We start from the raw sequence: 115,343 nt of genomic DNA, 5'->3' as shown, positions 1-115,343 counted from the left end.
TCCCAAATTGCAGCGCCACGTAATGATTTCTCAACGATTTCATCAAGAACTTTTTTATTTTTAATACCGTGAATCTTTGGACCGTAAGTAATATTATCGTATATTGATTTTGGAAATGGATTAGGTTGTTGAAAGACCATGCCCACATTTGTACGTAATTGTTCTTTAGAATATTTTTGATCAAATATGTCTTGATCGCGATATAGTATTTTACCAGCTGTTTTGACTGTGGGTACTAACTCAACCATTCGATTCAAAGTTTTAATATATGTTGATTTGCCACAACCAGATGGACCTATAATGGCAGTAATTTGGTTTTCATAAATATCTAAATTAATATTTTGCAATGCATGATTTTCGCCATACCATAAGTCTAAATTTTGTGTTGAATATATAACAGAATGTGAGTTTGTATCATTTGGTGTTTTATGATGACTTTGTGAGACATCAAACGTATGACTTTGAGATATTTGTTTAGTTTGTGCAAGTGTTTGCGCCATATTTAAAACTCCCTTTTTAATAGATAAATGAGATTGATTGTTTAAATTAGAATTTTTTACTAAATTTGTTACGTAAAATAATCGCAACGCCATTCATTAAGATTAAGATAACTAGTAAAACGATAATGCCTGCCGATGCAACATTCTGGAATTCTTCTTGAGGCATTTTTGCCCAAGTAAATATTTGGATAGGTAATGCTGAAAATTGATCCAATATACTTCTAGGTGTTGCCAATAATATAGTCGGTATACCGATAAGCACAAGTGGTGCTGTTTCTCCGAGTGCTCTTGAAAGAGACAAAATGAATCCAGTTAAAATACCAGGTAACGCTGCTGGTAAGACAACACGTCTTATCGTTTGCCATTTATTAGCACCTAAGCCGTAAGAAGCTTCGCGTACTGAGTTAGGTACAGCTCTAATTGCTTCCTGACTTGAAACAATAATAATTGGTAATATCAGTAAGGTCATTGTTAGCGCTGCTGCCAATATACTGTTACCCATTTTCAAGGCTTCAATCCCTGCACCACCAACGAACAAAGTGTAACCTAATAACCCAAATACAACTGATGGTACACCAGCTAAATTAGAAATACTGATTTTAACAAACTGAGTAAATTTGTTGTTTTTCGCATATTCTTCTAAGTATATAGCTGTACCTATTCCTAGGATGATTGATAATGGAATGATACTTAACATTAACCAAAGTGAACCGATTAACGCGCCTTTAACGCCAGCCATGGATGGTGTTGAAGAAGAAAAGTTAGTGAAAAACTGTAAATTTAAATGACTTATCCCTTTAATCAATGTTTGAGTTAACAACGCAATAAGTACGACAAGCCCTAATAATGTACATGCTAAAAATATGAGTTTGAACACTTTATTTTTAACCGTTCTGGATGATAAATGTTTTTGGACAAGTTGTTGATCGACGAGTGATTGTCTATTATTATCTGTCGTTTCCATATTAATACTCCTCCCTAAAACGCTTAGAAATCCATTGAGAAAGTAAATTCATGATTAAGGTAAAGATAAATAATGTGAATCCTACAGCATAAATACTGTAATAAATATTTGATCCAAATGTTGCATCACCTGTCGCTATCTCAACAATATATCCAGTCATTGTTTGAATCGAACTTGTTAAACTTAATGAAGCTGTTGGTGAACTACCTGCCGCTAATGATACAATCATAGTTTCTCCAATTGCTCTTGAAATCGCGAGAACGATTGAAGCTACAATACCTGATGTTGCTGCAGGAAGTACGACTTTAGTTGCTACTTCTAATTTAGTTGCTCCAAGTCCATAGGCACCTTCACGAATTTTATTTGGTACAGATGCCATTGCATCCTCACTCAAACTTGTGATGAGAGGGACAATCATAATACCGACAACTAAGCCGGGACTTATAGCATTAAACTCTCCAAGACCTGGTATGAAAGATCTTAATACTGGTGTAACAAAGGTTAATGCAAAGAAACCAAACACAATTGTTGGTATTCCTGCTAAAATTTCTAATATCGGTTTAATTATGCGTCGTGCACGGTCACTTGCATATTCACTTAAATAAATTGCTGCACCAAGCCCGACTGGAACTGCAAATATAGTCGCAATAACTGTGATTTTTAAAGTCCCTATTATCAATGCCCAGATACCAAACTTAGGGTCTGAACCGGTAGGATTCCAAGTAGTAGAAAATAGAAATTCAGTTATTGGAATTCTGGTGAAAAAAGTGATGGTTTCTAAAAGCAATGTGATTAATATACCTAGTGTTGTTAAAATGGAAATCGCTGAAATTGCGGCTAAAATAACTGGTATAATTTTGTCATTATGCTTCCCTTTTTTATTATTATTTTTTTCAATTAAAGCTTTAACATTAGTAGATGAAGTCATAATCAAACCTCTTTCTATTACTCCCAAAATAATTAGATTTGTAAAATAATGATGAACCACTATTTTAAGTTGATAAGCTTGTAGACTAACTGAATGTCAAAATCAGCGTCTCGATAAATCAAGCTTTGTACTCTAAATAATGATTCACCATCAAAATCATGTTTCAAGACACATTTGAAATTGCGTCTTATTATTTTTTGTCTTCAGACTTTTTATCATCAGATTTCTTGTCGTCTGATTTTTGATTTTTATCAATAAATGCTTTTAAATCATCTAATTGTGATTTGTATGTTTTCTCTGGTGCTGCTACATATCCAGCTTCTTCAGCTGCTTTACCTTTATCTTCTAAGACGAATTTGATAAATTCTGACATTACTTTATTATCTTTCAATGCTTTTTCATTTACATAAATGAATAATGGTCTACTTAATGCATAAGAGTTATCTTGAATTGTTTTTTTCGTAGGCTCTGTTGCTTTACCATTTTCATCTTTGATTTTAACTTCTTTTAATTTATCTTTATTTTGTACGTAGAAGTTATATCCAAAGTATCCGATTCCCTCTTTGTTTTTCGTTACAGAAGAAACGATAGCATTTGTATCAGCATTTTTTTCTGCTTTAATATCTTCTTTATTCATTACTTCATTTTCAAAGAAGTCATAAGTACCATGACTTGAGTTTGGTGATACAGCATTTATTTTTTTATCTGGCCATTTACTATTAACATCTTTCCATGTTTTAGCTTTTCCAGAATAAATTGCTTTTAATTGCTGTTTGTCTAATTCATCTACAAAATCATTTTCTTTATTTACAGCAACCGTTACACCATCTTGCGCAATTTTGAATTCTTTGTATTTGATATTCTTATCCTGTAATTTTTGCTTCTCTTCATCTTTAATTGGTCTAGAAGCATCAGCGAAGTCGATATCTCCTGCAATGAATTTTTGGAAACCAGCACCTGTACCAGCTTGTCCTGCTGAGATTTTAGCATCCGAGTGATCTTGAGCCCATTTTTCATTTAATTTCTCCACAATTGGTGCTACTGTTGATGAGCCATCACCTTTAGCTTCCCCTTTTAAATCACTATTACCACTGCCACCATTACCGCCACCACAAGCACCTAATAATAGTGTTGCACCTAAAGCTGTAGTACCAACAAATTGCCATTTTTTCATTGAAATATCCTCCCTGTATGAACAACAAATAGTATTTGTATTGATTACATCTTTATCTTAACCTTGAATTATTAACCTCATTTTTAGAAACTGTAAATGTTACATAAATGTTTGTTAAGAAAATGTAAATATTATTTTTTGTTAATCTGAAAAATATTGCTTCATTAGTAAAATTAAAATGCTTCCTGAAAAATTATCGAAATTTAAATATGAACACAAAAAAATGGACAGATGAAATTAAAAAACTACTTCATCTGTCCGATTTAATATTGAATATAAAAAACACGCATCCTACGATACGTGTAAAAATGATTATTCTTTTGAGTCAATTCGACTCCAACCTTTTTTAGTTAAAGTGATTTTACCAGTTTCTATATTAATAATCTTCTGTTTATATAAGTGACCGATTGCACGTTTGAATGAACCTTTACTCATATTGAATACTTCTTTAATCGCTTCAGGGCTTGATTTGTCCCAGAATGGTAATTCACCATCATATTCAACTAGTAAATCAAAGATGACTTGACCGTCATCGTCTAAACGTTCATGTGCAAGTGGTAAAAATGAACCATTTAACTCACCTTTATCATTATGCCCGATAATTCTAACTTGAACAGATTCACCTAGTCTCGGTTCAGCTTTACGTTCTGATTCATGTACGAATATTTTGTAACCTGATTCGCTTAATAAGAAGCTACCAATTCGTAATACGCGGTAAGGTTTGGCTTCAATGACTTCGTTTTTTAAATTATCGTCGTGTACAGGTGTAAACATATTTTCTACAACAGATTCACTCGCTAAACGTCCATACATATGATTCTCACGGTCAATTCGCAATGTAACTAGCAAATGATCACCTGGTTGTGGCCATAGTGATTTCACTTTTGGTAAATCTTCCCATGGTACTAACACTTCACGGGGTAATCCAACATCTATACGTGCCCCATCGCGATCCGTTTTAAGTACTTTAGCAAAATCATATTTATCTTTCGTAATATCAGGCATATTTTGAGTTGCAAATAATTCACCTGAACGGTTTGGATAAATGAAGAAACTATATTCTTCACCTACTTCTAATTCATCATCATCGTTCATTTCTGATTGGTTTAACTTTACGTTTTCACCGTTTGGTCCTTTTAAAAGGTAAGTTGAGCCTTGTAACCCTACTACTTCAAGGAATTCTATAGAACCTACTATATCTTTGTCTAATGCCATGTTATTCTCCTTCGATTCTTGTATTCTTTATTATTATAACATGTGTGAGTCATTCTATCATTACAACTTATATGAGGTCGAAACTGTGACGATAATATGATATAATTCTTCCGTTAGAATATCGAATGAAAAAAAGGAGAAAATGCATGTTACAAGTAACTGATGTGAGTTTACGTTTTGGAGATCGTAAACTATTTGAAGATGTAAATATTAAATTTACAGAAGGTAATTGTTATGGATTAATTGGTGCGAATGGTGCAGGTAAATCAACATTCTTAAAAATATTATCTGGTGAATTAGATTCTCAAACAGGACATGTTTCATTAGGTAAAAATGAACGTCTAGCTGTTTTAAAACAGGACCACTATGCTTATGAAGATGAACGCGTGCTTGATGTTGTAATTAAAGGTCACGAACGTCTTTATGAGGTTATGAAAGAAAAAGATGAAATCTATATGAAGCCAGATTTCAGTGATGAAGATGGTATCCGTGCTGCTGAACTTGAAGGTGAATTTGCAGAAATGAATGGTTGGAATGCTGAAGCTGATGCAGCTAACCTTTTATCCGGTTTAGGTATCGATCCAACTTTACACGATAAAAAAATGGCTGAATTAGAAAACAACCAAAAAATTAAAGTATTATTAGCGCAAAGTTTATTCGGTGAACCAGACGTACTATTACTGGATGAGCCTACTAACGGTCTGGATATTCCAGCAATTAGTTGGTTAGAAGATTTCTTAATTAACTTTGATAATACTGTTATCGTAGTATCACATGACCGTCATTTCTTAAATAATGTATGTACTCATATCGCTGATTTAGACTTTGGTAAAATTAAAGTTTATGTTGGTAACTATGATTTTTGGTATCAATCTAGTCAGTTAGCACAAAAGATGGCTCAAGAACAAAACAAGAAAAAAGAAGAAAAAATGAAAGAGTTACAGGACTTTATTGCTCGTTTCTCAGCTAACGCTTCTAAATCTAAACAAGCAACAAGTCGTAAAAAACAACTTGAGAAAATTGAATTAGATGATATTCAACCATCATCAAGAAGATATCCTTTCGTTAAATTCACGCCTGAGCGTGAGATTGGTAACGACTTATTAATCGTTCAAAATATCTCTAAAACAATTGACGGCGAAAAAGTATTAGATAATGTATCATTCACAATGAATCCAAATGATAAAGCGATTTTAATTGGAGATAGTGAAATTGCAAAAACAACATTACTTAAAATATTAGCTGGCGAAATGGAACCAGACGAAGGTTCATTTAAATGGGGTGTTACTACATCATTAAGTTACTTCCCTAAAGATAACTCAGAGTTCTTTGAGGGTGTAAATATGAATCTCGTTGATTGGTTAAGACAATATGCTCCTGAAGATGAACAAACAGAAACATTTTTACGTGGTTTCTTAGGTCGTATGTTATTTAGTGGTGAAGAAGTTAAGAAAAAAGCTAGTGTGCTTTCAGGTGGAGAAAAAGTACGTTGTATGCTAAGTAAAATGATGTTATCAAGTGCGAATGTACTTTTACTTGACGAACCTACTAACCACTTAGACTTAGAAAGTATTACTGCTGTCAATGATGGTCTTAAATCATTTAAAGGTTCTATCATCTTTACTTCTTATGACTTCGAATTTATCAACACGATTGCAAACCGTGTTATCGATTTAAATAAACAAGGCGGCGTTTCAAAAGAAATTCCATATGAAGAATACTTGCAAGAAATCGGCGTTTTAAAATAAATATAATATGTAGAATTTCTTTTCGAAAATCTCTGTGTTGAGGCCCGGCCAACTTGCACATTTTTGTAAGTTGACTTACTGTCACCTTCTATATTGGGACTTATTCCCCAACTCGTATTGTTTGTAGAAATTATGAATCCAATTTCTCTTTGCCTGGCACCGACAAGGGTTGAAAAAAGCTAGCTACAAAGTCATTTTCATTCAGTCAACTACTGTCAATATAACATTGCAGGGCCTAGGGCATTGATTCATGTCCGAGACTATATTCAATTTAATAGACATTAACTGGGCATCTCGATGCTAATATTTATAGCATCGAGGTGTCCTTTTTATTTTATTTTTTAACACATCAGCACAGTGAACACCCCTTCTCTAAATTACAAATACAGTTATCAACGCATTAAAAGAGTACATTTATTTGATGTGCATATTGAGTATGCTATAAGTATTTTGGATTTTATTTTTCAAAAAGTCTTATTATCACCACCTTTTATAATATAAGCAACGCTATAACTTGAATTTTCAGGTTATTCCAAAAAATCTAAATTATCGGTTTACATTCATATTTGTCATATGTATAATGAACACATACCAATTTAATAATATTTTGATGAGGCGCATCAATCATGAGTAAAGTTTAGATTACTGTCTGCTAACAGCTAAATTTGAAAGGGTGCGATGCCGAAGCGATTATAATAGCAGTTATAATTTGTTGGACTTTTTGGTTAAGAGCTGAGAGTTTGTCATTATTTAAAAATAATGGAGTGCATCACTTGTAAATAGATTAAGAGCAAGTTCGCATTCCGAACTTGTTCTTTTTTTATTATTGTGTGCCCTTCCTAACAATTAGGAGGATTATATGGTAACAAGAAGTGTGTTGAAATTTGGCGGATCATCCGTCAGTGATTTTACAAAAATAAAAAGGATCGCTGAAATGTTAAAGGAGCGGGTCAATCAAGATGAACAATTAATTGTCGTTGTAAGTGCTATGGGTAACACAACAGATCAATTAATGACGAATGTATCGACATTGACTAAAACACCAAAACAACAAGAACTGGCATTATTATTGACAACCGGAGAGCAACAAACTGTATCTTATTTATCAATGGTATTAAATGATATCGGTGTGAATGCCAAAGCAATGACTGGCTATCAAGCGGGTATTAAAACCATTGGCCATCATTTAAAAAGTAAAATTGCTCAAATTAATCCTCAAACATTTGAACAAGCCTTTCAAGAAAACGATATTTTAGTAGTTGCTGGATTTCAAGGCATCAATGAACATCAGGAATTAACAACTTTAGGCAGAGGTGGTTCTGATACGACCGCTGTGGCACTTGCTGTTAGTAATCAAATACCTTGTGAAATTTATACCGACGTTGATGGTGTGTATGCCACTGTCCCAAGACTTTTACCAAAAGCTAAACGACTAGACATCGTCTCATATGAAGAAATGATGGAAATGAGCGCTTTAGGTGCTGGTGTACTTGAAACAAGAAGTGTTGAATTAGCTAAAAACTATAATATCCCTTTATATTTAGGGAAAACTTTATCGAACGTGAAAGGAACATGGATTATGTCAAATGAAGAAATATTAGAGAAAAAAGCAGTTACTGGTGTGGCTTTGGATAAACATATGATGCATGTAACAATTAGTTATCCCCTACCTGACAATCAGCTACTTACACAACTATTTACGGAACTTGAAGAAGGCGCTGTAAATGTTGATATGATTTCACAAATCGTCAACTTGGATGGGCTACAACTATCCTTCACAATTAAAGATAGTGATTTTCATCAAATTTCTATGATTCTTGAAACATTAAAGAATCAATATGAAGCATTAGCTTATAAAATCAATGAGCATTATGTCAAAATTTCATTAATTGGCTCAGGTATGCGTGATATGTCAGGTGTGGCATCAAAAGCATTTTTGACATTAATTGAAAATAATATACCTTTCTACCAAACAACAACATCTGAAATAAGTATTTCATACGTCATTGATGATTTTAATGGGCAACAAGCGGTAGAAAAACTATATGACGCATTTAACATTTAATGGTAAAATGATTGTTAAAATATTCTAAAAATTGGAAATTATTATAAAATGGAGTGACAAGTTATGACAAAATTAGCAGTTGTGGGTGCAACAGGATTAGTAGGTACAAAAATGTTAGAGACATTAAATCGTAAAAATATTCCTTTCGATGAATTAGTATTATTTTCATCAGCACGTTCTGCAGGGCAAGAAGTTGAATTTCAAGGAAAAACATATACAGTTCAAGAATTAACTGAGGCTCGTGCAAGTGAACATTTCGATTATGTATTAATGAGTGCTGGTGGCGGTACAAGCGAACACTTTGCCCCACTCTTTGAAAAAGCTGGTGCAATCGTTATAGACAATTCAAGTCAATGGCGTATGGCAGAAGATATTGATTTAATCGTTCCGGAAGTCAATGAACCTACATTTACAAGAGGTATCATTGCCAATCCAAACTGCTCTACGATTCAATCTGTTGTACCTCTAAAAGTATTACAAGATGCCTATGGATTAAAACGAGTGGCATATACAACATATCAGGCGGTATCAGGTTCAGGGATGAAAGGTAAAAAAGATTTAGCTGAGGGCATTAACGGTAAGGCACCTGAAGCATATCCACATCCAATTTATAATAATGTATTACCGCATATTGATGTGTTTTTAGAAAATGGATATACAAAAGAAGAGCAAAAGATGATTGATGAAACTAGAAAGATTTTAAATGTACCAGACTTAAAAGTAACAGCAACATGTGCACGTGTTCCTGTTCAAGATAGTCATAGTGTTGAAATTGATGTAACGCTTGAAAAAGAAGCGACTGCAGAAGATATTAAAGCATTATTTGATCAAGATGACCGCGTTGTTTTAGTAGACAATCCAGAGAACAATGAATATCCAATGGCAATCAATTCTACTAATAAAGATGAAGTATTTGTTGGCCGTATACGTAGAGATGATTCATTAGAAAATACTTTCCATGTATGGTGTACATCAGACAATTTATTAAAAGGTGCTGCATTAAATGCTGTACAAGTATTGGAACAAGTTATGCGTTTAAAAGGAGCGAATTAAAATGACACATTTATTTGAGGGTGTTGGCGTTGCACTTACAACCCCTTTTACAAATAACAAAGTTAATCTTGAAGCTTTGAAAGCACACGTTAATTTTTTACTAGAAAATAATGCCCAAGCAATCATCGTTAATGGAACTACTGCTGAGAGCCCTACTTTAACAACAGATGAAAAAGAACTCATTCTAAAAACAGTTATTGATCTTGTAGATAAACGTGTTCCTGTCATAGCTGGAACTGGAACTAATGATACTGAAAAGTCAATCCAAGCTTCAATCCAAGCTAAAGCCTTAGGGGCTGATGCAATTATGTTAATTACACCCTACTACAACAAAACGAATCAACGTGGTTTAGTAAAACATTTTGAAGCGATTGCAAATGCTGTGAAATTACCAGTCGTGCTGTACAATGTTCCTTCAAGAACGAACATGACAATTGAACCAGAAACTGTAGAAATATTAAGTCAACATCCTTCTATTGTAGCTTTAAAAGATGCTACGAATGATTTTGAGTATTTAGAAGAAGTGAAAAAGCGCATTGATACAAATTCATTTGCATTATATAGTGGCAATGATGACAATGTTGTAGAATACTATGAACGTGGTGGTCAAGGGGTTATCTCTGTTATTGCCAATGTCATTCCTAAAGAATTTCAAGCGTTATACGATGCTCAACAAAGCGGATTAGATATTCAAGATCAATTTAAACCAATCGGCATACTGTTATCAGCCCTATCAGTTGATATTAACCCAATTCCTATTAAAGCTTTAACAAGTTATTTAGGATTTGGAAACTATGAATTACGTCTGCCATTAATTACACTAGAAGATACAGATACTAAAGTGCTTCGTGAAGCATATAACATATTTAAAGCGGGTGAAAATGAGTGAAAATATTACTAATTGGCTATGGCGCAATGAATCAACGCGTTGCTAGATTAGCAGAAGAAAAAGGCCATGAAATTGTGGGGGTAATCGAACCTACACCGAAAGCAACAACGCCATATCAACAATACCAACATATTGCTGATGTTAAAGATGCCGATGTTGCAATAGATTTTTCAAATCCAAATCTGCTTTTCCCTTTATTAGATGAAGAGTTTCATTTGCCATTAGTTGTGGCAACAACTGGCGAGAAAGAAAAACTACTTAATAAGTTAGATGAATTGAGTCAAAATATGCCTGTATTTTTCAGCGCGAACATGAGTTATGGCGTTCATGCACTGACTAAAATTTTAGCAGCTGCTGTTCCCCTACTTGATGATTTCGACATCGAATTGACTGAGGCACATCATAATAAAAAAGTAGATGCACCAAGTGGTACGTTAGAAAAATTATATGACGTGATTGTATCTTTGAAAGAAAATGTAACTCCTGTTTATGATAGACATGAATTAAATGAAAAACGCCAGACACAAGATATTGGTATTCATTCTATTCGTGGAGGTACGATTGTCGGTGAACATGAAGTTCTATTTGCCGGCACTGATGAAACGATTCAAATCACGCATCGTGCACAATCAAAAGATATTTTTGCGAATGGTGCAATACAAGCAGCAGAACGCTTAGTTAATAAACCAAACGGCTTTTATACGTTTGACAACCTATAAACATATTAAAGGAGATCGATTATTTTATGGTACAACATTTAACAGCTGAAGAAATTATTCAATATATAAGTGATGCTAAAAAGTCTACACCAATAAAAGTATATTTAAATGGTAATTTTGAAGGCATCACATATCCAGAAAGTTTTAAAGTATTTGGTTCAGAACAATCTAAAGTAATCTTTTGTGAAGCAGATGATTGGAAACCTTTTTACGAAACATATGGTAGTCAATTCGAAGATATAGAAATTGAAATGGATCGTCGCAATTCTGCCATTCCATTAAAAGACTTAACAAATACTAATGCACGTATTGAACCAGGTGCATTTATTAGAGAACAAGCTATTATTGAAGATGGTGCTGTCGTTATGATGGGCGCAACAATTAATATTGGCGCAGTCGTTGGCGAAGGTACGATGATTGATATGAATGCTACTCTCGGTGGTCGTGCTACAACTGGTAAAAATGTACATGTAGGGGCTGGCGCAGTATTAGCAGGCGTGATTGAACCCCCTAGTGCTTCACCAGTTATAATCGAGGATGATGTATTAATCGGTGCAAATGCGGTTATTTTAGAAGGTGTACGTGTTGGTAAAGGTGCTATTGTTGCAGCTGGCGCGATTGTGACACAAGATGTACCAGCTGGTGCAGTTGTTGCTGGTACACCTGCGAAAGTGATTAAGCAAGCTTCTGAAGTACAAGATACTAAAAAAGAGATTGTAGCAGCATTAAGAAAACTGAATGACTAGTGACGTCAACGTATAATAATTTCAAGGTTGAGATACGATTATGTCTCAACCTTATTGTTTATCATTGAATAAACTTATGATCACAAATTTCGAAATACGTTACACTATTTATATAGTAATTTAACACAAAGGATTGATAATTATGAATGAATTAGAATTTGTTACGAAACATCGCCGTCATTTACATCAACATCCTGAATTAAGCTTACATGAATTTCAAACAACTGCTTATATTAAAGCGTTTTTAGATAGTTTAAACATTAAATACGATTGCCCATTGGAAACTGGCGTCATTGCATACTTAGAAGGTAATGGCTCACATACGATAGCGTATAGAGCTGATATTGATGCGTTACCTATTTTAGAGGAAAATGATGTACCTTATCGCAGTCAATCTGATCATGTGATGCATGCTTGTGGACATGATGGTCATACAACTGCATTAATGCTTTTTGTACAACGTTGCAAAGACATGCAAGATGCGGGTCAATTACCGCAAAATGTCGTTTTCATTTTCCAACCTGCAGAAGAAACTGGTGGCGGTGCAAATCGATTAATAAAAGCCGGTGCCTTTGATAAGTATCCAATTGAAGCGGTATTTGGTATTCATGTTAACCCATTTGCTGATGAAGGCATTGCAGTGATAAGAGATGAAGAAATTACGGCCAGTGCAACAGAGTATCGCTTTTTCTTAACAGGCCTGTCAAGTCATGTTGCTGATAAAGAACAAGGTCATTCTTGTGGTGAAGCATTACAACATGTATTAACTCAAATATCACAAATTCAACAATTTCACCTTAACGGTTTGAAACGAAATATTGTTCATATTGGTCATTTTAAAGCTGGTGAAGCGATTAATACTGTACCAAGTAATGGTTATTTAGAAGGTACAATTCGTACATATGATATTGATGATTTAACAATCGTTAAAAATCAAATGCAAAAGATAGCAGAAAGTGTCAAGCTTCTGTTTAATGTAGACTGTGAAGTTAAATTTGCAGAAGGTTATCCCCCTACAATCAATAGTCCGAAATTACGTACTCAAATAGAGGACGCCTTAATAAAAGCTGATTTAAATGTCTATGACAAACCAACGCCATTCTTATTTGGGGAAGATTTTAGTTTTTATGGTCAACAACTAGCTCCAGCTTACTTTGTTTTTATAGGAACACGAAATGAAGATAAAGGTTTTGTAACTGGTTTGCACACATCACATTTAAATTTTGATGAAAAAGTGTTAATAAACGTGGCTAATTTTTACGAAAATTTATTAAATAATTACAAAGAGGTGTAATACATTGACAGCAACATGGTCTGTAAATAAGAAAATATTTTTACAAAATGCAATCACAGTCAAAAACAATCAGCCATTAATGGCAGTTGTTAAAAATAATGCATATCACTATGACCTAGAATTTGCTGTAACTCAGTTTATCCATGCAGGTATAGATACATTTAGCACAACATCACTACGAGAAGCAATTCAAATTAGACAACTTGCTCCAGATGCAACAATCTTTTTAATGAATGCAGTTTACGAGTTTGATTTAGTCCGTGAACATCAAATACACATGACTTTGCCGTCGTTGACATATTACTATAACCATAAAAATGATTTAGCTGGTATTCATGTTCACTTAGAATTTGAAAATTTATTACATCGGTCTGGATTTAAAGATTTAAACGAAATTAAAGAAGTATTGAAAGATCACCATCAAAATCAAAATGCAAAAATGATTATTAGTGGTTTATGGACCCATTTTGGATATGCTGATGAATTCGATGTGTCAGATTATAATGTTGAACGTTCACAATGGATGGAAATTGTTGAAGCACTCTTATCTGAAGGTTATCAGTTCGACCTAATCCATGCTCAAAATAGTGCGAGTTTTTATCGGGAAGGACAAATATTACTACCCCACCATACACATGCGCGTGTAGGTATTGCGTTATACGGTTCAAGACCATATAGTTCACTGAATCAACATGATATTGTTCAGTCATTGACTGTAAAAGCACATGTTATTCAAGTGCGCGAAGTACAAGCTGGTGATTATTGCGGTTATAGCTTTGCCTTTGAAGTGACTAAAACCAATACAAAATTAGCTGTAGTTGATATCGGTTATGGCGATGGAATTTTAAGAACTCGTGCTAAACATGAAGCACTTATCAATGGTAAACGCTACCCGATACGTGCATTAATGATGAGCCATATGTTTGTTGAAGTAGATGGCAATGTACATGCACAAGATGAAGTTATTCTTTATAATAATGATATCCGCATCGATGAATATACCTTTAAAGGTGTTGGTGCAAATTCTGAACAATTAAGTGCTATGAATCATGATTCTTTAAAAAAGGAGTACATTTCAAATGACTGTTAAATATAATCAAAATGGCGAATTAACAATGGATGGTATTAGTTTAAAAACGATTGCGCAAAGCTTTGGTACGCCTACCATTGTTTATGATGAACTACAAATTAGAGAACAGATGCGCCGTTACCATCGCGCATTTAAAGATAGTGGATTAAAATACAATATTTCATACGCCTCAAAGGCATTTACTTGCATTCAAATGGTCAAACTTGTAGCTGAGGAAGATTTACAGTTAGATGTTGTTTCTGAAGGTGAATTATATACAGCTTTAGAAGCAGGTTTTGAACCGAGTCGCATCCATTTCCATGGTAACAATAAAACGAAACATGAAATTAGATATGCTTTAGAAAATAATATCGGTTATTTTGTTATAGATTCATTAGAAGAAATTGAATTAATAGACCGCTATGCTAAAGATACGGTTCAAGTTGTATTACGAGTTAATCCAGGTGTTGAAGCACATACACACGAATTTATTCAAACTGGTCAAGAAGATAGTAAGTTTGGATTATCAATTCAATATGGCTTAGCTAAAAAGGCAATTGACAAAGTCCAACAATCTAAACACTTAAAATTAAAAGGTGTACATTGTCATATTGGTTCTCAGATTGAAGGTACAGAAGCATTTATTGAAACTGCTAAAATTGTTTTACGTTGGCTTAAAGAGCAAGGCATTCAAGTTGAATTATTAAACCTTGGTGGTGGCTTTGGTATTAAATATGTTGAAGGTGACGAAAGTTTCCCTATCGAAAGTGGTATTAAAGATATTACAGACGCAATAAAATCTGAAATTAAAGTTCTAGGTATAGATGCACCAGAAATAGGTATTGAACCGGGACGATCTATTGTAGGTGAAGCTGGCGTTACTTTATATGAAGTTGGAACCATTAAAGAAATTCCAGAGATTAATAAATATGTTTCAATCGATGGCGGTATGAGTGATCATATCAGAACTGCACTTTATGACGCAAAGTATCAAGCATTGCTTGTTAATAGAAATGAAAAAGCAGATGACAGTGTAACTATAGCTGGAAAATTATGTGAGTCTGGTGATATCATTATTAAAGACGCTAAATTACCTTCATCAGTCAAACGTGGAGACTATCTTGCTATATTATCAACTGGTGCATATCATTACTCTATGGCATCCAATTACAATCAAATGCAAAAGCCTTCTGTGTTTTTCTTAAAAGATGGCAAAGCACGTGAAGTTATAAAGCGACAATCGTTAAGACAACTCATTATTAATGATACAAAATAAAAATAAATAAAGTAATCCCCGAAGAACAGAAAATTATACTGTGACTCGGGGAATTTTTAAGATTATTTAATTAAGAGTTTATTGCTTTTTGGTTTATGAATATGGATGAATATTTTTCATTACTTCAGCTACAGCAACACTGCTTGCATTAGATTCATCTTCAAGCTTTTCAATTATATTATTATAATCCTTTTCATTACGATTCTGACTCATTTTGTATGCAGCCTCTATCTTGTGTATCTTGACTTTAAAGCCTACAATACCTTTGGCCTGCATTTTGGTATTTTCAGAAATATTGTCCCATAATACTGGGTCTTCACGATGCCTTTCATACTTTGCCAATAGGCTTTTCAAGTCATCTATTGTTTCTTCCTCACTTAATATACTTGATTCACCATATAAATGAACTGCTTGATAATTCCATGTAGGTACATTTTCTTTTTCATACCACGCTGAAGAAACGTAAGAATGTGCACCTTGATATATGATTAATACATTTTGATTATCTTTTAATGTATTACATTGAGGATTAGTTTTAGCTAGATGCCCACTAATATAATAGTCGTCCCCTTTTTTATCTAAAACTAATGGTACATGGGTAGCTATAGGCTTTCCTTGATCCACAGTTATAATCATTCCAAAAGAATTACTTTGAATAAACATTTCGATTTCTTTAAAATCATCTACTTGAAAATACTTTGGCACATGCATATGATCTCCCCTTGTGAATAACAATACACTTTAATGTATTTTATCATTAAAAAATCTAAGGATAAATAAGTTAAAGTAATGCCATAGTATCACTCGTTTATAAAATAAACTATGAAACAAAAATAATTAGGCTTTAACTTTTAGTTTTAACTTGCTTTTTTAAATAATATAAAATGATAAGGATTAATAACAAATACAGTGTAAAAAATAAAATTTCATCAAATCCAAAATCTTTACTTGTAATTAATACATCAATATGTTCTAATTCCATCATCTCTGTTTTAATATAACTATTAAACTTTGGTAAGGCCATTAAATGTACATTGTAAATATAGTAATAAAAGTCTATAAAAAGTATGTTAAAAAATATGTATGTCTTATCTAAATTAGTTTTAAAGAATAATATTCCTGATATCGTAATTGGAATAATTAGAATCATCATCATTGCTGCTAAAATATTAATATTTAAACCAATTGCAGATAATACACCGAAAACTAATAAATTAGCAACTAAACTAAGGATAAGATATTTCATAAAATCACCTCGTCGTTGTACACCATAATTATATTATATAAATATAATTTTCTATTGCAAACAATGTTGGTGATATAAAAAAAGAGTTCTCAATTTGGTTGAGAAACTCATCGCGTTAAGTATTTGTAATAAGCATATAAAAACACCTTACTTCTTGGTAAGGTGTTAGTTAAAATCAATGATTCAAATCTAAGAATTATAGTTTAACAACGTTTGCAGCTTGTGGACCGCGGTCGCCTTCAACTACTTCAAACTCAACAGCTTGACCTTCTTCTAATGATTTGTAACCATCTTGGTTAATTGCTGAAAAATGTACGAATACGTCATTTTCTCCTTCAACTTCGATAAAGCCGAATCCTTTTTCAGCGTTAAACCATTTAACTGTACCTTGTTTCATAATCTGAAACCTCCAAGACTAAAATTCATTCAATATGCTTATTCGCATATTACAAAAAATACATGCAAATTTCACTCAAATATTCTTTGCAATATGGAATAATCATCTGCTTAACTTGTATTATAGTGCAGTTATTACCAAATTGCAATACAATAATAAAAAATATTCATTTAATCAATTATTGGTAGTTTATAATATACTTCATTATTTTGTAAAACAATGAAACTATAAAATATTTGTAAATCCTCTTCACAATCTTCGCAATAGTTCATGTCACAATTATTATAAAATGCATAAATATTATATTTGCCTGTGACATAATTATCGAACTGAACTTTACATTGATTAATCAATTGTTGATAGTGCTTAAACATGTCATCAAAATCTTGATATTGATATTTTTCAACAATGTTTTCTGGCCAGTCACTGAATAACCACCATCCCTCATAATCGGCTCTAATTTTGGTAACTGTCCACATTATTAAAGACCCCTTCCATACTTCAAAAACTCTATACTTATTTTTATACCTTTATCCTCTGAAAATCAAGTTTGACGACTTGAAACAAACAAAGTATTAACTATAGTAATTATTAGTTTTTTTAAGTAAAACTACGTATAATAATATTATGAGGTGGTAAAAATGAGACATATACATTTACAAGTATTCGGACGCGTTCAAGGCGTCGGATTTAGATATTTTACACAACGCATTGCAATGAACTATAACATTGTCGGTACTGTTCAAAATGTAGATGACTATGTAGAGATATATGCACAAGGGGATGACGCAGATATAGAGAGATTTATTCAAGGTGTAATTGAAGGTGCCTCACCAGCATCAAATGTAACAAGCCATCAACTTGAAGAGTTAGAACTAAATCAAAAATTATCGGATTTTCGATCAATATAAAATGCTAAATAAAGGAAGATGACAGTGAGATATAATATTTCTCATATATTTGGGGTGTTAGTGGGAATTCCTGTAGCGTTTTTAACAAGCATATTTGGGATGATTGCACTTGATGTATCTTTTTTAATTGATATGTCTATTGGTATTGTTGGCTTTTTAATGACATACCTACCGATACAAAAACTCACTTCACGCAAATATTTAAACGAAATTGGTTTGACTAGAAAAGACTATCGCTATATTCGAAATCAGTTAAATCATACACACCAAAAACTTAGAGGTATTTTAAAAACGTATGTCAATATAAGATCAATTAAAGATTTTAGGCAGATTAATGATATATACCAAATTTCACGTTCTATTTATACGACAGTTAGACAGAGACCTGCATCATTTTATAAAGTTGAAGGCTTTTTTTATTCTCATATTGATAATGCATTAAATTTTGTTGATGCATATACACGTCTAGCAAAAATGCCCAAAAAATCAATTAATGAACAGCAAAAATTAGAACAAACAAGAATTACTTTGGATGAGGTCAAACGAACATTAATCGCTGATTTAAAACGTCTCAACGAAGATGATTATGAACGTTTAGATATTGAAATGGAATTAAATAAGTTACATCAAAAGCATCATCAAGATTGATGTAAAATAGCAACTATTGGAGAGATGATTGATGACTGAAAATAAAAGTTTCAAAGAAAGCCATCCACTAGATGATTTTATAAGCGATAAAGAATTATCGAATACTACTATTCAAAAAGAAAAGTTAACAATTGAACAACAAAAACAGGTAGACATAATCAGTAAACAAATTAACCCTTTAGACAATGAAGGTTTATTAGCGTTTGGTTCTGATTTACAGAAACAAATGTCTCAATTTTCACATCAAATGTTGGATGAAGTACAAAGTAAAGATGTTGGTCCTATTGGAGATACTTTGTCAGATCTAATGTCAAAACTAAAGTCAGTTAATCCAAATGAGTTAAATACTGATAAACCATCTATGTTAAAAAGAATTTTTAGCAGAGCAAAGTCGTCTATTAATGAAATCTTTTCAAGAATGCAATCAGTTAGTGCTCAAGTCGATCGCATAACGATTCAACTGCAGAAACATCAAACACATTTAACAAGAGATATTGAATTATTAGATACGCTATATGATAAAAACAAACAATACTTTGATGACTTATCATTGCATATCATTGCTGCACAGCAAAAAAAGTTGCAATTAGAAAATGAAAAGCTACCACAATTGCAACAGCAGGCGCAGCAATCCACTAATCAAATGGATATTCAACAAGTTGCAGATATGCAGCAATTTATAGATAGACTAGATAAACGCATATATGACTTACAGCTTTCAAGACAAATAGCGTTGCAAACTGCGCCACAAATTCGTATGATTCAAAATGTTAATCAAGCCCTTGCCGAGAAGATACAAAGTTCAATTTTGACAAGTATTCCACTATGGAAAAATCAAATGGCCATTGCGCTTACATTAATGAGACAGCGTAATGCAGTTGCTGCACAGCGAGCTGTCACTGATACAACTAATGATTTATTAACAGCAAATGCTGAAATGTTGAAACAAAATGCGATTGAAACTGCAACAGAAAATGAGCGTGGCATTGTTGACCTTGATACATTGAAACGTACACAGCGTAACATTATTGAAACAATTGAAGAAACATTAATTATTCAACAACACGGTCGCGAAGAACGACAATTAGCTGAAAAAGAATTACAACAATTAGAACAAGATTTAAAGTCACATTTAGTGAACATCAAAGGACCGAATAAACAATCATAAATTACGAATTAGATATAACAAAAAAGGAAGCATCCTAAGATTAAATTGGAGATGCTTCCTTTTATATTATTCGTTATTCCTGTTGATATTTAATTGGATCTTGTTTTACAAATATGCCGACTAGATAGCCTAATATCGTTGCAATAATTGCTACTGGGAACCACTCTAAAGAATACGCTCTTAGAGGCAATGATTCTATAAAGTTAATTTTCAGCCAACCTAACTTACTCATAACACTGAAAATCGACAATATAAATACGATAATAACTGGAATTTGTTGTGAAATGCGTTTTGTCGGTATGAATTTGGCAATTAAAATTAATAACACAACAGTTATTGCTACTGGGTATACAATGCTTAATACCGGAATTGACATTGAGATAACAGCATTTAAACCTTGGTTAGCAATAATAAAACTCATTAAAATGAAAACTAATACAAATGCTTTGTATGATACTTTAGGTACGATTCTATGGAAATATTCAGAAACTGCAACAATAAGTCCGCATGCTGTAGTTAGACATGCCAACGCCACAATGATGCCCAATAAATATTTTCCGAATGAACCAAATCCTGTTGAAGCCATTGTCGTTAATAAATATGTCCCAATGTTTCGATCTTTGGATTTCAATTGATCTAACGTCATGTCACTTACTGGCATATGATTACCAATATAACCTAATGAAATATATATGAAAATTAAAGCAACGGCTGCAATTAAACCAGCAGTCAAAGTTTGTTTGAATATTTGATTTGTTTTAGTAATACCTGTAAGTTTTACTGCATTAACAACAATCATTGAAAAAGCAATTGCTGCAATGGCATCCATTGTTAAATAGCCTTGAGTAAAGCCTTCAGCAAAACTTGAAAAATTAGAATGATATAGTGCTTCATTGCCCTTTCCAGCACTATTACCGCTAAAATCTAAGTATCCCTTAATAATCATCGCTAAAATAGTAATCAATAATAATGGTGTTAATAATGAACCAATACGATCGATTAACTTAGATGGATTTAAACAAATATACAAAACGACTATGAAGTAGATAATCGTAAATATAAATAAAGCGATACTACTATTGCTATGTATAATTGGTGTAATTGTCATTTCAAAAGATGTAGATGCAGTTCTAGGTATTGCGAAAAGTGGCCCTATAGTCAAATAAATGATGATTAAGAACAATATTGAAAATTTAGGTGAAATTTTATTTAATGCGCCAATATATCCTTCTTTATCAAGTGCACCTACAATCACACCTAATAATGGTAAACCAATCCCAGTTAGAACAAACGCTAAAATGGCTGGCCAGAAAAATTGACCACTATCCAATCCGAGATTAGGAGGGAAAATTAGATTGCCTGCGCCAAAAAACATAGCGAAGAGCGTAAACCCAATGACCCATGTATTTTTATTCATAGAGTTACTCCTTTTTTTAAAACACAAAATAATTTACAAGTAAATATTTTAGCACAAAAAATAATAAAGAGTCTATATGAAATATGTTGTACATAGCAGAAACAAAACACATGTGTTGTTTAAATCAAATTATGCCTGAAAATAAAATTCTTCAAATTTACTTTTTAAATAGTAACTGATGACTTTTATTCACAATTTCATATAAACTCATATTTTAAACTTATTTATAAAGATTTAAGTAGTAATTTTTTTAATAATGGAGAGAGATGTCCAGGTAAATGCGCAACACCTTCAACGAAAATGGCATATTGACCATAAATATTATGAATTGTTTGTTCAACATCTTCAGTTATTGGATCTTGACTCAAAAATACATTAAATACTTCAATGCCAAATTTACGTGACATTTCTACAGCTTCATACGTATCAATAATACCATCTTGACTATAATTAAATGCAGACGGTTCGCCGTCAGAAAATACGATTAAAAATCGTTGATGTTGATTTCGACGCATTAATCGTTCACTTGCAACTCTAATAGCAACACCATCACGATTATCATCTTGAGGTTCAAGTGCCATAATACGTGGGCCATCTTTTTCAAAGGTTGAGTAATCATAGTTAATAATTTCATTAATGATATTTGGTTGCGCATGATCGTCTGAATCAAAGGCATCCTCACTGAATGATAAAATTTCATGTTTAATGTTCAATGCTTTTAACGTCTCGTGGAATAACACTACACCTTTCTTCGTTTCAGCCATTTTATCATGCATACTTGCTGACGCATCAATTAACAATGTAAACGTCGCATCAAATGATTTACTTAAATCTTGTTTTTTGTAAAACAATTTATATTGATCGTCGATAAACCAATTAATTAAATCCTTTTGTAATCGCCCTTTTGTTAAATTAAAACGTGCATCTCGTTGTTCTCGTTCAATCGTTTTCTTTATAATTTGAATTAAGTCTTTGATTTCATATTGTACGTCTTGTTTCGATTCTTGATATTCTAAAACATATTGTGGCTCAATTTCAGGAATTTGCCATTTTATTTCTACATTTTTGTTCACACCATCAAGTTGAAATGCCTGGCTTTGACCAACAGCATCGCCTTCTTCACGATTTAGCGTATCGTTTGATCCTTTGCCCTTTTTGGTCATCATATCAGTCATATCGTCTGTAGAATCGCCTTCACGTGCTTCATCATTACCCAATGTTTCACTATTTTGTCCTTCGTGAAGCTCCATTTCTAAATAAGCGCCACCTTTTGACTCACTATCTGCAGATTTAGAGTCAGCTTTTTCACTTTCGTTATCATCATCTTCTGAAGTATCATCTTCCCCATCAACTTGACTTGCATCAGTTCTCTTTAAATCTTCAAACTCTGAACTAGCTAATGTATTATATAGTGTTTTAGGTAAGTAATAATATTCGTTTAGCATATCTTCTTTTAAAATATCATCTACTTGATACATAATTCTTTGAGCCAGATACATATTATCTTCAGAATTTTGATTTTGGAAAAAATTAGGTAAATATAAGAACATATTAACTAAAATATCATCTAAATCTGAATGTATAGATGGTATATCAAAGAAATCTTGACTTAAAAATGCATGTTCTAAATACAAAAATAATAAATCTGTATATTGTGTTTTAGTACGATACACTTTAATTTGAGATTCCGTATATGATATCCGTGTATCTAAGCGAAGATCAATTAATTTAGCAGTACTTGGGCGCTCAACTTTAATAGAATTTAATACACGCATATCTTCTAACAATTTAAAAAGTTGTTGATAAAATTTAGGGTGTTTAAAAGTTTTATCTTGTACTACTTCATTTACAATTTGTACATCCATCATATGATAACCGTAAGCAGCTAACATAACATCTGTTTTTAAACCAGCCATTTCGATATGGCTTGGTCGATGTGACCAAAACCAACTCGTAATCAAAATATTTTGAACAGGATTATAGTAAGGGAATTTTTGGATTTTAACTTGTGTTTGTTCATTTTTTAATAAGAGTCGAGCTAAGTCTTGCAACATCATTACTTGCTTGGCATCCAACTGTTCGTCGTTAAATTTTATGAAACGATCACTCATGTTTTATCCCTCTTTAAAAGTTTAGTTCTACAGCATTATATATTGCTTGTTGTTCACGTTCATCTTCCAATTTATCAATAATTGTACGTTTAATTGCACGTTCAACTGGCATTACAGTGATTAAATCACACAAGTCTAATAATGCACGGATACTAGCGGCTTCTTCAGAAATTTGTCCCTGCTTAGACATAGTACGTAAATCTTCGTTAAACTTAATAATTTGTTCGATTTGTTTATCATCTTGTAATAAACTTTGCTCTTTAATCACATTTTTTAAAATGTCCCCATCAATATAGTCAACGTGAATAACAACAAAGCGATTTTTTAGTGCTTCATTCATTGGCAATGTACCAACATAACCTTCATTTATCGCTGCTATAACGTTAAAACCTGGTACAGCTTTGATTACTTCACCAGTGTATGGATTCGTAATTTGACGACGATAATCTAAGACCCCATTTAATACAGGCAATGTTTCAGGTTTAGCCATATTTATTTCATCAATATATAAAATATGCCCCTCTTTCATAGCTTTAATAACTGGACCATCTACAAAGACAATTTCTTGTTGTCCTTCCGCATTTGTTTTAATTGTTTTAAAGCCTAATAAGCTTTCTGTATCTAAATCAACAGAACAGTTGACTTGATGCATGGGTGTATCAACAACTTCACTTAATGTTTCTGCCAACTTCGTTTTCCCTGAACCTGTTGGACCTTTAAGTAAAATATTTTTATTTAAATCGAATAATGCCTTCGCATCATTGAAAACTGTTGAATCTGAATTCTTATAATGTTTTAGTGCCATTTTAAAACGTTCTCCTTTAAATAAATTAAAAAACTAAGACATGGAATAAGTTCTCCAAATGCCTTAGTTTACTATTCTATTCTGATATAAAACGCAATGCTTAGTATGCGAATTGTTTATATTTTACCAAATTTACTAATTGAAAATCTCATATTAGGCTTCATTTCAATAATTATGTGTTTAAACTTCTTTGAAATATGTTTTATAGTAACCGCCAACTAATCCTGAATTATCTATTATTTGATAATATTCTTCAGTTTCGTTGATAACATCATATTGTTTGCCTACAGTTAACATGTCAGAAACTGTAAATTTCTTTGCATCTGTATTAATGACTTCTACTTTCTTGATTGGTGTACGTTCTTTCCAAGTTTCATGTAACATAAATTTTGTCCTCACTATCGTAAAAAAATTATTTTTGTAAAGTGAATATAAACGATAATCCACTGTTTTCAGTAATTCTAATTGATTCAATATCATCTTGCTCAAGCGTTTGATATGGTATTTCCACTTCATCTAAGCGCGATTTCGCTTGATTAAAGAAATCTGCATCTTTCGTTTCAAACTCAACTTGATCGACTGCGCCATATTCCGGCATTGTCATTTCGGTTTCTACAGGCATTAAATGTATTTCGCCACCTAGACCACCCGTTCCAATTTTGAATACTTGGACATGATAGTCAGCATTGTCGAAGGGTTGGTATTCTGCAAATACTTCAAGTCCGAATATATTTGTTAAAATTTGACCTGTAATATCTACATGATTCACTTTAAGAATCACTGGTCCTAAACCTTGCACTTGATGTAACGGATTGACCGCACTTTCGAAAGAAGGCATGCCTAAACCAACGCCATAATTATTCTCGTTTGAATATATTGAGAAAATATGACCATTGTTATCTTCGAGACTGAAATATTTATTGCCATTTAATTCTTTAACTGTTGTAAATGGAATATCCTTACTCGATAATATTTCCGCATACTCCTCTAAACCTGAGTCAGTTGGTGTACGTAATCCAATACCCACAAAGTGAGATTCTTCTAATTGCTCACTTGGAACTTGTATAAATTGAAGTCTTGTTCCTGGGCTTATATCTGCATCGCCGAAACGAATTGAGTTTTCAAGAAGTTCTTCACAATTTAATCCTAATATGTCAACCATGAAATGTTTTGTCTGTTCTATATTTGTTGTACCTAATGTTATACTTCTAAGTCCACACATTATAGCCACCTCTATCTTTATCTTTACTTTTATATTATAACTTATTTTAATCATAAATTATAGAATATCAGTCAGTTGATTTTGATTATAGATTAATATGTGAAAAATGTATTTCTTTAAAAGAACTATTTCATTTAAATAGGTAACATAATATTGTTATGGTTGCTATTGAGTGTGTCATTAATCAGTATCTGTATATAGCAATTGAATATTTCGTTTTTTGTAGTACATGAAAAACATATATATGTCGTGTCCATAAAGTGAATGTACATCTTGTTCAGATGATTTTAAATTAACTAAAGGCGCTTATAGAATTCATAAATTTCATCGCTTGTTATTATCTAAAATGATTTCATTAGCATATTGAAACACGCTATTCTACCTATATTTCTATTGTGAGTCTATTTCAATAGAAATGATATATTTTTTAAGTAGTCAAAATTAAACTGACATTTTAATACGAAGCATTATAAAAATAAAGTACAGCAGTAAGATATTTCGACTAGAAAATAATCTTACTGCTGTTTGTTATTGATTTAATCCCGTTTTTAGGAATAGTAAACTATTTTGTGTTGTGGATTAAGATTCTAATAATAAGTCTTCTGGGTTTTCAATTAATTCTTTAATTGTTTTTAAGAATCCAACTGCTTCTTTACCGTCAATAATTCTATGATCATAGCTTAATGCAATATACATCATTGGACGATTTTCGATTGTTTCTTGATCAATCGCAATTGGTCTTGTAATAATTGAATGCATGCCTAAGATTGCAGCTTGATTACCATTGATAATTGGCGTACTCATCATTGATCCAAAAATACCGCCATTTGTAATCGTAAATGAACCATTAACCATATCATCTAAGCCAAGTTTTTTCTCTCGTGCTTTAACTGCTAAATTAGCAATTTCTGCTTCGATTTCTGCAAAATTCTTTTTATCACAATCTCTTACGAATGGTACTAATAATCCATCATCTGTAGAAACAGCTACACCAATATCATAATATTGTTTCGTAATCATGTCGTCGCCGTCGATTTCTGCATTAACTTCTGGATACTTTTTCAAAGCTGCTACAGAAGCTTTAGTAAAGAATGACATAAATCCTAATTTAGTACCATCATGATCTTTCATAAATTGTTCTTTCTTACGTTTACGCAATTCCATAACATTTGTCATGTCAACTTCGTTAAAAGTTGTTAACATAGCTGTATTATTAGATACCTCTAATAATTTTTTAGCAGCTGTTTTCTTTCTGCGTGACATTTTTTCACGAATCACTGGTTTTGTAGGATATTGATTGTATTTTTTCTCTTCTTTTGCAGGTGCTTGTTGTGTTGTTTGTGTTGATGCCGGTGCCTGTTGTTTCTTATCAATATCTTCTTTACGAACAACATCATTTGTTTTCGGACTTACTTCAGCAAGATTCACACCATTTTCACGAGCATATCGACGCGCAGAAGGTGTAGCATTAACACGCTGCTGATTGTCATCATTTGTTTGATTGACTTCAGCATTATCTGCCGATTTATTTGTTGTTTCTTCTTTTTTATTATTTGTTTCTTCATTTTGTTGTGGAGTATTGTCGTTACTATTTTCTTTAGAAGCATTGCCACTACCTTCGCCGATGACAGCAATTGCTTGTCCAACTTCTACAGTGTCGCCTTCACTGGCAAGTTGTTCAGATAATTCACCTGCTTCTTCAGATACAACTTCGACATTAACTTTATCAGTTTCTAATTCAAGAATAGCTTCACCTTTTTCTACGCTATCCCCTACGTTTTTCAACCATTCTGCAATGGTACCTTCTGTAATAGATTCTGCTAATTCTGGAACTTTAACCTCTGGCATGACTTATTTCCCCCTAGTTATTTTTTAATGCATTTTCTATAATTTTATTTTGAACAAGTTTATGAATTTCTCCATCGCCTTCAGCTGGAGCAGCCCTTTGAACTCTGCCATGATAACTTAAATCATATTTATCTGCAACTAGCACTTTAACATATGGATAAACATATAACCAGGCACCTTGATTTTTAGGTTCTTCTTGTACCCATGACACTTCTTCAAGGTTTGGCAATTGTGCTAGTAATGCTTCAATCTCTTCCTCTGGGAATGGATACAATCTTTCAATCGCAACGAGTAAAACTGATTCGTCTGGATTTTTAGCTAATGCTTCTTTTAAATCAATGAACATTTTACCAGTTGCTAAAATAACTTTTGTAACCTTATCCGCTTGATATGATTCTGTCAAAATTGGCTCAAATCCACCAGAAGTAAATTCATCAATTGGTTTTGCAACTGTTTTATTTCTCAGCAAGCTTTTTGGCGACATAACAACCAATGGTCGCATTTGTTCAGAATCTAAACTAGCCGCTTGTGCACGCAATAAGTGGAAATAATTACTTGAACTAGATAAGTTGACAACTGTGCAATTATTTTCAGCAGCTAATTGTAAAAATCTCTCTAATCTTGCTGATGAATGTTCAGGCCCTTGACCCTCATATGCATGAGGTAAGAATAATGTTAATCCTGAACGTTCTCCCCATTTTGAGCGAGAACTGAATAAGAAGTTGTCAAAAATCATTTGTGACATATTTGCAAAATCACCATATTGTGCTTCCCAAATATTGAAGCTTTTTTTGTTTTCCACATTATAACCGTATTCAAAACCAACTACTGCTGCTTCTGAAAGCGGAGAATTGTGTATATCAAATGTCGCTTTTTGATCAGGAACATGATGTAAAGGTGTATATGTCTCACCTGTTTGCTCATCATGTAACACGGCATGCCTATGACTGAATGTACCACGTTCACTATCTTGACCAGTTAAGCGAATCGGTGTACCATCTTGTAAAATTGTCGCAAATGCAAGTTGTTCTGCTTGTGCCCAATCAACTAAACCATCTTCTTTATTAAACGGCTCATGACGCTTCTCAAGAACTTTGTTTAACTTTTTCAAAATGTTAAAGCCATCCGGATATGTTAACAATGCATCATTTATTTCTTTCAAGTGATCAAACGTAAATGATTGTTCGTCTGCTTGTAACGGTAATGCAAGTTCTGCAGGTTTTTCCATATCTGGATTATCCATTTTATCAGCTTTATTAATTTTATCATGAGCTTGTCTTAGTTCCTTTTGGACTTGTTCTATAAATGAATGCATTTCATCTTCTGAAATGACACCTTCATTAACAAGCTTTTTACCAAACACATATTCAACAGAATCATGTTTGCGAATATTCTGATAAGGAACTGGATTAGTAATTGATGGTTCATCCATTTCGTTATGTCCGAAACGACGATAACCTACTAAATCAATAACGACGTCTTTATGAAACTCTTTTCTAAATTCCATTGCAATATCAATTGCTTCAATAGTAGCTTCAACGTCATCAGCATTGACATGGAATATTGGCACATCATAACCTTTGGCCACATCTGTAGAATAAGTTGTTGAACGTGCATCAATTGGTTCTGTAGTAAATCCAATTCTATTGTTAGTAATAATATGCAATGAGCCACCCGTAGAATAGCCTTTCAAGTTTCCTAAGTTCATTGTTTCGAAGTTAATTCCTTGACCAGGATAAGCAGCATCGCCGTGTATAATAATTGGCATTGCTTTATGATGATCAGTCGTCGGAGCCCCAGCACGATGTGTATCATCTTGTGCTGCTCTTGTACGACCTTCAACTACAGGTGCAACAATTTCCAAGTGACTTGGATTGTTAGCCAGTGCAATACGCTGCATTGTACCGTATGAATCAGTAGTTTTAATGCCACCAAGGTGATATTTCACATCACCAGTCCATCCAGCAGTTAACTGCAAGCTACCATCTTCAGGTAAGAATTTCATTGGATCTGTATGCATAAATTCTGAAATCATCATTTCGTACGGTTTTTCTAAGACATGCGTTAAAACGTTTAAACGTCCACGGTGAGCCATGCCTATTTGTATATTTTTAATACCTTCTTTCGCAGCAATCGTAATAGTACGTTGTAACATCGGTACAAGTGCGTCTACCCCTTCAATTGAAAAACGCTTTGCACCAACGAAGTTTTTATGAAGATATTTTTCAAACCCTTCAACATACGCTAATTGTTTGAATAGTTCCCTTTTTTCGTTATTATTTAACGTTACTTTATATGGCGTTTCAATTCTTCTTTTTAACCAACCACGTTCAGTATTGTTATTAATATGCGTATACTCAAATGCAATCGGTCCTTTGTAACGTTTTTCCATTCTTAAAATTGCTTCATAAGCATTATCATAAATGTCGGCAAAGTGATCTGAAACAATTCCTGCTGATATACCTTCCAAAGTCTGTTGATCTAAATCAAAGTCTTCAATCTCTAATTTAGGTACATGTTTCCTTTTCGGAGGATTTACAGGATAAATATCGGCTTTAAGATGCCCGTATTGGCGAATATTATCAATTAAACGCATGACACGCTTAATTGTGCCGTCGCTATTTTGACTACTTGTACTTTTTAAAGCTGGTACAATTGAGTCATCATTCTTAATTGTGCTGAATAAGACTTGTAAATCTTCTGGTACAGATGATGGATCTTGTAAAAAGTCATCATATAGATCTAACATTAGACCTAAATTCGCACCGAAGTTTACAGGAGCCTCTGAAACTTCTTTTCTTTCGTTAGTCATTTTACACCCTCCACAAAAATGTTGAAACGCTTACAATGTAATAATATCACTATTTAGTTATTTGTTAAAGTAGATTTACCTATTTATCTGCTAAAAAGAAGAATCAACAAAAGCGTTGATTCTTCTAGGTTTATAGATGTATTTTATTGTAAATTTTGGGAGTACAACAGAAATGATAAAGAACCATTGTTTATTTGTTTTATAGTCGTTCTTATACATTAGTCACAGCTAATGTGTACTTAAAAATTAATCCTATGACTTTAATTGACGTCTCAGACATGATTAAAATATGATTTTAAACGTTGTTCCTTTGTTAATTTCACTTTTAATTTTAATCGATCCACCGTTTAATTGAATGATTTTTTGCGCAATAGATAATCCGAGTCCATTACCGCCTTGACTTCTTGAACGAGATTTATCCACTCGATAAAAGCGATCAAAAATGAAATCTTGATCTTCCTCTGGAATACCAATTCCATGATCTGTAATTTCAATTATTTTTTGCTTATTTTTTAACCTTGTCTTAACTTTAATTTTCTTATTCTTCACATCATATTTAATTGCATTATCAATAAAGATTAAAAATAATTGTTCGAATTGATGAGGTTTCATTTTAATTTCTAGATTTTTAGATGTCAGATCCGTATCAAATTGATAATCAGGATGCAATTGTTTTAATGAGTGTATTCGCGAGCGAATTTCATCATTAATATGCACGGTCTGCGCTTCAGAAGAAATGTCATTTACATCTCCTTTAGTCAATTCAAGTAATTCTTCGACTAACTTTATGATACGATTCATTTCTTCAATAGAAATATTTAACGATTCTTCTAATACTGCTGGGTCTTTTTTTCCCCATCGCTGAATCAAATTTAAATGACCTTGAATAATTTGTAATGGTGTTCGTAATTCATGTGACGCATCTTCAACAAATTGTCTTTGTTGATTAAATGATTCTTCAATTTGGCTCATCATCTCATTAAACGTATTTGCTAAATTATCTATTTCTTCATAATTTGTATTTAATTGCAATTTATTTTGAAAACCATCTCGTCGAATCTCAATCATTTTATTTGATAAACTGACAAGCGGTTTAGTAATTTGAGTTGAAAATACATAACTGATTGTGGCAGTTATAATTGTTGCAATCACTCCAAATGCGAGCGCAATGATATACAATGATTTTACAATGTTATCATAATTTTCTAGTGAATGAATTAACAAGCTATACCCTTTGAAATCTTGCGTTGTGATTGGTTCTTTAATAATTAAATAATCAATGCCTTTATAACGCTTTTTTATTACGCGGTCAAAATACCGGTGTTCATAACCTGGTTCAACTCTCACTGTGTTATCATTCGATGTCTCAAATAATTTATTATTATGCTCATCATAAATAATAATCTCTTGAAAATTACCTAAAGATGCATTCAAGTCTAATGCAGATATATCTTTAACAGGCTTAGAATGAAATAAATTATTAATATCGCTTGAGCTTCGTTCTGCATCATCAAGCTCACTATTATGCAGTGTATCTTTTAAGAAAAAGATAATAATTAAACAAAATAAAAATATCGTGACAAACGTAATCATCGTGGTAACAATAATCCAGTTATTGCGCAATTTACGTTTTGTCATCGTATCACATACCCAACGCCACGAACTGTTTCAATCATTTTGTCACGATCGTATGGTTTTAACTTGTTTCGTAAATATCTTATATAAACATCTACGACATTTGTTTCTACTTCACTATTATAACCCCATACATGATTTAAAATTTGTTCCCGTTGCATAACATGGTTTTTATTTTCAGCTAGAAGATATAGTAAATCATACTCTGTTTTTGTTAATTCAATTTCTGCACCATTTACCGTCACTTTAAAAGCATTCTTATCAATTGTAATACCGTTGACATCGATAATATCTTTTTGTGGCTGACGACGTAATATCGCACGTATTCTTGCTAAAAGTTCTTCAATATCAAATGGTTTCACTATATAATCGTCTGCACCGTAATCAAGCCCAGCAACTTTGTCATACGTATCACTTTTCGCTGTAATTATAATGATAGGTGTAGATTGTTGTTGTCTAATTTTGCGACAAATTTCTAAGCCATTAATTGACGGCAACATTAAATCTAATATGATTAAATCATAGTAATGGCTAAGCGCTTTATCTAAACCGTCTTGTCCATCATACTCTGTGTCCACATTGTAATTTTCATGTGTGAGTTCCAATTCAAGAAATCTTGCTAAGTTTTGTTCATCTTCTACTATTAAAATTTGCGTCATTTGTACACCTCATATTACGACTTTTTCTAATAAGGTAATATATTTTAAATTTTGTATTTTTCTATACAATAGTTGCTTTTTAAATTAGTTTGTTTACGTTTAAATTTTATCACAAATCAATAACCATGTTTTAAAATTTTCAAGCTACAATCATTAATTATTTATTAACTCAAATATTTAATAATCAGTTAATGGAATTCTGTTATTTCTGATTGCAGTACTTAAATATAGAATACTGTAACACAAGGTCTTACCGCAATATCAATTGTTGTCGTATACTGACTTTTCACTAATGTAAAATGAATAGTTATTATCTTTATTTTCACAAAATGACCGTAGTTTAAACATTTTCACACATCATTTCAATGTGCGATTTTGAACTTGCAAGTAACATTTCTTAATGTATGAATTCAAAAGGAGTATGTAAACAATATAATTTTTAAGCTTCATCAGTTTTAAATATTCTAATTCTACTGAGAAATACAAATTTTTTTATTTTCTAAAATAGCGTAATCATGCGTTTTATTTACTATTCTTAAAAAATATTCAAAAAAAGTTTTAGTTTCTAATTGACAATGATTCTCACTAATGTATAATAGTAGTTGAAAATGATTATCAATACCACATAGAACATCCCCCCCACAACGTTTCGTTCTTGTTGGATTGGTCATTTTCAAATATTCCCCTTTTATATGCCCGTAAAAGACAATATACGTTATAACAACGTTTTATAAAAGCAGTAAACCCTTACGACACTTTAGGTTTACTGCTTTTGTTTTTTTACTATTTAATTGATTAATTTATTTCTAAGTAATAACGTTGATAAAATAATGCAAAATACGCCACCAATGATGCCGGCAATAATATCTGTTGGATAATGTACACCTAGATATACACGTGATATAGAAATCAATAAAATCATAGCTGCACATAACCCTATAAGAATACCTTTTGAATTACCTTGATTTAATCGATTTAACAGATAGATACCACTTCCAAAATATGCAGTTGATCCCATAGCATGACCGCTAGGAAAACTAAATCCTGTTATATCAATTAAACGCAGCAATGTAGGTCTTTCTCTATCGAATATATTTTTTAATGCTGGATTCAAAATTCCAGATAATGCCATTGTTAATGCAAAAAATAATGCTTCAATTTTGTGGCGCTTTAACATGAGATATGCCACAAGAAGTAATGAAATACATAACATTGCCCAGACTTCACCTACTTTAGTAGCCCCAAGCATGATAGATGTCGTAATAAAGCTCTCTGATGAATATATAAATTCATAAACTTCATTATCAATCCATTTCCCTAGTCTTGATTCGTGGAAAAACGCGATAATTCCAAAAACCAATGTAAAAACGATGAGCAAAGAGATACGTTTCCATTGACTCATAAAGCATTACCCCCCATTAATTCAATGCGTCTTTAATCATCTTATCAAATAAAGCTTCTTTCGTATAACTTTGTTCATACGATTTCATATTATTGATAATTCGAGTTCTTTCTTGTTCCATTTCATTTAGTTCTTGTAATAAAATTTGTGCTGTTAATTGTTCTTCATCAATCGCTTTAGCATAACCTTTATCAGCAAAATGATTTGCATTGTCAATTTGATCGCCTCGGGATTGATCTAAACCTAATGGTACTAATAACATTGGTATACGTAATGTTAAGAACTCATAAATCGCATTTGATCCTGCTCTACTTATTACTGTGTCCGTAATTGCTAATAAATCTGTTAAATCCTCTTTAACAAATTCATATTGTATATATCCTGATTTTTTAACTTGAGCATCTTTTAATCCTTTACCAGTTAAATGTATCACTTGATATTGTTGTAATAATGCATCTAAGTTTTCGCGAATAATGCTATTTAATTTTTTACTTCCTAAACTTCCACCCATAACGAGTAAAACTTTTTTATTTTCATTAAAGCCTGTTAATTGATAACCATTATGTGCATTACCATTTTTTAAATCTTCTCGAATTGTTGCTCCAATAAAATCAACTTTCTCTTTAGGTAGGTAGTTTAGCGTTTCTTCAAATGTTGTATATATTTTCTTGGCAAATTTAAGTGCTATCTTATTCGCTAATCCTGGTGTTAAGTCAGATTCATGAATAATAGTTGGTATATTTAATGATTTGGCTGCAATAACAACAGGCACAGATACAAAACCACCTTTTGAAAATAATAGATCAGGTTTTTCTTTTTTCAAAACTTTACGAGCATCAAGAATACCTTTCAATACTTTAAATACATCTTTGGCATTTTCTAAAGAAATATATCTTCTTAATTTACCACTCGAAATAGGATAATACTTAATTTCTGGTAGTTGTGATTCAATCATTTCTCTTTCAATACCATTTTTAGAACCAATATAAAGCGCTTCATAACCTTGTGATAATGCAGTTGGAATTAAACTTAAATTTACTGATACGTGTCCAACTGTTCCCCCTCCGGTAAATGCGATTTTCGTCATTAATATTACCTCTATTCTTTTAAATTTTTATAATATGCATAAAATGGTTCACCTTTATCATATGGCGGATATTCCATTAATTGTTCACCGACCTTATGAAATCCAAATTTGGCAAATAAACCTTGTGCAGGTTTGTTTAACGCAAAGGTGTCCGTTAAAATAACTTCTGCACCACGTGCTTTAACTACATCAATAACATAATTGAATAATTCTGTAGCAGCTCCTTTATATTCTTTCGAACCAGTTAATCGATGAATAACAAAGGCACCTTCTCTATTTACTGGCCAGTCAATGTCATCATACCATTCTGCTTGGTCTTGGTCGACAACAATAAAGCCATAAATTTTGTCATTTTCCTCTAATACGTACAAATAATCTTTAGCAATATCTTCTTCAAAATGTTCTAAAAGAGGGTACTGATCGTCCCATTGCTCGTTGTCGTGTTCTTTCATTAATTCTTTTGCTTCTTCTACTAGATTTAAGATTTGATCTAAATCTGACATTTTACCTAGACGGATCATGTACGTCACTCCTTATATCGTTATGTTAAACATGTTTTTCAGTACATGTTAATCTTACACACTATTAACATGCTTTAAACCTTTATTATGAATGAAAAATAGTAATTATCACACTATGGGATAAAAATAACCAATAAAAGTATCATATACCAATTAATTGATTGTTAAAACTAGTGAATAATACTATTTAAAAAGTATATGCTCATAGTATATTAAAGCATAAATTGTTAACAGCGATGATAGAAATTGCGTTATTTACATCATTTATAAATGTCTAATTTATATCTTTTAGAGTTAGACGTCAATAAAAATAAACACGCCTCTTAAATTGCTACCTTTGCAAATTTAAGAAGCGTGTCATTAACATAATAATAATAAAATTTTAGTAGTGTGTATCGCTTATTTTAAAATATTAATCAATTTATCGAGAACATCATCATGTTTATTAGCTTTTTCAACTAATAACTCAGTAAATTTATTATTCGTTTCTTTATTAAATTCACCAGTTACCTCGAGTTTATTCGCTTGTTGGAAAGCTTTAACTTGATTTCCTAAAGCTTGATCAAATTGCGTTGATTCATTATCAACTTTATAACCTAAAGCTGATAAACCAATTTTAATAGTTTTAATATTTTTATCATCGTCTCCAACTTTAAATGTTTTCGAATTAGGAATGACATTTAAAGATTGATATTTAGGTGTGTCAATAGTAACGTCTGGTTTAATGCCTTTACCGTGAATATAATGACCATCTGGCGTTAACCATTTCATTTCAGTATATTTTAACAATGAACCATCCTTAAACTCTCTTGTAGTTTGTACGACACCTTTGCCGAATGTTTTTGACCCATAAACTTTAGCTTTATTATAGTCCTTTAGCGCACCAGTAAATACTTCAGAAGCGCTAGCTGAACCTTCATTCACTAAGATGGATATATCCATGTCTTTCGCTTCTTTTAACGCATCATTAGAAGTTTGAATTGCTTCAGTATCTTTACCTTTTTCTAGTTTAACAACAGTTTTTCCTTTATCGATAAAAATATTTGCCATTTTAACAGCTTCATCTAGTAGTCCACCTGGATTATTTCTTAAATCTAAAACAATCTTTTTCAAACCATCTTTGTGAGCTTTAAGAACTGCATCTTTCAATTCACCTGATGTATCATTCTGGAATTTATTAATAGTAATAACTCCAACATTACCTTTTTTCTTATACTCAACACTTTTAACATGAATTTTTTCACGTTTAATCTTAACGTCTTTTTCTTCACTGCCTCGTTGAACAGTTAAAGTTACTTCAGTGTTTTCTTTACCACGAACATCTTTGACAACTTCATCTAATGCTTTACCTTTAATTGATTTTCCATTTACTTTAGTAATGACATCTTTAGGACGGATGCCAGCACGTTCTGCTGGAGAACCCTTCATAGGGCTAGTAACCATAATTTGATCATTTTTCTTTTGCATTTCTGCACCAATACCTACAAAATCACCTGAAACACCTTCATTAAAGGATTTAGTTTGTTCTTTTGTTAAATATTCAGAATAAGGATCTTTTAATTCTTTGACCATGCCATCAATTGCAGCTTTACTCAACTTGTCAGAGTTCTGTTTTTTATAATAATCACTATTTAAGATTTTATACACATTTTCAATTTTATTTAAGTTTGCTTGATCAGTTTTGTTTAAACCACTTATTTTTTGATTTATAAAAATATATGCAACAACTGTGATGACAGCTGTTATTAGGATTGTACCAATTAAAATTGATATGAATTGCCAACGTTTTAAGTGAACGCGTTTCGATGAATTAGATTGTTGGTCTTGATTGCTTGTTGCAATTTCAGCGCGTTCATCATCGGATGAAGATGTTTGTTGCTTATCATCCATTGTATCACTTCCTTATTATGTATTATGTACTTTTAAATTCTGTGTAGTTAATCATATCAATTTATGCAAGATAGCGCACCATATTTCACTATAATTGATTAATTTTTAGTCACAACTTAGTTTATTTTAAATTAAAACCAGGATAACAACTTGCATCACCCTGGTTCTAACTATTATTATAAAAATTATATTAAAATTTTAGCCATTCCGTATATTCTTCATATAAATCATCAAATACAGACATTGGCAATGTGAAATCACCATGTGTCTCAATATAATCAGACAGTATATTAAAATCATCATCGTGTTTTGGGAAAGCAAGATCGTCAAATATCTCTTCTGCTAGACGACCTTTATCGTCGTGTCGCCCACGAACTGTCATGACAAATTGATAAAACGAATAGTTTTTCATTAGTTCATTGTCACATCAATCACTTTTGTTTCACCTTTAATCACAGCATTTTCATCATAAATATTAATTGAAGCCGCTTGATCTGTGTTAGTAATAATAATTGGTGAAATAACAGATTTAGCATTATTATTAATATATTCAAGGTTGAATCTTACTAATGGATCTCCGACGTTAACTTCGTCACCACTAGACACTAACACTTCAAATCCTTCACCGTCTAATTGAACTGTGTCTAAACCGATATGAACTAATAATTCTAATCCGTTATCTGCTTTTAAACCAATCGCATGCTTAGTTGGAAAGACATTGTCAACACGTCCTGCAATTGGAGACACAACCTCTCCTTCAGTTGGATTAATACCAAAACCTTCGCCCATCATTTTTTGTGCGAATACAGGATCTGGAATATCTTCAATTTTCACGTATTCTCCAGTTAATGGTGCATAAATTGCGATATCTTTCTGAACTTCTTTGCCTTTTCCGAATAATTTTTTAAACATACTTTCCACTCCTACTTATCAAAATGTGATATTAAATCGCCATAACCCAATTCTTCTAATTTTTCATATGGAATAAATTGAATTGCAGCGGAATTGATACAGTATCTTAAGCCGCCACTTTCTTTAGGTCCATCATTAAAGACATGTCCTAAATGACTATTTGATTCTTCTGAACGCACTTCAGTTCTCAACATACCAAATGATTTGTCGACTAATTCTATAATTTCATCGTCATCAAGCGCTTTGGAAAAGCTAGGCCATCCACATTCAGAATGAAACTTTTCTTCAGATGTAAATAAAGGTTTACCAGAAATCTTATCTACATAAATTCCTTTAGCAAAATGATTCCAATATTCATTCATAAATGGTGGTTCAGTGCCATTTCCTTGTGTAACAATATATTCTATGTCTGTTAGTTCACTTTTATCTTTTTTAAGCATTTTGATTCCCCCAATGTGATTCTATAAACGCTTTTCTACCTGAACCACGTTGATATTGGTAATAATGTACCGGGTTCTTTTTATAATAATCTTGATGGTAGTCTTCAGCTGGATAGAAATTTTTATATGGTTTAATAGGTGTAATCACTGGTTTCTTGAAAATACCTTGTTCATTTAATTGTTGCTTTTTAAACTCAGCAGCCTTTTTCTGATGCTCATCATGATAGAAAATGACTGGTTGATAGCTTTCGCCTCTATCGAAAAATTGCCCTTGATCATCAGTTGGGTCAAATGTTTTGAAATATATGTCTAATATATTTTCAAAGGAAGTAACCTCTGGATCAAACGTAATTTGTACTGCTTCGACATGGCCGGTTTGATTCGTACATACCTGTTCATAAGTTGGGTTGTCAACATGACCGCCACTATAACCAGATACGACTGACTTGATGCCTGGATATGATGTAAATGGTTTAACCATGCACCAGAAACATCCTCCTGCTAATGTTGCATATTCTTTTGTCATATGAATTACCTCCTCTATCTATCTAATTATAAATTTAGTCTATAAAGGATTGAAATGGAAGTAATTAACACTGAAAAGATTAAATTTACTTCTTAAGGACTACGAGGCCAATCGCACCTTGACCAGTATGTGCAGAAATAACTGGTGTAGTTACATTTATATCGTAATTATTCACATGAAAAGCTTCATTAAAAACTTTCTTCAATTTATCAACATATTCAATAACGTTAGCATGTGCGACACCAACGGATTTGATTTCATGATCTCCTATAAATTCAGCAATTTCCTTTTTCAAGTATTGGATACTAGAATTTTGAGTTCTCGCATTGTGCACAAGCTCTAAGCGACCATCATCTAGTGTACCAATTGGTTTGATTTTCATAAGATTACCAATCAAACCTTTTGTTTTACTAATTCTGCCACCTTTAATTAATTGATTCAATTGCCCTATAACTACAAATAATTTAATGTTTTCTCTTAAATGATTTAACTTTTTAACTATTTCAGAAGTTGAGACACCTTCTTTTACAAGCTCTACTAGGTGTTGTATTTGATATCCTAAACCAAAAGAAATAGATTTTGAATCAATAACAGTTACATTAGCATCTACCATTTGACTTGCTTGGTAAGCAGTGTTAAATGTACCACTTAATCCTGAAGAAAGATGAATACTTATGATTTCAGCGCCATCTTTTCCTAGTTCTTCATAAGCAGATATAAATTCGCCTATGGCTGGTTGACTTGTCTTTACATCTTCATCATTTTCAATATGATTAATAAATTCTTCTGATGTAATATCTACTTGGTCAACGTATGAAGCTCCTTCAATTGTTAAACTTAAAGGAATTACATGTATGTTGTTTGCTTCTAAATATTCTTTAGATAAATCGGATGTTGAGTCTGTCACTATAATCTGTTTTGTCATGGTCATTTTCCCCCTTATTTTTTACGAATTAAATGTAGAAAGGTATGTGGAATTGTATTTTTTTCATCTAGTTTACCTTCAACTGAAGAGGCAACTTCCCAGTCTTCAAATGTATAAGGTGGAAAGAACGTATCACCACGGAATTTACCTTCAATAACAGTAATATACATGTCGTCCACTTTATCAATCATTTCTTCAAATAATGTTTGCCCTCCAAATATGAAAACATGGCCCGGTAGTTGATAAACATCTTCAATAGAATGAATTACATCAACGCCCTCTACGTTGAAACTTGTATCTGAAGTAAGTACAACATTTCGACGATTCGGTAGTGGTTTACCAATCGATTCAAATGTCTTACGACCCATTACTAAAGTATGACCTGTTGATAATTTTTTAACATGCTTCAAATCATTTGGTAGGTGCCAAGGTAATTGATTTTCAAAACCAATTACTCGTTGCAAGTCATGTGCAACTAGAATGGATAAAGTCATGATTATCCTCCTTCTTCTATCATTTCATTTTTTATTACTAAGTTATCTTTAATTTAACACAATTTTTATCATAAAGTGTGATAGAAATAATGATTTTGCATAATTTATGAAAACGTTTAACACAAAAAAGTACTTTTTTGCACTTGAAAATACTATGATGTCATTTTGATGTCTATATAGTTAGCTAACTATGCAATGACTACACTGCTATTGGAGCTTTTATTGCTGGATGTGATTCATAGTCAACAATTTCTAAATCTTCATAATTTATGTCAAAAATAGACTTGTCACTGTTAATTTTTAATGTTGGAGGATTGAAGCTTTCACGTGCTAATTGTGTTTGAATCGCATCAATATGATTTGAATAAATATGTGCATCTCCAAAAGTATGCACAAATTCTCCTACTTCAAGTCCACATTCTTTGGCAATAAGGTGTGTCAATAAAGCGTAGCTTGCGATATTAAATGGCACACCTAAAAAGATATCTGCGCTACGTTGGTATAACTGGCAACTTAACTTACCATCTTGGACATAAAACTGGAACATGGTATGACAAGGCGGAAGTGCCATTGTGTCAATTTCTGTTGGATTCCATGCAGATACGATGTGTCGTCTTGAATCTGGATTATGCTTAATTTGCTCAATTACTGTTTTAAGTTGATCAAAATGATTACCATCTTTATCAACCCAATCTCGCCATTGTTTACCATAAACATTTCCTAAATCACCGAATTGCTTCGCAAATGTATCATCCTCAAGAATACGTTGCTTAAATTGTTTCATCTGTTCTTTATATTGTTCGTTAAATTCAGGATCACTCAATGCACGATGCCCGAAATCTGTCATATCTGGACCTTTATACTCGTCTGATTTGATATAATTTTCAAAAGCCCATTCGTTCCAAATATTATTATTATATTTTAATAAGTATTGGATATTTGTATCACCTTTAATGAACCATAATAATTCGGTTGCTACTAATTTAAAAGAAACTTTCTTTGTCGTTAATAGTGGAAATCCTTTAGATAAGTCAAAGCGAAGTTGATGACCAAATTTCGAAATCGTACCTGTATTTGTGCGATCATTTCGTGTATTTCCTATTTCTAAAACTTCTTCACAAAGACTGTGATATGCTGCATCAAATGAATTCAACATATGCGATAACACCTCATTTTCATTATTTATAGTATGTATATTTAGTTCGACATAATTTAACTTTATGTAGTATTTTGTGATCACTCATTTTAGGAATGTGATATTAATAACATGGATTCCGTTACTTTATTTATAAAATACTGATTAAGTACCTACCACATCGTAACGTGTTATATGTTTCCAATTGCTAATTGTTTACCCAAATCTATAACTTTAATGCTAAAAAATTTTAAAAAAGAGGTTAACACATGATTTGAATATTATGTTTGATGTCCTATTAAAACAGTTAAATTTCTAAAAAATATAGTTGGTAAGAACGGACTTTATTTAACAAATGGAATACAACTATATTCTCTATTTTCAATGACAGACACCATTTTTAATATTATAAAATGTGTTAACCTTTATATTTATTTATGTGTACTATTTACAATTTTCGTCAAAGGCATCCTTTAAGTCCATTGCAATGTCATTAATATCTCTACCTTCGATAAATTCTCTAGGCATAAAATAAACTAAATCTTGACCTTTGAATAAAGCATACGAAGGACTAGATGGTACCTGCTGAATGAATTCTCGCATTGTAGCAGTTGCTTCTTTATCTTGCCCAGCAAAAACTGTAACTGTATTTGTTGGTCTATGTTCATTTTGTGTTGCAACTGCTACTGCAGCTGGTCTTGCTAATCCAGCTGCACAGCCGCATGTAGAGTTAATAACTACAAAAGTTGTGTCATCAGCATTTACTTGGTTCATATACTCTAATACTGCTTCGCTCGTTTCTAAACTTGTAAAACCATTTTGAGTTAATTCGCCACGCATTTGTTGCGCAATTTCTTTCATATAAGCATCATATGCATTCATATTTAATTCCTCCAATTAAATTGTTCTGTTTGCCATTTGTTTCCATACTGAACCAAGTGCTTCATCTCCGTTTTCAATACGAGATATGGCCATTTCAATTTGTAATTTAACTTCAAACGCACTGTCATTAATATGCGCTTTAAGTGCAGGAAGCTGCTCTGCATTACCTTCATCAAAGATAAACATAGCAGCACGCCACCTAACGATTTTCTGTGGATCATCTAATAGTAGCACCATTTCTGGTAGTGCCTCTGGATACCCTAAATCGCTTATGCAATCCCCTGCTGTTCTTCTTACAGCAGGACTTTTATCACGAAGCCCCTTATATAAATACGGTAAAATTTCTTTACTTTCAATCATACCTAATAATACAATCGCTTGACGTCTAACCGGTACTTTTTCATCAGATAAAGCTAAATCAAGCAGCGGTATATCTTCAAAAGTCGGCTTTGGAAAATGGTTTAACATTCGTAATCGAGTCTTCCAATTATCAGTCGCATGATATTCATCCAAAGAGACATGTCGATAGAAATGATAATTATTAGTTGCGTGATTTTCTTCTAAAGCATGTTTTACCAATACGGGTAACTGTGATTCTGGATAGGTAGCTAGCACTTCTTCTAGGACACCATCCATTACTTCTTCAATATTTCCATAGCGATTTCCTAAATCTAGCCATTTACGCATAAAAACAATATTGTCATGTTCTGTTTGCGCTTGAGTCATATAATCAACATATGTTTGTGGTAATTGTTCTCTTAATTCTTGGTCAGTAGAAGTTAGCTTAATTTGATACGGTATACCCTTAAAAGTTAATAGTTCAGCTTTAATTTCACCAAAATGATTGTCAATTTGAGGTTCATTTACAATTTCTAAAACCTTATTCCCATCAGAAAAAACAGCTTTAATATCAGGTAATATGACTTCCCAATCAGCTTTTGGTGCCTTATCAACAGCTAAGAAGTTCATGACATGAAAAATAGAAGTGATACCGTCTATAGATAACAACTGATTTATAAATCTTGGTTGTGTTTCTTCTACTTTTTTATAAGTATTAGATAACTTGTCTTCTCTTGTAAATGACAAAACAACTTTCATTGTATTTGGACTTGGCGTTGGCTCTATACGTAAAATTTCCATATACTTTATTCCCCCCGAATACTAGTTGATGAAAAATTTATTCGAATACAGCCTCTACTTTTGGCAATACTGTTTCCCAATTTGCGTCATTTTCTTTATCAACTGAAATAAAGTCCATAACATGGAAAATTGATTTAACACCTTCAACCTTTAAGATGTCATTAATAAATGCTGGCTGTGAATCATCAACTTTAGTATACGTATCTGATGTCATACCTTCTCTGCTTTCACTAAGTGTAATCTTCATTGTGTTGTGGTTCGGTGTTTCTGATATTGATATAATTTGCATTTGACTTCCTCCTATTGAAGTTCATTTCCTAATTGTTTTATTTCTTTCCCTATTGAACACTCATTGATACAAAAATGATGCGCCTTCGTTTTCCCCTCTAATTTACGCAGACGAGTTTTGATTGGACATTGATTGCAATAAGTATTCATTAAATTATCTATTTTCGCGAGTGCATTTTGCTCTGAAAAAGTTAAAATACGCGACACTTCCTTTATTACTTCAAAATATTGCAACCTTGTAAATAAGTGTTACTGTTTTAAATTTGACATAAAAATATTATAACATTTTTGACCCTAAGATTTGAATGAAACCTTTTACAATTCTATACGTAAAATGTATTTATATTCAAATACTATTGCATCGCAAACGATTTTTCAGTAAAATGAGTAAGTTATTTATTGAGCGGTTTCTAAACACCCGCATGATCAAAATTTAGGAGGACATTTTAATATGTATAATGAAATTTTAGGACTAGTTACGTTTATTGCAACGTTCGTGCTTATGGTACTTATGTATCGCTTTTTTGGTAAACAAGGTTTAATTGCATGGGTTGCAATTGGCACAATCATTGCCAACATACAAGTGATTAAAACTGTAGAAATCTTTGGTATTTCAGCAACTTTAGGTAATGTCATGTTTGCTTCTATTTATTTAGCAACAGATATATTAAACGATATTTATGGGCGTAGAGTTGCAAAAAGAGCAGTTTGGTTAGGCTTCTCATCAACATTAATTATGATTATTGTTATGCAATTGTCATTACATTTTATTCCTGCACCAGAAGATATGGCACAAAAAGCATTACACGCAATCTTTGATGTTGTGCCACGCATTGCTTTAGGCTCAATCGTCGCATATATTATTGGTCAACATATTGATGTATTCATCTTTTCACTAATTAAAAAAGTATTTAGTTCTGATAAAACATTTTTCATCCGTGCATATGGTAGTACATTTTTAAGCTCAATAATTGATACAGCTTTATTTGTAGCTATCGCATTCATCGGAAGTTTACCTGGTACAGTTGTATTTGAAATATTTATTACAACGTACGTACTAAAATTAGCTTCAACAGTTTTCAATGTACCATTTGGATATATTGCTAAATCATTTTATCGTAAAGGTAAGATTGATAAGTTAGATCAAGGCTATTAAAGCACTTGCTACATAATAGAATAAGTATTAAGGCTGATATTTGAGAAAATTTTATCAAGATGATTTTTTTAGGAAGTATATTACCGTACTACGTATTAGAAAATCATTTTTGACTCAGCGAGTATTTTAAACACGTGTTACTTATTTAAGTGATGCGTGTTTTTTTATGGATTACCCAACGTATTTTGTATTACAGTAATAGTAACTTTAACTAAGTATTGAATAGAAAGTAGGTTTATTATGGCGAAAATAAATTTTGATGCCGCGACGAAAGGAAATCCAGGCATAAGTACTTGTGCCATTGTAATCAAAGAAGATGAGCAGCATTATACATATACACATGAGTTAGGTGAAATGGATAATCACACAGCAGAATGGGCAGCATGTATTTATGCACTAGAACATGCACGTGAATTAAATGTTAGTAATGCGTTGTTGTACACTGACTCTAAGTTAATTGCGGATAGTGTTAACGCTGGTTATGTAAAAAATGCCAAATTCAAACCTTATTTTGATCAATTGGAAATATTTGAACAAGATTTTGATTTATTATTTGTTAAATGGATTCCGAGAGAACAAAACAAAGAAGCGAATCAACACGCACAGCAAGCATTGTACAAATTAATTAAAAAGAACAAATAAAAGGAGCACCGACTGATGTGATGTCAATCGGTGCTCCTCTATTTATCAAAGAAACAAATTATTTTTTATTTTTTTTAGATTTCTTTTTCTTCTTTTTAGCTGCTACCTTTTTAGAAGGTTTTTTTGATGCCGACTTTTCCCCTTTGGATTGGTTATCTTTTTGATTTTTCTTTTTAGCCAATAATAAAGGAACGTCCTCATCTTTAGATTCAATACTAGTTGTTGTTTCAACATTTTCCTCTTTATCTTTGCGTCGTTTTGCGATTAAGAGTGGTGAATGTTCGTTATCTTTCAACACTTTTTCATCTGTGTTTTCATTTGTAACTTCCACATCTTCTTCATCTTCTTTACGACGGCGTTTTGGTAAGAAGAACGGCGTATGTTTAACTTTATCGAGTGACTCGCCATTATTTAGCGAATCTTTTTCTTCAACAGTAACATCTTCTTCATCTTCTTTTCTTCGACGTTTCGCAAATAAAAGTGGTAAATGTTTTGTATCGTCTAAAGTCTCTTTTATTGAATCTTTATTATTATCTCTTATTTCTAATTCTTCCTCTTCATCTTCTTTACGACGACGTTTGGCAATGAAGAACCAGAAACTAGCTAGTAAGCCAGAGATACCCACCACACCAATAGCGTTTTTAATAACATTACCGAAATTATTACTAAAGTGACGCATATGAAGTGGATCAATGTCATCATCTTCATCAAGTTTCTTTTTATGTCCAATAGTCGAACTGTTAAATGGATGATTTGCAGTTCCATAACCAATTGTTAAATGGCTATTAGATTCATTTCCAGTACTTGATGATTGTTTAGCACGATCAGATGTTACAATTTGTACTGCTGAAATTCGAGCAATACCATTGTTCAATGCAGTCTCAACTTGCTGTAATGTATGCGCATTATTAATATCTCTAATTGTTTCAAGCACAATTTCGTTAATTCGATTCATTGCTGCTTGTTTTTCATCAGCTGAGCCAATTTCACTATTTCGAATACTATTCATTTTTTCATTTGAAAAGTCTTTAATTTTACTAATAGCTTCTTGCTTGCGTTTAGCTAGTTCTTTTGCTGTTGGATTAGCTGCTTTCATTTGAGCTTTAAATTGTTCCAATTGCTCAGTTATTTCATCGATGCTTTGCGCACGTTGAATCAATTGAATTGCTTGTTCTTTTAATTGATTTAACTTAGCAATAGCTTCTTGCTTCTCTTTATCTGTTAGATCAGTACGAGCTTTGATTTCATCAATCATATGTTGAATTGCATCTTCAATCGATTTAATTGCATTTGATTTTGCTTGTTCAATCGTAAATTGTTCTGGATTAAATTGTTCAATATGCGCTTGTTCTTGTTGTTGAATTTCTTCAATTGAATGAACATCAGGTGCATTATTAATATGATCAATTGCTTGTTGTTTAAGCTTATTAACTTCGGCAATTGCTGCTTCTTTTTGTTCCAGTGTTAATGTCACACTATTATTGATTTCATTAATCTTTTGTTGTGCCGCATTTTCAATTGATTCAATTGCCTGTTGTTTGACTACTGACAATTCTTTTTCTACAACTTTTACAGGAACATTAACAATCACTTTTGATCCATCAAGCAATGTAACTTCAACTTTTGCTGTTAAGCTATCAGAAATCGTTGCAGTTGATGGTGTATCGATAACTTCTGCTGTAAGCTGATCTATTAAGTTAATGTGTGCTAAAACATCTTGCTCTGTAATGATGTCATCACGATGTACGATTAGTTCACCATTAACAAGCAATTGTTCAGGTGTTGCTTCAGAAATTTCATTTACAGCAGGTTGATCGTCAACCTCCCATACATGCGTATTTCTAATGTCATCTAAACCTAAGTTTAATCCTCGATTTAATTGATCTATAGTTTGAGCATTCTCAACGTTTTGTAGTGCTCGTTTTTCAGCTTCGTCAATTTCTTTGAGCGCTTTTGCTTTTTGCTCAGGTGTTAAATCTGGATTTGAATTGATTTGATCACGCTTCGCATTAGCTAAGGCTTTTATTTTATTTTTCGCATCTTCTTTAGCTTTCACTAAATCTTTGATGTCTTGTAATGCTTGTGCTAAACGTTCTTTTACTTGCTCAATCTCTTCTTTAGTCATCGCATTGTTAATGTCGTTATGACCTTGTTGCAAGATTTGATTTATTCGATCTTTGAGTGCTTGTTTTTCCTTATCTGTTAGATTTGGATTTCGATCGATTTCATCAATTAAAGCTTGTACACGTTTATCAACATCTTGCTTCGCATCTTCTTTAGCTTTCACTAAATCTTTGATGCCTTGTAATGCTTGTGCTAAACGTTCTTTTGCCTGTTCAATTCCTTCTTTAGTCATCGCATTGTTAATGTCGTTATGACCTTGTTGAAGTATTTGATTAATACGGTCTTTAAGTGCTTGTTTTTCCTTATCTGTTAGATTTGGATTTTGATCGATTTCGTCAATTAAAGCTTGTACACGTTTATCAACATCTTGCTTCGCATCTTCTTTAGCTTTCACTAAATCTTTGATGTCTTGTAATGCTTGTGCTAAACGCTCTTTTGCTTGCTCAATCTCTTCTTTAGTCATCGCATTGTTAATGTCGTTATGACCTTGTTGAAGTATTTGATTGATTCGATCTTTGAGTGCTTGTTTTTCCTTAACTGTTAGATTTGGATTTCGATCAATTTCGTCAATTAATGCTTGAACTTGCTTATCAGCATCTTTATTTGCATCAATTTTAGCTTTCGGTATTTCATTGGCATGGACTTGTTCAATCGCTTGGTTGCCAGCTGTTTGAACTTGAGATACATCCTGATTGCTTGTTGCTTTATTAATCTTATTAATGATGCTGTTTGCCAATTCTTCTGCTTTATTTTTCGCAATAAGCTTGTCTTGATCCGTCGCATTTGAAGCTTCGATTTCTTTTAGCTTATTAGCTAAAGCTTGATTAATCGATTGAATTGCCTTGTCTTTAGCATCTTGTAGTCGTTGATCACCATTAAGATTTTGGATTGCATCATTGACTGATTGAATTGCGCCATTGATATCATTCACATTTGTATTATCACTATTTAGCAATGTATTTGCTAGACGTTTAGCATCATCGAAGTTTGTTTTAGCATTATCGTCAGCGTTTTGGTAATTGACAGTTTGCTCTGCATTTGGAATTTCATTGTCAACTAAATGTTTCAATGTTTCCATTGCATTATTTAAGTCAATTTGATTATTAACAATATCTGTTACATCTGATACAGTATCGGCATTGTTAATTGCATTATGTGCAAGATCTTGTTGCTGTTTATTTAATCCATTTAACGAATTAACAAACGCATTTGCTTTATCTTTGGCATTTGCAAGGTTTTGGTCTCCATTTAATGCATTTTGAGCATCGATAATATTTTGTTTCAATTGCTCTGCTTCAGCTTTTGCAATTGCATTACCTTGCACTTTATCTAACTCATGTGCTGCATTCGCAATTGCATTATCATAATTTGCTTTCAAATTATCATCTGCATTGATGTAATTTGTGCTGCTGATAACACCAAGGTGCTGTTCGTCAATATATTGTTGTACTGCACCCATTGCATTATCTAATTTAGTTGCTCTATTAATTGCTCGAGATGCTTTATTTAGCGTTTCAGCATTATTAATTTGTTGGGTTGCCAATTGTCTTTGAGCATTGTTTAGATGTGTTAATTGATCCAATCTTTGTAATGCTTCAGACTTACGATTATTAAGTCTTTCTTCACCATTTAATGCTTGCTTAGCTGCAGTGACTGCATCATTTAATTTGATAACTTGTTCTGCAGTTAAGTTTTGACCTGTCGATTTATCAAGTGCTTGTTTCGCTTTATCAACCGCTTCATCATACACTTGTTTAACTTGTGTATCTGAATTGACATAGTTCGTGCTACCTTTCGTGCGTCCTTCATTGCCAGTGATTTCTTGTGACAATTGATCCATTGCACGATTAAGTGCCTTAGCCTCATCTACAATTTGTTGGATTTGATTTAAATCGTTTGATTGATCGATGCGACCTTTAAATCCATCTTGTTGAGCATTGTTTAATGCATTCAATTGGTCGATGTCATGTTTACCATTTGTTTTAGCAAGTGCTACACGTTCATCACCATTTAATGCTTGTTTTACATTTAAAATGTTTTGAAGTGCTTGATCCACTTGTTGCTTATTCGAATTTTGTTTTAATACATTTTCAGCTTCTGCAATAGCTTGTTTATAAGCATTTTGCTTATCTGAATCTGCTTGCGTGTAATCTACAGTTTGCTCAACGTTAGCATGTTCATTAACTGCTTGCTGTAATTGATCCATAGATTGATTCAATTGCGTTGCTTGATCTACTAATTCAGCAATTGGTTGAAGTTTCGTCGCTTGATCAATATTTTGTTTAGCAGTTGCAATTTGTTCAGCATTTAAATGTGTTAATTGGTCAATAGTTTGTTTCGCTTGTGTTTTAGCTTCAGCGACTCTCTCATTACCATTTAACTCATTTACTTTTTCTTGAAGCTTAGTTAATGCTTGTTCTACAGCGTCTTTATTCGCATTTGAACCATTAGTTGGATCTGTAATGCTTTCTGCAGCTTGTAACGCTTGATCTACTGCTTCTTTTTTATCAGTTGACGCTTCAGTGTAATTTGGTTGAGCCTTATCTGTATTCACTTGATCAACTTTATTTTTCAATGTTTCCATCGCGTGATCAAGTTCAGTAGCAGTTTGAACATGTTGTGCAACCTCTGTTCTTGTAGGCGCTGCATTTATAGCATCAGTTAAAGCTTGTTGTTGCGCATGATTTAAGTTTGGTAATGCATTAACAGTCGTTACTGCTTGTTGTTGATCACGAGCAAGTTTTTGATCACCATGTAGGTTATCTTTTGCAGTTGTTACTGCTTGTGTTAATTGTTCCACTTGTGATTTGTCGAGTGTTGGATTACCTGTTTGGTTAATTAAATCTTTGGCATGTTGTACTGCTGCTTGGTATGCATCCTTTTGTGGCTTATCTTCATTGATAAACTTGCTACCAGATTCTGTTTGTTGTTGATCTTGAATACTATTACGTAATGCTTCCATTGCTTGATTAAGAGCTTTTGCTTCAGCTAATTTTTGTGCTACTTCACCACGAGTTGCTGCGTTGTTTATTTGACCTTCAAGTGCTTGACGTTGCGGATTGTTCAAACCATTTAATTGATTTAAATCAGTAACCGCATGTTGTTTATCGTCTGCAAGTTTTTGATCACCATGTAAGTTATCTTTAGCTTGGTTAACAGCTTGTGTCAATTGTTCAACTTGTGCTTTATCAAGCGTTGGATTGCTAGTTTGATTAATCAAATCTTTGGCATGTTGTACTGCTGCCTGGTATGCATCTTTTTGTGGCTTATCTTCATTGATAAACTTGCTACCAGATTCTGTTTGTTGCTGATCTTGAATGCTATTACGTAATGCTTCCATTGCTTGGTTAAGTGCTTGTGCCTCAGTTAATTTTTGTGCTACTTCGCCACGAGTTCCTGCATTATTGATTTGGTTTTCAAGTGCTTGACGTTGTGGTGTATTCAAGTTAGACAAGTTATTTAACGTTTCTGTTGCACGTTGCTTATCTTGAGCTAATTTTTGATCACCATGTAAGTTGTTTTTAGCGTCATTCACTGCTTGTGTTGCTTGATCAATTACTGATTTAACTAATGTAGGATTAGTTGTTTTGTTAATCAAATCTTTCGCATGTTGTACCGCTTGTGTATAAGCATCTTTTTGCGCTTGATCTTCATTAATAAATTTACTACTTGCTTCTGTTTGTGGTTGATCTTTAATACTTTCTTTTAATGCTTTCATCGCTTCATTTAATGCTTGCGCTTGTGCAATGATTTCAGCCACTTTATCACGAGTTGTTGCATTATTAATTTGATTTTCTAGCGCTTGTTGTTGAGCTGGTGTTAATTGATCTAAATGATTTAGAGAATTTCCAGCTGTTTGCTTATCTTGAGCTAATCGTTCAACACCATCTAATGCATTTTTAGATGATGTTACTGCTTGAGTCGCACTTGATACATTACCTTTATTGATAGTTGGATTATTTAATCCTGCAATGATAGACTCAGCATTTTGAACTGCTTCATCATATGCTTGTTTTTTATTCGGTTCTGCATTGACATATGCACTGCTCGCACGTGTTGCATCTTTGTCAGCAATACTTTGTTGTAATGCATCCATAAGTTGATCTAATGCTTGTGCTTCAGTCAAATCTTGCTTAACTGCTGTTCTAGTTGTTTCGTTATCAATTAACGTGTCTTCCATATGTTTTTGTGCATTGTTTAGATGTGCTAATTGACTAACCGTTTGTTTCGCATGATCTTTATCATTTTGTAACTTCACATCACCATGTAATGCTGCTTTCGTTGTATTCACAGTTGTCGCTGCTTGATTAATCGCATTATTATCTAATGTCGCTGTTTGCTCATTGATAATGTTATTTGCAGCTTGCACTGCTTGATCGTAGTTTTGTTGTTCTGGTTGATCTTCGTTGATATATTTGCTATTTGCTTTAGTTGCTGCGTTATCTGAAATACTTTCTCTTAAGCCATGCATTGCTTGATTAAGCGTATTCGCGTTTTGTTCAATTTGATGAACTGCAGTTACTAAAGTTGCAGCAGTAACTTGGTCTTTTAATGCTGTTTTTTGAGGATCATTTAAGCTTGTTAAAGCATCAATTGCTTGCGTCGCATTTGTTTTAGCAACTTGTAAATTATGATCTCCATTTAACGCTTGAAGTGTAGTTTGAACTTTAGTAATAGCTTGTTCTACTTCTGTTTGGTTAGCATTTTGACCAGTTTGTTTGTTAATCATGGCTTCTGCTTCATTTAGCGCTGTAGTATAAGCATTTTGTTTATCAGTATCAGCATTGATGAAGTTACCACGTTGTTCAACGGCTTGATGATCTGCAATCGCATTGATTAAGTTACCCATTGCGGTATTTAAAGATTCTGCAGTTTGCTTGTGACCATTAACTGCAGCAATATCAGATGATTGCGTAATTTGTGATTGTAACTGTTGCTTTTGCGCATTATTCAAATGATCTAATTGATTAAGTCTGTTGTTTGCTTGTTGTTTAGCTGCTGCAAGGTTTTCATCACCATCTAATGCAACTTTCGTGTTATTCACTTGTGTCGTTGCACGATTAACTTCATCTGGATTCATCGTAGGTGACGTTGTTTGATTAATGATGTTTTTAGCAGCTGTTACAGCTTGGTTATAGTCGTTTTGTCTTTGCGCAGTTGCATCATGATAATCTTCAGACGCTAATGTCGCTTGGTTATCCGCAATACTATTTCTTAATAATTCCATTGCATGATCTAACGCTTGCGCTTTTTGATTTATCGTAGTGACATCTGTAACTAGTGGCGCTTGAGTAATTTGACTTTCAAATGATTGTTTTTGTGCATCATTTAAGTGTGTTAGATTCGCCAGTTGTTGTTTCGCTTGTTGCTTAGCATTCGCTAAATTATCATTACCATTTAATGCTTGTTTCGCTGCGTTCACTTCATTAGTGATGCTTTCAACTTGGGCTTGTACTTCATTAGTACCACTTTGTTTATTCAATAATGCTTCAGCTTTTGCTACTGCCTGTTTATACGCATTTTGTTTGTCAGGATCTGCATTTAAGTAATTACCGTCCGCTAATGTTTGAGTCTTATCATTAATAGCTTGTGATAATTGATTCATTGCTTGATCTAGGCTCGTTGCTGTTTGTTTAACTTGGTTCACTGTCGCAATTTCAGGCGATTGATCGATCTGAGCTTTTAATGCTTGTTTTTGAGCATCGTTTAAATGCGTCATTGCATTGACAGCATCTTTAGCATTTTGCTTTTCAGTTGCCAATTTAACTTCACCGTTTAAGCCATTTTTAGCATCAGTGACTTGAGTTAATGCACGTGTTATTTCATCTGGGTTAAGCGTTGGATTTGTCGTTTGATTGATAATACCTTCAGCTTGAGACACTGCATTTGTATATGCTGTTTGCTTATCGGCATCAGCATCATGATAGTTCTCACTTGCTTTGACGGTATCTTTATTCGCAATACCTTGTTTCAAGTTACCCATTGCTGTATTCACATTTTGTGCATTTTGTTTAGTTTGTTCAACTGTAGCTAACGCTTGTGCTTGGTTGATTTGATTACGTAACGCATCACGTTGTGGTTGATTTAAATCGCGTAACGTATCAAGATTTGCTAAAGCATCCTGTTTCGCTTGCGCTAATTTTTCATCACCGTTTAATGCATCTTTCGCTTGATTCATAGTTGTAACTGCTTGTGTTACTGTATCAGGCGTCAATACAGGTGTTGGTGTGCCATTTGCGATTTGTTGCGCTTGGTTAGCTGCATTGTTATATGCTTGTTGTTTGTCTTGATCCGCTTGTGTAAAGTCAACTGATTGTGGTACTTGACTGTTTGCTTGAATTTGTTGTTTCAACGTACCCATTGCATTATTTAATGCATCAGCATTTTGCTTAATAGCATTAACACCTGTAACAAGTTCTGCATGTGACACTTGGTCTTTTAATGCTGTTTTTTGTGGTTGATTTAAGTTTGGTAACTGATTAATGGCTGTATTCGCATTGTCTTTAGCAACTTGTAAGTTATGGTTACCGTTTAAATCACCCTTAGCTTGAGTCACTTGTTGTAACGCTTGAGCCACTTGTTGTGGATCCACGTTTGCATTTGGTGTACCACTAATGATTTGTTCAGCATGTGCTACCGCATTGTTGTAAGCATTTTGCTTATCAGTATCTGCGTTGACAAAGTTACCATTTGCTTTAGTTTGGTCTTTATCTGCAATACCTTGTTTCAATTGTGTCATTGCTTGATTTAAATCTTGTGCTGTTTGCTTAATCGTGTTCACATTTGCAACAGTTTGCGCAGCATCGACTTGTTGTTTTAACGCATCTTTTTGTGCTTGATTTAAATCATTTGCATTTGTAATTACTTGTTTCGCTGCATCTTTTGCACGTTGTACATTGTCATTACCATTCAATGCTTGTTTCGCTTCGTTCACACGTTGCATCGCTTGTTCCACTTCAGTTTGACTTGCATTGCTGCCATTTGCTTTAGATAAAATGCCTTCTGCATGTGCAACCGCATTAGTATAAGCATCTTTCTTAGCTTGATCTGCATCAGTAAAGTTAATGCTATTTAATGTCTCAGTTTTATCTTGTAATGCATTACTTAAGTTAGTCATTGCATTATTTAGATTTTGAGCATTTTGCTTAACATTATTAACTGTTGCAATATCTGGTGCTTGTTCAACTTGTGTTGTTAACGCTTGTTTTTGCGCATCATTTAAATGATCTAATGTACCAAGATTTGTCTTAGCAGCTTGTTTGGCATCAGCTAATTTTTGATTACCGTTAAGTGCTTGATTTGTATCATTCACTTTAGTTAATGCTTGTTGAATTGTATTTGGATCCATTGTTGGATTTGTTGTTTGTTTCAACAATTCTTCTGCTTTTGTTACTGCATTATCATATGCTGTTTGCTTGTCAGTATCAGCATCGTGATAGTTCTCGCTACCTTTAATTTGTGCTTTATTCGCAATACCTTGTTTCAATTGTGTCATCGCATCATTAAGCGTAGTTGCCGATTGTTGAATAGCATTGACGTTTGGTACAAGTGTTGCTTGCGAAATTTGTTTGTTGTATTCATCACGTTGCGCTTGATTCAAGTTTGGCAATTGATCAATAGCTTGTTGAACATTTTGTTTCGCCGTTGCTAAGTTCGTATTACCATTCAAATCATTTTTAGCTTGCGTAACTTTATTTAAAGCTGCAGTAATTTCGCTAGGTGTAACGACAACATCAGGCGTACCACTAATTAATGCTTCAGCTTTCGCTACTGCTTGATTATATGCATTTTGTTTGTCAGGATCTGCATTGACAAAGTTACCATCTGCTTTAGTTTGCTCTTTATCTGCAATGCCTTGTTTTAATTGTGTCATTGCATTATTTAACTCTTGCGCTGTTTGTTTAACATTGTTTACACCAGCAACAGTAGTTGCATTTTGAACTTGTTGTTTTAATGCATCTTTCTGTGCTTGATTAAGATCGTTAGAGTTATTAATTAAAGCAGTTGCTTCATCTTTCGCATGTTGAACGTTGGCATTACCATTTAATGCTTGTTTTGCAGCATTAACTTGTTGGATTGCTTGTTCAACTTCAGTTTGTGTTGCATTGCCACCATTAGCTTTTGAAATGATGTTTTCAGCATTTGTAACAGCAGTGTTATATGCTTGTTGTTTTGCTTGATCTGCATCAGTGAAGTTAACTGTTGCTTTCGTAGCATCTTTATCAGCTATCGCTTGTTTCAAGTTACCCATCGCTGTATTTAAGTTTTGCGCATTTTGTTTAATTTGATTTGCTTCATCAACAGTATGCGCACCATTAATTTGATTAGTAACAGCTTGTTTTTGCGCATTATTTAAGTTGTCTAATGAACCTAATGATTGTGTCGCTTGTTGTTTCGCTGCCTCTAGGTTTTCATTACCATTTAATGCATTTTTAGTTGTGCTTACTTGACCAGCAGCTTGATTGATAACAGTCGGATCTAAAGTTGGACTTGTCGTTTAATCAATAATACCTTGTGCAGTTGTGACAGCATTATTGTACGCATCCTTTTTATTCGGACTTGCATCAGTATAATTTTGGTTTTGTTTTGTTGTCGCATTATCTGCAATACTTTGACGTAATTTGTCCATTGCTGCATCAACATTGTTTGCTTTTTGTTCATTACCTTGTGCTTCTGCAACAGTAGTCGATTGTTGTACCAATTGTTTTAATGCATCTTTTTGTGCATTTGTTAAATGACTTAAACCGTCTATTGCTGTATTTGCGTGTTGTTTAGCTTTTTCAAGGTTTTGAGTACCATTAAGCGCTGCTTTTGTAGTATTCACTTGATTCATAGCTGCTTCAACTTGATCTTTAGACACGTTCGTACCTGTAGATTTATTTAAAATATTTTCAGCATTACGAACCGCTTCATTGTATGCATTTTTCTTCTCTGGATCAGCATCTGCAAAGTTTTGACTGCCAAGTGTAGTGTCTTTATCATTCAAGCTATTTTTCAAGTTACCCATCGCTGTATTTAGTTCCTGAGCTGTTTGAATGGCTTGCGTTACTTCAGCTACAGTGTGCGCTTGATTGATGTTTCCAGTAACAGCACCTTTTTGTGCATTGTTTAAGTTATCTAACGTAGATAATGTTTGGTTTGCATTGTTTTTAGCATCTGTTACTTTTCTATCACCATTCAACGCTTGTTTCGTAGTTGTTACAGTTGAAAGTACTGCTTCAACTTGTGATTGGTTCGCATTTGTACCATTTGCTTGATTAATAATATTTTCAGCAGCAGTTACCGCATTGTTGTATGCTGTTTGTTTTTCTGGATCTGCATCTGTAAAGTTAACACTTTGTTTCACTTGATCTTTGTCTTGGATTCCGTTGATTAAACGTTCCATTGCTTGATCTAATTGTTCAGCTTTAGTTTTCACTTGATTTACTGTGCTAATATTTGGTGCATTTGTCACTTGCGTATTTAAATCTTGCTTTTGAGCATTATTTAAATGACTTAATTGGTTGATGTTAGCAGTTGTTTCTTGCTTTTTATTTGCTAAGTTTTGTGCACCATTAAGCGCTGTTTTGTTAGTGTTCACTTGATTAGCTGCTTGTGTTACTGCAGATGGATCAAGTGTCGGCTGACTCGTTGCATTAATGATATTTTCAGCACTTGTAACAGCTGTGTTGTATGCATTTTGTTTATCCGTATCTGCATCAACATATGGTTGACTTGCTTTAACTTCATCTTTATTCGCAATACTATTTCGAAGTTGATTCATTGCATTGTCAAGATTTGTTGCATTATCTTTCACACTTTGTACACCAGTTACTAGAGTCGCATTATCAATTTGTCCAGTAATACTTTGTTTTTGTGCATCAGATAAATGCGTCATTTGACGTAATGCTTCTTTAGCTTGTTGCTTCGCAGTTGCTAAGTTTGTATCACCGTTTAAACCTGTTTCAGCATTATTGACACGTTGTGTTGCTGCTGTAACATCTGCTGCATTTGTAATCACATTAGGTGAACCATTTACAATGTTTTTCGCAGCATTATATGCATCAGTGTAAGCACCTTGCTTATCAGGACTTGCGTTAGTGTAATTACCACCAGCTACAATTGTGTCATGATCAGCAATTGCTTGTTTTAATTGATCCATCGCATTATTAAGTGATGTAGCACTATTTTTCAGATCAGTTACACCTGATACACGTTGCGCAGCGTTCACTTGTTGTTTTAATGCTGTTTTTTGTGCTGTATTCAAATGTGTCAAGTTATCGATAGCTTGTATAGCTTCAGTTTTAGCGCGTTGTAAGTTCGCGTCACCGTTTAAAGCATTCTTAGCAGTCGTTACACTTTGAATTGCTTGTTCAACAGCTTGCTTATCTTTATTCGCACCATGATCTTTATTTAAGTAAGATTCAGCTTGTGTGATGGCATTATCAAATGCTGTTTTCTTAGTTGGATCTGCGTCGATGTAGTTTTCGCTCGCTTTAGTTTGATCTTTATTTGCGATTGCTGACTCTAATCGTTGCATTGCACCATCTAAGTCTTGTGCTTTCGTTTTAACACCATTTACACCGTTGACTGTTGTTGCGCCTTCGATTTGTGATGTTAAATCTTGTTTTTGTGCATTATTTAAGTGTGTTAAAGTACCTAAGTTTGCTTTCGCATCTGATTTTGCTTGTCTTACATTTGCGTCACCGTTTAAAGCATTCTTAGCAGTTGTTACTTGATTTAGTGCTGCTTCAACTTGTGCTTTTGTCATATTTTGACCGTGTGCTTTATCTAAAATACCTTGAGCATTCGTAACAGCATTTGTGTAAGCATCTTTCTTACCTTGGTCAGCATCTGTAAAGTTCACTTGTTGTTTAACAGTGTTTTGGTCATTAATACCATTTTGAAGTTGACCCATTGCTGCATTTAACTCATTAGCAGTATTTTGTGCAGCCGTTACGCCTGCTACTGTCGTTGCATTGTCAATTTGACTAGTTGCTGCAGTTGATTGCGCATTAATCAAGTTACTATATGAAGCTAATGCACGTTTCGCTGATTCTTTCGCTTGAGCAACTTTATTATCACCATTCAAGTCATTTTTAGCTTGATTCAATTGGTTAAGCGCTGCTTGAACTTGTGTTTCATTCGCGTTGCTGCCATTAGCATTAGTAATTCCTTCTGCTTGTGTAACCGCAGTATCATACGCTTGTTGTTTTGGTTGATCCGCATCTGTGTAATTGACACTACGTTTCGTATTATCCTTTTCAGCAAGTGCATGTTTCAAATTGCCCATCGCTGTATTTAACGATGTCGCTTTATTTTTAGCCGCTGTTACCGCTGCAAGGTTTGGTGCATGATCTACTTCTGCATTTGCCGCAGTTCGTTGTGCATTGTTCAAGTCTGTTAAACTACCGATGTCTGATTTCGCAGTTTGTTTTGCTGCTGCTAATTTTTCATCACCGTTCAATGCAGACTTCGCACTGTTCACTTGGCTCGCTTTTTGATTAATCGTATCTGGATTCATTTCAGGGTTATTCGTTGCACTAATAATACCCTCAGCATCAGATACTGCACGGTTGTATGCATTTTGTAAATCTGCATTCGCGTCTTGATAATCTTCGCTTGATTTAGTCGCATCTTTAGAAGCAATACTTTGTCTTAATTGATTCATTGCTTGATTTAAAGTACCAGCATTTGCTTGGATGCCTTGAACACCAGCAACAGTCGTACCGCGTTCAATTTGTTCTGTTAAGTTTGCTTTTTGAGCATCAGTTAAATGTGACATTGTCGCTAATTGTTGTTTAGCTGTGTTCTTCGCTTCATTTAATCGAGCGTCACCATTTAATGCTGTTTTAGCAGTATTCACACGTTGTAATGCTTGTTCAACTGCTGCTTTATTGTCATTTGGACCAGCTGTTTTATCTAATAACGTTTTAGCTGCTGTTACAGCATCATTGTATGCAGTTTGTTTATCTCTATCTGCATCAGTATATTTCTGAGCTGCTTTTGTAGCTGCTTCATCATTAATACCATTTTGTAAGTTGCTCATTGCTGTATTTAATTCAGATGCCGTTGTAGACACTTGATTTACACCTGCAACTGTTGTCGCACTATCAATTTGTGATTTCAACGCTTCTTTTTGTGCGTTGTTAATTGATGTTAAATTATTTAATGCATTTTTCGCAGTTGTCTTAGCATTCGCAACATTTTGATTACCGTTCAAATCGTTTTTAGCACGTTGTACATTTTGTAATGCAGTTTCGACACCGTCTTTTGCAGTATTTGGACCTTGTGCTTTATTTAAAATTTGTTCAGCTTGCGTCACTGCATTTGTATATGCATTACGTTTCGCTTCATCTGCATCAGTGAAGTTAACACCTTGCTTAATCGTATTCTGATCTTGAATACCATTTTTCAAGTTCGTCATAGCTGTATTTAATGCATCCGCATTATTTTGTGCTTGTGTTACTTCATTAACATGCGTTGCACCCTCGATTTGACGTTTCGCTGCTTCTTTTTGAGCATCAGTTAAGTCACTTAAGCCATTCAAATGTTGCTTCGCATTTGTTTGCGCAGTTCTTAAGTTTTCTTGACCGTTTAATGCTTGTTGTTTAGCTGTCACTTGGTCTTTCGCTTGATTAATTTCTTGCGCATTCATTGTTGGACTAGTTGTTTGACCAATGATTGCTTTTGCTGCAGTAACTGCATTGTTGTAGTCAGTTTGTTTGTTTTGACTTGCATCCGTGTAGTTTTGACCTGCTTTAATCGTTGCTTCATTCGCAATGCTATCTCGTAGACCTTTCATTGCAGTGTTTAATGTTTGTGCATTATCACGAACATTTTGAACATTTGGCAACGTCGTCGCTTGACCCACTTGTTCTTTAAGTTTTGCTTTTTGCGGACCATTTAAAGAAGTTAAACCATCAATTGCTGTGTTAGCATTTTGTTTCGCTACTTCTAAATTATGATTACCGTTTAACTGCGTCTTAGCATTCGTTACTTGCGTTGCTGCATTTTTAACATCTGATGGTGTTAACGTTGGTGTTGGTGTACCACTAACGATACTTTCGGCAGCTGTCACTTTTTCATCATATGCTTGACGTTTATTCGCATCAGCATTGACATAGTTACCACTAGCTTTTGTGTCAGCTTTATCAGCAATGGCACGTTTTAAAGCTGTCATCGCAGTATTTAATTCAGTAGCAGTATGTTCAACACCATTTGCTGCAGATACGCGTCCTGCACTTGTTACTTGTGCTTTTAATGCTTCTTTTTGTTTTGTATTTAAGTCCGAAGCATTTGTAATTGCTGTGTTAGCAGCTTGTTTCGCACGTTCTAAGTTTTGAATACCGTTTAATGCAGTATTTGCTTGTGTAACAGCTTGCATTGCTCTTTCAACATCTGCTTTAGGTGTATTACCGCCAGCTGTTTTATTTAAAATAGTTGCTGCTGCATTTACTGCTTGAGAATAAGCAGTTCGTTTAGCATCATCAGCATCTTGATAATTTTGACTTTGTAACGTCGTGTCTTTATCACGAATTGATGTTTCTAATTGACCCATAGCACCATCTAATTGTTGCGCTTTGGCTTTAACTGTATTAACACCTTCAACATTTGTTGCTTGTGTAATTTCATTATCTAACGCTGTACGTTGTGCATTATTAATGTGTGTTAATGTACCTAACGTTTGTTTCGCAGCGGCTTTAGCTTCATTTAATTTCGCATCACCGTTCAACGCCGTCTTCGTACTGTTCACATTTTGTAATGATTGTTCAACTGCTGCTTTGTCTACATTTTGACCACTAGCTTTGGTTAAAATTGCTTTTGCTGCATTTACAGCTTGATCATAAGCTGATTTCTTACTTGGCTCTGCATCTAGGTATTTCTGAGTTTGTTTTGTTTGTGTCTCATCATTGATACCATTTTGTAAACTATGCATTGCGTTATTTAATTCTGTTGCTTTGGCAGTTTCTTGATTTACACCAGCTACTGTTGTTGCACCATCAATACTACGCGTTAACGCATCTTTTTGTGCATTGTTAATTGATGTTAAGTTATTCAAGTTGTTTTTCGCAGTTGTCTTAGCTTGAGCTAAGTTTTGCGCACCATTTAATGCATGTTCTTTAGTTGTCACTTGTGATGTTGCTTGCGTAATAGTATTTGGTTCCATCGTTGGGTTCGATGTTTGATTAATGATTGCTTTTGCTGCAGTAACTGCACTGTCGTACTCGTTACGATTATTTGGACTTGCGTCAGTGTAGTTTTGACCTGCTTTAATTGTTGCTTCATTCGCAATACTATCTCTTAAGCCTTTCATCGCTGTATTCAACGTTTGAGAACTATTTTTAACAGTTTGAACACCATCTAATGTAGTTGCACTTTGAACTTGTTCTTTTAATTTTGCTTTTTGTGCATTATTCAATTGTGCTAAGCCATCAATTGTATTATTTGCATTTTCTTTTGCAACACGTAAGTTGTTATCGCCATTTAATGCTGTTTTAGCCGCATTGACTTGTGAAGTCGCACTATTTACGTCATTGGCTGTTAATGTCGCATTCGGTGTACCATTAATGATATTTTCAGCGTTAGTCACTTTTGAATCATACGCTTGACGTTTTTCTTGATCAGCATTGACATAATTACCGCTTGCTTTTGTTCTTTCTTTATCAGCAATAGCTGCTTTAAGTGCTGTCATCGCACCGTTCAATTCAGTAGCTGTATGCTGAACGTTATTTGCATCAGATACACGTTGTGCATTGTTAACTTGTGTTTTTAATGCATCTTTTTGTTTTTGGTTTAAGTCATGTGCGTTGTTAATTGTGTTCGTCGCATTTGTTTTAGCTTGAGCTAAGTTTTGTGCACCATTTAACGCTGCTTTTGTTGTATTAACTTGATTTGCCATGCCATTAATCGCATTAGCATCCATATTTGGATTGTTTGTTGCATTAATAACACCATTTGCATTATTTACAGCAGTATTATAATTATTTTTGTTGCTATCAGATGCATCAAGATAATTTTGACTTGTTTTCGTCGTATTATCATTTTGGATACTTGTACGTAATGCACCCATGTCAGTATTTAACGTATTACCTTTATCTTTAACACCATTTACACCAGCTACATTTTGCGCTTGTTCAACTTGATGCTTCAAGTTGTCTTTTTGTAATTGTGTTAAGTTTGGTAACCCATTAATCGTATTTGTTGCTGAAGTTTTCGTATTTCTTAAGTTTTCAGCACCATTTAAAGCCGCTTTCGCTCTTGTAACTGCATTTAATGCATTATCAACGTCTGCTTTAGATGTGTTACCACCAGTTTGTTTATTTAAAATGCCTTCAGCTGCTGTGACAGCTTGAGTATATGCGTTACGTTTTGATTCATCTGCATCAAGATAATTTTGATTTCTTAATGTCGCATCTTTATCATTGATTGAACCTTGCAAGCTATTCATTGCGCCGTCTAATGTATTGGCATTTGTTTTCACAGTATTAACGCCATCAACAGTCGTCGCTTGATTGATTTGACCTTCTAACGCAGTACGTTGTGCATTTGTAATATGGTTTAAAGTACCTAAGTTTTGTTTAGCTGCCGCTTTCGCTTCTGCTAGTTTCGCATCACCATTCAATGCATCTTTCGTACTTGTTACTTGTTGTAATGCACGGTCAACTGCTGCTTTATCTGAATTTGAACCAGTTTGTTTATTTAAAATTGCTTTCGCAGCAGCTACAGCTTAATCATAAGCAGTTTTCTTACTTTGTTCAGCGTCACGATATTTTTGAGTTTGTTTTGTTGCGTTTTCATCATCAATACCATGTTGTAATTGACCCATAGCTGTATTAAGTTCATTTGCAGTTTGTTGGATACTTGTTACATTTGCAACACGTTGCGCACTTGTAACTTGTGCTTTTAACGCATCTTTTTGTGCTTTATTTAAGTTAGTAGCACCATCGATGGCATTTGTTGCTGTTTGTTTCGCTTGCGTTAAATTATGTGTACCATCTAATGCATTTTTCGTTGATGTCACTTGTGTAGCGATTTGGTTAATTGCATTAGCATCCATATTTGGATTGCTTGTTGCATTAATGACACCATTAGCACTATCAACAGCATTGTTATAGTTTGTTTTGTTACGTTCTGTAGCATCAAGATAGTTTTGGCCATTTTTCGTAGCTGCATTATCTTGAATGCTATTTCTTAACGTACCCATAGCACCATTTAATGTGTTGGCACTTGATTTAACAGTATCTACACCTGCAACATTTTGTGCTTGTTGCACTTGTTGTTTCAATTTATCTTTTTGTGCAGTTGTTAAATGTTGAAGTCCGTTTATAGTAGTGTTTGCATTTGATTTAGCTTGCTCTAAATTATGGTTACCATTTAGGGCACCTTTCGCATTTGTCACTTGTGACAACGCGTTTTCAACGGCAGCTTTATCTAAATTTGATCCACTATTTTTATTTAAAATATTTTCTGCGTTCGTAACGGCTTGAGTATAAGCAGTTTTCTTATCTGAATCAGCATCATGATAGTTTTCGCTCGCTAAAGTATTCGCTTTATCATTAATACCATTTTGCAAGTTAGCCATCGCTGTATTCAATTGTGTACCTGTATTAGATACCGCTTCAACACCAGCTACTGTTGTTGCTTGATCAATTTTAGTTGTTAAGTCACGTTTTTGAGCATTATTAATTGACGTTAAGTTATTTAATGCATGTTTAGCTGTATTCTTCGCATTTGTAACGTTTTGATTACCATTCAATGCATTTTTAGCACTTGTAACATTTTGAATAGCCGCTTCAACATCTTGTTTAGACGTATTTGCACCTTGTGTTTTGTTCAGAATTGTTTCTGCTCTGCTTACCGCATTTGTATACGCATCACGTTTAGCTTTATCTGCATCAATGAAGTTAACACCTTGTTTAACTGTGTTTTGATCATGGATAGCTTGTTCCAAGTTACCCATTTGCGTATTCAACTCAGTTGCTGCATTTTTAGCAGCTGTTACCTCACTCACATGACCTGCACGATCAATTTGTGATGAGATTGCAGATTTTTGGTTATTTGTTAAGTGTGATAACGTATTTAAGTTTTGCTTAGTAGTGTTTTGTGCATTTCTTAAGTTTTCAGCACCGTTTAAACCATTTTTAGCATTATTCACTTGTGTTGTAGCTTGGGTAATCGCACTAGTATCCATAGTCGGATTATTAGTTTGATTAATAATACCTTTCGCATTTGACACAGCGCTATTGTATGTTGATTGGTTATTCGGACTTGCGTCTGTATAGTTTTGACTTGCTTTGACTGTTGTTTCGTTAGCAATACTATCTCTTAAGCCTTTCATTGCATTGTTCAATGCTTGTCCATTTGTTTGAACAGATTGTACGTCTTCTAATCTATTGGCTTGTCCCACTTGTTCTTTTAATTTAGCTTTTTGAGGTGTATTTAATTGCGTTAATGCATCTATAGCAGTATTGGCGTTTTGTTTTGCAACACGTAATCTTTCGTCACCATTTAATTCTTGTTTCGCGCTGTTTACTTGATTAGCTGCAGCTGTTACTTCTGAAGGTGTCGTAACAACCGTTGGCGTACCGCTAATAATATGTTCAGCATTGGTAACTTTAGTTGTGTAAGCATTTTGTTTAGTGCTATCGGCGTTAACATATTTACTGCTTGCTAACGTATTCGTCTTATCTGCGATGGCATGTTTTAATGTGCCCATTGCCGTGTTCAGTTCAGTCGCATTGCGCTGTACATCTTGTGCATTAGAAACGCGTTGAGCACCATTAGCTTGTGCTTTTAATGCATCTTTTTGTTTTTGATTTAAATCAGATGATCCATTGATTGCTGTAATCGCTGCTTGTTTCGCATTATTTAAGTTTTGCGTACCATTTAATGCATGTTTCGCACTATTAACATTATTAAGTGCTTGTTCGACTGCAGTTTTCGCTGTATTCGGTCCAGTTTGTTTATTTAAAATTGTTTCGGCATTTGATACAGCTTGATTGTAAGCATTACGTTTTTGCTCATCAGCATCCAAGAAGTTTTGGCTCGCTAATGTTCCAGATTTATCGTTGATAGCCGTTTGTAAGTTACCCATTGCACCATCTAAACTATTCGCACTTTGCTTAACAGATTCAACACCAGCTAAGTTTGTAGCTTGTGAAATTTGATTTGTTAAATCATTGCGTTGTGCTGTAGTGATATGCGTTAAAGTACCTAGATGTTGTTTCGCTGCGTTTTGAGCTGCAATTAATTTTGCATCACCATTCAATGCATTTTTCGCAGTATTCACACGTTGCAACGCTGCCTCAACTGCATTTTGCGCAGTGTTTGGACCTGTCGGTTTATTTAAAATCGCTTTCGCTGCAGTAATAGCATTATCATACTCTTGTTGTTTATTTGTATCGGCATCACGATATTTCTCGGATGATTTCACTTGAGATTCGTTGTTAATACCACTTTGCAAGCTAGCCATAGCTTGGTCTAGATGTTGCGCATTTTGTTTTACAGTATCAACACCACTAACTCTTGTCGCACTAGTAATTTGACTAATCAAATTGTTCTTTTGAGCATCTGTAATACTTGTCAATGTGTTTAAGTATGTTTTCGCATTTTGTTTTGCAGCAGCTAAGTTTTCATCACCGTTAAGTGCCGTTTTAGAACTATTCACTTGATCTGCTTTTTGTGTAATCGTACTTGGATTCATTTCTGGATTACTGTTCGCATTAATAATCGTTTCGGCAGCAGCTACTGCGTTGTTATATGCTGTTTGCTTATCATTATTAGCATCTACGTAATCTTCACTTGCTTTAGTCGCATCTTTGTTGGCAATACTTTGTCTTAACGTATTCATCGCTTGATCTAATGTGTTGGCATTTGATTGAACCGTATGAACACCAGCGACAGTCGTACCACTATTAATTTGGTTTGTTAAATTCGTTTTTTGTGCAGTTGTTAAATGCGTCATATTATTTAACTGCTGTTTCGCTGTTTGCTTCGCTTGATCTAATAAACGCGTACCATCTAAGTTATTTTTAGCAGAATTCACTTGATTCATCGCTTCAGCAACTTGATCTTTCGTTTTATTTTGACCATTTAATTTATTTAAAATATCTTTCGCAGCTTGTACCGCATTTGTGTATGCTGTTTTCTTACTTGGTGTCGCATCTTGATAATTTTGACTATTAAGCGTCGTTTGTTCATCATTGATCGCACCTTGCAAGTTACCCATTGCTGTATTTAAATCTGTACCTTGTTGTTTAATAGTATTTACGCCAGCAATATTTGATGCAGCATTAATTTTAGATTTAACATCTGCTTTTTGTGCATTATTTAAATGTGGTAATGCATCAATTGCTCTTACAGCATCTGTTTTAGATTGTGCTAATTTTTCATCACCATTTAATGCATTTTTATTAGTAGTAACAGCTGAAGTTGCACTGTTAACATCATTAACAGACATCGTTGGATTTGTTGATTGATTAATGATTGTTTCAGCACTTGAAACTGCACTGTTATATGCGTTTTGTTTAGCGGTATCTGCATCCGCATAATCTTCTGTACGTTTTACTTGCTCTTTATCTGCAACAGCTTGTCTTAAGTTACCCATTGCACTATTTAAGTTTGTTGCATTTTGTTTAATCGTATTAACTGCTTCAATTTGATGCGCACCATTAATTTGCGATTGTAAATTTTGACGTTGTGCATTATTCAAGTTATTTAAATGTCCTAATGCAGTGTTCGCTTCTTGCTTCGCAGCATTTAGCTTAGCTTCACCATTCAAAGCATGTTCTTTACTTGTGACATTTGATAAAGCATTGTTAACATCACTTGGTGTTATAACTGGATGTTGTGCATTACCGTTAATAATGTCATTCGCATGGTTGTATGCATTGTTGTAATCATTTTTCTTATTAGTATCTGCGTTGACATAATTATCACTTTGTACGACTTGGTTATGATTAGCAACGCCACGTTTTAAACCTGTCATAGCAGTATTTAAGCTTTGAGTCGTTTGTTTAATATCATTTACTGCTTGTACATTTTGTGCACTATTTACTTGTTGTGTTAATGCATTCTTTTGCGCTTGGTTTAAATCACTTGCATGCGTAATCGCATTTGTTACTTCTGTTTTCGCACGTTGTAAGTTTTGTTGACCATCTAAAGCGCCTTTTGTAGATTTCACTGTTTCTGCTTTTTGGTTCACTGTGTTAACATCCATCGTTGGATTAGTCGTTTCTCCAATGACACCTTTAGCCGCATTAACTGCATTATCATACGCTTGTTTATTAGCCGTTGTTGCGTCAGTGTAATTTTGACCTGATTTAATTGTATTATTATCCGCAACACTTTCTTTTAGCTTAGTCATCGCATTATTTAAAGCTGTAATGTTAGACTTAATTGTTTCAAGCGCAGCATGATTTGGTGCAGCGTTAATTTGTTGCGTGAAATTATTTTGTTGTGCTTGGTTTAAGTTAGATGCACCATGTAACGTTGTTAAAGCTGGCTGTCTATCTAATGTTAAACCTTGACGTGCTGTATTTAATTGATCCTTAGCTTGGTTTGCCTCTGCCACTTTATCATTGATATTTTGGACCGTTGGATTGCCATTCAACACTTGATTAATTTCAGTTAACTTTTGACGCGCTGCTTGTAATTTTTGGTTGTACGCATTTAACGAAGCGGTCGTCATACCTGTTGTATCCGTTGGTTGATTAATGCTTTGTTCTAATTGCGTTTTCGCATTTTGAAGCGGCGCTTTATCTGGTGTTAAAGCTTGACGTGCATGATCCAAATCAGATTTCGCTTGATTTGCTGCAGTCGTATTTGTATTAATTTGATCTACTGTAGGTGAACCTGCTAATACTTGATTGATTTGTTGAACCTTATTACGTGCAGCCGTTAACTTCGCATTATAAGCATTTACAGAGTCTTGTGTCATACCAGTTGTACTTGTTTGCGTGTCAATACTATGTTGTAGTTGATTTTTCGCATTTTCTAAAGGCGCTTTATCGACTGTTAAGCCATTACGTGCTCGATCCAGTGCTGTCTTAGCAGCATTCGCTGCTGTCACGTTTTGACGAATCGTTGCAACATTTGGATGAGATGCCAGTACGCGATCAATTTCTTGAATTTTAGTTCTAGCTGCTGAAAGTTTTTCATTAAATGTAGCAACAGATGCGCTTGTCATACCAGTCGTACTCGTTGGCTGATCAATATCATTTTGCAACTGAGTTTTCGCAGCTTGTAATGGTGCCAAGTCTGGTGTTAATCCAGCAATTGCTTGTTTTAAGCTATTATATTTTTCTTCTACTTTAGCTTTTTCTGCGGCAATTTGTTGATCTGTCGCATCACCATTGTTAATAACATTTTGTGCATTTGTTGATTCTGTTTGACCCGCACGTTTAGCATTTTGATATGCTTGGATTGATGATTGTGTCATACCATCAGTAGTTACTGATTTATTGATTTCTTCATCAAGTTTCGTCTTAGCTGTTCTTAAAGCACTATTATCAGCTAAAGGTACTAATTGATTAATAGCTTGCGTTAATCGCTCATTTACACGATTTACATTTGTTAATGCAGATTGTACCTCTTGCACTGTTCTTATTGGCTTCTGAATGATAGCATTGGCACTATTTTTAGCACTTGTTAAGTCACTTTGAAGTGCACGAATCGAATTATTATACGCAGTAATACTTGCTGGTTTCTTACCAGTCGTTGTACCTGTGCGATTCAATTGTTGCACTGCTTGCTCTAAGGCATGTGTATCTGCAGTTAAATCATGTTTCGCTTGGTTTAATGCTGTTAATGCGTTATCGACACGATGTTTTTCATCTGAAATTTGTTGTGCAGTTGCATCTCCATTGTCTATAACACGTTGTGCTGCAGTTATTTCAGTTTCTGCTTCACGCTTCTTCGCATTATAGTTATCAATACTTTGTTGCGTCATACCAGCAGTTGATGGAACTTGGTTCACAGAACTTTGTAAGTTATTTTTAGATGTTACTAATTGGCTATTATCTTCTTTATTTTGAAGTAATGCTTTAGCTTCATTTATCTTAGTTTGTGCAGCTTGAACTTTAGATAATGCTGCGTTCACTTGTTGCGGTGTTGCACGATCATTATTAATAACTTGTTGCGCTTCTGTTTTCGCAGTATTGATTTGTTGTTGCGCATTATGAATTGCATTATTGTACTGCGTAATTGTACCTGGCTTTTTACCATCTGTACTCACTGGATCATCTAAATGATTTTTAGCTGTGATTAACTCACGTTTATCCGCTTTTGTGAAAATGGACTCTTGTACTTCTTCACTACTGCCATCATTGTAAGTTACTGTCACAGGAATCGTCGTTGTGCTACCACCAGCTAAATTAGTAGGCATTGCTGTGCCATTTTTAATCGTTGCAGTACGTTTACTAGCAACTTGAGCTGCATTGTTAATTTCAGCTGCTGTTACATTAGAACCATAATCTTTTACAATTTCAGTTGTGTTGACAGTATGAGTTGCCGGTGCAGTTAATGTACTTGGATTACTACTTGCTGAGTGACCTGTACCTGCTTTCGGTGTAATGGTAATTACTGAATTTGGCTTGATAGTATTGGCATTGAATGTCACTTTACCAGTTTGTGGATCTAACGTTACATAGTCAGGCTTATTGGCGATTGTCCATTGATTATTTTGACCACGAACAACATTAATTGTCTTACTATGTTCTGCACCATTACCCATTTTTTCAGTATAAGCAATATCCATTGCTTGAGTTGGATTAATTAAATGCCCTGATGGATTATTAGGCGTGATATCAATATGACCATTTTGCCATATCTTAGTATTCGCATGGTTCGGTTGTGGTGCGACAACTGTGAAATCATCACTACGTTGCTCATCACTGATTGTTTCACCACTACCTTGTGTTGCAACAACTTGAATTGTATCAGCAGGATTGAAAGTACCAGCTGCAACAGTAATACCATTATTAGTTCCAGCAATACCTGCTACAGTTGCTGCAGATGCTTCTTTCACCCATGGACTCGTATTATTGCGACGTGTAAATGTCGTCACAACATTACCATTACGTTTAATAACTAATTTATCAGCATACGTCGTTACGTTACCGGCATATGTATTCACTGTTTGGTTTGCCCCAGGTGTAATCGTAATTGCTCCTGCTGCCGATTCAGTAATGGTTGGTTTCGCTGGTTGCACATCTTTTACTACAAACTTGGCTGGTAGAGATGTTGCAAATGTATGTCCATTATAGATGACATCATATTTTGCATTAACGACTTTAGCCGCATTCGGTTTATTCATTGCTGCCCAGTTTGCATCGTTTGTACCCGTTGCTGCATTATTCCATTTATACGTAAATCCATCTGTTGGTAAACCATTAGCGTTTTGCATATGTGCATATCCTGATGCTTGCGTACCACTTGCTAAAGTGCCACCAACTGTTGTTGTATAAGAAGTTTGAGGGAATTCAAATTGATATACATTAACAGTAACAGGTACACGTTTTGCAGCTGAAATACCTGGATAAGTTACATCGACATTCAAGTGTTGAACACCTGCTTGTTGGTTATTTGGTTGTTGTCTATTTGCCCATGCTGCAGTGATACCATTTGTGTTTGTATTTGGATCAAATGTAATGTAGTTTATCGCATCCGTTCCATTAGTCAAATTTTGACCTTTCACATCACGTGATGGCGCCTTAGCATTAGCAACTGGATAAACTTTGACAGGTACTTCTACATTACGCGTACCTTGACCATTTGGTAATGTTACAACCGCAGTTTTATGAGTGTTGCCGACTGTATTCTTCCATGTATCTGGACTATCATGCCATGCAACCGTTGCTCCATGTGGCGGATTTTGAATAAATCGTTCTACATGACCGAAATCAAAACCGTCTCCACCTTTAATAAATACAGCTCCTTCAGAAGTTGCTTGTAATTGTGGTGTCACTGTTACTGTTGCACTGTCATTTGAATCAACAGATTCATTTCTTGTTACTGTAACAACTTGACCATGTTCGTCTTGCGTCGTATATGTCACATTGTTCATTGAAATTGAAGATTTTGCTTTAATTCCGTCATTTGGTAACGCGTCACTTACTGTCACAACAGAACTAAAACCACTACCATGAGTAATATTTGTGACATTTAATGGTGTATTATCTGCTTTAAATAATTTTACTGACGAGTTATTTAATACGTTATTAACTTTAATTTCTTGGTTTGTAAGACCCGCTTTGTATGTCACAGAGTTTGCGTCAATTCTCGGTGGATCCGGCTTAACTTTAGATAAAATAGTTAAATCTTCTGTTTGTCTATTATCATATGTCACTCTAATAAGACGAGTAGATATTCCTACAACATCTTTGTTAGGACCATATGTTCCAACAAATTGGAAATTCATATGTTGCGCATTTGTCGACCAAGAATTATTTACTGGCTTAACATATTGTTTCGCATCATACATATCTGAAACACCTGGGTATAAAACACCTCTGGCTGTTTCAAAGACATGTTTCGGTACAGTTCTTACTACTTTATATGTTGCTGTTTTCGTAATCGGCGTTGTTTCGCCATCAATTAAGATATTTGCAGTTACTGTTATATCTTCACCAATAAGTGTATTATCTTTATTTGGCGCTTGTCCACTTACCCATGTAATAGTTGCATCTGGAATGGCACTACCATTAGATAACTTAAAGTAATCTGATGCACTAGAACCATTACCTGCTGGGAAGTCTTGGCCTTGTACAGTGTAATGCGAATGTGCAACGATTTCTGGAATGACATGCTTTACAGGTACAGTCACTGTTGATGTTGTTCCGTCTTGATAAGTAACAGTTACTGTGACATTGGCATTATTTCCAGTACGACTGACATTACTAACTGTTTTACTAGTGATTTCATTTGCGCTTGCTGTTGCATAGTTTCTATTTGGTGCATTACTTGTAAACGTCAATGAATTAATAATTGCCGTTTGATCAGCTTGTGATACTGTCGCATTATTCGAAATATTGGCAATTCTCACAGGATTAGCAGCCGTTGATGAAGTACCAACTCGATATTTATCACGCAAAGGTTTCACTGTTACATTGAATGAAGTTGTAGCTGTATTACCACTTGTATCAGTTGCTAATAAATTGATTGTCTTACTAGTTGCTGATGTCACATTTGGTGCTGTTGCTGAAACATGTTGATGGTTATTATCAACAGTACCTGTAATTTGTGATGTAGTTGGTACAGTTACCGATTGCACACCAAAGTTATCATTCGCTGTAATAGTGTTTGTAAATGTTTCACCTGAGAACACTTGATGATTAGTGTAATTACCTACTGAAATTGTTGGATTCACTAAATCACTTGGTACAAAATAAATGTTAATAGCATCAGTAGTATTTCCCGTATTTTGATTTAAATGTTCAACATATTGTTTTGGCCCATATGGCGTTAAGTATAACTGTGCTTTATAAACTGCATCACTTGCATTATGTGTAGAATTACTTTTTACAACGTGGTCAATTGTAAATGCGCCAGCACCATTAGCTGCCGGTTCGTTTACGTTAACAACAGTTGCGTTACTATGGTTTGCACGAGTATTTGAATTTGTAACAGGTTGCCCACCATAACCGTTTGAAGGGTTGATGATGTCTAATATTTGAATCACTTGACCATTCAACGTATATTGTCTTTGGCCATCAGATGATGCATTTGCTTGTGAATAACCAGTTGTTCTATAGTTTGGTCTTCCACCTGCTTCTGCTTGTGCTTTTTCATTACCAGTAATATTATTACGCAAACCAGGCACTGTAGTAGTCGCTTTTAGCATCGTTAAAATATCATTAGTTGTAATTTGTGTGCCTAATGTAGCATCATAACGATAAATTAAAGATTTATGGTCATCGGACCATGATAAACCGCCATCTGTTGGTCTGTTTGCAATTTTTGCATTCGTCCATGTTACTGTATAATCTTGTGGGAAATTAACCCAACGCAAGAAATTCATATTAGCTAGGTTTGACGAGAATGATTTCGTTAATCGACCTTTATTAATATTTACTGTAATAGTACTTACATTAGCACCATTAGATGTATTTGTAACTGAAATATCACCTTCGGCAAGAGTAATTACATCTCTATTTGCATTAATAAAAGCTTGTTTTACTTTTGAGATTTCATCAGTAGTTAAATCATATGTTGACGTACGATATACACGTTGATCGCCTTCAGGTTGTTTCACATCAACGATTTTTAAACTAATATAGAAATCTTCAGTGTCTTTATGATATGCATTTGAAGCAACTATATGATATAACTGCGTACCTGCATTCATTTGACTAACTTCTTGTGCAGTTGGAATAGTTCTATCAGATGTAATATTTGTAAATGTGCCAATTGGAATAGGTTGTCCATTACTTAAAGTAAAATATTGTTTAATATCACCAATACTAAATGATTGTCCTTTAGCAATCGTTACCGTTGCTGTTTTAGGTGCATTAGTAGTCTGATATTCAGGCTTCACAATTGGTTCGTATGTCATCACATTTGTAGCTTCAAGCGTTGTTGATGAGCCATCACGGTAATGTAATGTGACATTACCATTATTATCGACTGTTACTGGATCAGTTGATGCTAAATATCCTCTTATATTTTGGTTTTTATTCATAAAGGCAGTAATTATTCTTTGCTTTTCATCATTAGATACAGCAGTCGGATTGACTACTACAACTTTCTCAGTATTTCCTAATACAATCGGATGAGCATCTTCACTAATTTTACCTACATGAATTGACACATGTTTAGATTGACTATCATTTGTCGTATTATTGACATTATCTGTCGCTGACACTTTAAATGTAATATCACTGTTAAATGCCTGATTCATATTCACTCTACCAGTAATTGATAATGAGCCGTTTTTGTTGTCGGATTTAGTTAAATTTGATGTCCAACCACTTGGCAATGTCGTAATAGTTGTACTTTTTAATCCAGAATGTCTATCAGAGACACCCATTGTAAAGTTGACTTCGTCGCCTCGATAGTATTTGGCATTTATTCCAACAGGATTATTGATTGTTGGTGGAATGTCATCTGGCAAAATAGTAACAGCATTACTCATATTAGATGCAACTACTTTATTATAATAAACTACTGCTCTAATTTGTTTACCTACTGGTGGTATAAATACTACGTAATCTTTTGGTTGTATAGTAATTGTGTTATGGACCCCATCAGGTGTACCAGTCGCAAGTATCGTATAACCAGATGGTATTTGATCTGCCTCACTACCACCATTCGTAGTTTGATTTGTTGGCGCAACTAAATAAACCAATGCTGATGGATCCAACGGTATTCCAGAAATATTAACAGGTACTTTTTGTAATGCTGTACCTCTTAATTGCTCAGCTGTCGTTGTAATTGTTGGTGTATGTGGTTTAACACGAATTTCGAATAATTGTTCTTTACGTCCAAAACGTATCGTACCAAAGTAATCCCCTGGTAATAAATTACCAACAAGTTCAATGTTACGTTCTCTAGCATTATTAGTTCTATTTGTCGAGTTTTCAATGTGTAATGTACGCGGAATACCTGTAATTTGCCAATCTTTATCTGTAAAATTCTCATTACTTGTTAAATTAATACGTAATGGTTGAATAGATGTTACGCTACCACCTAAATTCACGGAAGCATTCCCTTGGTTACCTGCATATACATAGAAAACTGGATGCCCAGCTTGTTTTGAAAATGGTTTTTCAGCAATATTTTGAGTATCGTCATTTTTAAAGAATTTAATATTATGTTGGATTTCAGGTAATACCGTTAAGTTAACAGGAACTAAAGTTTCACTGTTACCATAAGCATCAGGATAGTCGAAACCAATCATTAATCTTATTGGGTTTCTAGTTCTTGCTGCTTCTTGTAATTTTTGATCAGTAAATAATTGACTTAATTGATATTCATTTAATTGTTGGGCTCCACCCGGTCTAAAAGCATTAGTGTTTGCATTAGTCGAATAAAATCCTAACACTTTATTACTCGGCGTCTTAACATAACTTAATGGATCATCAACAAAATCATCTATATTTAGGTTCGTACTTTCTAATACCTTTTTTGTTTGTACATTTCCTTGACTCACTTCTACTCGTTTAGTTGTACCAATGCGATAAGTACGATTAACCACTTGTCTTAAACCATTAAGACGTTGTTGATGGTCTTGCGTTGATTCGACGTATAGTTGACTGTACATAAATAATTGATTGTACTCTAAAGCACGCCCACCTGCTGCATAATACAATTTATTAACAGTTGGACCTTGTGTTTTAAATGAAATTGTATAACTTGCATCACCTTGACCGATGAAAGTATAAACTTTAGGAACACCCGGTGATTCAGCAGGTTTTTGACCATTAATATATTCAAAATTTTGTCTACCAAAAGCTTTAGTAGCAGGTGTCGCTCCAGCTTCACTAAAATAATCACTCGCTCTAGATAAATCTTCTAAAGAATAAATATGGACAGTTGGCCAGTCATATATTACTTGGCCACTTCTATTTCTTATTTTAAAGTCATGTGAACGATCAGGATCATTTACTCCATATTCCCACATTTGTTGAAGTGGTTTATTTGCACCTGCTCCTGCTCCATGACTCCATTGTACATTTGTTCCATCTGAATTAACTGTTACAAAGTCAGTTCTTCCTACTGGCACTTGGTCTGCTGGTAATGCAAACCAGAAAATCATATTTTGATGTGGAGCATGTCCTTTATTAAACTTAATAACCCATTGGTAGCCATCTCCAGTTTGTTTCGCTGTCATAAGAGCAATTTCCTTTGAGTCAGAGGCCTTCAATGTATTCCATGGTGTAGTTGGTAAATTATATGGCGCCCCTTTACTAGAAGCATTGATATATGTACCAACAGGATAGCCCGAACCATCATTAGCATTTTCAACATAATATGATGAGTTTGCATTTTGATAGTCTGATACTGATCTAGGCTCTGCAGCTCTTGACTCAACCGAACGCGTTTGAATTCTATTTGATCGACGGCTAGTTTGTTGACGTTGAGGCATTGTACGAATTAAAGCAACAGCTTGTTCCAATTCTTTGTATGCAAGTTGCAAGTCTTTATTGTTAATTGGATCATTACTACCTAATAACGTATTAATCTTGTCAAAAATGCCTTTTACATAGTTAAATGTGCCAGAATCTGCATTTTCACGGTCAATAAAGCGATAATCATGATAATTTGCATCAAAAAATGCTTGTAATTCATTTCGGTCATGTTGTACGTTACCATTATCAGATGAATCTGAAGCTGTTACTACATTTGCTTCATGATTTTCTACATGAGCCGCTCTACTGTCGTTTCCATTTTTATTAGCAGATTGACTTTCGTTTTGTTTATGCTTAATTTCTTCTTTATCTGGTTGTGTTGTCGCAGCCGTTGCCGAATCTTTCTTTGTATTTACATTTTGAGATGCTGGTTGTTCATCATTAGTAGTAGTTGATTGCGCTACTTTTTGATCTACTAAATTAGCTTGACTAATATTTGGTTGCTCATTTTCATGAGTAGCAGATAATGATTGACCATTTTGTGAATTTTGAGAATTTTGTGCTTGAGATTCTCGATTCTCAGTCTGTTCATTATTACTTTGTTGTTTCTGTTTAACCACGCTTGCTGGTTGATTTGTTTCAGCAGCATGTGCTTGTGATGTATTGAATCCTAAAAATACCAATGTCGCAATGACAGTTGAAAATGTACCAACTGTATATTTACGAATACTAAACTTTTGAATTTTATCACGATAATTCACAGCTATTGTTCACTCCTTTTCTTGTTGTTATGTCTCTGTTGTGTTGTGAATGTATTTACTTTTGATTGCTTGTGTATTGTAATGCTCATTCCATTCTCATTTAAAAATTTAAAACGATGACGATTCAATACAATTTCGCAATCTATCCAAAAAGTATTGAAACACATTACAACTATGTGTTGAACAATTTATTTATGCTACAGAATATAATAACACAAAATATATTGTAAGGTAAATTGAATTTGTGACAATTTATAATAATTATAAATAAAGTAGCGTAAAAGAGTAATAAAAAACCAATCCCTATGTTCATTTAAAATAATGACACATAAGAATCGGTTTATATTTTTGTTTAATATTGTAGCGACTTGTATGATTTCAATTTAATTCTCAATTATCATAATTGAGTGTCGTTTTGTTTAGGCACAAGTAACAAAATGATAACGAATGATAAAATTGCCATTCCTGCGTTTAACCATAATGCAATCATTGCACCTGTATAAATGTTTGTCATATTTGATACGATTGCATAAACTGCACCACTCAATGCGACGCCAAATGCTCCACCTAATGCAGAAGCCATTTTATAGATACCTGCAGCAACGCCTACTTTTTCTAACGGTGCATTTGCAATTGCTGTATCTGTTGATGGTGTAGCATATATTCCTAGTCCTAAACCAAAGAATAAATAACCTATAATACAACAAATGACATACAATATTTCTGGCAAAAATGTTAATGAAATGAGGCATTCTCCGACAATAAGCACTCCTGTTCCAATTAACATTGGTTTCTTGCATCCGAGTGTTTGAAGTAACTTTTCACCAACACGAATCATAATTAATACCATTACTAAATAAGTGATTGATAAACTTCCTGCTTGCAATGAAGAATATCCTAAACCTCTTTGAACAAATGTGTTGGCTACTATTAATGTTCCTGCAACACCATTTAACAAAAAGTTTGAAGCTGTTGCACCTGTATAAGCTTTATTTTTAAATAATTTAAAATCGATTAAAGGATTTGTAGCACGCTTTTCAAGAACTATAAATAAACTAAAAGTTCCAATTGCAATTGCTAATAATGTGATAAAAAGAAGTGAGGTTACACCTAATTCTGATCCTTTAGTAATTAAAATATTTAAACTGAGGAGCATAATGACTAAAAGAACCAGACCTTTAATGTCAAATTTATTTAGAGAAATCGATTTAGATTTAGTTTCAGGTGTGCCTTTAATAAGAAACAGCGCAATTAATGAAATTATAATTGATAGGATGAAAATCCAACGCCAACCTAAAAGCGTTGCAACTGCACCTCCAAAAAATGAACAAACACCAGAGCCGCCCCATGAGCCAATTGACCAATAACTTAAAGCGCGTTGTCTATCTTTCCCAATGTAATATGACTTAATAATAGACAAAGTTGCAGGCATAATACATGCTGCTGAAAGTCCTTGAATTAATCTTCCTATAATAAGTAATAAAGGAATATTTGAAATAATGATTAATAATGAACCCAATATATTTAAGATAATACCAATGTTCGTGAGTTTAATTCTGCCATATTTATCAGCAAGACCACCTGCTCCTACTACAAACATTCCTGAAAATAAAGCAGTTATACTAACGGCGATATTAACCGTTCCAATATCTGTATTGAAACTATCTTCAAGTATTGGTACAACATTAACCAATGATTGTGCAAATAGCCAAAACGTTATTACACTTAAAACAATCCCAATTAACAACTTATTATTGCCTTCAAATGCCTCTCTTGACGGCTTTTCCATCTCTATTTGCCTCCCTATACTTTTGAAAACAGACAAATTCCATAACAGAAATTTGTCTGTTCCATAGAATAATTGAATGGTTTTTGATTTTAATGTGTAAAACTTTAAATTTATTAGTAGTCCATCCATTTATTCTCAATGCTAGTTATCTTACCTTATGCTGCTTTTTGTTTCTTCTTATAGTAATAAACTGGTATACCAAGTGCTGTTATTAGAATGCCAATGATTGCTAATATAAATTGTGTAAACAGTGTATTAATTAATACAAATGATCCTGCCAAAATAGCAATTAAAGGTATGATTGGATATAACGGTACTTTATATGGTCGCTCCATATTTGGTTCGCGTTTTCTTAAAATTATTACCGCAACAAATGACATACAATAGAACAACCAAATAACAAAGATTAACATGTTTGTAATTGTATCAAATGCTCCCATTGACATCATGATGATAGCGATTATAAGTTGTATAATTGCGCCAAACCATGGTGCGCCAGATTTTGTTAATTTTGCGAATAAGTGGCTGAATGGCAATAATTTTCTTTCAGCCATTGCATATGGTACGCGCATACCAGTCATAGTATAGCCATTGATCGTACCATAAACAGAAATTAATATACCGATTGTAATAATCTTACCGCCATTTTCACCAAATAATATTTTTGATGTATCTGAAGCTGCATTTAAATTACCAGCAAGTAGTTCTATTGGCAGTGTTAATAAGAATGTAGCGTTAATTAATAAATACACAGCCATAATACAACCGATACCAACTGAAATCGCTAAAGGTAAATCGCGTTTAGGATTTTTAAGTTCCCCCGCAACATTTCCTACATGAATCCAACCATCATATGCAAACATAGTTGCTAATAAACCACTACCAATTGCTGTAAAGAAACCATTTCCTGAATTACCTGTAGTTGGAATTAATGAAAAAGTGATATCTCCAGATTGAAAAATACCAAAAATTACGATAACGATGATTGGAATCAGTTTAATTACTAATGTAACTGATTGTAAAATTCCGCCTGCTTTTGAACCTAGGAAATTTATCAACACAATAGATAACGCAGATGCGATTGCTATTGGTATTAACGAACCTATAGATAAATGGAATAAATTAATTAACTGTGTCGCAAATACGATAGACAATGCTGCTACGTTAGCTGGAAAATAAATAAATGATTGCGCCCAACCTGATAGGAAGCCCCAGAAATCACCGTATGTATATTCTATATACTTCGTTAAGCCACCTGTTTCAGGGATTGCAGCAGCAAGTTCTGCTGCTGTTAACCCCGCACAAATGGTAATGATGCCGCCTAGGAACCATACAAACAAGGCCATTCCTGCTGTTCCTGTTACTTCTGTTACGTTTGATATTTTAAAGAATACTCCTGAACCAATAACTGTTCCCATAACAATAGCAAACGCTGAGAAGAAACCTATATTTTTTTGTAATTCTTTACCATTTGACATAATTACACCTCATTTTTAAGATTAAATGTTTTAACCTACCACACCCTTGCTTGTATCTGCAATATTCAGTCCATGTTCAATGACACCTGAAACTCTAGTTAAGTCAACATTCCCGCCTGAAACTAAAGCAACAACATTTTTATCTTCAAGCCATTTATTGTTTATTTTTCCACTTAAAATTGCAGCTGTTGGTAATGCCCCTGCACCTTCAGTAATAATTTTGGCACGCTGCATTAAATCTTTCATAGCATGTTCAATCTCTTCTTCAGTAACAAGAATAAACTCATCTACTAAATGTTTAACTACTTCATATGTTTGTTCACCAGGAACTTTTACATCACAACCATCTGCTATTGTGCTATCCACTCGATGTTCAGTTAAATCTCTCTTATAGAAAGACTCAGCCATACCATGAACATTCTCAGATTGAACACCGATAATATGAATTGAAGGGTTAAATGATTTTAATGCGGTGGCAATACCTGCAATTAATCCTCCACCGCCAACTGGTACGATGACTGTATTCACATTCCAAATATCATCTAAAATTTCTAAACCAATTGTTCCTTGGCCTGCCATTACAAACTTGTCGTCATATGGATGAACGATTGTCATGCCATTTTCTTTCGCTAATTCTTCCATATAAAGTCTAGTTTCGTTAAAGTTTTTACCTTTTAAAATAACCTTTGCCCCATAGCCTTTTGTTGCTTGTTGTTTCGCTTGTGGTGCTGTTTCAGGCATTACGATAGTTGCATCAATGCCTAATAATTTAGCTGTTAAAGCAACACCTTGTGCATGGTTCCCAGCAGATGCTGCGATAATGCCTTTTTCTTTTTGTTCATCTGTTAAGTGATTAATTTTATTGCTAGCGCCTCTAAATTTAAAAGATCCTGTGAATTGCATATTTTCTAATTTTAGAAATACATTCCCTTTAGTTATACTTTGGCTTAAATACATTGATTTAATTAGAGGTGTTCGACGAATAAATGGTTTAATGCTTGCTTTAGCTTCTTCGATATCTCCTAAACTTACAATATGTGCTGTTTGTAATGTAACTGTGTTGGTTGTCATAATAATTACATCCTTTCGTTTTGTAAATTTTTAGTCCAAACTATAATGCTATATTTAAAATATTCATTTCACTCAATTTCATTTAAATTACTATCTATTCGATAACATTTAATATTTCTTTATAATCTAGGTCATGTGATGTAGCTAATCCTTGGTTTGTCACTTGTCCTTGGTAAATGTTTACTCCAGTACTTAAGGCTTCATTATCTTTAATTGCTTGTTCTAGGCCTTTGTCACAAATTTCTAATATATAATCAATATTTCCTTGTGCTAATGCCATTGTTGAAGTTCTTGGGACTGCTCCTGGTTGATTTGGTACACCATAATGAATCACACCTTCTTCTTCATACACCGGATCAGAAATTGTAGTTGGTCTAATTGTTTCAATAGTTCCACCTTGGTCAATAGCTATATCGATTAATACTGAACCTTTTTTCATTGATTTAACCATCTCACGAGTAACCAATTTTGGCGGTTTCGCACCTGGAATTAAAATTGTAGAAATAAATACATCTGCTTTTTTAATTTGTTCTGCTAAATTTTCTGGTGTTGATTTGACTACTGTGACATCTTTTTCTGCATACATATCTTCAAGATATTTAATGCGGTCATCGTTTAACTCGATAATGATTACTTTAGCATTTAGTCCCAAGGCAACATTTGCTGCATTTGTTGCTGCTACTCCACCACCGAAAATCACATATGTACTACCAGGTATATCCACATTTTCATGTACACCAGTCACTAAAGTACCTTGACCACCATGTTGTGCTTCAGAGTAATAAGCTCCCATAATTGCTGAGCGTTGACCTGCTATAGCACTCATTGGCGCTAATAATTCTGCTTTTCCATTTTTTATAATGGTTTCACCACTAATCGCAGTAACACCAACTTCTTGCATTTTTTCTACTATTTCTTTTGAAGATGCTAGATGTAAAAATCCCCATATAATTTGATTCTTTTTGAAATATTGATATTCGCTTTCATGAGGTTCTTTTACTTTGATAACAAGATCTGCTTCCCATGCTTGTTCGTGAGTTACGATCTTAGCGCCTTCTTTTTCATACATATCGTTAGAAAATCCTGAACCAATGCCAGCATTTTTTTCAACAATTACTTTATGTCCTGCATCCGTTAACTTACGCACATTTTCGGGTGTGCAAGCTACACGTCCTTCACCTTGTTTTAATTCTTTGACTACTGCAACTAACATTTGCAACACTCCTCTTTCGTTTGTGAATAATTTCACAATTATTTTATCCTTTGGTTATGAATATGTAAATACCATTAATTAATTATTCATATTTTATCTATAATTTGTTAATAAATATTTAATATATTATTCTTATTCTTAAATATTATGTGCAATTATACTACTATATTTATTTCTTATACTTCATTTGATTTATAGTTGTATTAATACATTGACTCAAAAACTAATTAATCAAATCCATTTTTTTAATGAATAAAGTTGTAACTGTACTATTTTGTAGTGTATGGTAATTTATTTGGATGAAATATAATTCTTTAAACTCTATTGATTAATCAAATATGTATCAATCAAAATTCGGCTTATTTATTCACTTTGACATATCCAAATACGCAAAAAGACTATTTCTACCTTGTATCGATAGAAATAGTCTTTTTATACTTAATTGGTTTAATTTTTCATAAAATCTTATACTCTTTAAAAATGGGATGAAATATATTTTCCTGAAACATGTAATTCATGTTCGTTACAAATTGATAAAATATGATTAAGCGTTGTTGCAAATGACATTTTCTCAAAAAGTGCATCACTATCAATTGGTACTTGTGTGTGAATTTCAGCCAGTCGCTTCGATAAATATAGTTCATCTAAATTGTCATTAATCTTATTACGTTGCCCAGCTGATAATGCATCAATGTTTTCAACCACATTTTCAACGCTTTGATATTGCTGAATTAACTTAATAGCCGTTTTCTCACCAATTCCTTTAACACCTGCATATCCATCTGCTGTATCACCCATAAACGCTTTAATATCGATTAGTTGTTGTGGTTCAAGGGCATATTCTTCGTTAAAACGATGTAATGTATATCTATTATAAATGTTAAAACCTTTTTTAATTAGCCAAACTTCAACATTGTCATTAATACATTGCAGTAAATCTTTGTCGCCCGTAATAATATAGACATCGTTATCAGTTGAATATTGTTGTGCTAATGTACCTATAACATCATCCGCTTCATAGTTTTTAACGCCAATATTTACAAAGCCAAATTGCTCTGAAATTTCTTTAACATAATCAAATTGTGGTATCAATTCTTCTGGTGGTGCAGAACGATTTTGTTTATAACCATCAAACATATCATTTCTAAAAGTTGATTGTCCCATATCCCAACAAACAGCTACATGTGTAGGGCGTATTTCATGTATTGCCGAAAAGATATGACGCACAAATCCTTGTATTCCATTTGTAGGTACACCTTGTGAATTGTACATAAATTGTTTATGAAGGCTTGTAGCATAGAAATGTCTAAATAATAGCGCCATACCATCTACAAGTAATATTTTATTAGGCATTTAAAACGTTCCTTCTTTCTTAATATAAAATAGTTTTCAGTTGTTGATGTTTATCTTTCAATTGATTGATAAGTGTTGTATCTAAATCAAATGCTAATAAATCGTTTATTTGCGCTTGAATATTAGCTTCAAAACTTTCAAATTGCGATTCAGCTTCTACAGCCATTTGCTTAACATATAATTCAAGTTGTTGCCTCAATAATCCCATTTGTGGTTGTAATAATCCTAACGTACTTTGACAAATTGATTCATGTATATCTCTTTGCCCATTTGGATTCAAAATTTTACGTTTTGTTAATTGTTTAGGCAATGCATTTAGCATATCGTTGAAATCGATGTGCAATAATGGTTGCTCTATATTAGCTGATTCAAAGTTAAACTGAGGATTAACAATGACATGTAAATCTGCTAATTGTTGAACGATTGGTGCAATTTGTTCAGTGAGTTGCTTATTAAAGTATTTTTTTATACGTTCTGTAATTAAAGATTGCTCTAAAAACAATCGTTGATGAATTTGATCTAAGTATACTCTCGTAGACACTTTCTTTTCTTCATTAAAATCACTATTTTGCGTCATTTGAGAATTAAACACTGATTTAACATCGTCAAGTAGTTGTAGTTTTAAACGAGCATTTAAATGATAAACTTGTTCTTCAACTTCGTTGTCTGTATGTTGTAGCGTCGCATCAATTAATTGATGTTGTAAACGCTGTTTATCTTTATAGACTGTTAACCTTTGTTGGCGACGTGAAATATCAGCTTTATTTGTTTCAAATTCTGTAATCATCTCAACATAAGAACGATCCATTTGTTGAAGCTGATGAATCATTTGTTGTTCTAAAATTGATTTAGATTCAACATCAACAAATTGTTGTATGCTTTGTTTTAATTGATCAATACCCTTATCTTCAGCTTGCAATGCATTTCGACTTGATACAGCAAAAATGTCTGATTGTAAGTGTACTTGTCTTAATGCATCTGATACATATGTTTCAACCGCTTCAAGATCATCTTGACTTTCTGCTAAATCAGCAGCATTAATTACCATTTTAAATGCTTGGTTTTCATTCAGCTGGTTCATATCTTTCATGTGTTCTATAAACGCTTTGTCATTATCAGTAAATGAATGATTAAAATAACTTACATACAATATTAAGTCTGAAGAAGTTAAAATTTGCTCGGTTTCATTTGTATGCCTTTGGTTATTTGAGTGTAGCCCTAATGAATCAACAATTATTTTACCTTTTAACCAATCATGCATTAATGCAATGTGTACTGTTTTAACAAATGTTGCGTATTCATCTTCTGCACTCCACTTTTTCAATTCTTGTTGATTTATGGCATGTTTTTCTCCATTTTCCAACATATTGACATACAAATTATAATGTTTTTCAACTGCATGAACAAAAGCAAGTTGATTTTTATTTAAATGTGATTTTAACTTTTCTAAATCTGAATTAATAAAGTCTTCTATAGTTGAAAAAGACATATTTTGGTATTCAACTACTGCATTAATTTCATCTAATAATTGCGATTGTGATTTTAGCGTTATATAACTCTCATCTCCATAAGATATTTCTGTAGTAGCTGCTGTAGTAGGATTTGGAGAACTGACTAAAATCTGCTCGCCTAATAATGCATTTATCAAACTACTTTTACCCGCACTAAATGTTCCAAATACACCTATTTTTATTAATTTATTATCTATACGTGTTAATGTTTCGTGGATATCCTGCTTTGTACGCTTGAACAAAGGCACATCCGAAATTATATCAAGTGCTTTTTGAATATCTATAGACATATTTGTTGTAGCTGTATTTTGATTTAGCTGCTGATTATCACGATTATCTTGAGCATTATCAGTAGCCACTTGATATGTTGTCTCTTGTCGATCTACTAATTTATCTAGAGATTCATCTAAATGAATATAGTAGTGACGATAATTCTTAGTCGTCAATGATTGACGCAGCTCATTTAATTCTGTATAACGTTGATATTCTTTTAAATCATCACTTTCTTCTGTTGGTAATTCATCTGCCTGCACATTTTCTATTATTTCTTTAAAAATCGGTGTTGATTGTTGTTCAACATATTTCTTTATGGCTTTAACCACTTCGTCTGAAAATGTAAGTACATAAGTATTGCTGATTGATGTTTGTGGTTGATATAAACCTTCAATCATTTCCGGCTTAACGTCATAATGCTGATTTAATACTTTATCTGAAGCTTCTTTTTTATTGATAAAACGCGTAACAAATGACATATCTTCTCGCATTGGTTGACGAATTTGTTGATTAACATGTTCTTGTAACGCATCTGTCGCTGTTAATAATCGCTGTTGTTGAATTTGTAGCTTTTTCTTCTTTTTATTAAAAAGGCCGCCAACATTAAAGTCTTGAGACATACTTTCCAAATAACTTCGTAACATTTCTCTCATATTATGTGGCATAATGTATGCATTTTCTAAAATATTTTTACGCTTATTCTTTAAAAATGCCATTAATTCATCTGGATTATTTAAAAGTTGTGCCTCTTCACTAATTGCTTGATGTTGTTGACTATTTAAAAATGCTTGTTCAAACTCTGCTTCTTCGATACCTAAATCTTCTAGTACTTCCTGGATTTCAGACTGAATGTAATCTAGCTGAGCTTCGGTAATATATTCAACCGTTCTTGATGTATAATCCTCTATTGTCTCTCTATGTTGATCTAATGAAATTAGATAACTTGATAATACTTCAAGTTCATTTTCAGGGTGATCAAATTTCGATACATAAAAGGTGCGTTCTAATTTAATACCCCAATCTGCAATTGATTTTTCAACTCGTGATTTAAACGTAGAGAATGACAATTCATCGTCTTGATGCTTGTCAATTTGATTAATGATAAACACAACAGGTATTCCAACATCATTTATATGCTTCATAAACTTAAAGTTAAGTTCAGATTGAACGTGGTTATAGTCAACCGTATAAAATATCATATTACTTGTATACATATATTGTTCTGTTATTGACTGATGTGATGCAACATTTGAATCAACACCTGGTGTATCTTGCAACGTAAACCCATTTTTAAATTTAGCTGATTGAAAATTAATTTCTACAGATTCAACGTCAACATTTTGGCGATTCATTTCCCTTACTTCATCATAATTAGATAATTTGGCATACGTTTGATTCGGCAAATTAGCAATAATATCGGGATTGTCTGAAACTGACACGATAGCAGTATTACTTGTCGTTGGTACAGGTGAACTTGGTAAGATATCTTGTTCAATTAATAAATTTATCAGTGTCGATTTACCTGCAGAAAAATGTCCAACGAACGAACATGTATATTGCTGCAAATATACTTTCTTAATTACTTGGTTAATTGTATGTAAAAGTGCTTCATTTCGCGACTTTTCAACTTCTTTTTTTAATTTATATAAAAGATCTAAATGTTCTTTATTAATCATGTTACTTTCCCCTTTGGTTCGTTCACATAGAAATGCTTGCTTGTTAAAACGAATTCATACAATATCAATGTCCATTTAAACAAAGATCGTTGAATGGCTCGCATTGTATTATGTTTAAATTTTATCATAGCTGCTTGATAAAACATACGAATAATCAATTTTCTTCAAACATTCCAACTTAAAAGTTCATTTTTCTAAAAATCACAAATCATCGTTAAATTTTTCTAGAAAATAAATATTGTCACAGTTTGTTCACACACGTCACAGAATTGACACCGTATAATAGCCAATTGGGAGGGAAATATGAAAAATACATTTAATCCATTACAAAGATTACATTTCTATGCAGCAATATTTATTGCTCCACTGTTAATCACTTTAACCATTTCGGGCATTGGTTACTTGTTCTTTCCAGAAGTTGAAAATAATATTTATAAGAATGAGTTTTTTGGTGACAGTGATGTCAAAACGCATCAAACATTAAATGATGCAGTACATCAAGTTGAACGACAATATGAAGGATTCTTTGTAAGTAAAGTTAGCATACTTGATGAACCATATAACAAACGAATTACACTGAGTGATATGGCAGGAAATCAGCGTTACGTCTTTCTAGATCATAACAATCAATTTGTTGCAGATCAAAATGCGAAACATACGTATTCTAATGTGATGCGAAGTATACATAGTTCTTTGTTTACTGAAAATACTATTATTAATTATTTAGTTGAGTTAACCGCATGTTGGACGATATTCATGATTTTATCTGGTACTTATTTACTCATTAAGAAGCATTTAATTTCTAACAAAAGTAAGGCACTTCGTTGGCAAAAGTGGCACGCAATGATTGGAGTTATCATTGCAATTCCAGTGTTTGTATTAGTTTTAACTGGATTGCCATGGTCTGGTTTTATGGGCAGTAAAATTGCCGGTATGATGGACACAAACGGTGACCTTGGTCAAGGTGAATTAGCGATTAATCCACCTAAATCAGATTTGAATGAATTACCTTGGGCTACTCGTAAAAATAAACAGCCAGCTTCATCCGAAAAAGGTTCAAGTAGTCATCATGGTAATGCAGCAATGCCTCAAACCAAATTAGATTATCAAATATCTATTGATAAGGTCGTTGAACAGGCGCAAAAAGCTGGTATTAAAAAGCCGTTTTCAATCGTATATCCAAGTGATAAACATGGTACCTTTATTGTATCTAATACTAGTAATTCAGGTGTTACTGGGCTAGATGTATCACCTTACAAGGAACAAACACTTTATTTCGACCAATATAGCGGTAAAAAGCTAGGTACGATTAAATATGATGACTACGGTATTATTGCTAAATGGTTTACATGGGGCATTCCGCTTCACGAAGGTCATTTATTCGGTATTTTAAACAAAATCATTAATTTATTTGTATGTATCGCTTTATTAGTAGCCATTGGTATGGGATTTGTCTCTTGGATAAAGCGTACAAAAAATACTGCAGTAAAAGTACCACATCGCGTAAAAAAACCAGCATCTATATCACTCATTATATGTTTAATTGTATTAGGACTATTAATGCCATTATTTGGATTATCACTTATCCTAGTATTTATAATTGAATTAATATTATATATTAAAGATCGTCGTGCTAAACAATAATGCACTTAAAGTTTTGAACTGACGAAATTTACAAAATGATTCTCGACTCTCTAATAACTTAAAACGGGTTCTATAATAAATCGTACTGATGGAGCTTGGGAGATAAATCAATGTCCTAGGGTCTATAATATTATATTGGCAGTAGTTGACTGAATGAAAATGCGCTTGCAACAAGCTTTTTTCAACTCTAGTCAACCTTGCCGGGGTGGGACAACGAAATAAATTTTGTAAAAATATCATTTCTGTCCCACTCCCATCTGTCCGATTTTTTGAATTTGAAGATAAAAAAGCATCTAAAACGTATAAGAAGATTACTTTACTTCTTCCAAATTACGTTATAGATGCTTTTTATTAATTCATATGCATGTCGTGAATTTTCATCATTAAACCGTGTGGGACGTCATCATGTTTAACAATTTCTTGTTTATAAAAAGTCTTCCCATCATCTTTAGAAACTAATTTTACAAAGTCTCCTTTTTTCGGTTTAAAATCATTTGATGGTTCTACTTTGATATTATGTTTGACTAATCCATCTTTTTCACTGACAACTTTTTCTGCATTTGTATTACTATTCATATAACCAAAATAAGTCGTTTTTTGACTAGAAAAAATCATTAAACATACAACGGCAATACCAATAACAACCAATGCTATAGATAAACCTAGACCCATTTTTTTACCCATATATAGACTCCTCCATTTTTCAAAAATACCTATTATCATGAGAACTTAATTATTACTAATTTTAGTCACGCATTAGAAACATTTTAGTTTTCAATAGTTTTACGTTCTGTCTTTTTACCCCAGTATTGATAATAAGTACATTCTATATATCCATTAAATAACTTACGTCGCTTCGTTGCTTTACGATCTACTAAATATTCAAATTCTTTATTACTTGTTAAAATGTATGTAGATAAAAATGGATGTTGTTTCATTAGTTTACCAATATAACGGTACATTTCTTCAACTTCTTCACGATCACCAATACGTTCACCATATGGAGGATTTCCAATTAACGCCACCGGTTCTTCTGTATCAATTGTTAACGTATTGACATCTTTTACACTAAATTTAATAATATCAGACAACCCAACTTCTTCAGCGTTACGCTTAGCAATCTCTACCATTTCAGGATCGATATCAGAAGCATATACTTCGATTTCTTTATCATAATCAGCCATCTTATCCGCTTCATCACGGTAATCATCATAAATATTTGCTGGCATGATGTTCCATTGCTCTGATACGAACTCGCGATTAAAACCAGGTGCGATATTTTGAGCAATTAAACAAGCTTCTATAGCTATTGTACCCGAACCGCAAAATGGATCAATTAAAGGTGTATCACCTTTCCAGTTTGCAAGACGGATTAAACTTGCTGCCAACGTTTCTTTAATTGGTGCTTCACCTTGTGCTAATCTATAACCACGTCTGTTCAAACCAGAACCTGATGTGTCGATAGTCAATAATACATTATCTTTTAAAATGGCAACTTCAACAGGATATTTGGCACCTGATTCATTTAACCAACCTTTTTCGTTATATGCGCGACGTAATCGTTCAACAATAGCTTTCTTAGTTATCGCCTGACAATCTGGCACACTATGTAGTGTTGATTTAACGCTTCTACCTTGAACTGGGAAGTTACCTTCTTTATCAATAATAGATTCCCAAGGGAGCGCTTTGGTTTGTTCGAATAATTCGTCAAACGTTGTTGCGTTAAAACGTCCAACAACAATTTTGATTCGGTCTGCTGTGCGCAACCATAAATTCGCCTTTACAATTGCACTTGCGTCTCCTTCAAAGAATATACGGCCATTTTCAACATTTGTTTCATAGCCTAATTCTTGAATTTCCCTAGCAACAACAGCTTCTAATCCCATCGGACAAACTGCAAGTAATTGAAACATATATGATTCTCCTTTTATACAGGTATTTTATTCTTAGCTTGTGTTTTTTTATACATTTCCAACAAATTTAATCGCTGATACATTAACGCATTTGCTTATCATTTTAAAACAAGGCAGTGTCATTATATCAAGACAAGGCGTTAATTTTAAGTGTTCTTTTCATGAAAAAAGCTCTCCATCATCTAGGAGAGCTAAACTAGTAGTGATATTTCTATAAGCCATGTTCTGTTCCATCGTACTCATCACGTGCACTAGTCACACTGGTACTCAGGTGATAACCATCTGTCTACACCACTTCATTTCGCGAAGTGTGTCTCGTTTATACGTTGAATTCCGTTAAACAAGTGCTCCTACCAAATTTGGATTGCTCACTCGAGGGGTTTACCGCGTTCCACCTTTTATATTTCTATAAAAGCTACGTCACTGTGGCACTTTCAAATTACTCTATCCATATCGAAAGACTTAGGATATTTCATTGCCGTCAAATTAATGCCTTGATTTATTGTTTCATCAAGCACGAACACTACAATCATCTCAGACTGTGTGAGCATGGACTTTCCTCTATATAATATAGCGATTACCCAAAATATCACTTTTAAAATTATAACATAGTCATTATTAGTAAGACAGTTAAACTTTTGTATTTAGTAATTATTTACCAAATACAGCTTTTTCTAAGTTTGAAATACGTTTTAAAATATCTACATTATTTGAAGATGTATTTGTTGTTGTATTATTCGAAGAAAAACTTTTATTGTCCTGAGGTCTAGATGTTGCTACACGTAGTCTTAATTCTTCTAATTCTTTTTTAAGTTTGTGATTCTCTTCTGATAATTTTACAACTTCATTATTCATATCGGCCATTTTTTGATAATCAGCAATAATGTCATCTAAAAATGCATCTACTTCTTCTCTTCTATAGCCACGAGCCATTGTTTTTTCAAAATCTTTTTCATAAATATCTTTTGCTGATAATTTCAATGAAACATCTGACATTTTTTCCACCTCATTAGAAACTTTGATCTTCAGACCACTGTAAGTCATTGATGAATGCTGTTAATTCATCGAACGTCACAATATCACAAGTATAGTTTGTTTTATCCATAAAATCAACTAACATCTGCTTGAAGAACTTAGGACTCGCCTCTTGTTCCTCATCATAAATGAGCAATGTTTGATCCGAATGTTCAAGCATAAATTGATCTGCTTGTTTAAATTGAAAGGGACCTTGATACGACGTATGAAAAATACTATCAACATAATCTGCTTGCTTAATTATGTTGGCATACTTACTTTGATTATGTTCATTCCACTTTTCTGTATGTCCTTGGAACGGTGTAATTACAGCAAACTTTAACGAATCATATGTTCGTTGTAATTCAATAACAACTTCTGCAGTCCATAATTCTATACCCATTTGCCCTTGTATTAACACCCATTCTAATCCTTCATCCAACAGTTGTTCAATTTTATGTTTTATAAATTGTTTTAAATAATGTACTTCAGGTGCGTCATCTTTAAAAATGTTTAATTCGAATGATTTGTAACCTGTTACATAAACTGTTTTAACCATAGGTACCCTCTTTAGTTATGCCATCTAATATGTTTTGTAAATCATATTGAACACTTTTAAGCTTTTCAATAAATAACTTTCGACTTGTTCGCTTAAAATGACATTCGACAGAAAGTTGTTCAATGTTAGCAATCAGTAGCTCAAATTTCCTTGAATTCATATAAGGTACTTCTATAATAAATTCACGATGTAATTTGATCTCATTGAGCAAGCTATCAATATGTTCAGTATATGGCTTTACAGTTTGGTAAAAATCATGATCTTGTTGTTGTGATTTCACATTTTCAAAATTTTGTTGCATGTTGTTAACTTCATAAATTAGTGATTCGACTACATCATTCATGAGGACGCCTCCTACATTTTTTAATTTATCACAATATACTGTATTCGTCATGTTTTAACACTCTATATAATTTGATTTAACTATTTTTTCAAATGTGTTATCTGTTAAATCAAGTAAATCTAAAAACTTCCTATATAAATACAAAATTTTATCGTGTATGTTGTTATACGATGAAAATACTTTTAATCTAATAAAATCATTTAAATCAAATACACCTCTGCTGATTAACAACACATACTTGTACTTGCCTCAAAAATAATAATTACTGATCATGATTTGACTTTTATAACAAAATTCAAAAATATTGTAATGAGTATTCATTTTTATAAGCAAAACTTTTCAATTAATTAAAATTGTGTGTAAAATTCCAACATTAACGGTAAATGTATTATAATATTATTGTGTTAATGCTGAAATCACGTTAAAATAAGCTTTGGTGTATTGTGTCTTTCGCATTTATACTAATTTAAGTTTGGTGTTTCACTATAATGTTGTGTATAATAAACAACGTTTACTACCAAACTTGTGTGGTGAAATTTATGAATTATCCAAATGGTAAACCATATCGTAAAAATAGTGCTTTAGACGGAGGGAAAAAGACCGCTGCCTTTAGTAATATTGAGTATGGTGGACGTGGTATGTCACTTGAAAAAGATATCGAACATTCAAATGCGTTTTATCTTAAAAGCGACATTGCAGTTATTCACAAAAAGCCAACGCCAGTACAAATAGTTAATGTCAACTATCCTAAACGGAGTAAAGCTGTGATTAACGAAGCTTATTTTCGTACACCTTCAACAACTGATTACAACGGCGTTTATCAAGGTTATTATATTGATTTTGAAGCAAAGGAAACTAAAAACAAGACGTCCTTTCCTTTAAATAATATTCATGACCATCAAGTCGAACATATGAAAAATGCATATCAACAAAAAGGTATTGTGTTTTTAATGATTCGTTTTAAAACGCTAGATGAAGTTTATCTTTTACCCTATTCAAAATTCGAAATATTTTGGAAGAGATATAAAGATAATATTAAAAAGTCTATAACAGTTGATGAAATACGAAAAAATGGTTACCATATTCCTTATCAGTATCAACCAAGATTAGACTATCTAAAAGCAGTTGATAAGTTGATATTAGATGAAAGTGAGGACCGCGTATGACGGAAAACAAAGGATCTTCTCAGCCTAAGAAAAATGGTAATAATGGTGGGAAATCCAACTCAAAAAAGAATAGAAATGTGAAGAGAACGATTATTAAGATTATTGGCTTCATGATTATTGCATTTTTCGTTGTTCTTTTACTAGGTATCTTATTGTTTGCTTATTATGCTTGGAAAGCACCTGCTTTTACCGAAGCTAAATTACAAGATCCGATTCCTGCAAAGATATATGACAAGAACGGAGAACTTGTTAAAACATTAGATAATGGCCAAAGACATGAGCATGTAAATTTAAAAGACGTGCCGAAATCAATGAAAGACGCAGTACTTGCAACTGAAGACAATCGTTTCTACGAACATGGCGCACTTGATTATAAACGTTTATTCGGTGCAATTGGTAAGAACTTGACTGGTGGATTTGGTTCTGAAGGTGCCTCAACATTAACGCAACAAGTTGTTAAAGATGCATTTTTATCACAACATAAATCTATTGGACGTAAAGCTCAAGAAGCATACTTATCATATCGTTTAGAACAAGAGTATAGTAAAGATGATATCTTCCAAGTATATCTAAATAAAATTTACTATTCTGATGGCGTAACAGGTATTAAAGCTGCTGCTAAGTATTACTTTAATAAAGATTTAAAAGATTTAAACTTAGCGGAAGAAGCTTATTTAGCCGGTTTACCTCAGGTTCCAAACAACTATAATATTTATGATCATCCAAAAGCTGCTGAAGATCGTAAAAACACTGTTTTATACTTAATGCATTATCATAAACGCATTACAGATAAACAGTGGGAAGATGCTAAGAAAATCGATTTAAAAGCGAACTTAGTAAATCGTACTGCTGAAGAACGTCAAAACATTGATACAAATCAAGATTCTGAGTATAATTCATACGTTAACTTTGTAAAATCTGAATTAATGAATAATAAAGCATTCAAAGATGAAAATTTAGGTAATGTATTACAAAGTGGTATTAAAATTTATACAAACATGGATAAAGATGTTCAAAAAACATTACAAAATGATGTTGATAATGGTAGTTTCTACAAGAATAAAGACCAACAAGTTGGTGCAACGATTCTTGATAGTAAAACTGGTGGTTTAGTTGCTATATCTGGTGGACGTGATTTCAAAGACGTCGTTAACAGAAACCAAGCAACAGATCCTCACCCTACTGGTTCATCTTTAAAACCTTTCTTAGCGTATGGACCTGCCATTGAAAATATGAAATGGGCAACAAACCATGCGATTCAAGATGAATCTTCATATCAAGTTGATGGATCTACATTTAGAAACTACGATGTGAAGAGTCACGGTACTGTATCAATTTATGATGCTTTACGACAAAGTTTCAATATTCCAGCTTTAAAAGCTTGGCAATCAGTTAAGCAAAATGCTGGTAATGATGCACCTAAGAAATTCGCTGCCAAACTTGGCTTAAACTATGAAGGCGATATTGGTCCATCTGAAGTACTTGGTGGTTCTGCTTCAGAATTCTCACCAACACAATTAGCATCAGCATTTGCTGCAATCGCTAACGGTGGTACTTATAACAACGCGCATTCAATTCAAAAAGTAGTTACTCGTGATGGTGAAACAATCGAATACGATCATACTAGCCATAAAGCGATGAGTGATTACACTGCATACATGTTAGCTGAGATGCTAAAAGGTACATTTAAACCATATGGTTCTGCATATGGCCATGGTGTATCTGGAGTAAATATGGGTGCTAAGACAGGTACTGGTACTTACGGTGCTGAAACTTATTCACAATATAATTTACCTGATAATGCAGCGAAAGACGTGTGGATTAACGGCTTTACACCTCAATACACTATGTCAGTGTGGATGGGCTTCAGTAAAGTTAAACAATATGGTGAAAACTCATTTGTGGGACATAGCCAACAAGAATATCCACAGTTCTTATATGAAAATGTGATGTCAAAAATTTCATCTAGAGATGGCGAAGACTTTAAACGTCCTAGCTCAGTAAGTGGTAGTATCCCATCAATCAATGTTTCTGGTAGTCAAGATAACAACACTACAAATCGTAGTACACACGGTGGTAGTGACACATCAGCAAACAGCAGTGGTACTGCACAATCAAATAACAATACTAGATCTCAACAATCTAGAAACAGCGGTGGATTAACAGGTATATTCAACTAATCCACTCAACATAAAATCCTCAGTTACACCATAAATATGGTATAACTGAGGATTTTTTTATAAGTATTCATACGCTATTGCTATATTAGTAGAAACGGTAAAATCAGTCATTCACATACATTTTGAAACATCTAAATAGTTTTCATATTCACATCTTTAGCTATTTAAAATTATTGATATTGCAAAAGTGCTTGTTCCCATTTTTAAAATTATGATTATATTTTCTCATAGTCATCTTAGACGCTGTTTTAAATTGATATGTTTATCAATTCCCTGAGTACGTTAATCAGTGAAATATCAACATGTTTGCAACATATTTTCACAATCATAGATATAAGAAATCCACCTACGATTCGAAATAGATATCTTAAAGCATACCTCAAGATATCCATTATGATGTAGATGGACAGTTTTTATATTAAGACATTGTAATGGCACGACACCTAACATAAATACAAATATGTGTGCATGAATTAGTTTTACATCTTTTCAACATTAGGAAATGATCAAACTTGTCTATACCTGCTTATTCTTTAACCTTGTTTGATAACTAGCATTCATTTTAATCAATTCAGTTTTAAAGGTCTTCATTTGTCGATAGCCCATAAAATGATATTTACGTTCAATCATATAATCATATCTTTCTTTAAAATTCATTGGCACAACAGGATATTGATTTAAATTATCAAAATCAATATTGCCAGTTATGTCATTAACCTGCTTAAAATAATCAATAATTTTACTATGGTATTCATCCAAGTAGGGCTTTGCTTCACTAGAACCTAATGTCTTATTTTTGGCAAATACATCAATCTCTTGTTCTAAATTATCAAATACCTCTTTTGTAATATTTGTCATGTTATCACGCTTCTTTCAAACTAGCTTTATAACGTTTTTGTCCTTCTCTACAATCTTCTAATAGTGGACAAATATCGCATTTAGGTTTTCGGGCTAAACAGTGGTATCTTCCAAAGAAAATGAGTTGATGATGGCTCCTATTCCATCTATCTCTAGGTATGACAGAACATAAACGGTCTTCTACCTGTCTCACATTATCTTTCCAACGATTAATACCTAAGCGTTTAGAAACACGTTCTACATGCGTATCAACAGCTAATGAAGGTTCACCAAATGCTACACTCATGACTACATTAGCAGTTTTACGTCCTACACCAGCTAAACTTTCTAATTCCTTATGTGTTTGTGGTATTTCTCCATTAAATTGATCAATCAAAGATTGACAAAGTTTCTTAATATTCTTTGCTTTGTTACGATACAGACCGATAGAACGAATATCATTCATAAGTTCTTCATCACTGACTGCCAAATAATCTTCAGGCGTTTTGTATTTTTTAAACAGCTCAGTTGTTACTCTATTTACTAGAACGTCTGTACATTGCGCTGACAATAATACAGCAATAGTTAATTCGAACGGATTATCATGTTTTAATTCACATTCTGCATCCGGAAACATATTTGCTATAACATCAATCATTTCTAATGCTTTTTTCTTACTTACCATCAAGGTTCTCCCCGTTTAACCAATCAAATTTAGGTACCGTTTTAACTGTGTGCGTCATTTTCGGTTTATTAAATTTTTCTCTTATTTTTCTAGAATCGTCAATTGTTTTGACATTGTTTTTCTTCCAATTAAGTAAAATACGATCCATATATTTAAAGCTAAGTTTATTCAAACTATTCGCCTCGTCTAATGCCGCTTGTATAATTGCAGTATCGTGTTTATCAACATCAATCCATTGATTTAACGTTTCTATTTCATATGGAGATAACGGCCTTGCAAATGTATCCTCTAAAATTCTAAATAATTGTTTAAATTTTTCTTTACTATTTTGCTCTTTCGTTTCCATACTTTGTTGCTTCAATATATGACTTAATTTTTCGAAAAAAGGATCTAGATTCATATATTCGGTAAATCTACCTTCTTCATCTTTTTGAACTTGTAATTCTAGCAATTCACGTTGTATCAAATTTTGAATAACCATTGTAATATCGCGTGGTTGCATAGTTGAGCCCTTCTGAAGTAATTCAATTGAAGGCTGTTTATTTGATGTTTCGGAAGCATAAATCAATTTAAGCAAAATGACTAAATCTTGCTCATCTAAACCTAAGTCACTGTAATGGTCTAATAATTCTCTTCGTATCACTACAGGTCTTGCTTTTAATTGATATTTATCCATGTTCGTGCCCCCTTTTAAATTTAACCATTACTTAATAGTATAAATCATTTTCTTTAATTTTCGACTAAAATGCTTAATATATTTAACTAGTAGCAAACAAATTTTAAATAACAGTATTTTTTTAAAACTAGTTTTTAACAATGAACTTTATGTATAATCAGACGAGCTATTTATTTTCCAAATATAGTTACTAAACAAAAGTTTGTTCATGCTTAATGAAAGCCGTTATCAATCTACATTTTCCAAGCATAAATCGCCCAGCTATTAATATAGGCTGGACGATTCTTTTTATTATCATAATATAAATTTTAAGTAACGATTCTAAAACTTATGGATATAAACGGTTTAATAATCTTGGGAATGGCGCTGTTTCACGAACGTGTTCAACACCAGAAATCCATGCTACTGTACGCTCTAAACCTAAACCAAAACCACAGTGTGGCACACTACCATAACGACGTAAGTCTAAGTAGTAACTATATGCTTCTTCGTCTAATCCATGTTCTTTAACGCGTTGTTCTAACAATTCTAAGTCATCCACACGTTCAGATCCACCTATAATTTCACCGTATCCTTCAGGTGCAATTAAGTCTGCACATAATACAGTTTCTTCATTCTCAGGATTTGGTTGCATATAGAAAGGCTTAATTTTAGTTGGATAATTAGTAATAAACACCGGTAAATCATAATGATTTGCAATGGCTGTTTCATGTGGCGCACCAAAATCTTCGCCCCATTCAATATCATCAAAGCCTTCTGCTTTTAAGAATTCAATTGCATCATCATATGAAATTCTAGGGAATGGTGTCGCAACTTTTTCAAGTTTTGATGTATCACGCTCTAAAATTTTCAACTCTAGTTTACAATTTTCTAAAACTGATTTTACTACATGTGTTACATATTGTTCTTGAATTTCTAAACTTTCAGTATGATTTGTGAAAGCCATTTCCCCTTCAATCATCCAGAACTCGATCAAGTGTCTACGTGTTTTTGATTTTTCAGCTCTGAAAGTTGGACCAAATGAAAATACTTTTCCGTGTGCCATTGCTGCAGCTTCTAAGTATAACTGACCACTTTGAGATAAAAACGCATCTTGATCAAAGTATTTAGTATGGAATAATTCACTTGTACCTTCTGGTGCACTTGCTGTCAAAATTGGTGGATCAACCTTTGTAAATCCATCTTTGTTGAAAAATTCATACGTTGCACGAATAACTTCATTTCTAATTTTCATTACGGCATGTTGTTTTTTAGAACGTAACCATAAATGACGGTGATCCATTAAGAATTCTGTACCATGATTTTTAGGTGTAATCGGATAGTCATGCGCTTCTGAAATAACTTCAATTGATTTCACTTGCATTTCGTATCCTAAGTCAGAACGATTATCTTCTGTAATTGTGCCTGTAACATATAGAGATGATTCTTGAGTAATTTCTTTCGCAAGTTTGAATACCTCTTCATCAACTTCTGATTTAACTACTACACCTTGCATAAAGCCTGTTCCATCACGTAATTGTAAAAAGGCGATTTTACCACTTGAACGTTTATTTGTTAGCCAAGCACCAATTGTAACGTCTTGGTTTAAATGATCTTTCGCTTGTTTAATCGTTGTTTTCATAACCATTCTCCTATTTATTTTTTCGTTATACAATACTCATTCATTTTAACAAAATCCGCTTTCAAGTTCTAGAACTAGACTAAAAGATAACGTGTAAATGGTAATGATTTAAGCACAGATTTGAACATAAATTTATATTAAGACAGTGCAATCATCAGTTTCAGTCAAAATATATAATAAAGCCTCAATATTATTAGTATGAAGGTCGTTTTTTGTGCTAACATTCAAGTTTAATTAAAAAACTCAAATTTTGACGACCAAACAAAAATTCTTGTAACAGAACATAGCACATGTCATGTCACAAGAATTTTACTTTGTATTTCACTTTTTCTTTTTTTGAATTTGTCTTAATAATTTTCCAAACTGTTGAATATCGCCTTTTTTCTGACGATAATTTTCAAGTGTTTGTTCAAAAAAGTTTTTATAATTACTGTTTATGAGTCGATCATCAAATGAAACTATTATGCCGCGATCATTTTCATTTCTAATTAATCTTCCAAGTCCTTGTCTAAAACGTGTAACTGCATCAGGTAATACATATTCCTTGAAAGTTGAAGTGAATTCAGAATCCATAAGCCAATATTTTGCATTATGCTTGTTCATAAACGGTAACTTCGCTATCATCACACATTTAATACCATTTGCTTGAAAATCAAAACCTTCAAAAAATGTTGACGTACCAAGCAGTATGGCCTTATCAAAATTGTTAAACTGTTGTACTATTTTATAATTTTGGTTCTGCTGTTGTGTTAATACAACATAATCTTCAAATTCTGGCAATTCATTTAGCATATCTTGTACCATATGCATCATTTTATAACTCGTAAATAAGACTAAACATTTTGATGACGTTATAGTCGTATATTCAATAATATAGCTTACAATCGATGCTACATACTCATCTATATTTTTATATTGATAAGATGCTACATCACTCGGTATAAATACACTTGTATTTTTTGCACTTTGTAACGACGTGTTAACTTCAAATGTATTAAAGTGAACATCTTTGTTGAATAACTGTTTAAAAGCATCAAACGAATGATTAAATTTTAAAGTACCAGATATAAAAATGAGTGATTTAAATTTTTCCAATACTTGTTTCGTCAATACATCTTTTACAGCGTAATCTTTCACATATAAACGTATTGTTGATTTTTGAGATAAATTTTTAATTGAAATGAAACTAGTATGTCCAGCTTTTAAACTTTGTTCGATATTTTTAAATTTATCTTTTAAATACAACAACTGTTTCCGTAATGATTTAACTGTTTTATGACTAATGCCATTGAATATTTCTAGCGTTTTATTTAACTTATCAATAATCGCATGTAAATCCTTCAAAATGTCTTTTGTTTCAAAAGTAAATACATTATGGAAGCGATGAATATCATCATCATAAACATCAGAATCATTGATAATCGTAAATATTGTTGAGAACAATTGCTCATTTAACTCATGAATCTCATTCATACTAGCCTTCAAGCCAAAAATATCAATTGGTGCAATATCTAATTTTTCCAATATTCGTTGCTTTTCCAGTTGATCAATTGCCTTTAACAATTTTTCATTTTCGTTTTTACCAATCAAACCAAGCTGATATTTAATATCAGCATAACTCAACTCATTTGTCACTTGATTTAAGGCATAGTCTGGTAAGCGATGTGCTTCATCCACTATACAATCATCAAACAATTGATATATTGAATTTTCAACATCAGAATGAATTAAATGTGCATGATTTGTAATACCAATTTGAATGTTCTGTGCATTTCGCTTAATAAAATTATAATAATGAACATCGTGACGTGCCGGTACATATGTTTCGATTTTCTGGTCAAAATACATCTTTTGACCACCCTTTAAATTTAATTCCTGTATATCTCCGGATGGCGTCTCTGTAATCCAAATCAGCAATTGCATTTTCAAGATATTCACTTCGTAATTACTTGTGTCATCTTTTAAAATTTGACTAATAAGTCCCAATGAAATGTAATCACTTTTACTTTTAATCAATAGTGCATTAATTTTAAAATTCAACGCTTCATTCATTGCTGGAATATCTTTTTCTAACAATTGACTTTGCAGTAATTTAGTATTGGTAGAAATCATGACATGCTTTCCAGTTTCAATATTATACATCAAGGCCGCAAGTAAATATGCTAATGATTTACCACTGCCTAGTGATGCTTCAATCATTGCTTTTTCACTATGCATGAGCTGATCTAATATAGTTTCCGCTAAATATAATTGCTGCGGTCGATATGTTAAGCCAAGTTGATCTACAGCTTTGCTATATAAAGACTTCAAGCTGCCATTATAATTTGTTGTCGGCTTTTTAAAATCAACTTGCTTACGATAGATAATCTGTTCGAACTTTTCGTACGATTTATCCAACGGCTTTGCATCATATTGCCTAACCATCTCAAAGAAAATATCATACAAATCGTATTTCAACTGTTTACTTAAATAATATAATTGCTTTAAAGTATCTAAAGGTAACTTTTCAAATTTTTCAAAAGCTAATATCATCAATTTAGCAGTAGTAGCGGCATCTTCGTCAGCTCGATGGGCATTTGCTAAAGTAATACCGTGTGCCTCCGCTAATTCACTTAATTGATAGCTTTTATCTGTAGGAAAAGCTATTTTAAAGATTTCTAGTGTATCTATAACTTTTTTGGGACGATATTGAATATTACAATCTTTAAATGCCTTTTTAATAAAATTTAAATCAAAATCTACATTATGCGCGACAAAAATGCAATCTTTTATCTTATCGTAGATTTCTTGTGCAACTTGATTAAAATATGGCGCTTGTTGTAGCATATTTTCTTCAATGGATGTTAACGCTTGAATGAATGGCGGAATCTCTAAATTTGTTCTAATCATAGAATGATATGTATCAATAATTTGGTTATTGCGCACAAACGTTATACCAATTTGAATGATATCGTCAAAATCTAATTGGTTGCCTGTTGTTTCCAAATCCACAACGGCATAGGTTGCCATACCCATAGCTATCTCTCCTTGCTTTAGTGTTAAAAATCTATATCTGCACTAATTAAACGGTGTGATTCACCCGCTTCATCTCTAACAATTAGATAGCCATCGTAATCTAAATCAATTGCTTGTCCTTTAAACTGTTTATCATTTTCTGTAAATAGCAACGTTCTATTCCAAATATTAGAAGCTGCAATATATTCTTCACGAATTTCAGAAAAAGGTAACGTTAAAAATTGATTATATCTTTTTTCAATTTCTTGAAGTAATCTCTCTAAAAATTGATATCTATCTAATTTATTTTTATCATGTAATTGTATACTTGTTGCTCTATGTCTAATACTTTCATCAAAGTCTTCTAGTTGTTGCGTCAAATTAATACCTATACCACATATTATTGCTTCTATACCATCATTATTAGCAACCATTTCAGTTAAGAAACCACACAATTTACCATTATCAATATATATATCATTAGGCCATTTCACTTTGACTTCATCTTGACTAAAATGTTGAATCGCATCTCTTATCCCTAATGCAATAAATAAATTAAATTTAGATATCATTGAGAATGCAACGTTAGGTCTTAACACGACAGACATCCAAAGTCCTTGCCCTTTTGAAGAACTCCAATGTCTATTAAATCGCCCACGACCTTTCGTTTGTTCATCACTCAAGATAAAAAATGAAGATTGATTTCCAACAAGTGACTTTTTCGCAGCAAGTTGTGTAGAATCTATTGAATCGTATACTTCACTAAAATCAAACAAAGCAGAACTTTTTGTATATTGGTCTATTATACCTTGATACCAAATATCTGGGAGTTGTTGTAATAAATGTCCTTTATGATTTACTGAATCTATTTTACATCCCTCTAACTTTAATTGGTCAATCACTTTTTTTACTGCAGTGCGCGATATATTAAGTGATTCCGCAATGCTTTGTCCAGATATATAATTCGGTTTATTTTTATAGAGTAATTGAAGTACATCTTGACTATATTTTGACATGATTATCCACCCATTTCAAAATTTCAGTTTCTTCGATTCTTACTTTACCTGTTACAATCGCTATCTCAATTTGTCTTAGCACATCTTTTAACCACGGACCACTTTTGGCATTTAAATGTGCCATAAGTACACCGCCATTAACCATCATGTCTTTTCTATTATGCATAGGTAAACGATGTAATGTTTCATCAATCGTTTGAAGGTTAACGATTAATGGTTCATGTCCTTGAATATCATTTGCCTTTAACACGTCTGCTGCAACCATTACATTTTTAATGAGATTCGTATCATAATCATAAACAAACATTTTTAATTGTTCTTTTGTAATAATACTTGGTAATGTATTCATAATTTGAATATATTGATTGATATCTTTTATTTGTCGGTTACTTAGCTTTAAAGGCTTTAATGAGTAATTAATATCAAATTTAACTGACACTATAGCAATCAACAATTCTAAATCAATTGGTTCAGTCACATTAATTTGATTCATATCAAGATGTTCGAAATATGGCATATAATTAAATGCTTTCAGCGATTTTAAATGATTAAAACTCTTTTCAACATTAATACCTCGCATTAATTTAGTTAGTTCAATCACTATACGCTCAATTGATAAAAATTTAATATCTGCCATTTGTGTACGCATCGCTTCAAATGTTTCCGTTGCAATTTCAAATGATAATTGTGACTGGAATCTTAAACATCGAATCATACGTAAAGCATCTTCTTGGAATCGTTCCTCAGCTATACCTACAGTTCTTATTATTCGATTATTAATATCTTGTTGACCATCAAAATAATCATACAATTTGTATGATGTATCCATTGCTATCGCATTCATCGTGAAATCTCTTCGTTGCAAATCTTCGTATAAATCACGAACAAATGTAACACCACTTGGTCTACGGTGATCGACATAATCTTCTTCAGCCCGGAATGTTGTCACTTCATAATTTTCATCATTAAAAACTACATTTATGGTGCCATGTTCTTTACCTACAGGTATCGTATGACTAAAGATAGATTCTATTTCATCTGGCGTTGCACTTGTTGTGATATCTATATCATGAATATTTCTTCCCATGACATAATCTCTTACAGAGCCACCTACATAATATGCTTCAAAACCATTGTCTTGAATTTGTTCTAATATAGGCCTTGCCTGTTCAAATAATGATTTATTCATATTATTACTCGCCTTTACTTTTGTTATGCTCATTTAGCATTTTTTGATAATAATACTCATATTGATCTGTAATGAGTTCTGATCCAAAACGTTCAGCAATATCTGCTAGCATGTTTTTCTGAAGTTTGTTGTATAACACCTTATCTTCAAGTAATCGGATAGCATAGTTACTCGCTGAATCACAATCACCCACATCTACGACAAATCCAGTTTCACCATGTTTAATAACCTCTTTAATTCCACCGGCATTTGAACCAATTGGAACGACGCCTGTTTTCATAGCCTCAAGTAAAGTTAGTCCAAAGCTTTCTTTATCACTTAATAATAATACTAAGTCAGATAATTGGTAAAATTCACTTACGCAATCTTGTTTCCCTAAAAATAAAACATCCTCTTCTACGTTTAACTCTTTCGTCTTTTGACGCATTGGCACTAATTCAGGGCCATCACCAAGTAAAATTAATTTACTAGGTATCTTTTCACGTACTTTTGCAAATGTTTCTATAATAGTATCTATGCGTTTTACTTGTCTAAAATTCGATACATGTATTAACACTTTTTCATCTGGTGCTATACCAAATTGTGCTTTTAATGCTGTGTTATGTTTAGTTGGAAACTCATTTTCACGTACAAAATTATAAATCGGTATAATTTCTTTGTTAGTTTCGATAATTTCATGTGTTTCTTGCGCTAAAGATTTACTCACACTTGTCACAATATCACTTTTTTCAATGCCAAATTTAATTGCACCTTGGAGTGAATGATCATAGCCCAAAACAGTAATATCAGTACCGTGTAACGTTGTCATAATTTTTATATCTTTACCTGACATCTCACGAGCTAAAATCCCACAAATTGCATGAGGTACAGCATAGTGCATATGCAACAAATCAAGATCATATTCTTTAATAACTTCAGCGATTTTAGTACTTAACGTAATATCATACGGTGGATATTGAAATACTGCATATTGATTCACTTCAACTTGATGAAAAATCATATTCGGTAATGGTTTTCTTATTCTAAACGGGATATTTGAAGTGATAAAATGTACTTCGTGACCTCGCTCTGCTAATTTAATTCCTAATTCTGTGGCAATAATTCCAGAACCACCCATGGACGGGTAACATGTTATACCTATCTTCATTCGCTTGCCCATCCTTTCTTTCTATTTCTCTTTCTATTATTCTCGATGCGTAGATAATTGTTTAAATTTAAGTTTATAGTAATGTTGAGTTTATAATTTCAAATATCTAAAAAACAGGTGTTGTATATATAATCATTTATCTAGTTAAACTTACTTTAAAAATAATATGATTTCATGCGATGCAATTCATTGGTCTATGATTTTAATCTTAATCAAATCCAAATAAAGCATATATTTTTATATTCACTTTCTTTCGAATCGATTTTTATCTCTTGTATTAAACTTTTCCATTGTTTCATTAAAGCTCTCTGTCATATCTATTCCCATTGAATTCGCCAAACATAACAACACAAATAAATTATCACCTAATTCTGCTTTAATCGTATTTGCTTCCTCTGAATCTTTCTTCTTTTTTTCACCATAGGTATGATTTATTTCACGTGCAAGTTCGCCCACTTCTTCAGTCAATCTAGCTAAGTTAGCTAATGGTGAAAAATATCCTGTTTTAAATTGTCCAATATATTCATCAACTTCACGTTGCATTTCTACCATTGATTTCATTTCTACGTTCTCCTTATATTGCATTTCTAATATAGTATATATCAATTTGAAGTCTCATGCATGTTTAGTGCAATCTACTGACTCTAGCTAAACTAGATGACAAGTTGTTTATTTTAGAAGTTTAATAATTCAGTTTATATAAATGTAATGCATTCCTAACTAAATTAAATCAATTGAAATTGGGATTATAACTTTATGATTCGTACCACTACAATAAAATAATATAGTGAATAATCTACCATTAGAAAAATAAACACAAAAAAACTAGCAATCACACAAAATGTGATTAGCTAGTTAATAAGTGTCTAATTTAAGTTAATTGTTAATCTATAAGATTAATCACTTGAACGCGCAATCAAAATAATACGTACAAGCTCTGCTACAGCGACAGCAGTTGCTGCAACATAAGTCATTGCTGCTGCAGATAATACTTTACGCGCATGTTTGTATTCCTTCTCATTTACAATGTTCAATGCCGTAATTTGTTTCATCGCTCTTGAACTCGCATCAAACTCAACTGGTAACGTAACAATTGAGAATAATACCGCTAATGACATTAAACCAGCACCAATCCATAAAGCAGTTGAACCAAATGCACTACCTATCGCTGTTAAGATAATACCTAACATGATGATCATATAACTTAATGAACTCCCTAGGTTTGCAACAGGTACTAATGCTGCTCTGAATCTTAAGAACCAGTATCCTTGGTGATCTTGAATGGCATGACCAACTTCGTGGGCTGCAATTGCAGTTCCAGCAACTGATGGTCTGTCATAGTTTGCAGGAGATAGTGAAACAACTTTCTTTTTAGGATCGTAATGATCTGTTAAGAATCCTTCACCTTTAACAACTTCGACATCATAAATACCGTTTGCATGTAAAATTTCTAATGCAACTTCACGACCCGTTTTACCACTAGTTGATCTAACTTGTGAATATTTCTCATAGTTAGATTTAACTTTGTGTTGTGCCCATAAAGGAAGCACCATTAATATTACGAAATAAATTATCATAGTAAAAATTGAAGACAATAAACTCACTCTCCTTTATAAATATTTTACTGTCATTTGCCGTTTTTATCAAATCATTTACACTTTAATAATTTGTTTAATTCAATATAAAGCAAAAGTCCAAAAACACTCAGACAACATGATAATACACCAATTTGCCACACATGTGTAGTTATAAAATCATAATATGGAAATTGAAGGTGAAAATAGTCAATATAATCATTCAAAAATACCCAAGTCATCGCTACACTGATTCCAATCATAGAACGTTTAAACCTAGGATAGAAGTAAATTGCCTGAACAGCCATTATACTGTGGGAAAACATTAATACCAGGCCATTTACTGTAATATCACCTTGTTCAATAATAAATAATATATTCATAATAACTGCCCAAATCCCATATTTGAATAATGTTACAAATGCCAGTGCATCGATAAAACTATTTTGTTTTCGGATTAATATCAATGAGATAGAAATAACTAAGAAAAATATTGCAGTTGGGCTATCTGGAACAAAAATCTTAAACTGCCACGGCGTATGACTTAATTGTTCACCATACCATATATAACCATAAATCATCCCTAATATATTACAAATGAGTAGCATCATTAACCATGAACGTTGATAAAGTGTATATTGCCAAAATGTATTAATCGTCATCTGCTAAGTCCTCAAATTGATTATGTTTATTTACTAGCTTGAGTGTATTTAAAATTTGCGTTAGTTGATAAAAACGTTGCTTTTCATTCATCTGTAAACTTAAATCAATATTATGTAGCAAGTAATCTATTAATAACGCATGTTTATGCCGATCTATAGCCATACTATTTAAATCATGAAGATAAGTTTGATAGCTAGGCGATTCCGTTAGTTGAGCAACTATTAAATCATCTAGCCTTTGCTCACGCTTTGACACGTTTGCGAAGTGAATTTGAATATCAAAAGCACAGTTATGATTAGCGATATAATCAAATATTTCATTTGTATTCATTAACTTTATATTACGCTTAGTAAATTGAATTGCAGAAGCGTGACTTCCCACTTCTGCAATTTCTAATGTTTCATGATGATTAATTTTTGTATCTACAAAATGAATGTTTGCCAACTTCGCCTCATTCACTTTTATATAGTTAAGCACCCAAACTGCAATACGCGACTTAAATCGATATTGAAAAAGTAAATATTCAATAAAACTTTCTTTAATTTGATTGAGTGTCTCTGACATCAAATACCCCATTTTAAGATTGCAATCTTGATAATTCGTCATGCCAATTTTCGTTACTTGGTTCTAGTTCCAACAATTGATTTAAAATAGTAATTGCTTGTTCCTTTTGACCAGTTTCAATTAAATAGAAATAATAATCACTCATAAAATCAATATTTGTTTTCATCGTTGGATATGCTAATTCAAAGAAATGTTGAGCTTCTTTATCTCGCTCTTCTTGACCATAGGCAAACGCTAAATGCCACATGAATGTAGGATCCAAATCTTCTTCATCTACATATGTTAATAATTCAATGATTGCTTCATAATCTTCTTCATTACGATATAAATCGCTTAAAATCAATAAAGGTTCTTGGTAAGCATTATCAACCTCTAATGCTTGTTTTAACAATAATACACCTTCATTAGCATCGCCGTGTTCTATTTCCAAACATCCAGTTGTATACATTAACTCTTTATAAAATTGACTTAGTCGTAATCCTTCTTTACCCGTTTCAATGGCATCTGGATAATTTTTTTCATTTTCATATAATGATTGTAAATACAAGTAGCCTTGAATATAATCAGGATCTTTAGAAAGTAATGTAGTCATTATTTTAATTGCTTCTTGAGTGATGTCATTTTTATCGTAAGAAATGGCTTTTTTGAGATAATCTTCTGAAGTCATTTCATCTTCATTAATTTCATCGTATAAGCGAATCGCATCACTATAGTTACCACTTTGTAAACTACAATCTGCCATACGAGAGAATAAATTCACACCATTAACTTGATATTCACCAGTTTCTAAAACAGTTTCGTATTCAGAGGTAGCACGTAAATATTGACCATCATAATATAACATTTCAGCCAATGCGAAATGGATTATTGGATCATTTGGCTCTAGTTCAAGTGCTTCTTGTAATTTATCAATAGCAACTTCCATCATATTAATTTGTTGATATAAATCTGCTTCTAACATCAACTTTTCAGGTGATGGTTCAACATAACTTAAATATTCTAACGCTTCGTCAGTTTGATTTTCAGACATTAAACCTTCAATAAAATAAATCAGCAATTCACTTTCGTCTGGATATTTGTGATATAACACGCGGAATACTTCCAAACCTTGTGGCATTAATCCAAAATTGTAAAGTGTCTCTCCTAGAATAAATAATGCGTCATCGTTGTCAGTAGTTATTGCTTCATTAACACGAGAGTCTAAATTTTCTAGTTTTTGTAGATTGATATCGTCTATTAATTTATAGATATCTTCCATTTTATATTATCCCTCATTTTCTAAAAGCTTTAGTTTTGGTAAAAATCCTGGAAATGATACATTTACAGCATCAAATTGTTTGATTTTGACAGGTTCGCTTGAAAGTAGAGAAGCAACTGCAAGCATCATCCCTATTCGATGATCCGTTAAACTATCCACTGTTGCATTTGTTTTAAATTCTGACGGATGAATAATCAATCCATCATTAGTTGGTTGTAATTCAAACCCTAACAAGTTTAACATATCAGCCGTTGTATCAATTCTATTTGTTTCTTTTACTTTTAATTCCTCGGCATCTTTAATTGTACTCGTGCCAACTGCTTGTGTACAAAGTAATGCTATCACTGGCAGTTCATCAATTGCTTTTGGCACTAATTCTCCTTCGATTGTTATTGGTTGAAGCATTGGTGTGTATTGAATACGAATAGAAGCAGTAGGTTCAGCACCAGTTGTTTGATTGAAAAGTTGAATATTACCGCCCATTTTTTCAACAATATCAATAATACCTGAACGTGTTGGATTGATTCCAACATTATGAATTGTTACATCACTTCCTGGTGTGATAAGTGCTGCAACAATAAAGAACGCTGCAGATGAAATATCGCCAGGAACATGAAAATCTGCAGGTTTAATGTATCGAATTGCTTCAGGGGTTGTAGTAATTGATAACCCTTCTGCTTCAATTGGAATATTAAAATGTCTGAACATCGTCTCAGTATGATTTCGACTTACATCTAATTCTTTAATGATGGTCGATTCCTTAGAAAATAGACTTGCGAATAAGATGGCACTTTTCACTTGTGCACTTGCCACTTCCATCTTGTAATTAATACCTTTAATTACAGATGGTTTTATGATTAATGGGGTGTAATTGTCTTCAATTCCTTCAATATTTGCATTCATACTTTTTAACGGTCTTAAAACACGATCCATCGGCCTTTTACCTATGGAAACATCTCCAGACAAGACACTTTCAATACCTAAACCACTTAACAAACCTGCCAATAATCGTGTTGTCGTACCAGAATTACCTGTATACAAAACTTGATGTGGCGTGTTAAAAGATTGATATCCTGGGGAAGTCACAACTAATTTTTCATCATCTTCTTTGATTTCTACACCTAACAGTCGGAAAATGTCCATCGTACGACGACAATCTTCGCCAAGTAGTGGCTTATATATAGTAGATACACCTTCAGCTAGCGACGCCAACATGATTGCACGGTGTGTCATTGATTTATCGCCCGGCACTTCTATTTCGCCCTTTAACGGACCTGAAATATCAATGATTTGTTCATTTACCATTTCATTCACCTACTTAAAATATGTTTTTAATTGTTCACATGCATGTTGTAATGTTAGTTGATCAACATGTTGTACAACGATATCTCCAAATTGTCTAATCAAGACCATTTGTACACCTTGCTTATCATTCTTTTTATCACTTAGCATATATTGGTATAACGTTTCAAAATCCAAGTCAGTTATCATGTCTAAAGGATAGCCGAGTTGTATTAAATATTGAATATAATGATTAATATCATGCTTAGAATCAAACAAAGCATTCGCAACTATAAATTGATAGATAATGCCAACCATCACTGCATGACCATGAGGTATTTTATGATAGTATTCAACAGCATGCCCAAATGTATGACCTAAATTTAAAAATTTACGTACACCTTGTTCTTTTTCATCTGCAACAACAATATCTAGCTTCGTTTCAATACCTTTAGCAATATATTTATCCATACCATTTAATGACTGTAATATCTCTCTATCTTTAAAGTGCTGTTCGATATCTTGCGTCGCTGATTCACCATTCAATAACGCATGCTTATAAACTTCTGCATAGCCACTTAATATTTGCTCAAATGGTAACGTCTTTAGAAAGTCTAAATCATAAATCACAGCAGTTGGACGATAAAATGCACCGATAAGGTTTTTACCTTGCTTTGAGTTAATACCCACTTTACCGCCAACACTAGAATCATGCGCCAAAATCGTTGTGGGAACTTGTATAAAATGGACACCTCTTAATAGTGTTGCTGCTACAAATCCTGCAAAATCTCCTGTCGCACCACCACCAACAGCTATAATCGCTGTATTACGCGTTACATGATGCGACAAAATGTATTCTAAGGTTTCTTGATATTGCTCAAATGTTTTCGTCTTTTCACCAGCTGGAATAATGACTTTATGCACATTTTCATATGATAAAATATCATCAAATTTATTCGCAAAATATTGATTTACATATTCATCAATTAACAAGAAACTTTGGTCAAATTGATTTAAATATGTGCCTATATACTTGATTGCACCGTGTTCAACATATATTGGATAATTGTTTGAAGGGTATGTTGTTTGTAATTTCATGATTACACCTCAATTGTTCTTGTTGTTAAAACTCAATATTTAATTGTCTGCGCTCAATAATTTGTTGTTTAAGTTGCTCAATATGATTTGATTGGAATTCTTCCAATAATGCTTTTGCAATTTCAAATGCTACGACATGTTCGCAGACGATACTTGCTGCAGGAACAGCACAACTATCAGAACGTTCAATTGTTGCTTTAAAGTCTTCTTTGGTATTAATGTCTACTGAATTTAATGGTTTATATAACGTTGGAATTGGTTTCATTACACCATTAACGATAATTGGCATTCCATTTGACATACCGCCTTCTAAACCACCTAAGTGATTTGACCCACGATAATAGCCCAATTCAGTATCGTAGAGAATTTCGTCTTGAATTTCGCTACCAGGCTTTTCAGCGGCTTTAAATCCTTCTCCAAAACTTACACCTTTAAATGCATTAATACTAACGACACCCTGTGCTATTCTTCCATCTAATTTACGATCATAATGTACATAACTACCTACACCAACAGGCATATTTTCAACTACAACTTGAACTACGCCCCCTATTGAATCACCATCGTTTTTCGCTTCATCAATTTTATCGCGCATTGCTTGTGCGATGCCATCATCAATTACACGGACGTCATTTCGATCAAGGTTTGCTTTAAATGTTTCTGAATCATAAAAATCTTTATCTTTAATGCCACCTATCTCAACAACACGACTGTATATTTCGATATCTAATTGTTCTAATAAAACTTTGCATAGTGCACCGACCGCTACACGTGCTGCTGTTTCTCTAGCAGATGAACGTTCTAATACATTTCGTAAGTCACGATGATTATATTTCATACCGCCAACTAAATCTGCATGTCCCGGTCTTGGCTTCGTAATTGTACGTTTCATATTTTCTCGTTCTTCGTCGCTTATTGGCGCAGCGCCCATAATTTTTCGCCAATGTGTAAAATCATCATTAGTAACAACCATTGTAATAGGGCTACCTAATGTATAACCATTTCTTACACCCGAAACAATCTCCACTGTATCTTTTTCGATTTGCATACGACGTCCACGTCCGTAACCGCCTTGACGCTTAAACATTTCTTTATTAATATCCTCAACCTTAATTTCTAAATTTGCAGGTACACCTTCAACAATAACTGTTAATTGAGGTCCATGTGATTCTCCTGATGTTAGGTATCTCATACACACTCGCTCCTTTCATACTTCCACGATAACATTATAATATGTTGTTAATCTTATCATATTCATTGTGCATTCATAAATGTTTGTTTTCAAGCTCAATTAAGAAATTGATTTATATCTCTTTTTAAATGTCAGAATTATCTTAATATTAAACGAACTAAGATTCATTATAATATATTCACAACGAGAAAAGTATTATGAATTTCTAATATTGTTAGATTGTTTAAACAACCATTTGAAAATTTAAAATTTATTCGAACAACTTATACCGCATATAATCGTAGCTAACCACTAATAAATAATATAGGTTCTTCATCTTTTATGGTGGGAAGGTAAAACTTCCTGCTTTTTTAATACACAAAAAGCGCAATTGCCTCTATAATTTAAAGTGACCAAACCCAAACTAAAGGAGACAAGTGCGCCTATGTGTAATGATACCTTAGAATTACTAAGAATAAAAGATGAAAATATAA

At 33.2% G+C, this 115,343-nt stretch carries 79 protein-coding genes, 1 other RNA gene, 2 pseudogenes and 1 riboswitch (1 of these 83 running past the window's edge); of the genes and pseudogenes, 17 read left to right on the top strand and 65 right to left on the bottom strand.

Going from position 1 to position 115,343, the window contains the following annotated elements; translation table 11 throughout:
- The 5 genes from pstB to cvfB form a co-directional block, all read right to left on the bottom strand.
- Positions 1 to 500, bottom strand: the 5' portion of a protein-coding gene (gene pstB / locus IDG45_RS04060) for a phosphate ABC transporter ATP-binding protein PstB (protein ID WP_000079452.1). It extends 352 nt beyond the left edge of the window; 500 of the gene's 852 nt are visible here — the first part of the coding sequence; its start codon is at positions 498 to 500; the stop codon falls past the left edge of the window.
- 46 nt (positions 501 to 546) lie between these two features.
- Positions 547 to 1,464 carry a phosphate ABC transporter permease PstA gene (gene pstA, locus IDG45_RS04055; RefSeq protein ID WP_000450291.1) on the bottom strand — a complete coding sequence of 306 codons (918 nt, stop codon included), beginning with the start codon at positions 1,462 to 1,464 and terminating at the stop codon, positions 547 to 549.
- A 1-nt stretch (position 1,465) separates the two neighbouring features.
- Entirely contained in the window at positions 1,466 to 2,392 is a 927-nt protein-coding gene (gene pstC, locus IDG45_RS04050; protein WP_000204625.1) for a phosphate ABC transporter permease subunit PstC, read from the bottom strand.
- Positions 2,393 to 2,582: 190 nt separating this feature from the next.
- A complete protein-coding gene (locus tag IDG45_RS04045) occupies positions 2,583 to 3,566 on the bottom strand; it encodes a phosphate ABC transporter substrate-binding protein PstS (RefSeq protein WP_000759232.1) in 984 nt (327 codons plus the stop codon).
- Between the two features lie 312 nt (positions 3,567 to 3,878).
- Positions 3,879 to 4,781 carry an RNA-binding virulence regulatory protein CvfB gene (gene cvfB / locus IDG45_RS04040; RefSeq protein ID WP_001162352.1) on the bottom strand — a complete coding sequence of 301 codons (903 nt, stop codon included), beginning with the start codon at positions 4,779 to 4,781 and terminating at the stop codon, positions 3,879 to 3,881.
- A gap of 146 nt (positions 4,782 to 4,927) precedes the next feature.
- Here cvfB and IDG45_RS04035 point away from each other — a divergent pair, with 146 nt between their 5' ends.
- From IDG45_RS04035 to lysA, 9 genes are all read left to right on the top strand, one after another.
- The gene (locus tag IDG45_RS04035; protein WP_000942297.1) at positions 4,928 to 6,529 is read left to right on the top strand and encodes an ABC-F family ATP-binding cassette domain-containing protein; all 1,602 of its coding nucleotides are present in this window, start codon (positions 4,928 to 4,930) and stop codon (positions 6,527 to 6,529) included.
- Positions 6,530 to 7,131: 602 nt separating this feature from the next.
- Positions 7,132 to 7,307: riboswitch (Lysine riboswitch) on the top strand.
- A gap of 81 nt (positions 7,308 to 7,388) precedes the next feature.
- Positions 7,389 to 8,594, top strand: a complete 1,206-nt coding sequence (locus IDG45_RS04030; protein WP_000258731.1) for an aspartate kinase — start codon at positions 7,389 to 7,391, stop codon at positions 8,592 to 8,594.
- A gap of 63 nt (positions 8,595 to 8,657) precedes the next feature.
- Positions 8,658 to 9,647 carry an aspartate-semialdehyde dehydrogenase gene (locus IDG45_RS04025; protein ID WP_000163539.1) on the top strand — a complete coding sequence of 330 codons (990 nt, stop codon included), beginning with the start codon at positions 8,658 to 8,660 and terminating at the stop codon, positions 9,645 to 9,647.
- Position 9,648: 1 nt separating this feature from the next.
- Positions 9,649 to 10,536: a 4-hydroxy-tetrahydrodipicolinate synthase gene (gene dapA, locus IDG45_RS04020; RefSeq protein ID WP_000149268.1), complete on the top strand. Its 888-nt coding sequence runs from the start codon at positions 9,649 to 9,651 to the stop codon at positions 10,534 to 10,536.
- The gene (dapB, locus tag IDG45_RS04015; protein WP_000698240.1) at positions 10,533 to 11,255 is read left to right on the top strand and encodes a 4-hydroxy-tetrahydrodipicolinate reductase; all 723 of its coding nucleotides are present in this window, start codon (positions 10,533 to 10,535) and stop codon (positions 11,253 to 11,255) included. Before dapA ends, dapB begins: the two co-directional genes overlap by 4 nt.
- A 26-nt stretch (positions 11,256 to 11,281) precedes the next feature.
- Positions 11,282 to 12,001: a 2,3,4,5-tetrahydropyridine-2,6-dicarboxylate N-acetyltransferase gene (gene dapD / locus IDG45_RS04010; protein WP_000249845.1), complete on the top strand. Its 720-nt coding sequence runs from the start codon at positions 11,282 to 11,284 to the stop codon at positions 11,999 to 12,001.
- Between the two features lie 142 nt (positions 12,002 to 12,143).
- Positions 12,144 to 13,295 (top strand): amidohydrolase, encoded by a 1,152-nt coding sequence (locus IDG45_RS04005; protein WP_001003809.1) that lies wholly within the window; start codon positions 12,144 to 12,146, stop codon positions 13,293 to 13,295.
- 4 nt (positions 13,296 to 13,299) lie between these two features.
- Complete coding sequence (locus IDG45_RS04000; protein WP_000127601.1) at positions 13,300 to 14,385, top strand: alanine racemase; 1,086 nt, start codon at positions 13,300 to 13,302, stop codon at positions 14,383 to 14,385.
- Positions 14,375 to 15,640 (top strand): diaminopimelate decarboxylase, encoded by a 1,266-nt coding sequence (lysA, locus tag IDG45_RS03995; protein WP_000216943.1) that lies wholly within the window; start codon positions 14,375 to 14,377, stop codon positions 15,638 to 15,640. The genes IDG45_RS04000 and lysA overlap by 11 nt, the downstream gene beginning before the upstream one ends.
- Positions 15,641 to 15,733: 93 nt before the next feature.
- Here the strand turns inward: lysA and IDG45_RS03990 are convergent, their stop codons facing one another.
- From IDG45_RS03990 to msaA, 4 genes are all read right to left on the bottom strand, one after another.
- Complete coding sequence (locus tag IDG45_RS03990) at positions 15,734 to 16,351, bottom strand: FMN-binding negative transcriptional regulator (protein ID WP_000558412.1); 618 nt, start codon at positions 16,349 to 16,351, stop codon at positions 15,734 to 15,736.
- 133 nt (positions 16,352 to 16,484) lie between these two features.
- Positions 16,485 to 16,886, bottom strand: coding sequence for a sarA expression modulator MsaC (gene msaC / locus IDG45_RS03985; RefSeq protein ID WP_000876209.1), 402 nt, complete (start codon positions 16,884 to 16,886; stop codon positions 16,485 to 16,487).
- A gap of 196 nt (positions 16,887 to 17,082) precedes the next feature.
- Positions 17,083 to 17,283, bottom strand: a complete 201-nt coding sequence (gene cspA, locus IDG45_RS03980) for a cold shock protein CspA (RefSeq protein WP_000809131.1) — start codon at positions 17,281 to 17,283, stop codon at positions 17,083 to 17,085.
- Between the two features lie 170 nt (positions 17,284 to 17,453).
- Positions 17,454 to 17,762, bottom strand: a complete 309-nt coding sequence (msaA, locus tag IDG45_RS03975) for a regulatory protein MsaA (protein WP_000269923.1) — start codon at positions 17,760 to 17,762, stop codon at positions 17,454 to 17,456.
- Between the two features lie 162 nt (positions 17,763 to 17,924).
- On the opposite strand from msaA, the gene IDG45_RS03970 reads away from it, so the two are divergent.
- The 3 genes from IDG45_RS03970 to IDG45_RS03960 are packed head-to-tail and all read left to right on the top strand — an operon-like array spanning position 17,925 to position 20,010.
- Positions 17,925 to 18,194, top strand: a complete 270-nt coding sequence (locus tag IDG45_RS03970) for an acylphosphatase (protein WP_001215907.1) — start codon at positions 17,925 to 17,927, stop codon at positions 18,192 to 18,194.
- 18 nt (positions 18,195 to 18,212) lie between these two features.
- The gene (locus IDG45_RS03965) at positions 18,213 to 18,842 is read left to right on the top strand and encodes a 5-bromo-4-chloroindolyl phosphate hydrolysis family protein (protein ID WP_072357934.1); all 630 of its coding nucleotides are present in this window, start codon (positions 18,213 to 18,215) and stop codon (positions 18,840 to 18,842) included.
- 31 nt (positions 18,843 to 18,873) lie between these two features.
- Positions 18,874 to 20,010, top strand: coding sequence for a toxic anion resistance protein (locus tag IDG45_RS03960; RefSeq protein WP_000138401.1), 1,137 nt, complete (start codon positions 18,874 to 18,876; stop codon positions 20,008 to 20,010).
- A 73-nt stretch (positions 20,011 to 20,083) separates the two neighbouring features.
- Here the strand turns inward: IDG45_RS03960 and brnQ3 are convergent, their stop codons facing one another.
- The 26 genes and pseudogenes from brnQ3 to IDG45_RS14010 form a co-directional block, all read right to left on the bottom strand.
- Complete coding sequence (gene brnQ3 / locus IDG45_RS03955; RefSeq protein WP_001039276.1) at positions 20,084 to 21,427, bottom strand: branched-chain amino acid-like transporter carrier protein BrnQ3; 1,344 nt, start codon at positions 21,425 to 21,427, stop codon at positions 20,084 to 20,086.
- A gap of 224 nt (positions 21,428 to 21,651) precedes the next feature.
- Positions 21,652 to 23,538, bottom strand: a complete 1,887-nt coding sequence (locus IDG45_RS03950) for a nitric oxide reductase activation protein NorD (RefSeq protein ID WP_001283656.1) — start codon at positions 23,536 to 23,538, stop codon at positions 21,652 to 21,654.
- Positions 23,539 to 23,551: 13 nt separating this feature from the next.
- A complete protein-coding gene (locus IDG45_RS03945; protein WP_001185421.1) occupies positions 23,552 to 24,343 on the bottom strand; it encodes an ATP-binding protein in 792 nt (263 codons plus the stop codon).
- 180 nt (positions 24,344 to 24,523) lie between these two features.
- Entirely contained in the window at positions 24,524 to 24,727 is a 204-nt protein-coding gene (locus IDG45_RS03940) for a DUF6501 family protein (RefSeq protein ID WP_000902175.1), read from the bottom strand.
- A 28-nt stretch (positions 24,728 to 24,755) separates the two neighbouring features.
- Positions 24,756 to 25,565 carry a VOC family protein gene (locus IDG45_RS03935; RefSeq protein WP_000334507.1) on the bottom strand — a complete coding sequence of 270 codons (810 nt, stop codon included), beginning with the start codon at positions 25,563 to 25,565 and terminating at the stop codon, positions 24,756 to 24,758.
- A 579-nt stretch (positions 25,566 to 26,144) separates the two neighbouring features.
- Positions 26,145 to 27,413 (bottom strand): dihydrolipoyllysine-residue succinyltransferase, encoded by a 1,269-nt coding sequence (gene sucB, locus IDG45_RS03930; RefSeq protein WP_001115434.1) that lies wholly within the window; start codon positions 27,411 to 27,413, stop codon positions 26,145 to 26,147.
- Between the two features lie 13 nt (positions 27,414 to 27,426).
- On the bottom strand, positions 27,427 to 30,225 hold the full coding sequence (locus IDG45_RS03925; protein WP_042907770.1) for a 2-oxoglutarate dehydrogenase E1 component: 2,799 nt from the start codon (positions 30,223 to 30,225) through the stop codon (positions 27,427 to 27,429).
- A gap of 282 nt (positions 30,226 to 30,507) precedes the next feature.
- Positions 30,508 to 31,863 (bottom strand): sensor histidine kinase ArlS, encoded by a 1,356-nt coding sequence (gene arlS / locus IDG45_RS03920; RefSeq protein ID WP_000166793.1) that lies wholly within the window; start codon positions 31,861 to 31,863, stop codon positions 30,508 to 30,510.
- Entirely contained in the window at positions 31,860 to 32,519 is a 660-nt protein-coding gene (gene arlR, locus IDG45_RS03915; protein WP_000192137.1) for a response regulator transcription factor ArlR, read from the bottom strand. The genes arlS and arlR overlap by 4 nt, the downstream gene beginning before the upstream one ends.
- 261 nt (positions 32,520 to 32,780) lie before the next feature.
- Positions 32,781 to 32,913: pseudogene (locus IDG45_RS03910) on the bottom strand (hypothetical protein).
- 76 nt (positions 32,914 to 32,989) lie between these two features.
- Positions 32,990 to 33,190 carry a hypothetical protein gene (locus IDG45_RS03905; RefSeq protein ID WP_000184337.1) on the bottom strand — a complete coding sequence of 67 codons (201 nt, stop codon included), beginning with the start codon at positions 33,188 to 33,190 and terminating at the stop codon, positions 32,990 to 32,992.
- A gap of 116 nt (positions 33,191 to 33,306) precedes the next feature.
- Positions 33,307 to 33,921, bottom strand: coding sequence for a phosphatase PAP2 family protein (locus IDG45_RS03900; protein WP_000084773.1), 615 nt, complete (start codon positions 33,919 to 33,921; stop codon positions 33,307 to 33,309).
- Positions 33,922 to 33,937: 16 nt separating this feature from the next.
- A complete protein-coding gene (gene murG, locus IDG45_RS03895; RefSeq protein ID WP_206171561.1) occupies positions 33,938 to 35,008 on the bottom strand; it encodes an undecaprenyldiphospho-muramoylpentapeptide beta-N-acetylglucosaminyltransferase in 1,071 nt (356 codons plus the stop codon).
- Positions 35,009 to 35,019: 11 nt separating this feature from the next.
- Complete coding sequence (locus tag IDG45_RS03890; protein WP_000620194.1) at positions 35,020 to 35,529, bottom strand: GNAT family N-acetyltransferase; 510 nt, start codon at positions 35,527 to 35,529, stop codon at positions 35,020 to 35,022.
- A gap of 399 nt (positions 35,530 to 35,928) precedes the next feature.
- Positions 35,929 to 37,419 carry a S41 family peptidase gene (locus IDG45_RS03885; RefSeq protein ID WP_206171559.1) on the bottom strand — a complete coding sequence of 497 codons (1,491 nt, stop codon included), beginning with the start codon at positions 37,417 to 37,419 and terminating at the stop codon, positions 35,929 to 35,931.
- A gap of 190 nt (positions 37,420 to 37,609) precedes the next feature.
- Positions 37,610 to 37,831, bottom strand: coding sequence for a YozE family protein (locus tag IDG45_RS03880; protein WP_000801007.1), 222 nt, complete (start codon positions 37,829 to 37,831; stop codon positions 37,610 to 37,612).
- Positions 37,831 to 38,331: a PTS sugar transporter subunit IIA gene (locus IDG45_RS03875; RefSeq protein WP_000473654.1), complete on the bottom strand. Its 501-nt coding sequence runs from the start codon at positions 38,329 to 38,331 to the stop codon at positions 37,831 to 37,833. The genes IDG45_RS03880 and IDG45_RS03875 overlap by 1 nt, the downstream gene beginning before the upstream one ends.
- Before the next feature lie 11 nt (positions 38,332 to 38,342).
- Positions 38,343 to 38,771: a peptide-methionine (R)-S-oxide reductase MsrB gene (msrB, locus tag IDG45_RS03870; protein ID WP_000913322.1), complete on the bottom strand. Its 429-nt coding sequence runs from the start codon at positions 38,769 to 38,771 to the stop codon at positions 38,343 to 38,345.
- Positions 38,764 to 39,297 carry a peptide-methionine (S)-S-oxide reductase MsrA gene (gene msrA, locus IDG45_RS03865; RefSeq protein ID WP_000159902.1) on the bottom strand — a complete coding sequence of 178 codons (534 nt, stop codon included), beginning with the start codon at positions 39,295 to 39,297 and terminating at the stop codon, positions 38,764 to 38,766. Before msrA ends, msrB begins: the two co-directional genes overlap by 8 nt.
- An 85-nt stretch (positions 39,298 to 39,382) precedes the next feature.
- A complete protein-coding gene (gene fakB2, locus IDG45_RS03860; protein WP_000166049.1) occupies positions 39,383 to 40,222 on the bottom strand; it encodes a fatty acid kinase binding subunit FakB2 in 840 nt (279 codons plus the stop codon).
- Positions 40,223 to 40,236: 14 nt separating this feature from the next.
- A complete protein-coding gene (locus IDG45_RS03855) occupies positions 40,237 to 40,716 on the bottom strand; it encodes a dihydrofolate reductase (RefSeq protein WP_000175751.1) in 480 nt (159 codons plus the stop codon).
- A 199-nt stretch (positions 40,717 to 40,915) separates the two neighbouring features.
- Positions 40,916 to 41,872 (bottom strand): thymidylate synthase, encoded by a 957-nt coding sequence (locus IDG45_RS03850; RefSeq protein WP_000934885.1) that lies wholly within the window; start codon positions 41,870 to 41,872, stop codon positions 40,916 to 40,918.
- Positions 41,873 to 42,295: 423 nt separating this feature from the next.
- Complete coding sequence (brxA, locus tag IDG45_RS03845; protein ID WP_000995283.1) at positions 42,296 to 42,733, bottom strand: bacilliredoxin BrxA; 438 nt, start codon at positions 42,731 to 42,733, stop codon at positions 42,296 to 42,298.
- Positions 42,734 to 42,748: 15 nt separating this feature from the next.
- Positions 42,749 to 43,873 carry a virulence factor gene (locus IDG45_RS03840; protein ID WP_000404620.1) on the bottom strand — a complete coding sequence of 375 codons (1,125 nt, stop codon included), beginning with the start codon at positions 43,871 to 43,873 and terminating at the stop codon, positions 42,749 to 42,751.
- Positions 43,874 to 43,910: 37 nt separating this feature from the next.
- On the bottom strand, positions 43,911 to 44,162 hold the full coding sequence (locus IDG45_RS03835) for a NifU N-terminal domain-containing protein (protein WP_001165814.1): 252 nt from the start codon (positions 44,160 to 44,162) through the stop codon (positions 43,911 to 43,913).
- A gap of 11 nt (positions 44,163 to 44,173) precedes the next feature.
- Positions 44,174 to 44,368, bottom strand: coding sequence for a zinc-finger domain-containing protein (locus IDG45_RS14010; protein ID WP_001824522.1), 195 nt, complete (start codon positions 44,366 to 44,368; stop codon positions 44,174 to 44,176).
- 244 nt (positions 44,369 to 44,612) lie between these two features.
- Between IDG45_RS14010 and IDG45_RS03825 the strand changes: the two genes are divergently transcribed.
- Both IDG45_RS03825 and IDG45_RS03820 read left to right on the top strand, forming a co-directional pair.
- A complete protein-coding gene (locus IDG45_RS03825; protein WP_000282171.1) occupies positions 44,613 to 45,317 on the top strand; it encodes a queuosine precursor transporter in 705 nt (234 codons plus the stop codon).
- A gap of 240 nt (positions 45,318 to 45,557) precedes the next feature.
- Positions 45,558 to 45,959 carry a ribonuclease HI family protein gene (locus IDG45_RS03820; RefSeq protein WP_001062939.1) on the top strand — a complete coding sequence of 134 codons (402 nt, stop codon included), beginning with the start codon at positions 45,558 to 45,560 and terminating at the stop codon, positions 45,957 to 45,959.
- 58 nt (positions 45,960 to 46,017) lie between these two features.
- Here the strand turns inward: IDG45_RS03820 and ebh are convergent.
- The 7 genes and pseudogenes from ebh to IDG45_RS03785 form a co-directional block, all read right to left on the bottom strand.
- Positions 46,018 to 77,892, bottom strand: a pseudogene (ebh, locus tag IDG45_RS03815) (hyperosmolarity resistance protein Ebh).
- A 397-nt stretch (positions 77,893 to 78,289) separates the two neighbouring features.
- Positions 78,290 to 79,681 carry a multidrug efflux MFS transporter NorB gene (norB, locus tag IDG45_RS03810; protein WP_000414690.1) on the bottom strand — a complete coding sequence of 464 codons (1,392 nt, stop codon included), beginning with the start codon at positions 79,679 to 79,681 and terminating at the stop codon, positions 78,290 to 78,292.
- A gap of 155 nt (positions 79,682 to 79,836) precedes the next feature.
- Complete coding sequence (locus IDG45_RS03805; protein ID WP_000064778.1) at positions 79,837 to 81,159, bottom strand: APC family permease; 1,323 nt, start codon at positions 81,157 to 81,159, stop codon at positions 79,837 to 79,839.
- A 30-nt stretch (positions 81,160 to 81,189) separates the two neighbouring features.
- Complete coding sequence (tdcB, locus tag IDG45_RS03800) at positions 81,190 to 82,230, bottom strand: bifunctional threonine ammonia-lyase/L-serine ammonia-lyase TdcB (protein ID WP_000210828.1); 1,041 nt, start codon at positions 82,228 to 82,230, stop codon at positions 81,190 to 81,192.
- Positions 82,231 to 82,324: 94 nt separating this feature from the next.
- Positions 82,325 to 83,443, bottom strand: a complete 1,119-nt coding sequence (gene ald, locus IDG45_RS03795) for an alanine dehydrogenase (protein WP_000959426.1) — start codon at positions 83,441 to 83,443, stop codon at positions 82,325 to 82,327.
- Between the two features lie 474 nt (positions 83,444 to 83,917).
- Positions 83,918 to 84,796, bottom strand: coding sequence for a 5'-3' exonuclease (locus tag IDG45_RS03790; RefSeq protein ID WP_001133019.1), 879 nt, complete (start codon positions 84,794 to 84,796; stop codon positions 83,918 to 83,920).
- 19 nt (positions 84,797 to 84,815) lie between these two features.
- Positions 84,816 to 88,256: a dynamin family protein gene (locus IDG45_RS03785; RefSeq protein WP_031927645.1), complete on the bottom strand. Its 3,441-nt coding sequence runs from the start codon at positions 88,254 to 88,256 to the stop codon at positions 84,816 to 84,818.
- Positions 88,257 to 88,559: 303 nt separating this feature from the next.
- On the opposite strand from IDG45_RS03785, the gene IDG45_RS03780 reads away from it, so the two are divergent.
- Positions 88,560 to 89,900: a PepSY-associated TM helix domain-containing protein gene (locus IDG45_RS03780; protein ID WP_031927646.1), complete on the top strand. Its 1,341-nt coding sequence runs from the start codon at positions 88,560 to 88,562 to the stop codon at positions 89,898 to 89,900.
- 351 nt (positions 89,901 to 90,251) lie between these two features.
- On the opposite strand, the gene IDG45_RS03775 is transcribed toward IDG45_RS03780, so the two are convergent.
- The 7 genes from IDG45_RS03775 to IDG45_RS14055 form a co-directional block, all read right to left on the bottom strand.
- Complete coding sequence (locus tag IDG45_RS03775) at positions 90,252 to 90,584, bottom strand: DUF4889 domain-containing protein (RefSeq protein WP_000516800.1); 333 nt, start codon at positions 90,582 to 90,584, stop codon at positions 90,252 to 90,254.
- A gap of 83 nt (positions 90,585 to 90,667) precedes the next feature.
- Positions 90,668 to 91,813, bottom strand: a complete 1,146-nt coding sequence (locus IDG45_RS03770) for a THUMP domain-containing class I SAM-dependent RNA methyltransferase (protein ID WP_000487150.1) — start codon at positions 91,811 to 91,813, stop codon at positions 90,668 to 90,670.
- 209 nt (positions 91,814 to 92,022) lie between these two features.
- Positions 92,023 to 92,402, bottom strand: an RNA gene (gene rnpB / locus IDG45_RS03765) — RNase P RNA component class B.
- Positions 92,403 to 92,464: 62 nt separating this feature from the next.
- Positions 92,465 to 92,809 (bottom strand): cell division regulator GpsB, encoded by a 345-nt coding sequence (gpsB, locus tag IDG45_RS03760; protein WP_001286320.1) that lies wholly within the window; start codon positions 92,807 to 92,809, stop codon positions 92,465 to 92,467.
- Between the two features lie 13 nt (positions 92,810 to 92,822).
- Complete coding sequence (locus tag IDG45_RS03755; protein WP_000241310.1) at positions 92,823 to 93,386, bottom strand: SLOG family protein; 564 nt, start codon at positions 93,384 to 93,386, stop codon at positions 92,823 to 92,825.
- Entirely contained in the window at positions 93,379 to 93,729 is a 351-nt protein-coding gene (locus tag IDG45_RS03750) for a YppE family protein (RefSeq protein WP_001000802.1), read from the bottom strand. The genes IDG45_RS03755 and IDG45_RS03750 overlap by 8 nt, the downstream gene beginning before the upstream one ends.
- Before the next feature lie 54 nt (positions 93,730 to 93,783).
- Complete coding sequence (locus tag IDG45_RS14055) at positions 93,784 to 93,963, bottom strand: hypothetical protein (protein ID WP_001788819.1); 180 nt, start codon at positions 93,961 to 93,963, stop codon at positions 93,784 to 93,786.
- 305 nt (positions 93,964 to 94,268) lie between these two features.
- On the opposite strand from IDG45_RS14055, the gene recU reads away from it, so the two are divergent.
- Both recU and IDG45_RS03735 read left to right on the top strand, forming a co-directional pair.
- Entirely contained in the window at positions 94,269 to 94,895 is a 627-nt protein-coding gene (gene recU, locus IDG45_RS03740; RefSeq protein WP_001108892.1) for a Holliday junction resolvase RecU, read from the top strand.
- Positions 94,892 to 97,075 (top strand): transglycosylase domain-containing protein, encoded by a 2,184-nt coding sequence (locus IDG45_RS03735; RefSeq protein ID WP_000138347.1) that lies wholly within the window; start codon positions 94,892 to 94,894, stop codon positions 97,073 to 97,075. The genes recU and IDG45_RS03735 overlap by 4 nt, the downstream gene beginning before the upstream one ends.
- A 516-nt stretch (positions 97,076 to 97,591) precedes the next feature.
- On the opposite strand, the gene IDG45_RS03730 is transcribed toward IDG45_RS03735, so the two are convergent.
- From IDG45_RS03730 to aroC, 16 genes are all read right to left on the bottom strand, one after another.
- Entirely contained in the window at positions 97,592 to 97,933 is a 342-nt protein-coding gene (locus IDG45_RS03730; protein ID WP_000182028.1) for a YpoC family protein, read from the bottom strand.
- Positions 97,934 to 97,937: 4 nt separating this feature from the next.
- Positions 97,938 to 98,597, bottom strand: a complete 660-nt coding sequence (gene nth, locus IDG45_RS03725) for an endonuclease III (protein WP_000253768.1) — start codon at positions 98,595 to 98,597, stop codon at positions 97,938 to 97,940.
- Complete coding sequence (locus IDG45_RS03720) at positions 98,587 to 99,273, bottom strand: DnaD domain-containing protein (RefSeq protein ID WP_000362213.1); 687 nt, start codon at positions 99,271 to 99,273, stop codon at positions 98,587 to 98,589. The genes nth and IDG45_RS03720 overlap by 11 nt, the downstream gene beginning before the upstream one ends.
- Positions 99,274 to 99,601: 328 nt before the next feature.
- Complete coding sequence (asnS, locus tag IDG45_RS03715; protein WP_000858797.1) at positions 99,602 to 100,894, bottom strand: asparagine--tRNA ligase; 1,293 nt, start codon at positions 100,892 to 100,894, stop codon at positions 99,602 to 99,604.
- A 321-nt stretch (positions 100,895 to 101,215) separates the two neighbouring features.
- The gene (dinG, locus tag IDG45_RS03710; RefSeq protein ID WP_000525073.1) at positions 101,216 to 103,909 is read right to left on the bottom strand and encodes an ATP-dependent DNA helicase DinG, 3'-5' exoribonuclease type; all 2,694 of its coding nucleotides are present in this window, start codon (positions 103,907 to 103,909) and stop codon (positions 101,216 to 101,218) included.
- Positions 103,910 to 103,932: 23 nt separating this feature from the next.
- A complete protein-coding gene (locus IDG45_RS03705; RefSeq protein ID WP_000049912.1) occupies positions 103,933 to 104,904 on the bottom strand; it encodes a biotin--[acetyl-CoA-carboxylase] ligase in 972 nt (323 codons plus the stop codon).
- Complete coding sequence (locus IDG45_RS03700) at positions 104,891 to 106,093, bottom strand: CCA tRNA nucleotidyltransferase (protein WP_206171557.1); 1,203 nt, start codon at positions 106,091 to 106,093, stop codon at positions 104,891 to 104,893. The genes IDG45_RS03705 and IDG45_RS03700 overlap by 14 nt, the downstream gene beginning before the upstream one ends.
- 4 nt (positions 106,094 to 106,097) lie before the next feature.
- Entirely contained in the window at positions 106,098 to 107,240 is a 1,143-nt protein-coding gene (bshA, locus tag IDG45_RS03695) for an N-acetyl-alpha-D-glucosaminyl L-malate synthase BshA (RefSeq protein WP_000690018.1), read from the bottom strand.
- A 243-nt stretch (positions 107,241 to 107,483) separates the two neighbouring features.
- Positions 107,484 to 107,801, bottom strand: a complete 318-nt coding sequence (locus IDG45_RS03690; RefSeq protein WP_000839926.1) for a nucleotide pyrophosphohydrolase — start codon at positions 107,799 to 107,801, stop codon at positions 107,484 to 107,486.
- A 335-nt stretch (positions 107,802 to 108,136) separates the two neighbouring features.
- Complete coding sequence (locus IDG45_RS03685; RefSeq protein ID WP_001827022.1) at positions 108,137 to 108,817, bottom strand: zinc metallopeptidase; 681 nt, start codon at positions 108,815 to 108,817, stop codon at positions 108,137 to 108,139.
- A 71-nt stretch (positions 108,818 to 108,888) separates the two neighbouring features.
- Positions 108,889 to 109,476 (bottom strand): DUF1405 domain-containing protein, encoded by a 588-nt coding sequence (locus IDG45_RS03680; protein WP_000154688.1) that lies wholly within the window; start codon positions 109,474 to 109,476, stop codon positions 108,889 to 108,891.
- The gene (locus IDG45_RS03675; protein WP_000005212.1) at positions 109,466 to 110,041 is read right to left on the bottom strand and encodes a YpiB family protein; all 576 of its coding nucleotides are present in this window, start codon (positions 110,039 to 110,041) and stop codon (positions 109,466 to 109,468) included. Before IDG45_RS03675 ends, IDG45_RS03680 begins: the two co-directional genes overlap by 11 nt.
- A gap of 13 nt (positions 110,042 to 110,054) precedes the next feature.
- A complete protein-coding gene (locus IDG45_RS03670) occupies positions 110,055 to 111,299 on the bottom strand; it encodes a tetratricopeptide repeat protein (RefSeq protein WP_000389525.1) in 1,245 nt (414 codons plus the stop codon).
- Positions 111,300 to 111,305: 6 nt separating this feature from the next.
- The gene (aroA, locus tag IDG45_RS03665; protein ID WP_000245910.1) at positions 111,306 to 112,604 is read right to left on the bottom strand and encodes a 3-phosphoshikimate 1-carboxyvinyltransferase; all 1,299 of its coding nucleotides are present in this window, start codon (positions 112,602 to 112,604) and stop codon (positions 111,306 to 111,308) included.
- A 9-nt stretch (positions 112,605 to 112,613) separates the two neighbouring features.
- A complete protein-coding gene (aroB, locus tag IDG45_RS03660; RefSeq protein ID WP_000776332.1) occupies positions 112,614 to 113,678 on the bottom strand; it encodes a 3-dehydroquinate synthase in 1,065 nt (354 codons plus the stop codon).
- A 25-nt stretch (positions 113,679 to 113,703) separates the two neighbouring features.
- Positions 113,704 to 114,870, bottom strand: a complete 1,167-nt coding sequence (gene aroC, locus IDG45_RS03655; RefSeq protein ID WP_001269935.1) for a chorismate synthase — start codon at positions 114,868 to 114,870, stop codon at positions 113,704 to 113,706.
- Between the last annotated feature and the right edge of the window lie 473 nt (positions 114,871 to 115,343).

This window comes from Staphylococcus sp. EG-SA-10, from assembly GCF_017151945.1.
GTDB classification, from domain to species: domain Bacteria; phylum Bacillota; class Bacilli; order Staphylococcales; family Staphylococcaceae; genus Staphylococcus; species Staphylococcus aureus.
This window is presented reverse-complemented; position numbering and strand designations above follow the sequence as displayed.

Excerpts from the sequence above, each read along its gene's own strand:
- fakB2 (WP_000166049.1), bottom strand. The coding sequence starts at position 40,222 with ATGACAAAACAGATTATAGTGACAGACTCAACATCCGATTTATCTAAA.
- dinG (WP_000525073.1), bottom strand. The coding sequence starts at position 103,909 with ATGGGTATGGCAACCTATGCCGTTGTGGATTTGGAAACAACAGGCAAC.
- IDG45_RS03990 (WP_000558412.1), bottom strand. The coding sequence starts at position 16,351 with ATGCATGTGCCAAAGTATTTTCAAGTAGATGATTTTAAAGAAATCGAA.
- dapA (WP_000149268.1), top strand. The coding sequence starts at position 9,649 with ATGACACATTTATTTGAGGGTGTTGGCGTTGCACTTACAACCCCTTTT.
- IDG45_RS03960 (WP_000138401.1), top strand. The coding sequence starts at position 18,874 with ATGACTGAAAATAAAAGTTTCAAAGAAAGCCATCCACTAGATGATTTT.
- IDG45_RS03770 (WP_000487150.1), bottom strand. The coding sequence starts at position 91,813 with ATGTTTCAATTACTTGCAGTTTGTCCGATGGGATTAGAAGCTGTTGTT.
- cvfB (WP_001162352.1), bottom strand. The coding sequence starts at position 4,781 with ATGGCATTAGACAAAGATATAGTAGGTTCTATAGAATTCCTTGAAGTA.
- aroC (WP_001269935.1), bottom strand. The coding sequence starts at position 114,870 with ATGAGATACCTAACATCAGGAGAATCACATGGACCTCAATTAACAGTT.
- IDG45_RS03820 (WP_001062939.1), top strand. The coding sequence starts at position 45,558 with ATGGCGAAAATAAATTTTGATGCCGCGACGAAAGGAAATCCAGGCATA.
- IDG45_RS03890 (WP_000620194.1), bottom strand. The coding sequence starts at position 35,529 with ATGATCCGTCTAGGTAAAATGTCAGATTTAGATCAAATCTTAAATCTA.
- IDG45_RS03780 (WP_031927646.1), top strand. The coding sequence starts at position 88,560 with ATGAAAAATACATTTAATCCATTACAAAGATTACATTTCTATGCAGCA.
- IDG45_RS03750 (WP_001000802.1), bottom strand. The coding sequence starts at position 93,729 with ATGAATGATGTAGTCGAATCACTAATTTATGAAGTTAACAACATGCAA.
- tdcB (WP_000210828.1), bottom strand. The coding sequence starts at position 82,230 with ATGACAACCAACACAGTTACATTACAAACAGCACATATTGTAAGTTTA.
- sucB (WP_001115434.1), bottom strand. The coding sequence starts at position 27,413 with ATGCCAGAGGTTAAAGTTCCAGAATTAGCAGAATCTATTACAGAAGGT.
- msaA (WP_000269923.1), bottom strand. The coding sequence starts at position 17,762 with ATGTGGACAGTTACCAAAATTAGAGCCGATTATGAGGGATGGTGGTTA.
- IDG45_RS03965 (WP_072357934.1), top strand. The coding sequence starts at position 18,213 with ATGACAGTGAGATATAATATTTCTCATATATTTGGGGTGTTAGTGGGA.
- norB (WP_000414690.1), bottom strand. The coding sequence starts at position 79,681 with ATGGAAAAGCCGTCAAGAGAGGCATTTGAAGGCAATAATAAGTTGTTA.
- IDG45_RS03680 (WP_000154688.1), bottom strand. The coding sequence starts at position 109,476 with ATGACGATTAATACATTTTGGCAATATACACTTTATCAACGTTCATGG.
- pstC (WP_000204625.1), bottom strand. The coding sequence starts at position 2,392 with ATGACTTCATCTACTAATGTTAAAGCTTTAATTGAAAAAAATAATAAT.
- lysA (WP_000216943.1), top strand. The coding sequence starts at position 14,375 with ATGACTGTTAAATATAATCAAAATGGCGAATTAACAATGGATGGTATT.
- IDG45_RS03670 (WP_000389525.1), bottom strand. The coding sequence starts at position 111,299 with ATGGAAGATATCTATAAATTAATAGACGATATCAATCTACAAAAACTA.
- IDG45_RS03685 (WP_001827022.1), bottom strand. The coding sequence starts at position 108,817 with ATGATAATTTATTTCGTAATATTAATGGTGCTTCCTTTATGGGCACAA.
- brnQ3 (WP_001039276.1), bottom strand. The coding sequence starts at position 21,427 with ATGAATAAAAATACATGGGTCATTGGGTTTACGCTCTTCGCTATGTTT.
- IDG45_RS03855 (WP_000175751.1), bottom strand. The coding sequence starts at position 40,716 with ATGACTTTATCCATTCTAGTTGCACATGACTTGCAACGAGTAATTGGT.
- IDG45_RS04035 (WP_000942297.1), top strand. The coding sequence starts at position 4,928 with ATGTTACAAGTAACTGATGTGAGTTTACGTTTTGGAGATCGTAAACTA.
- IDG45_RS04025 (WP_000163539.1), top strand. The coding sequence starts at position 8,658 with ATGACAAAATTAGCAGTTGTGGGTGCAACAGGATTAGTAGGTACAAAA.
- IDG45_RS03880 (WP_000801007.1), bottom strand. The coding sequence starts at position 37,831 with ATGAAAAACTATTCGTTTTATCAATTTGTCATGACAGTTCGTGGGCGA.
- ald (WP_000959426.1), bottom strand. The coding sequence starts at position 83,443 with ATGTTAGTTGCAGTAGTCAAAGAATTAAAACAAGGTGAAGGACGTGTA.
- asnS (WP_000858797.1), bottom strand. The coding sequence starts at position 100,894 with ATGAAAACAACGATTAAACAAGCGAAAGATCATTTAAACCAAGACGTT.
- IDG45_RS03730 (WP_000182028.1), bottom strand. The coding sequence starts at position 97,933 with ATGACAAATATTACAAAAGAGGTATTTGATAATTTAGAACAAGAGATT.
- IDG45_RS03735 (WP_000138347.1), top strand. The coding sequence starts at position 94,892 with ATGACGGAAAACAAAGGATCTTCTCAGCCTAAGAAAAATGGTAATAAT.
- arlS (WP_000166793.1), bottom strand. The coding sequence starts at position 31,863 with ATGACAAAACGTAAATTGCGCAATAACTGGATTATTGTTACCACGATG.
- recU (WP_001108892.1), top strand. The coding sequence starts at position 94,269 with ATGAATTATCCAAATGGTAAACCATATCGTAAAAATAGTGCTTTAGAC.
- aroA (WP_000245910.1), bottom strand. The coding sequence starts at position 112,604 with ATGGTAAATGAACAAATCATTGATATTTCAGGTCCGTTAAAGGGCGAA.
- pstA (WP_000450291.1), bottom strand. The coding sequence starts at position 1,464 with ATGGAAACGACAGATAATAATAGACAATCACTCGTCGATCAACAACTT.
- msrB (WP_000913322.1), bottom strand. The coding sequence starts at position 38,771 with ATGCTTAAAAAAGATAAAAGTGAACTAACAGACATAGAATATATTGTT.
- IDG45_RS04045 (WP_000759232.1), bottom strand. The coding sequence starts at position 3,566 with ATGAAAAAATGGCAATTTGTTGGTACTACAGCTTTAGGTGCAACACTA.
- murG (WP_206171561.1), bottom strand. The coding sequence starts at position 35,008 with ATGACGAAAATCGCATTTACCGGAGGGGGAACAGTTGGACACGTATCA.
- IDG45_RS03835 (WP_001165814.1), bottom strand. The coding sequence starts at position 44,162 with ATGCAAATTATATCAATATCAGAAACACCGAACCACAACACAATGAAG.
- IDG45_RS03785 (WP_031927645.1), bottom strand. The coding sequence starts at position 88,256 with ATGATTAATAAAGAACATTTAGATCTTTTATATAAATTAAAAAAAGAA.
- IDG45_RS03970 (WP_001215907.1), top strand. The coding sequence starts at position 17,925 with ATGAGACATATACATTTACAAGTATTCGGACGCGTTCAAGGCGTCGGA.
- IDG45_RS03825 (WP_000282171.1), top strand. The coding sequence starts at position 44,613 with ATGTATAATGAAATTTTAGGACTAGTTACGTTTATTGCAACGTTCGTG.
- msaC (WP_000876209.1), bottom strand. The coding sequence starts at position 16,886 with ATGAAATATCTTATCCTTAGTTTAGTTGCTAATTTATTAGTTTTCGGT.
- IDG45_RS03755 (WP_000241310.1), bottom strand. The coding sequence starts at position 93,386 with ATGGTTAAAACAGTTTATGTAACAGGTTACAAATCATTCGAATTAAAC.
- IDG45_RS03905 (WP_000184337.1), bottom strand. The coding sequence starts at position 33,190 with ATGACCAATCCAACAAGAACGAAACGTTGTGGGGGGGATGTTCTATGT.
- IDG45_RS03950 (WP_001283656.1), bottom strand. The coding sequence starts at position 23,538 with ATGAGTGATCGTTTCATAAAATTTAACGACGAACAGTTGGATGCCAAG.
- IDG45_RS03840 (WP_000404620.1), bottom strand. The coding sequence starts at position 43,873 with ATGGAAATTTTACGTATAGAGCCAACGCCAAGTCCAAATACAATGAAA.
- IDG45_RS03875 (WP_000473654.1), bottom strand. The coding sequence starts at position 38,331 with ATGTTTAAAAAATTATTCGGAAAAGGCAAAGAAGTTCAGAAAGATATC.
- bshA (WP_000690018.1), bottom strand. The coding sequence starts at position 107,240 with ATGAAGATAGGTATAACATGTTACCCGTCCATGGGTGGTTCTGGAATT.
- aroB (WP_000776332.1), bottom strand. The coding sequence starts at position 113,678 with ATGAAATTACAAACAACATACCCTTCAAACAATTATCCAATATATGTT.
- dapD (WP_000249845.1), top strand. The coding sequence starts at position 11,282 with ATGGTACAACATTTAACAGCTGAAGAAATTATTCAATATATAAGTGAT.
- IDG45_RS03705 (WP_000049912.1), bottom strand. The coding sequence starts at position 104,904 with ATGTCAAAATATAGTCAAGATGTACTTCAATTACTCTATAAAAATAAA.
- arlR (WP_000192137.1), bottom strand. The coding sequence starts at position 32,519 with ATGACGCAAATTTTAATAGTAGAAGATGAACAAAACTTAGCAAGATTT.
- IDG45_RS04030 (WP_000258731.1), top strand. The coding sequence starts at position 7,389 with ATGGTAACAAGAAGTGTGTTGAAATTTGGCGGATCATCCGTCAGTGAT.
- IDG45_RS04005 (WP_001003809.1), top strand. The coding sequence starts at position 12,144 with ATGAATGAATTAGAATTTGTTACGAAACATCGCCGTCATTTACATCAA.
- cspA (WP_000809131.1), bottom strand. The coding sequence starts at position 17,283 with ATGAAACAAGGTACAGTTAAATGGTTTAACGCTGAAAAAGGATTCGGC.
- IDG45_RS03850 (WP_000934885.1), bottom strand. The coding sequence starts at position 41,872 with ATGTTGAATTCATTTGATGCAGCATATCACAGTCTTTGTGAAGAAGTT.
- IDG45_RS03790 (WP_001133019.1), bottom strand. The coding sequence starts at position 84,796 with ATGCCTAATAAAATATTACTTGTAGATGGTATGGCGCTATTATTTAGA.
- brxA (WP_000995283.1), bottom strand. The coding sequence starts at position 42,733 with ATGAATGCATATGATGCTTATATGAAAGAAATTGCGCAACAAATGCGT.
- IDG45_RS03935 (WP_000334507.1), bottom strand. The coding sequence starts at position 25,565 with ATGTGTGGACTTAGAAGTATAACATTAGGTACAACAAATATAGAACAG.
- nth (WP_000253768.1), bottom strand. The coding sequence starts at position 98,597 with ATGGTAAGTAAGAAAAAAGCATTAGAAATGATTGATGTTATAGCAAAT.
- msrA (WP_000159902.1), bottom strand. The coding sequence starts at position 39,297 with ATGACAAAAGAATATGCAACATTAGCAGGAGGATGTTTCTGGTGCATG.
- IDG45_RS03700 (WP_206171557.1), bottom strand. The coding sequence starts at position 106,093 with ATGAATAAATCATTATTTGAACAGGCAAGGCCTATATTAGAACAAATT.
- IDG45_RS03690 (WP_000839926.1), bottom strand. The coding sequence starts at position 107,801 with ATGAAATCAATGGTAGAAATGCAACGTGAAGTTGATGAATATATTGGA.
- IDG45_RS03675 (WP_000005212.1), bottom strand. The coding sequence starts at position 110,041 with ATGTCAGAGACACTCAATCAAATTAAAGAAAGTTTTATTGAATATTTA.
- IDG45_RS03775 (WP_000516800.1), bottom strand. The coding sequence starts at position 90,584 with ATGGGTAAAAAAATGGGTCTAGGTTTATCTATAGCATTGGTTGTTATT.
- IDG45_RS03940 (WP_000902175.1), bottom strand. The coding sequence starts at position 24,727 with ATGTTACATGAAACTTGGAAAGAACGTACACCAATCAAGAAAGTAGAA.
- IDG45_RS03885 (WP_206171559.1), bottom strand. The coding sequence starts at position 37,419 with ATGGATGATAAGCAACAAACATCTTCATCCGATGATGAACGCGCTGAA.
- IDG45_RS03925 (WP_042907770.1), bottom strand. The coding sequence starts at position 30,225 with ATGACTAACGAAAGAAAAGAAGTTTCAGAGGCTCCTGTAAACTTCGGT.
- IDG45_RS03720 (WP_000362213.1), bottom strand. The coding sequence starts at position 99,273 with ATGGATAAATATCAATTAAAAGCAAGACCTGTAGTGATACGAAGAGAA.
- IDG45_RS03805 (WP_000064778.1), bottom strand. The coding sequence starts at position 81,159 with ATGTCAAATGGTAAAGAATTACAAAAAAATATAGGTTTCTTCTCAGCG.
- IDG45_RS03945 (WP_001185421.1), bottom strand. The coding sequence starts at position 24,343 with ATGGCACTAAAACATTATAAGAATTCAGATTCAACAGTTTTCAATGAT.
- IDG45_RS03900 (WP_000084773.1), bottom strand. The coding sequence starts at position 33,921 with ATGAGTCAATGGAAACGTATCTCTTTGCTCATCGTTTTTACATTGGTT.
- gpsB (WP_001286320.1), bottom strand. The coding sequence starts at position 92,809 with ATGTCAGATGTTTCATTGAAATTATCAGCAAAAGATATTTATGAAAAA.